The 115,343-nt window shown below is 61.8% G+C and carries 92 protein-coding genes, 1 rRNA gene and 2 pseudogenes (1 of these 95 running past the window's edge); 38 read left to right on the forward strand and 57 right to left on the reverse strand.

The genetic code is table 11. The features are described 5' to 3' along the window. Positions 1-124 precede the first annotated feature (124 nt). Positions 125-240 (forward strand): 5S ribosomal RNA (gene rrf / locus F474_RS00005). Positions 241-329: 89 nt separating this feature from the next. Here rrf and queD read toward each other — a convergent pair. Further along, entirely contained in the window at positions 330-686 is a 357-nt protein-coding gene (gene queD / locus F474_RS00010; protein WP_097086199.1) for a 6-carboxytetrahydropterin synthase QueD, read from the reverse strand. A 131-nt stretch (positions 687-817) separates the two neighbouring features. Between queD and F474_RS00015 the strand changes: the two genes are divergently transcribed. The 7 genes and pseudogenes from F474_RS00015 (at position 818) to mrdA (ending at position 8,017) form a co-directional block, all read left to right on the forward strand. Continuing rightward, positions 818-1,126 (forward strand): PepSY domain-containing protein, encoded by a 309-nt coding sequence (locus tag F474_RS00015; protein ID WP_097086201.1) that lies wholly within the window; start codon positions 818-820, stop codon positions 1,124-1,126. Continuing rightward, complete coding sequence (locus F474_RS00020; RefSeq protein ID WP_097086203.1) at positions 1,126-1,794, forward strand: response regulator transcription factor; 669 nt, start codon at positions 1,126-1,128, stop codon at positions 1,792-1,794. The genes F474_RS00015 and F474_RS00020 overlap by 1 nt, the downstream gene beginning before the upstream one ends. After that, the gene (locus tag F474_RS00025; RefSeq protein ID WP_097086205.1) at positions 1,791-3,101 is read left to right on the forward strand and encodes a sensor histidine kinase; all 1,311 of its coding nucleotides are present in this window, start codon (positions 1,791-1,793) and stop codon (positions 3,099-3,101) included. Before F474_RS00020 ends, F474_RS00025 begins: the two co-directional genes overlap by 4 nt. Before the next feature lie 59 nt (positions 3,102-3,160). Then, positions 3,161-3,982 (forward strand): annotated as a pseudogene (locus tag F474_RS23095) (cache domain-containing protein); the annotation flags it as partial. Between the two features lie 102 nt (positions 3,983-4,084). Further along, complete coding sequence (locus F474_RS23100; RefSeq protein ID WP_371916165.1) at positions 4,085-4,840, forward strand: methyl-accepting chemotaxis protein; 756 nt, start codon at positions 4,085-4,087, stop codon at positions 4,838-4,840. Between the two features lie 87 nt (positions 4,841-4,927). Beyond that, a complete protein-coding gene (locus tag F474_RS00035) occupies positions 4,928-5,992 on the forward strand; it encodes an AI-2E family transporter (protein ID WP_097086209.1) in 1,065 nt (354 codons plus the stop codon). Positions 5,993-6,112: 120 nt separating this feature from the next. Continuing rightward, positions 6,113-8,017 carry a penicillin-binding protein 2 gene (gene mrdA, locus F474_RS00040; RefSeq protein ID WP_097086211.1) on the forward strand — a complete coding sequence of 635 codons (1,905 nt, stop codon included), beginning with the start codon at positions 6,113-6,115 and terminating at the stop codon, positions 8,015-8,017. 14 nt (positions 8,018-8,031) lie between these two features. Here mrdA and F474_RS00045 read toward each other — a convergent pair whose 3' ends face one another. From F474_RS00045 to cspD, 25 genes are all read right to left on the reverse strand, one after another. Further along, positions 8,032-8,982, reverse strand: a complete 951-nt coding sequence (locus tag F474_RS00045; RefSeq protein WP_097086213.1) for a DMT family transporter — start codon at positions 8,980-8,982, stop codon at positions 8,032-8,034. A gap of 197 nt (positions 8,983-9,179) precedes the next feature. Further along, entirely contained in the window at positions 9,180-9,464 is a 285-nt protein-coding gene (locus F474_RS00050) for a hypothetical protein (RefSeq protein WP_371916162.1), read from the reverse strand. Positions 9,465-9,788: 324 nt separating this feature from the next. Beyond that, positions 9,789-11,264 (reverse strand): NADH-quinone oxidoreductase subunit NuoN, encoded by a 1,476-nt coding sequence (nuoN, locus tag F474_RS00055; protein ID WP_097086214.1) that lies wholly within the window; start codon positions 11,262-11,264, stop codon positions 9,789-9,791. A gap of 7 nt (positions 11,265-11,271) precedes the next feature. Then, positions 11,272-12,804 carry an NADH-quinone oxidoreductase subunit M gene (gene nuoM / locus F474_RS00060; protein ID WP_097086216.1) on the reverse strand — a complete coding sequence of 511 codons (1,533 nt, stop codon included), beginning with the start codon at positions 12,802-12,804 and terminating at the stop codon, positions 11,272-11,274. Positions 12,805-12,844: 40 nt separating this feature from the next. Then, a complete protein-coding gene (gene nuoL / locus F474_RS00065; RefSeq protein ID WP_097086218.1) occupies positions 12,845-14,698 on the reverse strand; it encodes an NADH-quinone oxidoreductase subunit L in 1,854 nt (617 codons plus the stop codon). Beyond that, positions 14,695-15,003 (reverse strand): NADH-quinone oxidoreductase subunit NuoK, encoded by a 309-nt coding sequence (nuoK, locus tag F474_RS00070; protein WP_097086221.1) that lies wholly within the window; start codon positions 15,001-15,003, stop codon positions 14,695-14,697. The genes nuoL and nuoK overlap by 4 nt, the downstream gene beginning before the upstream one ends. A 3-nt stretch (positions 15,004-15,006) precedes the next feature. Beyond that, complete coding sequence (nuoJ, locus tag F474_RS00075; protein WP_097086223.1) at positions 15,007-15,507, reverse strand: NADH-quinone oxidoreductase subunit J; 501 nt, start codon at positions 15,505-15,507, stop codon at positions 15,007-15,009. Positions 15,508-15,516: 9 nt separating this feature from the next. Further along, positions 15,517-16,065, reverse strand: coding sequence for an NADH-quinone oxidoreductase subunit NuoI (gene nuoI / locus F474_RS00080; protein ID WP_097086225.1), 549 nt, complete (start codon positions 16,063-16,065; stop codon positions 15,517-15,519). A gap of 12 nt (positions 16,066-16,077) precedes the next feature. Further along, positions 16,078-17,085 carry an NADH-quinone oxidoreductase subunit NuoH gene (gene nuoH / locus F474_RS00085; RefSeq protein WP_097086227.1) on the reverse strand — a complete coding sequence of 336 codons (1,008 nt, stop codon included), beginning with the start codon at positions 17,083-17,085 and terminating at the stop codon, positions 16,078-16,080. Then, a complete protein-coding gene (nuoG, locus tag F474_RS00090; protein ID WP_097086229.1) occupies positions 17,082-19,790 on the reverse strand; it encodes an NADH-quinone oxidoreductase subunit NuoG in 2,709 nt (902 codons plus the stop codon). Before nuoG ends, nuoH begins: the two co-directional genes overlap by 4 nt. A 125-nt stretch (positions 19,791-19,915) precedes the next feature. After that, the gene (nuoF, locus tag F474_RS00095) at positions 19,916-21,271 is read right to left on the reverse strand and encodes an NADH-quinone oxidoreductase subunit NuoF (protein WP_097086231.1); all 1,356 of its coding nucleotides are present in this window, start codon (positions 21,269-21,271) and stop codon (positions 19,916-19,918) included. Beyond that, on the reverse strand, positions 21,268-21,765 hold the full coding sequence (nuoE, locus tag F474_RS00100) for an NADH-quinone oxidoreductase subunit NuoE (RefSeq protein ID WP_097086234.1): 498 nt from the start codon (positions 21,763-21,765) through the stop codon (positions 21,268-21,270). The genes nuoF and nuoE overlap by 4 nt, the downstream gene beginning before the upstream one ends. 2 nt (positions 21,766-21,767) lie before the next feature. Next, positions 21,768-23,552 (reverse strand): NADH-quinone oxidoreductase subunit C/D, encoded by a 1,785-nt coding sequence (nuoC, locus tag F474_RS00105; protein ID WP_097086237.1) that lies wholly within the window; start codon positions 23,550-23,552, stop codon positions 21,768-21,770. 76 nt (positions 23,553-23,628) lie between these two features. Then, positions 23,629-24,303, reverse strand: coding sequence for an NADH-quinone oxidoreductase subunit B family protein (locus F474_RS00110; RefSeq protein ID WP_097086240.1), 675 nt, complete (start codon positions 24,301-24,303; stop codon positions 23,629-23,631). A 10-nt stretch (positions 24,304-24,313) separates the two neighbouring features. Then, on the reverse strand, positions 24,314-24,727 hold the full coding sequence (locus F474_RS00115) for an NADH-quinone oxidoreductase subunit A (protein ID WP_097086242.1): 414 nt from the start codon (positions 24,725-24,727) through the stop codon (positions 24,314-24,316). 479 nt (positions 24,728-25,206) lie between these two features. Further along, positions 25,207-26,532: an isocitrate lyase gene (aceA, locus tag F474_RS00120; protein ID WP_097086245.1), complete on the reverse strand. Its 1,326-nt coding sequence runs from the start codon at positions 26,530-26,532 to the stop codon at positions 25,207-25,209. A 467-nt stretch (positions 26,533-26,999) separates the two neighbouring features. Beyond that, on the reverse strand, positions 27,000-27,755 hold the full coding sequence (locus tag F474_RS00130; RefSeq protein WP_097086248.1) for a secretin N-terminal domain-containing protein: 756 nt from the start codon (positions 27,753-27,755) through the stop codon (positions 27,000-27,002). A gap of 56 nt (positions 27,756-27,811) precedes the next feature. Beyond that, positions 27,812-28,234 carry a GNAT family N-acetyltransferase gene (locus F474_RS00135; protein WP_097086250.1) on the reverse strand — a complete coding sequence of 141 codons (423 nt, stop codon included), beginning with the start codon at positions 28,232-28,234 and terminating at the stop codon, positions 27,812-27,814. Continuing rightward, positions 28,227-29,396, reverse strand: coding sequence for a cupin domain-containing protein (locus F474_RS00140; RefSeq protein ID WP_097086252.1), 1,170 nt, complete (start codon positions 29,394-29,396; stop codon positions 28,227-28,229). The genes F474_RS00135 and F474_RS00140 overlap by 8 nt, the downstream gene beginning before the upstream one ends. Before the next feature lie 81 nt (positions 29,397-29,477). Further along, the gene (gene purB / locus F474_RS00145) at positions 29,478-30,848 is read right to left on the reverse strand and encodes an adenylosuccinate lyase (RefSeq protein ID WP_097086255.1); all 1,371 of its coding nucleotides are present in this window, start codon (positions 30,846-30,848) and stop codon (positions 29,478-29,480) included. 89 nt (positions 30,849-30,937) lie between these two features. Further along, entirely contained in the window at positions 30,938-31,570 is a 633-nt protein-coding gene (gene hflD, locus F474_RS00150; RefSeq protein WP_097086257.1) for a high frequency lysogenization protein HflD, read from the reverse strand. Then, positions 31,567-32,682, reverse strand: a complete 1,116-nt coding sequence (gene mnmA, locus F474_RS00155; protein ID WP_097086260.1) for a tRNA 2-thiouridine(34) synthase MnmA — start codon at positions 32,680-32,682, stop codon at positions 31,567-31,569. Before mnmA ends, hflD begins: the two co-directional genes overlap by 4 nt. Positions 32,683-32,752: 70 nt before the next feature. Then, on the reverse strand, positions 32,753-33,193 hold the full coding sequence (locus tag F474_RS00160) for an NUDIX hydrolase (protein ID WP_097086263.1): 441 nt from the start codon (positions 33,191-33,193) through the stop codon (positions 32,753-32,755). A 61-nt stretch (positions 33,194-33,254) separates the two neighbouring features. After that, on the reverse strand, positions 33,255-35,480 hold the full coding sequence (locus F474_RS00165; protein ID WP_097086265.1) for an NADP-dependent isocitrate dehydrogenase: 2,226 nt from the start codon (positions 35,478-35,480) through the stop codon (positions 33,255-33,257). Positions 35,481-35,881: 401 nt separating this feature from the next. Next, the gene (gene cspD, locus F474_RS00170) at positions 35,882-36,139 is read right to left on the reverse strand and encodes a cold shock domain-containing protein CspD (protein WP_097086268.1); all 258 of its coding nucleotides are present in this window, start codon (positions 36,137-36,139) and stop codon (positions 35,882-35,884) included. 216 nt (positions 36,140-36,355) lie between these two features. On the opposite strand from cspD, the gene clpS reads away from it, so the two are divergent. Together clpS and clpA are read left to right on the forward strand one after the other, a co-directional pair. Continuing rightward, positions 36,356-36,718, forward strand: coding sequence for an ATP-dependent Clp protease adapter ClpS (gene clpS, locus F474_RS00175; RefSeq protein WP_097086270.1), 363 nt, complete (start codon positions 36,356-36,358; stop codon positions 36,716-36,718). A gap of 30 nt (positions 36,719-36,748) precedes the next feature. After that, positions 36,749-39,019: an ATP-dependent Clp protease ATP-binding subunit ClpA gene (clpA, locus tag F474_RS00180; RefSeq protein ID WP_097086273.1), complete on the forward strand. Its 2,271-nt coding sequence runs from the start codon at positions 36,749-36,751 to the stop codon at positions 39,017-39,019. An 88-nt stretch (positions 39,020-39,107) separates the two neighbouring features. On the opposite strand, the gene infA is transcribed toward clpA, so the two are convergent. From infA to aat, 3 genes are all read right to left on the reverse strand, one after another. After that, positions 39,108-39,326, reverse strand: coding sequence for a translation initiation factor IF-1 (gene infA, locus F474_RS00185; protein WP_097086275.1), 219 nt, complete (start codon positions 39,324-39,326; stop codon positions 39,108-39,110). A gap of 97 nt (positions 39,327-39,423) precedes the next feature. After that, positions 39,424-40,131 (reverse strand): arginyltransferase, encoded by a 708-nt coding sequence (locus tag F474_RS00190; protein ID WP_097086277.1) that lies wholly within the window; start codon positions 40,129-40,131, stop codon positions 39,424-39,426. Between the two features lie 59 nt (positions 40,132-40,190). Then, entirely contained in the window at positions 40,191-40,871 is a 681-nt protein-coding gene (aat, locus tag F474_RS00195; protein ID WP_097086279.1) for a leucyl/phenylalanyl-tRNA--protein transferase, read from the reverse strand. Positions 40,872-41,188: 317 nt separating this feature from the next. Between aat and F474_RS00200 the strand changes: the two genes are divergently transcribed. From F474_RS00200 to cysG, 5 genes are read left to right on the forward strand one after another with little or no spacing between them, the layout of a single operon-like run. Further along, positions 41,189-43,780, forward strand: a complete 2,592-nt coding sequence (locus F474_RS00200) for a DNA translocase FtsK (RefSeq protein WP_256577783.1) — start codon at positions 41,189-41,191, stop codon at positions 43,778-43,780. 60 nt (positions 43,781-43,840) lie between these two features. After that, positions 43,841-44,464 carry an outer membrane lipoprotein chaperone LolA gene (gene lolA / locus F474_RS00205; RefSeq protein ID WP_097086283.1) on the forward strand — a complete coding sequence of 208 codons (624 nt, stop codon included), beginning with the start codon at positions 43,841-43,843 and terminating at the stop codon, positions 44,462-44,464. Between the two features lie 6 nt (positions 44,465-44,470). Beyond that, positions 44,471-45,799, forward strand: a complete 1,329-nt coding sequence (locus F474_RS00210) for a replication-associated recombination protein A (RefSeq protein ID WP_097086285.1) — start codon at positions 44,471-44,473, stop codon at positions 45,797-45,799. 52 nt (positions 45,800-45,851) lie between these two features. Next, positions 45,852-47,132, forward strand: coding sequence for a serine--tRNA ligase (gene serS, locus F474_RS00215; RefSeq protein WP_097086860.1), 1,281 nt, complete (start codon positions 45,852-45,854; stop codon positions 47,130-47,132). Continuing rightward, positions 47,133-48,524: a siroheme synthase CysG gene (gene cysG, locus F474_RS00220; RefSeq protein ID WP_097086288.1), complete on the forward strand. Its 1,392-nt coding sequence runs from the start codon at positions 47,133-47,135 to the stop codon at positions 48,522-48,524. A 12-nt stretch (positions 48,525-48,536) separates the two neighbouring features. Here the strand turns inward: cysG and F474_RS00225 are convergent, their stop codons facing one another. Further along, complete coding sequence (locus tag F474_RS00225; RefSeq protein WP_097086290.1) at positions 48,537-48,980, reverse strand: hypothetical protein; 444 nt, start codon at positions 48,978-48,980, stop codon at positions 48,537-48,539. A gap of 316 nt (positions 48,981-49,296) precedes the next feature. Here F474_RS00225 and F474_RS00230 point away from each other — a divergent pair, with 316 nt between their 5' ends. Genes F474_RS00230 through F474_RS00240 form a run of 3 tightly spaced genes read left to right on the forward strand, consistent with a single transcriptional unit; the run spans position 49,297 to position 53,689 of the window. Next, positions 49,297-51,021, forward strand: a complete 1,725-nt coding sequence (locus F474_RS00230; protein ID WP_097086292.1) for a type I secretion system permease/ATPase — start codon at positions 49,297-49,299, stop codon at positions 51,019-51,021. Beyond that, the gene (locus F474_RS00235; protein ID WP_097086295.1) at positions 51,014-52,366 is read left to right on the forward strand and encodes an HlyD family type I secretion periplasmic adaptor subunit; all 1,353 of its coding nucleotides are present in this window, start codon (positions 51,014-51,016) and stop codon (positions 52,364-52,366) included. The genes F474_RS00230 and F474_RS00235 overlap by 8 nt, the downstream gene beginning before the upstream one ends. Next, entirely contained in the window at positions 52,367-53,689 is a 1,323-nt protein-coding gene (locus F474_RS00240) for a TolC family outer membrane protein (protein WP_097086296.1), read from the forward strand. Between the two features lie 24 nt (positions 53,690-53,713). Here F474_RS00240 and F474_RS00245 read toward each other — a convergent pair whose 3' ends face one another. Continuing rightward, the gene (locus F474_RS00245) at positions 53,714-54,127 is read right to left on the reverse strand and encodes a DoxX-like family protein (protein ID WP_097086297.1); all 414 of its coding nucleotides are present in this window, start codon (positions 54,125-54,127) and stop codon (positions 53,714-53,716) included. 200 nt (positions 54,128-54,327) lie between these two features. Between F474_RS00245 and F474_RS23065 the strand changes: the two genes are divergently transcribed. Both F474_RS23065 and F474_RS00255 read left to right on the forward strand, forming a co-directional pair. After that, positions 54,328-56,859, forward strand: a complete 2,532-nt coding sequence (locus F474_RS23065) for a M10 family metallopeptidase C-terminal domain-containing protein (protein WP_097086299.1) — start codon at positions 54,328-54,330, stop codon at positions 56,857-56,859. 177 nt (positions 56,860-57,036) lie between these two features. Continuing rightward, positions 57,037-57,339: a DUF1652 domain-containing protein gene (locus tag F474_RS00255; protein ID WP_097086301.1), complete on the forward strand. Its 303-nt coding sequence runs from the start codon at positions 57,037-57,039 to the stop codon at positions 57,337-57,339. Here F474_RS00255 and F474_RS00260 read toward each other — a convergent pair. The 6 genes from F474_RS00260 to F474_RS00290 form a co-directional block, all read right to left on the reverse strand. Next, complete coding sequence (locus tag F474_RS00260; protein WP_097086303.1) at positions 57,322-57,687, reverse strand: NUDIX domain-containing protein; 366 nt, start codon at positions 57,685-57,687, stop codon at positions 57,322-57,324. The two genes, F474_RS00255 and F474_RS00260, sit on opposite strands and share 18 nt — an antisense overlap. Positions 57,688-57,699: 12 nt before the next feature. After that, positions 57,700-58,356: an ABC transporter substrate-binding protein gene (locus F474_RS00265; RefSeq protein WP_165830240.1), complete on the reverse strand. Its 657-nt coding sequence runs from the start codon at positions 58,354-58,356 to the stop codon at positions 57,700-57,702. Between the two features lie 71 nt (positions 58,357-58,427). Continuing rightward, positions 58,428-59,621: a GGDEF domain-containing protein gene (locus F474_RS00270; protein ID WP_256577784.1), complete on the reverse strand. Its 1,194-nt coding sequence runs from the start codon at positions 59,619-59,621 to the stop codon at positions 58,428-58,430. A 497-nt stretch (positions 59,622-60,118) separates the two neighbouring features. Further along, positions 60,119-60,340, reverse strand: coding sequence for a DUF6555 family protein (locus F474_RS00280; RefSeq protein WP_097086308.1), 222 nt, complete (start codon positions 60,338-60,340; stop codon positions 60,119-60,121). 70 nt (positions 60,341-60,410) lie between these two features. Further along, positions 60,411-62,618, reverse strand: coding sequence for an ergothioneine biosynthesis protein EgtB (egtB, locus tag F474_RS00285; RefSeq protein WP_097086310.1), 2,208 nt, complete (start codon positions 62,616-62,618; stop codon positions 60,411-60,413). 65 nt (positions 62,619-62,683) lie between these two features. Then, the gene (locus tag F474_RS00290) at positions 62,684-64,045 is read right to left on the reverse strand and encodes a sodium:proton antiporter (RefSeq protein ID WP_097086312.1); all 1,362 of its coding nucleotides are present in this window, start codon (positions 64,043-64,045) and stop codon (positions 62,684-62,686) included. Between the two features lie 178 nt (positions 64,046-64,223). On the opposite strand from F474_RS00290, the gene F474_RS00295 reads away from it, so the two are divergent. The 3 genes from F474_RS00295 to F474_RS00305 are packed head-to-tail and all read left to right on the forward strand — an operon-like array spanning position 64,224 to position 67,906. After that, positions 64,224-65,666, forward strand: a complete 1,443-nt coding sequence (locus tag F474_RS00295; protein ID WP_097086314.1) for an ATPase domain-containing protein — start codon at positions 64,224-64,226, stop codon at positions 65,664-65,666. Between the two features lie 21 nt (positions 65,667-65,687). After that, positions 65,688-66,056, forward strand: a complete 369-nt coding sequence (locus F474_RS00300; RefSeq protein ID WP_097086316.1) for a response regulator — start codon at positions 65,688-65,690, stop codon at positions 66,054-66,056. A gap of 23 nt (positions 66,057-66,079) precedes the next feature. Next, positions 66,080-67,906 carry a monovalent cation:proton antiporter-2 (CPA2) family protein gene (locus F474_RS00305; protein ID WP_097086318.1) on the forward strand — a complete coding sequence of 609 codons (1,827 nt, stop codon included), beginning with the start codon at positions 66,080-66,082 and terminating at the stop codon, positions 67,904-67,906. A gap of 27 nt (positions 67,907-67,933) precedes the next feature. On the opposite strand, the gene F474_RS00310 is transcribed toward F474_RS00305, so the two are convergent. Next, positions 67,934-68,971 carry a hypothetical protein gene (locus tag F474_RS00310; RefSeq protein ID WP_125483352.1) on the reverse strand — a complete coding sequence of 346 codons (1,038 nt, stop codon included), beginning with the start codon at positions 68,969-68,971 and terminating at the stop codon, positions 67,934-67,936. Positions 68,972-69,332: 361 nt separating this feature from the next. Between F474_RS00310 and garD the strand changes: the two genes are divergently transcribed. Then, positions 69,333-70,886, forward strand: a complete 1,554-nt coding sequence (gene garD / locus F474_RS00315; RefSeq protein WP_097086321.1) for a galactarate dehydratase — start codon at positions 69,333-69,335, stop codon at positions 70,884-70,886. A 34-nt stretch (positions 70,887-70,920) separates the two neighbouring features. Here the strand turns inward: garD and F474_RS00320 are convergent, their stop codons facing one another. The 3 genes from F474_RS00320 to F474_RS00330 are packed head-to-tail and all read right to left on the reverse strand — an operon-like array spanning position 70,921 to position 73,727. Then, positions 70,921-71,634 carry an ABC transporter substrate-binding protein gene (locus F474_RS00320; protein WP_097086323.1) on the reverse strand — a complete coding sequence of 238 codons (714 nt, stop codon included), beginning with the start codon at positions 71,632-71,634 and terminating at the stop codon, positions 70,921-70,923. Next, a complete protein-coding gene (locus tag F474_RS00325) occupies positions 71,631-72,968 on the reverse strand; it encodes a diguanylate cyclase domain-containing protein (RefSeq protein WP_218191663.1) in 1,338 nt (445 codons plus the stop codon). The genes F474_RS00320 and F474_RS00325 overlap by 4 nt, the downstream gene beginning before the upstream one ends. Positions 72,969-72,971: 3 nt before the next feature. Next, positions 72,972-73,727 carry an ABC transporter substrate-binding protein gene (locus tag F474_RS00330; RefSeq protein ID WP_097086325.1) on the reverse strand — a complete coding sequence of 252 codons (756 nt, stop codon included), beginning with the start codon at positions 73,725-73,727 and terminating at the stop codon, positions 72,972-72,974. A 348-nt stretch (positions 73,728-74,075) separates the two neighbouring features. On the opposite strand from F474_RS00330, the gene F474_RS00335 reads away from it, so the two are divergent. Then, on the forward strand, positions 74,076-78,941 hold the full coding sequence (locus F474_RS00335; protein ID WP_097086327.1) for an NAD-glutamate dehydrogenase: 4,866 nt from the start codon (positions 74,076-74,078) through the stop codon (positions 78,939-78,941). A 168-nt stretch (positions 78,942-79,109) separates the two neighbouring features. Here the strand turns inward: F474_RS00335 and F474_RS00340 are convergent, their stop codons facing one another. Further along, complete coding sequence (locus tag F474_RS00340; RefSeq protein WP_097086329.1) at positions 79,110-79,871, reverse strand: hypothetical protein; 762 nt, start codon at positions 79,869-79,871, stop codon at positions 79,110-79,112. Between the two features lie 102 nt (positions 79,872-79,973). After that, positions 79,974-80,645, reverse strand: a complete 672-nt coding sequence (locus tag F474_RS00345; RefSeq protein ID WP_097086331.1) for a response regulator transcription factor — start codon at positions 80,643-80,645, stop codon at positions 79,974-79,976. A 148-nt stretch (positions 80,646-80,793) separates the two neighbouring features. Here F474_RS00345 and F474_RS00350 point away from each other — a divergent pair, with 148 nt between their 5' ends. The 3 genes from F474_RS00350 to F474_RS00360 all read left to right on the forward strand — a co-directional run bounded on the left by F474_RS00350 (position 80,794) and on the right by F474_RS00360 (position 84,060). Beyond that, the gene (locus F474_RS00350) at positions 80,794-81,543 is read left to right on the forward strand and encodes a FadR/GntR family transcriptional regulator (protein WP_256577804.1); all 750 of its coding nucleotides are present in this window, start codon (positions 80,794-80,796) and stop codon (positions 81,541-81,543) included. Positions 81,544-81,609: 66 nt separating this feature from the next. Then, the gene (locus F474_RS22785) at positions 81,610-83,748 is read left to right on the forward strand and encodes an ATP-binding protein (RefSeq protein WP_097086333.1); all 2,139 of its coding nucleotides are present in this window, start codon (positions 81,610-81,612) and stop codon (positions 83,746-83,748) included. Positions 83,749-83,847: 99 nt separating this feature from the next. Beyond that, complete coding sequence (locus F474_RS00360; protein WP_125483353.1) at positions 83,848-84,060, forward strand: hypothetical protein; 213 nt, start codon at positions 83,848-83,850, stop codon at positions 84,058-84,060. A gap of 58 nt (positions 84,061-84,118) precedes the next feature. On the opposite strand, the gene F474_RS00365 is transcribed toward F474_RS00360, so the two are convergent. From F474_RS00365 to F474_RS00385, 5 genes are all read right to left on the reverse strand, one after another. Then, a complete protein-coding gene (locus tag F474_RS00365) occupies positions 84,119-85,546 on the reverse strand; it encodes an efflux transporter outer membrane subunit (protein ID WP_097086336.1) in 1,428 nt (475 codons plus the stop codon). After that, the gene (locus F474_RS00370; RefSeq protein WP_097086338.1) at positions 85,543-88,719 is read right to left on the reverse strand and encodes an efflux RND transporter permease subunit; all 3,177 of its coding nucleotides are present in this window, start codon (positions 88,717-88,719) and stop codon (positions 85,543-85,545) included. The genes F474_RS00365 and F474_RS00370 overlap by 4 nt, the downstream gene beginning before the upstream one ends. A 12-nt stretch (positions 88,720-88,731) precedes the next feature. Continuing rightward, the gene (gene mexE, locus F474_RS00375; RefSeq protein ID WP_097086340.1) at positions 88,732-89,964 is read right to left on the reverse strand and encodes a multidrug efflux RND transporter periplasmic adaptor subunit MexE; all 1,233 of its coding nucleotides are present in this window, start codon (positions 89,962-89,964) and stop codon (positions 88,732-88,734) included. Between the two features lie 152 nt (positions 89,965-90,116). Continuing rightward, a complete protein-coding gene (locus F474_RS00380; RefSeq protein ID WP_097086342.1) occupies positions 90,117-90,488 on the reverse strand; it encodes an MmcQ/YjbR family DNA-binding protein in 372 nt (123 codons plus the stop codon). Beyond that, on the reverse strand, positions 90,485-91,408 hold the full coding sequence (locus F474_RS00385; RefSeq protein ID WP_097086344.1) for a LysR substrate-binding domain-containing protein: 924 nt from the start codon (positions 91,406-91,408) through the stop codon (positions 90,485-90,487). The genes F474_RS00380 and F474_RS00385 overlap by 4 nt, the downstream gene beginning before the upstream one ends. 186 nt (positions 91,409-91,594) lie before the next feature. Between F474_RS00385 and F474_RS00390 the strand changes: the two genes are divergently transcribed. Then, on the forward strand, positions 91,595-92,425 hold the full coding sequence (locus F474_RS00390) for an oxidoreductase (protein ID WP_097086345.1): 831 nt from the start codon (positions 91,595-91,597) through the stop codon (positions 92,423-92,425). Further along, the gene (locus F474_RS00395) at positions 92,392-93,348 is read left to right on the forward strand and encodes an AraC family transcriptional regulator (protein ID WP_256577785.1); all 957 of its coding nucleotides are present in this window, start codon (positions 92,392-92,394) and stop codon (positions 93,346-93,348) included. The genes F474_RS00390 and F474_RS00395 overlap by 34 nt, the downstream gene beginning before the upstream one ends. On the opposite strand, the gene F474_RS00400 is transcribed toward F474_RS00395, so the two are convergent. Next, positions 93,345-93,659, reverse strand: a complete 315-nt coding sequence (locus F474_RS00400; protein ID WP_097086349.1) for a hypothetical protein — start codon at positions 93,657-93,659, stop codon at positions 93,345-93,347. The genes F474_RS00395 and F474_RS00400 overlap by 4 nt on opposite strands. A 231-nt stretch (positions 93,660-93,890) precedes the next feature. On the opposite strand from F474_RS00400, the gene F474_RS00405 reads away from it, so the two are divergent. Both F474_RS00405 and F474_RS00410 read left to right on the forward strand, forming a co-directional pair. Continuing rightward, complete coding sequence (locus tag F474_RS00405; protein ID WP_097086351.1) at positions 93,891-94,499, forward strand: FMN-dependent NADH-azoreductase; 609 nt, start codon at positions 93,891-93,893, stop codon at positions 94,497-94,499. A 167-nt stretch (positions 94,500-94,666) separates the two neighbouring features. Then, entirely contained in the window at positions 94,667-95,710 is a 1,044-nt protein-coding gene (locus tag F474_RS00410; protein WP_097086869.1) for a dienelactone hydrolase, read from the forward strand. On the opposite strand, the gene F474_RS00415 is transcribed toward F474_RS00410, so the two are convergent. Continuing rightward, positions 95,711-96,877: an MFS transporter gene (locus tag F474_RS00415; RefSeq protein WP_097086353.1), complete on the reverse strand. Its 1,167-nt coding sequence runs from the start codon at positions 96,875-96,877 to the stop codon at positions 95,711-95,713. 108 nt (positions 96,878-96,985) lie between these two features. Beyond that, the gene (locus F474_RS00420; RefSeq protein WP_097086357.1) at positions 96,986-98,335 is read right to left on the reverse strand and encodes an amino acid permease; all 1,350 of its coding nucleotides are present in this window, start codon (positions 98,333-98,335) and stop codon (positions 96,986-96,988) included. A gap of 295 nt (positions 98,336-98,630) precedes the next feature. Here F474_RS00420 and F474_RS00425 point away from each other — a divergent pair, with 295 nt between their 5' ends. Continuing rightward, the gene (locus F474_RS00425) at positions 98,631-99,644 is read left to right on the forward strand and encodes an aldo/keto reductase (RefSeq protein WP_097086358.1); all 1,014 of its coding nucleotides are present in this window, start codon (positions 98,631-98,633) and stop codon (positions 99,642-99,644) included. A 17-nt stretch (positions 99,645-99,661) separates the two neighbouring features. On the opposite strand, the gene F474_RS00430 is transcribed toward F474_RS00425, so the two are convergent. Next, positions 99,662-100,003 carry an FKBP-type peptidyl-prolyl cis-trans isomerase gene (locus tag F474_RS00430; protein ID WP_097086361.1) on the reverse strand — a complete coding sequence of 114 codons (342 nt, stop codon included), beginning with the start codon at positions 100,001-100,003 and terminating at the stop codon, positions 99,662-99,664. A 144-nt stretch (positions 100,004-100,147) separates the two neighbouring features. On the opposite strand from F474_RS00430, the gene F474_RS00435 reads away from it, so the two are divergent. Continuing rightward, entirely contained in the window at positions 100,148-101,284 is a 1,137-nt protein-coding gene (locus F474_RS00435) for a glycerate kinase (RefSeq protein ID WP_097086363.1), read from the forward strand. 88 nt (positions 101,285-101,372) lie between these two features. Here the strand turns inward: F474_RS00435 and F474_RS00440 are convergent, their stop codons facing one another. The 3 genes and pseudogenes from F474_RS00440 to F474_RS00450 all read right to left on the reverse strand — a co-directional run. Continuing rightward, complete coding sequence (locus tag F474_RS00440) at positions 101,373-102,554, reverse strand: catalase family protein (RefSeq protein ID WP_097086365.1); 1,182 nt, start codon at positions 102,552-102,554, stop codon at positions 101,373-101,375. Continuing rightward, complete coding sequence (locus F474_RS00445) at positions 102,551-104,350, reverse strand: di-heme-cytochrome C peroxidase (RefSeq protein WP_097086367.1); 1,800 nt, start codon at positions 104,348-104,350, stop codon at positions 102,551-102,553. Before F474_RS00445 ends, F474_RS00440 begins: the two co-directional genes overlap by 4 nt. A 135-nt stretch (positions 104,351-104,485) precedes the next feature. After that, a pseudogene (locus F474_RS00450) lies at positions 104,486-107,635 on the reverse strand (M10 family metallopeptidase C-terminal domain-containing protein); the annotation flags it as partial. 373 nt (positions 107,636-108,008) lie between these two features. Here F474_RS00450 and F474_RS00455 point away from each other — a divergent pair. Beyond that, positions 108,009-108,239, forward strand: coding sequence for a hypothetical protein (locus F474_RS00455; RefSeq protein ID WP_097086372.1), 231 nt, complete (start codon positions 108,009-108,011; stop codon positions 108,237-108,239). Here the strand turns inward: F474_RS00455 and F474_RS00460 are convergent. Continuing rightward, complete coding sequence (locus F474_RS00460) at positions 108,228-108,659, reverse strand: histidine phosphatase family protein (RefSeq protein WP_256577786.1); 432 nt, start codon at positions 108,657-108,659, stop codon at positions 108,228-108,230. The genes F474_RS00455 and F474_RS00460 overlap by 12 nt on opposite strands. 172 nt (positions 108,660-108,831) lie before the next feature. Between F474_RS00460 and F474_RS00465 the strand changes: the two genes are divergently transcribed. Further along, positions 108,832-109,557, forward strand: a complete 726-nt coding sequence (locus F474_RS00465) for an alpha/beta hydrolase (protein WP_256577787.1) — start codon at positions 108,832-108,834, stop codon at positions 109,555-109,557. A gap of 232 nt (positions 109,558-109,789) precedes the next feature. On the opposite strand, the gene metH is transcribed toward F474_RS00465, so the two are convergent. Next, positions 109,790-113,488, reverse strand: a complete 3,699-nt coding sequence (gene metH, locus F474_RS00470; RefSeq protein WP_097086873.1) for a methionine synthase — start codon at positions 113,486-113,488, stop codon at positions 109,790-109,792. A gap of 217 nt (positions 113,489-113,705) precedes the next feature. On the opposite strand from metH, the gene F474_RS00475 reads away from it, so the two are divergent. Continuing rightward, positions 113,706-114,731: an acyltransferase gene (locus F474_RS00475; protein ID WP_097086374.1), complete on the forward strand. Its 1,026-nt coding sequence runs from the start codon at positions 113,706-113,708 to the stop codon at positions 114,729-114,731. A 69-nt stretch (positions 114,732-114,800) separates the two neighbouring features. Further along, positions 114,801-115,343: the 5' portion of a Fe-S biogenesis protein NfuA gene (gene nfuA, locus F474_RS00480; RefSeq protein ID WP_097086376.1), read on the forward strand. Its footprint extends 42 nt past the window's final position; 543 of the gene's 585 nt are visible here — the first part of the coding sequence; the start codon lies at positions 114,801-114,803; its stop codon lies beyond the right edge, outside the window.

Consider the following 115,343-nt stretch of genomic DNA (forward strand, 5'->3'; position numbering starts at 1 on the left):
ACCCAAGCAATCTGCCCAGAGCAGATGCGGTGGTGAAGCGACACAGCCGAAAATTCGCCAGATACGCACAAACATCACATACCTGAATTCGCTGCAACGCCTAGGCGCGGCAGCTACCGAATTTCTTGACGACCATAGAGCGTTGGAACCACCTGATCCCATCCCGAACTCAGTAGTGAAACGACGCATCGCCGATGGTAGTGTGGGGTTTCCCCATGTGAGAGTAGGTCATCGTCAAGATTCAAACCCGCAGAACCCCAATCGTGAAAACGATTGGGGTTTTGTCTTTTATGGGCGAAAAGCGCAGGGCGCCTTCCATGGCTGCCCGGTCATTCGCCGCGATATTCACACCCACTGGTGCAGGTTTCGTGCACCCGGACCTTGGACAATTCAGGCAATAATGGCTTGAGCTGCCGCCAGATCCAGATCGCGAGATTTTCGCTGGTCGGGTTCTCGAGCCCCTGAATATCGTTTAGATAGTTATGGTCCAATTGCTCGTAAATAGGCTTGAAGATGGCCTTGATCTCGGAAAAGTCCCGGATCCACCCGGTATGAGGGTCCACTGCGCCGCTCAGGTAAACGGCCACCTTGAACGAGTGCCCGTGCAGACGGCCGCACTTGTGGCCAGCCGGTACATTGGGCAGTTTATGGGCCGATTCAAAGGTGAACTCTTTGAAGATTTCCACGCTTGCGTTATTCCTGTGATCAAACAAAGGGGCAGTGTACCCGGAAACCTAAGGTGGGGCAGGGCGGATTCAGCTGTGCTTAAGCCAAGGCCGCTATGCTCGTCTGTCAATGTCTCGCGGAAACAGTTTCAATGCGCCGATACTTACTAGCCTTCTGGGCCATGCAGATCCTGCTGTGTTCGGAGCTGTCGCTTGCGCACGACTTGGGCCAGGACGAAGCGCTCAAGCTGCGCCAGCAAGGCCTCATACTCCCGCTTGAGCAGTTGCTGGCCAGCGCTATGGCCAGGTACCCCGATGCGCGCTTGCTGGAAGCCGAACTGGAGCGCGATGATGGCCAGTACATTTATGAAGTGGAATTGCTCACCGCTTCGGGCGTAGTACGGGAAATCGAGCTGGATGCGGCTACAGGGCGTTTGCTCAAAGACAAGGAAGACGATTGATGCGCTTGTTATTGGTGGAAGACAGCGTGCCGTTGGCTGACGAACTACAGCCGACCCTAGCCAGGCAGGGGTATGCAGTTGATTGGCTAGCCGACGGGCGAGACGCTTTGCATCAGGCCACACTTGAGCCCTACGACATCATCGTGCTCGACCTGGGGCTTCCTGGTATGTCTGGCCTGGAGTTGCTTCAGAGCTGGCGTAGTGCAGGCCTTGCTGCTCCTGTGCTGGTACTGACCGCCCGCGACTCCTGGGCCGAGCGCATTGAGGGTTTACGGGCAGGGGCAGACGACTACCTGACCAAGCCATTTCACCCGGAAGAGTTGATTTTGCGCCTGCAGTCGTTGCTGCGCCGTTCCAGAGGCTTGCCCAACCAGCCAACGCTGGATGCCGCAGGTTTGCGCCTGGATGAAGGCCAGCAAAGCGTCTGGCGCGGTAGCGAAAGCGTTACGCTGACAGCCGCCGAGTTCAGGCTGTTGCGGTATTTCATGCTGCACCCGGGCCGCGTCCTTTCTAAAGCGCAGCTCAGCGACCACCTCTATGATGGTGCCAGCGAGCGGGATTCAAATGTGCTCGAAGTGCATGTCAATCACCTGCGCCGCAAGCTTGGCCGCGCGGTGATCGAAACGCGCCGAGGCCAAGGCTATCGCTTTGCTGGAGAGGCTGGGTGAGATCAATACAAGCTCGTCTGAGCGTGGGGTTGGTCGCGGTCTTGGTCATCGTGGGGCTACTCACCGCGCAGGTAGCGCTTTGGTTATTCGAGCAAGGGCTGCAGCGATATCTCGAAAGCGGTTTGCGAAGTGAAACCGAGAACCTGCTAATAGCCCTACAACGAGGGCCGGACGGCCTGAAGCTCAATCAAGAACGGCTGCTTCCTGCCTATGAGCGGCCTCTATCGGGCCGTTATTTCAAGATCGATTCCGGGGGCCAGACCCTACGCTCAAGGTCGTTGTGGGACGCTGACTTGCCTACCCCCGACCACCCTGGGTTGCACAACCAATTGGTAACCGGCCCTGATCATCAGTGGTTGCTGTTACTGCGGGTAGACTATCGGCGGCTTGGCCAGCCGGTGGCTATCATCGTTGCCCAGGATTACTCGCCTATTCGTCGAAGCTTTTCGCACATGCGCCAGCTCGGTTTAGGCATCGGTGCGTTGGCAATACTGGCCATCCTCCTGTTGCAGCGGTATATCGTCAAACGGGCCCTTGGCCCGCTGGAGCGGGCTCGCCGGCAGATTGCGCAATTGCGCGATGGTCAACGTCGGGAGCTGGATCCGGGGGGCGCAGCAGAGCTTGAGCCATTGATTGAGCAAATCAATCATCTGCTCGCTCACACTGAAGACAGTCTAAAGCGTGCTCGGCATGCCATCGGCAACTTGGGCCATGCCTTGAAAACGCCTCTGGCGGTATTACTCAACCTGTCCGATAGCGGCCGCTTGGCAGCCCCCGATGCGAGGGCGCGAGTAAACGAGCAACTGGAGATCATCCAGCAACGTCTGGGGCGTGAACTGAATCGGGCACGGTTGGCAGGTGATGCCGTACCGCGTGCTCGTTTTGATTGTGGCCAAGAGCTGCCCGGCCTCATGCAAACGCTGGCCGTGATTCATGGCGAACACTTGGACTTGCAAGTCGAAGCCCCCCCAGGGCTGGTACTGGCTCGGGACCGTGAAGATGTACTCGAGTTGCTGGGTAACCTGCTCGACAATGCGTGCAAATGGGCCGACGCCACCGTGCGGCTGAAGCTCACTGGCGTGGCAGGGAGCTTTCGTATTGAAGTGGAGGATGACGGGCCGGGTATTGAGCCTGCCAGGCGCCAACAGGTGCTGGAGAGAGGGCGACGGCTTGACGAGGCCGTACAGGGTCACGGCCTGGGGTTGGGGATCGTGCGCGATATCGTGGAGGCGTGGGGCGGGGAGCTTAAGCTTGAGACGAGTCGGTGGGGCGGCCTGCAGGTGGTGGTGGAAGTGCAACGTCGTTAAACCTTTCAGCTGGCTTGCCGATAAAGAGGCATTTCCGCCACCTGCCTCGAGAAACCCCCATGCGCCTGAGCCTGAAAGGCAAAGTCCTATCATTGGCGATCTTGCCTGTCCTTATCTTCGCTGTTGTGATCAGCGTGTTTTCGGTGTTCTTGTTGCAGCAACAAGCCAAGCGTGAAGTCGAGCAGACTCGCGAGCGCTTGCTCAACGATGCACGCGGCACTTTGCAGGACTATGTCAACATCGCCCTGGGCACAATCAAACCCATTTATGATGCCGCCAGCCAAGGCGATACGGCCAGCCGCGATCAGGCGATCAAGATGCTGTCCCAGGTCACTTATGGTAAGGATGGCTATTTTTTCGGCTATGACTCCAAAGCTGTTCGGCTTTTCAAAGGCAACAGCCCTGAGGGAATAGGTAAAAGCTTCAGCGACGCCAAAGACCCCAACGGTGTGTATGTCAACCGTGGCCTGGTAGACGTCGCAAAAGACAACAGCCACTACATCACCTACTCCTCCAGCTTGCCAGGCACCTCTACGCTGGTGCCAAAGCTCGCCTATAGCTACTACCTGCCCAAGTGGGACATGGCCTTCGGTACCGCCGTAAACATCGATGGTATTGACGCTCAGGTCGCGCAACTCGAGAAGGAAGTCGATGCTCGCCAGCGCGACATGCTCCTGAGCATTATCGGTATTGCGGTGGTGGTGTTGGTCGTCATCGCCATCGCCGGCCTGGTGTTGGCCCGCACGCTGCTCAAACCCTTGCTGGCGATGAAAGCAAACCTTGATGACATCGCCGCAGGCGAGGGCGACCTGACGCGCCGCCTCCCAGACACCGGGCATGACGAAATCGGTGAACTTGGCCGTTCCTTCAACCGGTTCGTCGACAAGATTCATGGTCTGGTGCGGCAAATCGCCGGAATGACCGAGCAACTGACCAGCCTGGTCGCCCAGGTAGACAGCCAGGCCCAGCGTGCCGAGCAAGCCATGCAGCGTCAGCGCCAGGAGACCGATCAGGTCGCCACTGCCATCAACGAAATGTCCAGCGCTGCTCAAGAAGTAGCTCACAGTGCCCAGAACGCCGCCCACGCGGCCCACCAGACTGATAGCGAAGGGCAACAAGCGCGGCGGGTGGTCGATGGCAGCGTGCAGCAGATCCACGCGCTGGTCAGCGATATCCGCAGCAGTGGTGCATCGCTCGATAGCCTGCAAAGCGATGTGCAGTCGATCGTGGGAGTGCTCAGTGTCATCCGGTCGATCGCCGACCAAACCAACCTGTTGGCGCTCAATGCTGCAATCGAAGCTGCCCGGGCGGGGGAGGCCGGCCGCGGCTTTGCGGTGGTAGCCGACGAGGTGCGTGCGCTCGCCAGCCGTACCCAGCAAAGTACCCAGGAAATCCAGGGCATGATCGATCGCCTGCAACGTGGTACCGAGGAGGCCGTGGCGGCCATGCGCCGCTCCAGTGAGGCCGGCGACGGCACCTCCGAAAAAGCCACGCTTGCAGGCCAGTCGCTCGATGCGATTAGTGGCCTGATCGCGACGATCAACAGCATGAACGCACAAATCGCCAGCGCAGCCGAGGAACAGACTGCTGTCGCCGAGGAAATCAACCGCAGCGTTCATCAAATTGCGCAGGCCGTTGACCAGGTCGCTGACGAAACCCAACAAAGTGCGGCGGCTTCGCGCAGCCTAGCCGCCTTGGGCGACGGGCTGGGCCGCCTGGTGAAGCAGTTCAGGATCTGACCCTCACAGCCGGGCAACTTTGCCCGGCTGCCTGTGGACTAACCCAAGGGCGCCATGAAGGCGCCCACCGGTGAACACAGGCTATGCATGAACAACGACGCGAATCTCCAGAAAAAAACTCTATTGCTGCTGGTGGTGCTGGTCACCCTTGCCTTCATCTGGATCATGCTGCCGTATTACGGCGCCGTTTTCTGGGCCATCATTCTCGGCATTCTCTTCACACCCATTCAGCGACGCCTGGCTCAACGCTTCAAATGGCGGCGCAACATCACATCCCTCGCTACGCTGGCCATCTGCCTGGTCGTCGCAGTGTTGCCGATGATCATCATCAGTGCACTTTTGGTGCAAGAAGGGGCAGCGGTTTATAAAAGCATCGAAAGCGGCCAGTGGGATATCGCCGGCTATGTGAGCCAGGCGCGTCAGGCACTGCCCCCATCGATGCAGCACATGGTTGATCGGCTTGGCCTGGGTAACCTCGACGGCCTGCGTGAGCGGGTGACTCAATGGGCTAGCGCAGGCGGCCAGGTACTGGCCAGCCAGGCGTTCTACGTAGGCCAAGGGACGTTTGAAGTGATCGTCGGCTTCGGTGTCATGCTCTATCTGTTGTACTTCTTCCTGCGCGACGGCCCTGATCTGATTCGCAGGCTGCGCAGCGCGGTGCCGCTGGCCGAGCACCAAAAACGCCGCCTGCAGCTCAAATTCACCCGCGTAGTTCGCGCTACGGTCAAAGGCAACATGTTGGTGGCTATGATTCAGGGTGCGCTGGGCGGCGTGATGTTCTGGGCCTTGGGCATTCCCAGCTCACTGTTGTGGGCAGTCCTGATGGCGTTCCTTTCGCTGCTACCGGCAGTGGGCGCCGGGGTGGTTTGGGGGCCCGTCGCGCTTTACTTCATTCTCAGCGGGCCTGCCTGGAAAGGCATCACGCTGGCCGCGTTTGGCGTGTTCGTCATTGGCCTTGTCGACAACGTTCTGCGCCCGGTGCTCGTGGGCAAGGACACTCGCCTGCCGGATTATCTGGTACTGGTTTCAACGCTTGGGGGGCTGTCGGTGTTCGGCCTCAACGGTTTCGTAATCGGCCCGCTGATTGCCTCCTTGTTTGTCTCTACCTGGAGCCTGTTCGCCGAGCAACGCAAACCGCTGGTTCTGCCCTGAGCCTGAAGAAATCCTCACCCCTGGCCGGGCACAGTGCCTTGAGTGCCCTTGGTCCATTGTTTAACATTCCCGGCTTTGCGCATCTGCCAGGCGTGGCGTCGCCCGGCCTGAACGGTACCCATGCCCAACCCGATTCCCCTTAAAGATCACGATAAAGAAAAAGGCCTGGTCAATCGCCGGCTGCTGGTGTGCGGCTTCTTGGTGCTGGCCCTGGCACTGAGCCTGGTTGCGCGTCTGTACTTCCTTCAGGTCATCCAGTACGACTATCACTCCACCGTATCGGAGAACAATCGCGTCCATGTCCTGCCCATCGCTCCCGAGCGGGGCCTGGTGTATGACCGTAATGGGGTCGTGCTGGCCGACAATCGGCCCAGCTTCAACCTGACGCTGACCCGGGAGCGGGCGGGTAATAGTGCGCAGGTCCAGCAGGTGCTGGACACCCTCGCTCAGATCCTGCACCTGAGCGATGAGCAACGCCACGAGTTCGACAAGGATCTCAAGCGTTCGCGCCATCCCTTCGAGCCGGTCACGTTGATGTATGAATTGACTGAAGAGCAGATCGCCGACATTGCAGTCAACCAATTCCGCCTGCCAGGGCTGGACGTGGATGCGCAATTTGTCCGGGAGTATCCACAGGGTGAGCTGTTCGCCCATTCGCTGGGTTACGTCGGCCGTATCAACGAACACGAAGCCAAGACCCTCGACCAGACCGAGTACCGTGGCACTCAATCAGTGGGCAAGACCGGTGTGGAGCGATTCTACGAGCCGCAACTGCACGGCCACGTAGGGTTCGAAGAGGTCGAGACCAATGCGCAGGGCAGGGTGATGCGGGTGTTGCGCCACACCGACCCGGTACCAGGCCAGAACATCACCTTGAGCCTGGACATCAACCTGCAGCGCGCAGCAGAAAAGGCACTCGACGGGCGCCGCGGGGCCATCGTGGCGCTGGACCCTAACACAGGCGAAGTCCTTGCCATGGTCAGCGAGCCAGGTTTCGACCCTAACCTGTTCGTTACCGGCATCAGCTTCAAGCAATACACCGCGTTACGCGACTCGATAGACCGCCCGCTGTTCAACCGGGTGTTGCGGGGGCTGTATGCGCCCGGTTCGACCATCAAGCCTGAAGTGGCCATCGCAGGCCTGGACAGCGGTGTGATCAACGCGGGCACCCGGATCTACGACCCCGGCTACTACCAATTGCCCAACTACGATCATAAATACCGGAACTGGAACCGCTCCGGTGATGGTTGGGTCGACCTGTACTCGGCGATCATGCGCTCCAACGATGTGTACTTCTATGAAACCGCGCATCGCCTGGGGATAGACAGGCTCCATGACTACCTCAGCCGCTTTGGTATCGGCCAGAAGGTGTCGCTGGACATGTTCGAGGAGGCGCCAGGCCTGATGCCATCGGAGCAGTGGAAGCGGGCCACGCGGCGCCAGCCATGGTTCCCGGGCGAAACGCTGATCCTTGGCATCGGCCAGGGTTACATGCAAGTTACCCCTCTGCAATTGGCGCAGGCCACTTCGCTTATCGCGAGCAAGGGCATCTGGCATCGCCCGCACCTGGCACAAACCATTGGTGGGCAGCCGCCGGTCGACACCAATCCGATGCCCAACATCGTGTTGCATGACCCCAATGAGTGGGAACAGGTCAATCGGGGCATGCAGGCCGTACTGCACGACCCTCGGGGGATCGCCCGTCAGTCGGCGGTCAATGCCCAATACCGAATCGCCGGAAAGAGTGGCACTGCTCAGGTGGTCGCCATTCGGCAAGGTGAACGATACAACCGCAACAAAACCGCTGAACGTAACCGCGACAACGCGCTATTCGTGGGCTTTGCGCCGGCAGAAAAGCCGCAAATCGTCGTTGCTGTGATGATCGAGAACGGTGAAGCCGGTGGCAGAGTGGCCGGGCCGGTGGTTCGAGAGGTGCTCGATGCCTGGCTGCTCGACCAAGATGGGCACCTTAAACCTCAGTATGCGACCCCTGGGCCGGTGCCCACCAAAGCACCCCATGCCTGAGTGTTCGGTGGTGGTCAGCGATCACGCTTCGCGCCCGACGCAGCATGTATGCCCAGGCTGGTCCCCAGCAGCACAACCAAAAGGCCGGCCATTTCAGCCACTGTGGGCGGCCTACCGCTGAAGATCAGCGCAAGGCCGGTGGCGAATAGGGATTCCAAGGCGATCAGTTGCCCAGACAACGCCACTGGAAGCCTTCTAGTGGCTGCATTCCATGCCCAGGCACCGGTTATCGAAGAGGTGACCGCGATGACCAGCGCCCAGCCATACAGGCGCAAAGCAACGTCAAGGCCAAAGCCCAGCACCGGTAACTTGAAAAGCCCCAGCCAATAAATGGCAGGGATCACGCCCAAGGTGGCTACGCCGGCCCCGGTCATCATCAAGCCTGTCCAAACGGCGGTAGTGCAATCGGCCATCCTAGCCATCGCGCGCTTGTTCAGCACACAGAAGGCAACCCACAGCGCTATGGCAGACAGCGAGAAGAGAATGGCCAGCGTTATAGAGCGGCTGCTAGCCACCGGCTGTGCCCAGAGGGCGAGGTTCACCAACCATAGCCCGGCGGCTATCAGGGCAAGGGGCGCCACCAGCTTGCGCCATGGCATTTGCTGCTCTTGAATGTTGCCAATGACTGCGAGCAAAACCGGTACTGTGCCGATAAGTGCGGGGGTTAGCACCGGGCCGCCCAACGCGACGCCGGCGGCGATGCAGCTGCCGTAGCCCAGGTATCCAATAGCGCCCAGCGTTGCGGCGAGCCATTGCTGCGATAACCGCAATTGCCGGCGTTGGCGGGGGTAAAGAAGCAAGTACGCCCCGCCCAGCACCCCGGCGAACAGGAATCGCATCGCCGTCAAGTCATAGAGGCTGTAGGCACCTGTGACGTAAGGTGCGATGAAGTTGAGCGACCATGCCAGTGTCGCAGCTATGGCAAAAGCCACCCCGGCCATGAGGTTTGAGACGGAGGTAGCCATTGGCGGAATCCTGCAGAGGTTCCTGCCATGTTGCCCATTGCAGTGGAAGGGATACAAACGAGTTTTCAAGCTGTGATCTATAACGCCAGATCATGAATTGCCTTGAAAGCCATTGCCGCCCTGGCACTTTGCTGCCTTCGGGGGCCTACCCCCATTTAAGCAGGTCCCTGTGAGGCTGCTTATGGGTTGCCTACCACTCAAGTGTCCGAAAATGGGTAATGCTCAATACGGCACTCGTAATTATGACCATCACCCTTGCATGACCCGTCCAGATATCGGTAGCTGATATTCACTGATTGGCCTTCTTTCGGCCACTGCCGGCGTGGAAGTGTGTTTTGGTAATCAGCCGTTTCGGGTATGAATTCGATGGTCACCCCTGTTTTTGGGCATTGTGCTCCGGTGGTTGTCGGGCTGGCTTTCAAAACCTGCGCTCTTAGCTTTGGATAGGGCTGCTTCACTACCTTGGTGATGTGCAGCTGCATACGGCAAATGTTCCAGGTCGATGCGTGTGATGGCTGGCATATCAGGCAGAACAGTGAAACCAATAGCGCGTAGCGCTTTGGATGACTTCCCATCATTGACCTTCCCTCGGATATCGTGTCTGAGGGCATTATCAGGCGGGAGCTCATCGAATCAAAGCCCGGCTCGAATCGCGCATTTGGCTGGGCGGATGCTTACCTAGGAACTACCAGACAGGTGTGGTTGGGTGTGTGACACCAGCAGGGGGTGTGACGCTGTGTAAGCCTCTAAACGAAAACACCCCGCACAAGGCGGGGTGTTTTTGGAAGGCTAGACCAGTGAGTGGATCAACCCATCAGGTGAAAGCCTGCGTGCTTGACCAGCTCGACCAGCGGCGACGGGTATACACCCAGCACGAACGCAAGTACGGCTACCGCCAGCAGCATGACACCACCAGCGCGCTGTTCCCACTTCAACGGTGCGTCACGGCGAGGTGCATCTGCTTCACGCAGGTACATGGTCACCATCACGCGCAGGTAATAGAACACACCGATTGCGCTGCCGATGACCAACGCAGCTACCATCCACCACAGCTGCGATTGAACACCGGTGGCTATCACATAGAATTTACCGATGAAGCCTGCGGTAAGCGGAATGCCGGCCAATGACAGCATCATCACTGTCAGCACGGCAGTCAGGTATGGCCGGCGCCAGAACAGGCCCCGATACTCGAACAGTGCATCGGCATCACGGCCATTGTAGGGCGATGACATCAGCGTGATAACACCGAAGGCTCCCAGGCTGGTGAGGGTGTAGGTAGCCAGGTAGACACCGATGGCCTCCAGTGCCAGCCCCTTGCTCGCCACCAGCGCGATCAGCAGGTAGCCGAAGTGGGCAATCGAGGAGTAACCCAACAAGCGTTTCAGGTTGCTTTGCATCACCGCAAGCAAGTTGCCCACCAGAATCGACAGCACCGCAATCACCGCCAGCACTGTGTATACCATGCCGGCAGAGGCCAGGGGCGAAAGCTGGAACAGGCGAACAACGACCGCAAAGACAGCCACCTTGCTGGCGGTTGCCAGGAAGGCCGCCACCGGGGCAGGGGCGCCTTCGTAGACATCCGGTGTCCATAGGTGGAACGGCACCAACGACAGTTTGAATGCCAGCCCCACGACCATCATCGCCAGGCCCAGTTGGGCAAGGCCGCTGGGTTGGCCGGTTGCAGCCAATGCAGTGCCGATGGCGCTGAACGACAAGCTGCCTGCGTCGGCATACACCAACGCCATCCCGAACAGGAGGAACGCCGAGCCTGCGGCCGACAACACCATGTACTTGACGCCAGCCTCCAGCGAACGCTTGTTGAAGAAGGCATAGGCGATCAGGCCGTAGGTCGGTACCGAGAGCAGCTCCAGGCCGATGAACAGCGACGACAGTTGCTGTGCCATGACCAGCACCAGCCCGCCGGCAGCCGCCAGGATGATCAGCAGGTACAGTTCTTCGCGGTTGCCAGGGTAGCCAGCGCCGGCAGCGCCTTCACCCAGATAGGCATGGGCCAAGGTGACACACGCCAGGGTCGCGATGAGCACCAATGCCATATAGAAGCAGGCGAAGTTGTCCACCTGCAACAGCGTGGTCACAGCAATCGGAGTGACCTTTAGCACCGGCAGGATCGACAGCAAGGCCAGGTTCAAGCCTGCCGCCGACAGCAGGAAGATCATCGAATGGTTGCGCCGCCATGCGATCGCCAGCATCACCACCACGGCGGTGGCGCTGGTGATCAACAGCGGTAGCAGGGCCAGAAAATGTTGCGAAGTCAGTTCCATAGCGCTCTTACCGGGCCGAAGCGAGTTGAGTGAATGCCGAGGCGAACCAGTGCTGAACACCGGCGACGGTCGCCGCAGTGGTGTCCAGGAACGGCTGCGGGTAAACCCCCAGCCACACCAACAGCGCTGCAAGGCCCAGGATCATGGTCATTTCACGCGCGTCCATGCCGGCCAGTACGGTGTCTTTCTTCGCCGGGCCGAAATAGGCACGGTGAATCATGATCAACGAATAGACCGAGCCAAAAACCAAGCCCGAAGTCGCGATCGCTGACACCCACGGGGCAACCTTGAAACTGCCGAGCAGAATCAGGAATTCACCCACAAAGTTGCCGGTGCCTGGCAAGCCAAGCGACGCAGCGGCAAAGAACAGGCTAATCGCCGGCAGGTAAGGGATGCGTGCCCACAGGCCACCCATCTCGCGGAAGTCGCGAGTGTGCATGCGCTCGTACAGCTGGCCGGAGAGGATGAACAGCGCAGCCGCCGACAGGCCGTGAGCAAGCATCTGGATCACCGCGCCTTGCAGCGCTTGCTGGCTACCTGAGTAGATGGCAATCAGCACGAAACCCATGTGCGACACGCTCGAATACGCGATCAGCCGCTTGATGTCAGTCTGCGCAAAAGCCAGGAATGCCCCGTAGAAGATCCCCACCAGGCCCAATGCCATGGCGATTGGCGCAAACTCGGCAGAGGCATGCGGAAACAGCGGCAATGCAAAGCGCAGCAGGCCATAGGCGGCGGTCTTCAGAAGAATACCGGCGAGATCCACCGAGCCTGCGGTCGGAGCCTGCGCGTGCGCGTCAGGCAACCAGGAATGTACCGGCACTACCGGCAGCTTCACTGCAAACGCGATGAAGAAGCCCAGCATCAGGATGTATTCCACACCTTCAGGCAGCTTCGCCTTGAGCAGGTCGGCATAGTTGAAGGTCAGTACGCCGGTCTGGTTGTAGTTCACCAGCACCAGGCCGAGGATCGCTACCAGCATGATCAGGCCGCTGGCCTGGGTGAAGATGAAGAACTTGGTCGCGGCGTAGATGCGGGTACGTTTGCCGTCCGACGAGCTGTGGCCCCACAGCGCGATCAGGAAGTACATCGGCACCAGCATCATTTCCCAGAAGAAGAAGAACAGAAACAGGTCCATGGCCAGAAACACACCGACCACACCGCCCAGAATCCACATCAGGTTCAGGTGGAAGAAGCCGACATGGCGCTGGATTTCCTTCCAGGAGCAGAGCACCGAGAGCATGCCGAGCAGGCCAGTGAGCAGGATCATCAGCAACGACAGGCCATCCATCGCCAGATGAACGCTGATGCCCAGTTGCGGAATCCAGTTCAGGTGGAACTCGTGGCTCCAGGCCGGGACAGCGCCAGGCGCGGGGGCCAGGGTGTAGTCCCCGGTCGCCCAGAGCCAGAGGCCCAGGGCAAATTCGAGGGCCATGGTCAGCAGCGCAATCCAGCGCGGCAGGGTAGCGGCACCGCGCTCACCCAGCCAGCACAGCAGGCCGCCGATGAAAGGGATCAGGATCAGCCAGGGCAAAATCATGACAGGGTCGATTCCTTAAGCAAATTCGCAAGGTTCATGGTCACACCGCCGCTGCAACGACAGCGCCGATTACCAGCACGGCACCGAAGGCAATGGAGGCTGCGTACCAGCGCAACTGCCCGGTTTCGCTGCGGCTCATGGCTTTGTTGCCACCCTTGGCCAAGGCCGGGATCAGGCCGATGGTCTTGTCCAGGGGGTCTTTGCGCAGCATATGGCTGATCAGCAGATACGGTTTGACGAACAGCTTGTCGTAGATCCAGTCGAAGCCCCATGCGGCGAACCACCAGCGCGACAACAGGCGGCCCGGGCCGCTGTTGGCCACAGCGGTGGCGAAACGGCGCTTGCCCAGGAACAGTACGGCGGCGAGCAGAATGCCAGCCAGCGCGATGGCCCCCGAGGCGATCTCCAAGCTGTGCTGCGCTTCACCGCCGGCATGGCCCACGCTTTCAGGCAGTACGCCAGCCAGTGGTGGATGAATCCAGGCACCGATGAAGGTCGACAGCACGATCAGCACGCCCAGCGGCAGCCAGTGGGAAATCCCGTGGCCGGCGTGAGCTTCGGTCTTGGCTTCGCCATGGAAGGCGATGAAGATCAGGCGGAAGGTGTAGATCGAGGTCATGAATGCGCCCACCAAGCCTGCGTACAGCAGGTAGGTATGGCCACTGGCGAAGGCTTCCCAGAGGATTTCGTCCTTCGAGTAGAAGCCTGCGGTCAGGATCGGCAGGGCCGCCAGGGCGGCGCCGCCCACGATGAAGCTTGCGTAGGCCAGCGGTAGCTTCTTCCACAACCCGCCCATCTTGAAGATGTTCTGCTCATGGTGGCAGGCCACGATGACGGCACCGGAGGCGAGGAACAGCAGCGCCTTGAAGAACGCATGGGTCATCAGGTGGAAGATTGCGCCTGACCAGGCACCTACACCCAGTGCCAGGAACATGTAGCCGATCTGGCTCATGGTCGAGTAGGCCAGGATACGCTTGATGTCGGTTTGCACCAGTGCGGCGAAGCCCGCCAGCACCAGGGTGACGGCACCCACGATGCCCACCAGGTGCAGCACTTGTGGCGCCAGCTCGAACAGGCCATGGGTACGTGCGATGAGGTAGACACCCGCGGTTACCATGGTTGCGGCGTGAATCAGTGCCGAAACCGGGGTAGGGCCGGCCATCGCGTCGGCCAGCCAGGTCTGCAGTGGCAATTGAGCGGATTTACCGACCGCACCGCCCAACAGCATCAGCGTTGCCAGCACGATCCAGAAGTCACCCACCTGGAAGTGGCCCGGCGCACGTGCGAGCAGTTCCTGGATGTTCAGCGTGCCCAGCTGGTGGAACAGAATGAACAGGCCGATGGCCATGAACACGTCACCAATACGGGTCACAATGAACGCTTTCATGGCTGCATCGCCATTCTTGCGTTCGCTGTAATAGAAGCCGATCAGCAAGTAGCTGCACAGGCCCACGCCTTCCCAACCGAAGTAGATAAACAGCAGGTTGTCGCCCAGGATCAGGAACAACATGCTGGCAATGAACAGGTTGGTGTAGGAGAAGAACCGCGAGTAGCCGTTCTCGCCACGCATGTACCAGGAGGCGAACAGGTGGATCAGAAAGCCCACCCCGACCACCACGCCCAACATGGTCACAGCCAGGCCATCCAGATACAGGGTGAAGGTCGGGGCGAAGCCGTCGACATTCATCCACGTCCAGAGGTGCTGCACGTAAACGCCGTTAGCGGGCGGGTTGACATTGAACTGGAAAATGACCCAGGCAGCGACGATAGCGGACAGGCCCAGAGAGCCCACGCCAATGGCAGCACTGGTGTTTTCAGACCAGCGCCCGCGCGAAAACGACAGCAGCAGGAAGCCGATCAGGGGGAAGACGAAAGTCAGGAAAAGTAGGTTCATCCGCGCATCTCGCTGGCTGCATCGATATCGAGCGTGTGGAAGCGGCGATACAGCTGGATCAGGATCGCAAGGCCAATGCTGGCCTCGGCGGCCGCCAGGCTGATCACCAGGATGAACATGATCTGCCCATCCGGTTGCCCCCAGCGGCTGCCCGCGACGATGAACGCCAGTGCTGCGGCATTCATCATGATTTCCAGGCTCATCAACATGAATAGGATGTTACGGCGCACCAGCAGGCCGACCAGGCCCAGGGTGAACAGCACACCGGCGACGGCGAGGCCGTGTTCCATTGGAATGGCAGGCATGGCTTACTCCTTGGCCTCGTTGCGCCCGATGTGGAAAGCCGTGACCACGCCCGCGAGCAAGAGCATGGAAGCCAGTTCGACCACCAGCAGGTAAGGCCCGAACAGGCTGATGCCTACGGCCTTGGCGTCTACGGTGGTGGTGCCGATGGCAGCGGTGCTGGGGTGGCTGAACAATACGATGCCCAGCTCCATCAGCAGCAGCACGCCCAGCAGCATGGGGCCGGCCCAGATGCCGGGCTTGAACCAGGCCTTCTCCTGCGCCGACTGGGCAGGGCCCAGGTTCAGCATCATCACCACGAACACGAACAGCACCATGATGGCGCCGGCGTAGGCGATGACTTCCAGGATGCCCGCAAAGGGCGCGCCCAGCGCGAAGAAGGTCATCGCGATGGCGATCAGCGAGATGATCAGGTAGAGCAGGGCATGCACGGGGTTGGTGTTGGTAATCACCCGAAGGGTAGCCAGCACCGCGACACCGGATGCGAAGTAGAAAGCGAATTCCATCGTTCGTCCTTAAGGCAGCAGGCTCTTCACGTTGATCGGTTCGGCTTCGTTCTGCGCGGCGCCTTTCGGCTTGCCGGCGATCGCCATGCCCGCGACGCGATAGAAGTTATAGTCCGGGTTTTTGCCAGGGCCAGAAATGAGCAGGTCCTCTTTCTCGTACACCAGCTCCTGGCGCTTGTACTCGGCCATTTCGAAATCCGGCGTCAGTTGAATCGCAGTGGTCGGGCAGGCTTCTTCGCACAGGCCGCAGAAGATGCACCGCGAGAAGTTGATGCGGAAGAACTCCGGATACCAACGGCCGTCGTCTGTTTCTGCTTTCTGCAGCGAGATGCAACCCACTGGGCAAGCCACTGCACACAGGTTGCACGCCACGCAGCGCTCTTCGCCATCCGGGTCTCGGGTTAGCACGATACGGCCGCGGTAGCGTGGCGGCAGGTAGACGGGCTCTTCGGGGTACTGCAGCGTGTCACGCTTGCGGAAACCATGGCCAAACACCATCACCAAGCTGCGCAGCTGGGTGTAGGTACCGCTCATGATATTGCCAATATATTTGAACATGTCCGTTTCTCCTCACTGAACCGCGCCGGCCGGGGCGTGCAACAGCACGACCGCGGCGGTCACCAGCAGGTTTACAAGGGTCAGTGGCAGGCAGAACTTCCAGCTGAATTCCATCACCTGGTCATAGCGCGGGCGGGGGATCGAAGCTCGCAGCAGGATGAACAGCATGATGAAGAAACCGGTTTTGAGGGCGAACCACAGGAACGAGAGCTGCGGCAAGATGTTGAACGGCCCATGCCAGCCGCCGAAGAACAGCGTGACCAGCAAGGCCGATACCAGCACGATGCCGATGTACTCGCCCACGAAGAACATGCCCCATTTCATCCCGGCGTATTCGATGTGGTAGCCATCGGCGAGCTCTTGCTCGGCTTCGGGCTGGTCGAACGGATGGCGGTGGGTTACCGCAACGCCGGCGATGAAGAAGGTGCAGAAGCCTATGAACTGCGGAATGATCAGCCACAGGTTCTGTGCCTGGTATTCCACGATATCGCGCATGTTGAACGAGCCAACCTGCACCACCACGCCCATCAGGGCCAGGCCCATGAACACTTCATAGCTCACGGTTTGCGCCGAGGCGCGCAAGCTGCCGAGCAATGCGTACTTGTTGTTGCTGGACCAGCCGGCAAACAACACCGCATACACCGAAAGCCCGGCCATGGCGAAGAAGAACAACAGGCCGATGTTCAGGTCGGCAACGCCCCAGGTGGCAGTGATTGGAATGATCGAGAACGCAAGCAGCAGCGCGCTCATCGCCACCACAGGGGCCAGGGTGAAGATCACCCGGTCGACGAAGGGCGGGTTCCAGTCTTCCTTGAAAAACATCTTGAGCATGTCGGCTGCGATCTGGAACATGCCGAAAGGGCCGACGCGGTTGGGGCCGTAACGATCCTGCCACCAACCGAGCAAGCGCCGCTCGACGAACGACAGCAACGCGCCGCAGACAACCACGGCGAGCAGGATGACGATGCACTTGAGCACCTGGACGATGATGTCGACCAGATCCGGGGTAAGCCAAGTCATTGTGCTGCCTCCTGCAAGCCATCCACCGAGAGGCCGCTGAATGCGGCAGGAATGCCGGCCAGGCCTTTAGGCAGGCCTACCAGGCCCGCACCCAGTTCCTCATTGATTTTCAACGGCAGGCGTAGCGCCTGCCCGGCGACGTTGAGCGAGAGCAGGGCGCCTTCGTTTACACCCAGCCGGTCGGCCTCAGCCTTGGCCAGGGCAACGTAAGGCTGCGGGATGCGCGTTTGCACCGGTGCGGCCTTGGCGCTGTTCTCCTCACTGCCAAACAGGTGATAGAACGGCACTGCCTGCCAGGTACCCTGGGCCGGTGAGAAGGCGCGAGGCGCCTCGAACCAGGTCAGGTTGTCACCTTGGCTTTCGATCAGCCGAACGCCGGGGTCACCGGCACGAAGGCTGCCGCCGACCTCATCCTGAAACTTGTTCCAGGCCTGAGGCGAGTTCCAGCCTGGCGACCACGCGAACGGCACTTGCTGGCGTGGCTCGGCCGAGCCCGAGTAGCCTTCCATGGAGAAGGCGAAGGCGGTGTCGGCGTCTTGCGGGGTGCGCGGCTCATGCACGCTGATATTGGCGCGCATGGCCGTACGGCCGCTGTAACGCAGGGGTTCGCGGGCCAGCTTCATGCCCTTGATGCGGAAAGCAGCCGATGGCGCGGCGTCGACGATACGGGCCAGGGGCTTGGCAGCGGCGGCGCAGGCCTGGGTGACATGATCCAGCTGGGTCCAGTCCACCGGGCGTTCCAGCAACGTGGCACGCAGCGCATGCAGCCAGCGCCAGCCCTCGTGGATCAAATTGCCTGCGTCGAAGTAGGCGGGGTCGTAGACCTGGAAAAAGCGCTGTGCACGGCCTTCCTGGCTGACCAGGGTGCCGTCGCCTTCGGCGAAGCTGGCCGCCGGCAGCACCAGGTGGGCACGCTGAGCGGTTTCGGTCAGCTGGTGGTCGGCTACGATCAGCACCTTGGCCGCAGCCAACGCTGCATCGACCTTCGTACGGTCGGTTCGCGTGTAGAGATCGTTCTCGAGTACGACGATGGCATCGGCGTGGCCATCGATCACCTGCTGCAACGCGGCATCGACCGAATCGCCGCCCAACAGGGCCAGGCCCAGGCTGTTGGCTTCCGGCACCACCAAGCTCAGGGAGCCTGCTTTGGCGCGTGCTGCCAGTGCCTTGGCGATATTGGCAGCAGCTTCTACCAGCGCACTTGAACCCAACGAAACACCGCTGACCACCAGCGGGCGCTCGGCCGCCAGCAGCGCATCGGCGATACGCTGGGCGAAGCCCTTGGCTTCGTCGTCCAGGCCGGCGACAGCCGGGGCGCTGGGGTCGATGGCGTGAGCGACGGCAAAGCCGATGCGGGCCAGGTCATCCGGGGCGGCGTGTACACAGGCTTCGGCGATATCGTCCAGGCGGGTATCGGCAACGCTGGCGATGAACAGTGGGTTGAGCTCGTGCTGCCCGATATTGCGCACGGCAGCATCCAGCCAAGGTTGTACCCGCATGGCTTCGGCCATGGCTTCTGCCTTGCCCTTGACCGACTGGCGCAGGGCCAGCGCAACGCGCGCGGCGGTCTGGGTCAGGTCTTCGCCAAGTACGAACACGGCATCATGGTCTTCCATGTCGCGCAGGGTTGGGACGGGTAGCGGGCTGTTATTGAGCACGTCAAGCGCCAGGCGCACCCGGGCGAGCTCGCCAGCTTCCATGCCGGTGTAGTAATGGGCCGAGCCCACCAGTTCTCGCAGCGCGTAGTTGCTTTCAAGGCTGGCGCGTGGCGAACCGATCCCGACGATGTTGCGGCCGCGCAGCAGTTCAGCGGCCTTGTCCAGGCCGCCGTCCAGGGTCAGCTTCTGCTGGCCCAGCATGGGCTGGCGGGGGCGATCCTTGCGGTTGACGTAGCCGTAGCCGAAACGGCCGCGGTCGCAAAGGAAATACTGGTTCACCGAGCCGTTGAAACGGTTCTCGATGCGGCGCAGCTCGCCGTAGCGTTCACCCGGGCTTATGTTGCAGCCGCTGGAGCAACCATGGCAGATGCTTGGAGCAAACTGCATGTCCCATTTGCGGTTGTATCGCTCGGAGTGGGTCTTGTCGGTGAACACACCCGTCGGGCAAACCTCGGTGAGGTTGCCGGAGAATTCACTCTCCAGCACGCCGTCTTCGACTCGGCCGAAATACACGTTGTCGTGCGCACCGTAGACGCCCAGGTCGGTGCCGCCGGCGTAGTCCTTGTAATAACGAACGCAGCGGTAGCAGGCGATGCAGCGGTTCATCTCGTGGGCGATGAACGGGCCGAGCTCCTGGTTCTGGTGCGTTCGCTTGGTGAATCGGTAGCGGCGCTCGTTGTGGCCGACCATGACCGTCATGTCCTGCAGGTGGCAATGGCCGCCTTCTTCACAGACAGGGCAATCGTGGGGGTGGTTGGTCATCAGCCACTCGACGACGCTGGCGCGAAACGCCTTTGATTCTTCGTCGTCGATGGAAATCCAGGTGTTGTCGGCGGCTGGCGTCATGCAGGACATGACGATGCGGCCGCGCGTATCGTTTTCATCATTGTACTGCTTCACCGCGCATTGGCGGCAGGCACCTACGCTACCAAGCGCGGGGTGCCAGCAGAAGTAGGGGATGTCGAGGCCCAGGGACAGACATGCCTGCAAGAGGTTGTCTGCACCATCGACTTCGAGCGCTTTGCCGTCTACGTGGATAGTGGCCATGGTTCAAAGGTCTTCGTTGGCCCGCGTGAGCGGGCGAGGCTAATGGAAATCTTGTTCTGCGCCTGGCGCTTGATGCGGCCTCAGGCACAGGCGGCGGGGTTCACCCCGCCGATGTATCAGGTGCGTCAGGCGCCGGCCGGTATAGGGCGCGGCTGGCCGAAGCCGGGAGTGGCGAGCGGGGCAACGCCTGCTTCGAACTCCTCCCGGAAATATTTGATTGCGCTGCCCAGGGGCTCCACGGCACCAGGGGCATGGGCGCAGAAGGTCTTCCCGGGGCCGAGGAAGTTGACCAGGCCCAACAGGGTGTCGATGTCCTCCCGTGTACCCTGGCCTTTCTCCAGCGCGCGCAGCAGCTTCACACTCCATGGCAGGCCATCGCGGCAAGGTGTGCACCAGCCACACGACTCGCGGGCGAAGAACTCTTCCATGTTGCGCAGTAGCGAAACCATGTTGACCGTGTTGTCTACCGCCATCGCCAAGCCAGTGCCCATCCGGGTGCCGACCTTGCCTATGCCGCCAGCGTACATCTGTGCTTCCAGGTGCTCCGGCAGCAGAAAGCCGGTACCGGCCCCGCCGGGCTGCCAGCACTTTAGGGTGTAACCGTCGCGCATGCCGCCAGCGTAGTCCTCGAACAGCTCACGGGCAGTCACGCCGAATGGCAGTTCCCACAGCCCTGGGTTCTTCACCTTGCCAGAGAAGCCCATCAGCTTGGTGCCGTGGTCTTCGCTGCCTTCGCGGGCCAGGCTTTTGTACCAATCGTTCCCGTTGAGCACGATTGCCGGCACGTTGCAGAGCGTCTCGACGTTGTTCACGCAAGTCGGCTTGCCCCATACGCCTACAGCGGCAGGGAAAGGTGGCTTGGAGCGGGGGTTGGCGCGGCGCCCTTCGAGCGAGTTGATCAGTGCCGTTTCTTCGCCGCAGATGTAGCGGCCGGCGCCAGTGTGCACGAACAGTTCGAAGTTGAAGCCGCTACCGAGGATATTGTCCCCCAGCAGCCCGGCAGCCTTGGCCTCGGCAATGGCCCGGTTCAGGTGCGCCGCTGCGGTAACGTATTCGCCACGCAGGAAGATGTAACCGCGATAGGCCTTCAGCGCCCGGGCACTGATCAGCATGCCTTCGATCAGCAGGTGCGGCTGCTGCTCCATGAGCATGCGGTCTTTCCAGGTATTGGGTTCCATCTCATCAGCGTTACACAATAGGTAACGGATGTTCATGGACTCATCCTTGGGCATCAGGCCCCACTTCACTCCAGTGGGAAAGCCTGCGCCACCACGGCCCTTGAGGCCGGAATCCTTGACGGCCTGCACGATGTCGTCGGGAGCGAAGTCGGCCAGCGCCTTGCGCGCAGCGGCGTAGCCGTTCTTGGCCTGGTATTCGTCCAGCCATACGGGCTCTGCGTCATCGCGCAGGCGCCAGGTCAGCGGGTGAGTTTCCGGGGCGCGGGCAATGCGGTTGGCCGGCCCGAAGGAGGTCAGGGTCATACGTAGCCCTCCAGCAGTTTGCCGACGCCGTCCGCCTGGACGTCGCCGAAGGTGTCATCGTCGATCATCAGTGCCGGGGCCTTGTCGCAGTTGCCCAGGCAGCACACCGGCAGCAGGGTAAAGCGGCCGTCTGCGGTGGTTTGCCCAAGCCCGATGCCCAGCTCATTCTGGATGCGGCTAACGATGGACTCATGGCCACCGATATAGCAGACCATGCTGTCGCACACGCGGATGATGTGACGGCCTACCGGCTGGCGAAAAATCTGGCTGTAGAAGGTCGCTACGCCTTCGACGTCGCTGGCCGGGATGCCCAGGATGTCTCCGATGGCCGGGATGGCGCCGTCCGGCACCCAGCCACGTTGCTTTTGGACGATCTTGAGAGCTTCGATGGACGCCGCGCGCGGGTCTTCGTAGTGATGCATCTCATGCTCGATGGCCGAGCGCTCGGTTTCGCTCAGGGCAAAACGGTCAGTCTGGATAAGCGTGCTGTTCATGCTCAACGGTCCACATCGGCCATGACGAAATCGATACTACCCAGGTACGCGATCAGGTCGGCGACCATGCTGCCGCGGATCACCGAAGGGATCTGCTGCAGGTGCGGATAGCTGGGAGTCCGGATACGGGTACGGTAGCTCATGGTGCCCCCGTCGCTCGTCAGGTAATAGCTGTTGATGCCCTTGGTCGCTTCGATCATCTGGAAGGCTTCGTTGGCTGGCATTACCGGCCCCCACGAAACCTGCAGGAAGTGAGTGATCAGGGTTTCGATGTGCTGCAGGGTGCGCTCCTTGGGCGGAGGCGTGGTCAGCGGATGGTCTGCCTTGTACGGGCCTTCGGGCATGTTGCGCAGGCACTGGTCGATGATGCGGATGCTCTGGCGCATTTCTTCGACGCGAACCAGGCAGCGGTCGTAGGCATCACCGTTGTGGGCCAGCGGCACTTCGAACTCGAAGTTTTCGTAGCCCGAATATGGGCGTGCCTTGCGCAGGTCGAAGTCGCACCCTGTGGAGCGCAGGCCGGCGCCCGTGACACCCCATTCCAGCGCCTCCTTGGTGTTGTACTGCGCCACACCGACGGTGCGGCCCTTGAGGATGCTGTTCTCGAGCGCCGCTTTTTCGTATTCGTCCAGGCGCTTTGGCAGCCATTCGACGAAATCCTTGACCAGCTTGTCCCAACCGCGCGGGAGGTCGTGCGCCACACCGCCAATACGATACCAGGCCGGGTGCAAGCGGAAGCCGGTGATGGCCTCGATGACCGTATAGGCCTTCTGGCGGTCGGTGAAGGTGAAGAACACCGGCGTCATCGCCCCGACGTCCTGGATATAGGTACCCAGGAAGAGCAAGTGGCTGGTGATTCGGAAAAACTCCGCCAACATCACGCGAATGGTGTCGACCTTCTGGGGCACCTTGATACCGGCAAGCTTCTCAACCGCCAGCACGTAAGGCAGGTTGTTCATCACCCCGCCCAGGTAGTCGATGCGGTCGGTGTAGGGGATGAAGCTGTGCCAGCTCTGGCGCTCGGCCATTTTTTCGGCACCCCGGTGGTGGTAACCGATGTCAGGCACGCAGTCGACGATCTCCTCGCCGTCAAGCTGCAGGATGATGCGGAAGGCACCGTGGGCCGAAGGGTGGTTAGGCCCCAGGTTGAGGAACATGTAATCCTCGTTGGCACCGTGGCGTTTCATGCCCCAGGCCTCGGGGTTGAAGCGTGCGGCTTCTTCTTCCAGTTCCTGCTTGGCCAGTGTCAGGCTGTAGGGGTCGAACTCGGTAGCGCGAGCGGGGTAGTCCTTACGCAGCGGGTGGCCTTCCCAGGTGGGCGGCATGAGGATGCGCGTCAGGTGAGGGTGGCCTTCGAAATTGATGCCGAACATGTCCCAGACTTCACGCTCGTACCAGGAGGCGTTCGGCCAGATGCCCGTGACGCTGGGCACGTTCAGGTCGCCTTCATGCAAGGCGACCTTGATCATCACGTCGCTGTTTCGTTCTACCGAGAGCAGATGGTAGAACACGGTGAAGTCAGCTCCCGGCAACCCGCGGCGCTGCGTGCGCAGGCGCTCGTCGACGCCGTGCAGGTCATAAAGCATGGAGTAGGGTTTGCTCACACCTCTGAGGAAGCTCAGCACTTCCTTGAGCTGAGCACGCGCGACCCAGAGCACCGGCATACCGGTACGGGTCGCTTGGGCTGTAAATGCATCAGGCCCGAAACGCTGGTTCAACTCGCTGACCACGTCTTGGTCGTCGGGCTTGTAGGGCGGGATATACAGAGCGGTGTCCGCTGTTGTCATGATTCTGGTCGCTTTCGGTCAACGTCAAAGAATGAAACCCGTAATGGCAGGCGCCTGGGCGCCCGGCAACCGTGGTTCAGACTTCGTCGGGGGTGCGCAAGTTGGTGACCGCGATACGTTGTTCGCGGCGCTGTTCCCGTTGCGAAGGCATGTCGGCACGGTAGATGCCTTGATCGCCCACTACCCAGGACAACGGGCGGCGCTCCTGGCCAATGGATTCCTGCAGCAACATCAAGCCTTGCAAGAACGCCTCAGGGCGAGGAGGGCAACCAGGCACATACACGTCGACGGGTAGGAATTTGTCCACGCCCTGAACGACCGAATAGATGTCGTACATGCCACCGGAGTTGGCGCACGACCCCATGGAAATGACCCACTTGGGCTCAAGCATCTGCTCATATAGACGCTGGATGATTGGCGCCATCTTGATGAAGCAGGTGCCAGCCACGACCATGAAGTCTGCCTGGCGTGGCGATGCCCGGATCACTTCGGCGCCAAAGCGCGCAATGTCGTGAGGCGCGGTGAAGGCCGTGGTCATTTCCACATAGCAGCACGAGAGGCCAAAGTTGTAGGGCCACAGCGAGTTCTTGCGCCCCCAGTTGACCGCGCCACTGAGCACGTCGGAGAGTTTCCCCATGAAGACGTTCTTGTGGACTTGGTCTTCCAAGGGGTCGGCTACGGTTTCCCGATCGCCGATGGGGTATTGCTCGTTCGGAGCATCCGGATCGATGCGAGTAAGGTTGTATTGCATTGCCAAAGCCTCATTGTTTGAGCTTCGCCTGCCGCTTGCGACGACCTTCGGGTGCCCAATCGAGCGCCCCCACTCGCCAAAGGTAGACAAGACCTGCCAACAGAATTGCTATGAATATGAAAGCTTCAGCAAAGCCGGCCCACCCGCTCTCACGGACCGAGACGGACCAGGCGAAGAGGAACAGGGCTTCGATGTCAAAGATCACGAACAGCATCGCGACCAGATAGAATTTTGCGGAGAGGCGCAGGCGGGCGCTGCCTACAGGCAGCATGCCGGATTCGAACGGCTCGTTCTTGGCACGGCCCCATGCCTTGCTACCCAGAATGCTGGAAAGCAGCAGCATGAATGCACACAGCCCGGCGACACCCAGGAGGAAGATGGCAAAGCCCCAGTTATGGGCCAGAAATCCTGCTGAAGGGGTCATGCTGAAATCCTTAACAGAGCCGGCTGCATGCCGGGTCGTTCTGTGGTTGTGTCAAAGTAGCGCAGTGACTATATGTCGCAGCTCAATGAATCAGCGGAATTCTATGAGTAAAGCCGCTGCAAGTAAATTTGCCCAATCAAATTAATTTACCGCATTGCCTCCATTCCTTTGCGCTATGAGTGCTCTAGGCCCCGGCTGGCGGGCCTTTGGGCTCATTGGCCAAGAGCAGTGCGCCAATACAGCAATAACCAAATAAGTGAAATTCAAATGATAATTGATCGCGTATGGGTATTGTTATTGTTTGCCTCGATATCCTCTTCGTGACTATAGACCGCAGGCGTTTATAAGCGATCCTTCTTTCGTATTTGTTGGGCTAGATCAAAGTTCCGGTGCCCACTGCTAGTAAAAAAGCCATGGCGCCGGCAGGGCCGGGCCATGGCTTCTACTGCTGATTGCTCTGCCGCTATCAGCACGGAACGTCAGTGAAACTGTTCCTCTTCGGTCGAGCCTTTAAGGGCAGTCACCGAAGAGCTTCCGCCCTGGATCACGGTGGTCATGTCGTCGAAGTAACCAGTGCCTACCTCTTGCTGGTGGGCCACGAACGTGTAGCCTCGCTGGGCGTCGGCGAACTCTTGTTCCTGCAGCTTCACGTAGGCTGTCATGTCATTGCGTGCGTAGTCATAGGCCAGGTTGAACATCCCGTGCCACATGTTGTGGATGCCGGCCAGGGTGATGAACTGGTGCTTGTAGCCCATCGCCGAAAGCTCACGCTGGAATTTGGCGATCGTTGCGTCATCGAGGTTCTTCTTCCAGTTGAAGGACGGCGAGCAGTTGTAGGAAAGGATCTGGTCCGGGTACTCCTTCTTGATCGCCTCAGCGAAGCGGCGTGCCTCGTCGAGGTCGGGCTTGGCGGTTTCGCACCACACCATATCGGCATAGGGGGCATACGCCAGCCCGCGGGCAATAGCCTGGTCCAGGCCGGCGCGCACTTTGTAGAAGCCCTCAGGGGTACGTTGGCCAGTGACGAATGGCTGATCGTAAGGGTCGCAGTCGCTGGTCAGCAGGTCTGCCGCGTTGGCATCGGTGCGGGCGAGGATAATGGTCGGAACACCGGCCACATCGGCGGCCAGACGCGCTGCTACCAGTTTTTGCACGGCCTCCTGGGTCGGCACCAGAACTTTCCCGCCCATGTGCCCACATTTTTTTACCGAAGCGAGCTGGTCTTCGAAGTGAACGCCGGCGGCGCCGGCTTCGATCATGCCGCGCATCAGTTCATAGGCGTTGAGCACCCCGCCGAACCCCGCTTCTGCGTCTGCCACGATCGGCGCAAAGTAATCGATGTAGCCGTCATCGCCCGGGTTCTTGCCCGCTTTCCATTGGATCTGGTCAGCGCGCCGGAATGAGTTGTTGATGCGTTTGACCACGGTGGGGACCGAATCCACGGGATACAGGGATTGATCGGGGTACATGGATTCGGCCGAGTTATTGTCGGCCGCCACCTGCCACCCGGATAGGTAGATCGCCTGAATGCCCGCTTTAACCTGTTGCACAGCTTGGCCGCCTGTCAGCGCGCCCATGCAGTTGACGAAGTCTTTTTCAGGCCGGAACGCCGGATGGGCGCCTTGCGTAACCATCTTCCACAGCTTCTCAGCGCCGAGCCGGGCCAGTGTGTGTTCGGGCTGAACTGAGCCACGCAGCCGCACTACATCAGCGGCAGAATAGGTACGAGTGATGCCTTTCCAGCGAGGGTTTTGTGCCCAGTCTTGTTCCAGTGCCGCAATTTGTTGTTCGCGTGTCAGTGCCATGGGTTGAACCCTCTCGCATAGGTCGTGGGTGAAGTCTCCTGGCTCCGCCCCAGGGGAGGTCGAGTCCGTGTGCGACACGATGGGAACCGGTCGATCTTGACCGAGAGCAAAGAAGCAGTGGTGCCGTGAAGGTGGGTAGGGCATCAATGTAGTGCCCGCCGGTATTCACTTCATAATGGCGTAGGCTCCGCGTGGAGAGCCTTTCAATGCTTCCGTCCCTCGGGACAACTTCGTTCCAGTCACCATCCCGTCGGACCGCCTTTTGGGCCGTGCAGACGCAGCGCACTCATTAGGGTGTCAACCAGTGCGCTGGAGGCCCCTTTCGGGGCCCCTGATCAGCGGGAGCGGGGCCATCATGCCTAGAGAGAAAGGGCGCCGTCAAACGTTTTGTAGTGAAAAAACTAATGCACTACAACGAAAGTCGGAGATGACTAGGTAGTCAGGCTGAGGCCCGTAAGTCGGGGGTTCTAGTCGAGGGCGTCGACCTTCACGCGCAAGGTCATATCGTCTCGCCCGGCCGTGCCATACCGCTGCGCCCAACCGTTCTGGTCAGCCTGGCTGTAACCATTACTGCCTGCGACCGTGATCCATTGGCCAAGGGGGCCGCTGATCTGCGTCCCCGTGCTCTGTACATTGATCACATCGGGCCGCTCCTGGCTGAGGCTGTCGTTGTTCGTATTCAGGCTCAAGTGCACGATGTTGCCCGTTACGCTGGCGGTTACATAAAAGCCGCGCGTTACATTGCGATATTGGGTGTCGGTTTCGACGCGCCCGTAGTTGTCGGTCCGCATATTGGTGAGCGGGACGCTCTGGCCCATTTGAATCAGTGCTGGCACGCCCTCGCTGGCTTGAACCTGCTGCACGCCGCCGCTGCGGTTGGCCGTGCCGTACCGAATCACTCGGCCCTGGCTTCCGTTATTGAGCGTATAGCCGCTGGCGTCTTGATGGTTGCTGTCAGTGGTGTCGACGCTGATCAACAAGCGTCTTGCCGGCCGGTCTATGCGCTCCAACAGGGCAGTAAGCGCTTCGATTCGATCGGGCTCGGCATTGACGATCAACTGGTTTCCATACGCTTGAACGTTGCCTTCGCGGCCCAGAAACTGCTGGGCAACGGGCAGCACGTCAGCACTGGTTCGGTAGTGCAGTTCCAGCACTTGGGTGGCAGCTTGCACTTGGCAGGCTGCGGCCAGGCTCAAAGCGGCGAGGAGGGGGCGTAGCGGCATGGCTGTGGTACTCCGCGGAAGGGCTCCGCGAAGTATGGCTCAGCCATGCGCTGCGGTCAGCTGCGCAAAATCATCTCGACGTGAGCGATCCCGGCTTCGACGAACTCATCACTGATGACCTCGAAGCCATGCCGCTGGTAGAACGCACTGGCCTGTACCTGTGCTGTGAGCGTTGGCTGCTCGATGCCGCGCCGGCGCGCTTCGGCGACCAGCGCGGCGAGCAGGGCCTCGCCGCCCTTGAGCCCACGCCAATCCTTGAGCACCGACACCCTGCCAATTTCACCTTGGGCGGTCAGGCGTGCAGTGCCCACTGCGAAATCGCCTTCGCAAGCCAGCACGTGAACGGCATCGTCGTCTTCGCCGTCCCATTCCTGCTCGGCCGGCACGGCCTGCTCGGTAACGAACACCGCTTCACGAATACGGCGGATGTCACTGTAGTCGCGGTGCCAATCGGCAACCCGCACGCTGATCTTATTCATCGATGGCAAATCCCAGGCTTCCCTGCTCGATCAGCTGAGTGATGAGCACTACCGCTTCGTCATTGGCCAGCCAGCCCTGAAGGTTGTCTTGGTGCAAGGCATCAGCGCTGCATAGCAACTTGAGCAACTCGCGCAGCTCAGGCGCTAGCAGACGGCTCTGGCCACTGGCGAAAAGGGTCACGTACCCGTCCATTTCAGCCCAGGCCAGGCGCGCGCTGGGGTTACGGATCAGAATCGCCCCTTCGGCCAAGGCATCAAGCAGTTCCTGCGGCGGCAGCGCCTCGCCAGTGACAAGCTCAGGGTAACGGGGCTCGGTCATGAATTGCCCGAACCAGGTCAGTAACAGATGATCATCGTTCATGTGCTGGGCGATGAGCGCCTTCAGGCGCACCAGCGCATCCTGTTGGATCATGCCCGGGTCGACTGCGGGCAACGCATCGGCATCGCTGTACCGCTCCTCGTCAGGGATGAACTGGCCAAGAAAGTCGGTGAAGTGAGTCAGCACTTCACTGGCGCTAGGCGCTCGGAACCCCACGCTGTAGGTCATGCACTCATCAACGGCAATGCCGTAGTGGGCCAGGCGCGGTGGCAGGTAAAGCATATCGCCCGGTTCAAGAGTGAATTCATCGGACTGTTCGAAACCGTCAAGAATCCGCAGGTCGGTGTGGGGCAGTAGGGGGCTCTGGTGATCGCACATCTGCCCCAGCTTCCAGGTACGGCGGCCATGGCCCTGCAGCAGGAAGACGTCGTAGTTGTCGAAGTGCGGCCCAACGCCCCCGCCGGGAGCAGCGTAGCTCACCATGACGTCGTCGATGCGCCAGGTGGGCAGGAAGCGGAACGGCTCGAGCAGGCTGTTCACTTCCGGTACGAATTGATCGACAGCTTGAACCAGCAGGGTCCAGTCACGCGCGGGCAGGCTGGCGAAGGTGTCCTCGTTGAACGGGCCTCGGCGCAGCTCCCAGGGTTGGTCGCCTTGCTCAAGTACGATACGTGACTCGACCTCGTCCTCCAGCGCCAGGCCCGCGAGCTCATCGGGTTCTAGTGGGTTCTGGAAATCGGGGAAGGCCTGGCGGATAAGCAAAGGCTTCTTCTGCCAGTAGTCGCGCAGAAATTGCTGCGCGGTCAGGCCGCCGAGAACTTCAAGTGGAGTGTCATGAGTCATATTCAAGCCATTGAAAAATAGTATTTATTTAGCGCAATGAAAAACGCCCGGCCTAGGCCGGGCGTTGGCGGCAGGCCGGCGTCAGATACGCTTGGCCTGCGCTGCGGCATTGCCTATGTAGTTGGCTGGCGTCAGTTGCTTGAGCTCGGCCTTGGCGGCGGCTGGCATGTCCAGGCTGTCGATGAAGCTTTGCAGGGCTTGCGGGCTGATGCCCTTGCCGCGCGTGAGCTCCTTGAGCTTCTCGTAAGGGTTTTCGATGTTATAGCGGCGCATCACCGTCTGGATGGGCTCGGCCAGCACTTCCCAGCAGGCGTCCAGATCTTCGGCCAAGCGGGCAGCGTTGATTTCCAGCTTGCCAATGCCCTTGAGGCTGGCCTCATAGGCGATAACGCTGTGCGCGAAACCTACGCCGAGGTTGCGCAGCACGGTCGAGTCAGTGAGGTCGCGTTGCCAGCGGGAGATCGGCAGCTTGCTCGCCAGGTGCTGGAACAGCGCATTGGCGATGCCCAGGTTACCTTCGGAGTTTTCGAAATCGATGGGGTTGACCTTGTGCGGCATGGTCGAGGAGCCGATTTCGCCGGCCACCGTGCGCTGCTTGAAGTAGCCCAAGGAGATGTAGCCCCACACGTCACGGTCAAAGTCGATCAGGATGGTGTTGAAGCGTGCGATCGCGTCGAACAGCTCGGCGATGTAGTCGTGCGGTTCGATCTGGGTGGTGTAGGGGTTGAAGGTCAGCCCCAGCTCGCCTTCGATGAAGGTACGCGCGTTGGCTTCCCAGTCGATGTCAGGGTATGCCGAGAGATGAGCGTTGTAATTGCCCACCGCTCCGTTGATCTTGCCCAGCAGCGGTACCGCCGCCACCTGGGTGATCTGCCGCTCAAGTCGATAGACCACATTTGCCAGCTCTTTACCCAGGGTGGTCGGGGAGGCGGGCTGGCCGTGGGTGCGAGAAAGCATGGGCACTTCGGCGAAGCGGATGGCCAGTTCGCGAATGGCACCGGCGATCTGGCGCATCAATGGGAGCAGAACGGTATCACGGCCCTCACGCAGCATCAGCGCGTGGGAGAGGTTGTTGATGTCCTCGCTGGTGCAGGCGAAATGGATGAATTCGCTGACTTTGGCCAGTTCCGGCAGCTTGGCGGCCTGCTCCTTGAGCAGGTACTCGATGGCCTTGACGTCGTGATTGGTGGTGCGTTCGATTTCCTTGACACGCTCGGCGTGCTCAAGCGCGAAGTCGTTGGCCAGCGCGTCGAGCAGGGCGTTGGCCTCGCTGCTGAACGGTGCCACTTCCGGGACGTTGGGGTGTGCCGCCAGGCGTTGCAGCCAGCGCACTTCGACCAGGGCGCGGAAACGGATGAGCCCGTATTCGCTGAAAATGGTGCGCAGGGCCTGGGTTTTGCCGGCATAACGGCCGTCTACAGGGGAAACCGCAGTGAGCGAGGAAAGCTGCATGGGGTGTTCTCGGACAGTCGGGCTACGAAAAGGGCGCACAGCATACACGAAGCGGCCAAAACATGCGCAGGAAAAGGACGGGCGCGGCTTCAGGCGCTGCCTTGGCGCATCACTGAATACAGCTCGCGCAACAGCTTTCGCCGGCTGACCAGCAGCTGCCAGCGGGTGCCCCCAAGTTGCCGCCAAAGGCGGGCGCAACGGATGCCCGCCAACAGCAGCGCACGGATTTTCGACGCGTTGCTAGGCTGCTGCAAATGGCGCATGTCGCCCTGGACCTGGATGCGCTGGCGCAAGGTGCTGAGGGTGTCTTGATAAAGCGCGCCGCTGGCGGCGACAACGTTCTCGTGCACCAAGCCGAAATGCTCCACCTGCGACTGGATCTGGGGCAGGCGCCGGCCGATCAGCTCCAGCATCTCGCTGCGCTTGGCCAACTGACGCTCCAGGCCGATCATCGACAGCGCATAACGCAGCGGCTCACGTTGCAGTGCGCCGGGGTCTCGCTCCAGCGCGCCCGCCAGTGCGCCATAGCCTTCGCGAAGCTGGCGGTCGGTGCCTCCGAATACCTCTAGGGTGTCTTTAGGGTCGCGCACTAGCAGGCTGCCCAGCAGGCAGGCCAAGTCTGCTTCGGCGACCTGGCCGGTCTTGGCGATCCGGTCAACCAGAACGGCAGCGTGAAACACTCCGCCCAGTGCGATCAGTTGTTCCCGGGTCGAGCCGCTCATGACTGAGCCTCGGTCGACTCGATGACGCCGCCGCCAAGGCAGACCTCCCCATCGTAGAACACCACGGATTGCCCAGGCGTCACTGCACGTTGGGGCTCGTCGAAGACGACGCGATAGCCCTCGGCGTGCTGTTCCACCGTACAGGGTTGGTCGCCTTGGCGATAGCGGACCTTGGCTGCGAGCCGGCGCGGCTCAGACAAATCGACCGGGTTGACCCACCAGATCGTCGAGGCATGCAGCGCATGGGAGAACAGCAGCGGGTGCTCGTTGCCCTGGCCGACCACCAGCACGTTGCGCGCAACGTCCTTGGCCACCACGTACCACGGCTCATCACCTGCGTCTTTCATGCCGCCGATGCCCAGGCCCTGACGCTGGCCGAGGGTGTGGTACATCAGGCCATGGTGCTGGCCGATCACCTGCCCATCGGGGGTGTGGATCTCGCCAGGCTGGGCAGGCAGGTACTGCTTGAGGAAGTCGCTGAAGCGCCTTTCACCGATGAAGCAGATACCGGTGGAGTCCTTTTTCTTCGCCGTAGCCAGGCCGTGACGCTCGGCGATCGCACGCACCTCCGGTTTTTCCAGTTCGCCGACCGGGAAAAGCGTGCGGGCGATCTGGGCGCCGCCCACGGCGTGCAGGAAATAGCTCTGGTCCTTGTTTGGGTCCAGGCCCTTGAGCAATTCGGTAACACCCCCTTGATCACGTCGGCGCACGTAGTGGCCGGTAGCGATCAGGTCAGCGCCCAGGCTCAGCGCATAGTCGAGGAAAGCCTTGAACTTGATCTCCCGGTTGCAGAGGATGTCCGGGTTGGGTGTGCGACCGGCCCGGTATTCCTCAAGGAAATGCTCGAATACGTTGTCCCAGTACTCGGCAGCGAAATTGGCGGTATGCAGGTGGATACCGATGCGGTCGCACACCGCCTGCGCATCGGCAAGGTCCTCGCGCGCGGTGCAGTATTCGGTGCCGTCGTCCTCTTCCCAGTTCTTCATGAACAGCCCCTCGACCTGGTAGCCCTGTTCCATCAGCAGCAAGGCGGAAACGGAGGAGTCGACGCCGCCGGACATGCCGACGATCACGCGCGTGTGTTTCGGGTCGGGAAGGGAGGAAGCGGACATAGACTGGGCAAAAGGCTCTGGGATGGAAGGACGCGGATTCTAGCAGGTCGGCGGCGCCATGGAAAAACGCTTAGTCACGCACCACTTCCAGTGCATAGTGGCCTCCTTGAAGGTAGTCATCGATGCAACGCAGCACCAGCTCGCTGCGCCAGCGGCCAGGCTCTGCAGCAAGCTGATCGCGCGTCATCCAATGGGTACGCAGGATGTCGGCATCCAGCGGGCGCTCCGGGTGGTGGCGCAGCGGCCGGGCACTGAAGCAAACCCGTTGATAGGTCACGCCGTTGCTTGGGGCGGTATAAAGGTAAATCCCTGTAACGCCCGTCAGCTCGATCTCCCAGCCGGTTTCTTCCAGGGTTTCCCGCAATGCGGCCTGGCGCAGCGTTTCATTGGCTTCCAAGTGCCCTGCGGGTTGATTCAGCACGTCTCGGCCGGCCTTGTGCTCTTCGACAAACAGAAAACGCTCGCCGTCTTGGACCAGTGTTGCGACGGTGACATGGGGTTGCCAGCGCATGTAATACCTCCAGAAAAAGAAAACCCCGGTGCGTGGCCGGGGTTTTCTGTTCAGCGTGTGATTACTTCAGCGATGCAATCGTAGCGTTCAAGGTAGCGCTTGGGCGCATGACCTTGGCAGCGGCCTGCGGGTCGGCGAAGTAGTAACCGTCGATATCGACTGGTTTGCCTTGGACGGCGCCCAGCTCGGCAACGATCTTTTCTTCGTTGTCGGCCAGTGCCTTGGCCAGGGGGGCGAACAGCTCGGCGATAGCGGCGTCGTCCTTCTGCTCGGCCAAGGCCTGGGCCCAGTAAGTGGCCAGGTAGAAATGGCTGCCCCGGTTATCGATGCCGCCGACCTTGCGCGAGGGCGACTTGTTGTTGTCCAGGAATTGGCCGGTGGCTTTGTCGAGCGCAGCGGCCAGCACTTTGGCCTTGGCGTTGTTGTTCAGCTCGCCCAGATGTTCCAGCGAAGCGGCCAAAGCCAGGAATTCGCCCAGCGAGTCCCAACGCAGGAAGTTCTCCTCCACCAGTTGCTGCACGTGTTTGGGGGCCGAACCGCCGGCGCCGGTCTCGAACAGGCCGCCACCGTTCATCAGGGGCACGATCGACAGCATCTTGGCGCTGGTGCCCAGCTCCATGATCGGGAACAGGTCGGTGAGGTAGTCACGCAATACGTTGCCAGTCACCGAGATGGTGTCCTTGCCGGCGCGGATGCGCTCCAGCGACAGGGCCATGGCCTTGACTGGGGGCAATACGCGGATGTCGAGGCCGCTGGTGTCGTGGTCCTTGAGGTATTTCTCGACTTTGGCGATGACCTGCGCGTCATGGGCGCGGGCCGGGTCGAGCCAGAACACCGCCGGGGTGCCGGAGAGGCGCGAGCGGTTGACGGCAAGCTTCACCCAGTCCTGGATCGGCGCATCTTTGGTTTGGCACATGCGGAAGATGTCGCCCGCCTCGACCTTCTGCTCCATCAGCACCTTGCCACCGGCGTCGGTCACGCGAACCACGCCATCGGCTGCAACCTGGAAGGTCTTGTCGTGAGAGCCGTATTCCTCGGCCTTCTGAGCCATCAGCCCGACGTTCGGCACGCTGCCCATGGTGGTGGGGTCGAAGGCGCCATGCTGCTTGCAGTCTTCGATCACCGCCTGGTAGATGGTGGCGTAGCAACGATCAGGGATGATCGCCTTGGCGTCCTGCAGCTCGCCGGCAGCGTTCCACATGCGGCCGGAGTCGCGGATCATTGCCGGCATCGAGGCGTCGACGATTACATCGCTGGGCACGTGCAGGTTGGTGATGCCTTTGTCGGAGTTGACCATTGCCAGTGCCGGGCGATCGGCATACACGGCTTTGATGTCGGCTTCGATGGCCTCACGCTGGTCGGCCGATAGCTTCTGCACGGTGGCATAGAGGTCACCGATGCCATTGTTGGGGTTGAAGCCAGCCTGTTGCAGCGCAGCTGAGTGTTTGGCCAGGGCTGGGCCGTAGAACTCTTCAACGATCTGACCAAACATGATGGGGTCTGAGACTTTCATCATGGTAGCTTTCAGGTGCACCGAAAACAGTACGCCCTTGGCCTTGGCATCGGTGATCTGCTCGGCGATGAAGGCGCGCAGCGCATTTTTGCTCAGCACAGCCGAGTCGATGATCTCGCCGGCCAGGACCTTGGTTTTTTCCTTCAGCACCGTGCTGGTGCCATCAGCGGCGATCAGTTCGATCTTGACGCTGGAGTCGGCCTCGATCAGCGCAGCCTGTTCGCTGCCGTAAAAGTCGCCACTTTCCATATGAGAAACGTGGGATTTGGAATCCGAGGCCCACGCGCCCATCTTGTGCGGGTGTTTGCGTGCGTAATTCTTGACCGATAGCGGTGCACGGCGGTCGGAGTTGCCTTCGCGCAGAACCGGGTTCACAGCACTGCCCTTGACCTTGTCGTACCGGGCGCGGGCATCTTTTTCGGCGTCGGTGGTGGCGTTGTCCGGGTAGTCCGGAATGTTGTAGCCCTTGGCCTGCAGCTCTTTGATCGCTGCCTTGAGCTGCGGCACGGATGCGCTGATGTTGGGGAGCTTGATGATATTGGCTTCTGGGGTAGTAGCAAGTTGCCCCAATTCGGCCAGGTGGTCGCTTACAGCCTTGTCGCCCAGTTGCTCGGGGAAGCTCGCCAGGATGCGCCCGGCCAGGGAAATATCACGCGTCTCGACCTCGATGCCGGCGCAGGCGGTGAACGCCTCGATGATCGGCAGCAGGGAGTAGGTGGCCAGGGCGGGGGCTTCGTCGGTGAAGGTGTAGATGATTTTCGAACGGGTGGGCATACGGGTTAACTCTCTTTTTTGCTGAGCATGCCAGGCGACTCGAGTTGCGCAGGGTAGGCGCTTCCGGGTGAGGCCGGGGCCGCAGAGGGAAGTCGAGGTCGCTTCGCGTTGATGGTGAGTGCATCAGTCGAGCGTCAAGTGGCCAGGCCGTGATAGCGGCGAAACCTGATGAAACGAATGAGCCGGCGGGCGGTGATGCTGGGTGCGGGGCGTGTGCCCTGCGACATTATGACCCGGCGGTCACTGGCGGAGTATATCAAACCTTGGGTCTTAAGCATCAAGACCAAAGATGGAGGGGAGGGGGAGGAAAAGGGCGCGCAGGATAGACATGGCCGGGACGCTGCCCCGCAGAGTGCGGTGGAACCGGTCATCGCCGGTCTAAGGAAGAGTGGTGCGCTGTGTCAGGCGGTGGCCTGCTCCTGTACATCCGCCGGAGTGCTCACTGCCTCGAGCTGCGCCTGGATATTCACTGCGTGAAGTCCTTTGGGCCCTTGGACCGTGTCGAACTGCACCGGCTGGCCAGCCTTCAGGGTTTTGTACCCTTCCATCTGAATGGCCGAGTAATGGGCGAACAGATCTTCTGTTTTACCGTCTTCATTAACGAAGCCGTAGCCCTTGGCATTGTTGAACCACTTGACTTTGCCCTTTCGCATGCCCATATCCCTCTGCAAGCACCCCATCGATGGGGTATCATCCAACGGTCTCTGGCGCCAAAAAAATTTTGTTTGACGCCATGGACCTTTATTCCCCAATGTGGGTTCTACTGTTTGTAACACCGTTTTGCCGATAGTCAAGGTCAGGCGGCGGCCGAATTTGAACCTTAAAACACTCGTCTACCCACTACCTGAATTCGCTGAACGATGAATCGTCCTTTCATGCATGCAACCAACACGACTCGACTAGCCTCCAATCAGGACGACCCGTTGTCCGACGAGGAGGGCGGCGCCGGCGTCGCGGTCGAGGAGTCCAAGCCATTGCTGCAGGCCCCGCCGATGTACAAGGTGGTGCTGTTCAATGATGACTACACGCCGATGGATTTTGTCGTGGAGATCCTGGAAACGTTCTTCAACCTTCACCGCGAGCTCGCTACCAAGGTAATGCTGACCGTGCATACCGAGGGGCGCGCAGTATGTGGGGTGTACACCCGGGATATCGCCGAAACCAAAGCCATGCAGGTCAATCAATACGCCAGGGAAAGCCAGCATCCGCTACTCTGTGAAATCGAGAAGGACGGTTAAACGCCGACCAGTTGGGTATGAGGTGAAGCCATGTTAAACCGCGAGCTCGAAGTCACCCTCAACCTGGCCTTCAAGGAGGCCCGCTCGAAACGGCATGAATTCATGACCGTCGAGCACCTTCTGCTGGCCTTGTTGGACAATGAGGCGGCCGCGACCGTGCTACGTGCGTGCGGCGCCAACCTCGACAAGCTCAAGCACGACCTGCAAGAGTTTATCGATTCCACTACACCTCTGATCCCAGTACACGACGAAGATCGCGAAACCCAGCCTACCCTGGGCTTCCAGCGCGTGCTGCAGCGAGCGGTATTTCACGTTCAGAGCTCTGGCAAGCGCGAAGTCACCGGCGCCAACGTGCTTGTGGCCATCTTCAGCGAGCAGGAGAGCCAGGCGGTATTTCTGCTCAAGCAGCAAAACGTTGCCCGCATCGATGTTGTGAACTATATCGCCCATGGCATTTCGAAGGTGCCCGGCGCCGGTGACCAGCCCGAAGGGGATCAGGAGATGCCAGATGACGAGGGCGGCGAAGCTTCAGGCTCCAGTAATCCACTGGACGCTTATGCCAGCAATCTGAATGAGCAGGCCCGACAGGGTCGTATCGACCCTCTGGTAGGGCGTGAAAATGAAGTAGAGCGGGTAGCCCAGATTCTTGCCCGTCGTCGCAAGAACAACCCGTTGCTGGTGGGTGAAGCTGGGGTGGGTAAAACGGCAATTGCCGAAGGCCTGGCCAAACGCATCGTTGATAGCCAGGTTCCTGATCTGCTCGCCAACAGCGTCGTATATTCGCTGGATCTGGGTGCGCTGCTGGCCGGCACCAAGTATCGCGGTGATTTCGAGAAGCGCTTCAAAGCATTGCTGGGGGAGCTGCGCAAGCGTCCTCAGGCCATCCTGTTCATTGATGAAATCCATACCATCATTGGCGCAGGCGCGGCATCGGGCGGCGTCATGGACGCCTCCAATTTGCTCAAGCCTCTGTTGTCCAGCGGGGAGATCCGTTGCATCGGCTCTACCACATTCCAGGAGTTTCGCGGCATCTTCGAAAAGGACCGCGCATTGGCGCGGCGCTTTCAGAAGGTCGATGTCAGCGAGCCTTCGGTGGAAGATACCATCGGCATTCTCCGCGGCCTCAAAGGGCGGTTCGAGCAGCACCACGAGATCGAGTACAGCGACGAGGCACTGCGTGCCGCAGCTGAGCTGGCTTCCCGGTACATCAACGACCGGCACATGCCTGACAAGGCGATCGATGTCATCGATGAGGCGGGCGCGTATCAGCGCTTGCAGCCTGTCGAGCGCCGGGTCAAGCGCATTGATGTGCCGCAGGTCGAGGACATCATTGCCAAGATTGCCCGAATTCCGCCCAAACATGTCACAACCTCTGACAAAGAGCTCCTGCGCAATCTTGAGCGTGACCTGAAGCTCACTGTGTTCGGCCAGGATGCAGCCATCGATTCTCTGGCCACTGCTATCAAGCTGTCCCGCGCCGGTCTCAAGGCGCCCGATAAGCCGGTTGGTTCGTTCCTGTTTGCTGGCCCAACGGGTGTGGGCAAGACCGAAGCTGCGCGTCAATTGGCCAAGGCTATGGGTATTGAGCTGGTGCGCTTCGACATGTCCGAGTACATGGAGCGCCATACCGTGTCTCGGCTGATCGGTGCGCCTCCGGGTTACGTGGGCTTCGATCAGGGCGGGCTGCTCACCGAGGCGATTACTAAGCAACCGCATTGTGTGTTGTTGCTCGATGAGATCGAAAAAGCGCATCCGGAAGTCTTTAACCTGCTTCTGCAGGTCATGGACCACGGTACCTTGACCGACAACAACGGGCGCAAGGCCGATTTCCGTAACGTGATCTTGATCATGACGACCAACGCTGGTGCTGAAACGGCTTCCCGGGCGTCCATCGGCTTCACGCAGCAAGATCATTCAACCGATGCGATGGAGGTTATCAAGAAGAGCTTCACGCCTGAATTCCGCAACCGTCTGGACACCATCATCCAGTTTGGTCGGCTCTCGACGGAAGTTATCAAGAGCGTGGTCGACAAGTTCCTTACGGAGCTTCAAGCGCAGCTTGAGGATAAGCGCGTGCTGCTCGACGTTTCGGACGCTGCTCGTGGATGGCTCGCTGACAAGGGTTACGACGCGCAGATGGGGGCTCGCCCCATGGCGCGGCTTATCCAGGACAAGATCAAGCGGCCGCTCGCGGAGGAGATCCTCTTCGGAGAATTGTCAGAGCACGGCGGTACGGTGCATGTAGACCTGGAGGCGGGCGAGTTGACGTTCGACTTCGAGGTCGCTGTAGAAATGGCGTAGTGCAGAGGTGCCGGGGCCTAAGCGCTCCGGCAGCTCAGCTGCAAACGAAAACGCCCGGCTCATGCCGGGCGTTTTCGTATCTGCACTGTCAGCGGGCGCGGTAGTTGATGCGGCCTTTGCTCAGGTCGTAAGGGGTCAGTTCGACACGAACCTTGTCGCCGGTGAGAATGCGGATGTAGTTCTTGCGCATCTTTCCGGAGATGTGCGCGGTAACGACGTGCCCATTTTCCAACTCCACGCGAAACATGGTGTTGGGCAGGGTGTCGACGACAGTGCCTTCCATTTCGAAGCTGTCTTCTTTCGACATGCAGTAAAACCCTCGGTGTTTTGATGGCCCGGTGCAACCGCGCCAGGCAAAAAGTGGCGCGTATTGTGCCTTAAAAACAGACCATTAGCCAAGGTCTTCAGTTCAAGGTAACCCACCGCTGATTGATCAGCAGCTCGATTGGGCGATACTGGGTCTTGTAGCTCATCTTTTTGCAGTTCTTGATCCAGTAGCCCAGGTAGACGGCGTCTAGCTGCAGCCGCAGGGTTTCGGTGATCTGCCAGAGGATGGCGAAGCGGCCAAGGCTGCGCTGCTCCTGCTCGGGTTCATAGAAGGTGTAAACCGCAGATAGGCCATTGGGCAGGATGTCCGTGACCGCGACCGCCAGCAGGTCGCCGGCCAGCCGAAATTCGAAGAATCGGCTGAAATGCAGTTCGCGAACCAGAAACGTGGAGAATTGTTCGCGGCTGGGCGGATACATATCTCCGTCAGCATGGCGCTGCTCAATGTAGCGCCGGTAAAGGTCGAAGTATTCCTCAGTGAAGCGTGGCGGGCACTCATGTACGGTGAGGTCTGCGTTGCGCTTGAGAATACGGCGCTGTGTGCGGGTAGGGGCAAAGGCCTGGGCGGGAATGCGCGCAGGAACACAAGCGCTGCAGCGTTGGCAGTGGGGCCGGTAGAGATGGTCGCCGCTGCGGCGAAACCCCATCTCCGAGAGGTCTGCATACACGCTCGCGTCCATGGGCTGGCTCGGGTCCAGGAACAGGGTGGTCGCCTGCTCATCGGGCAGATAGCTGCAAGCGTGCGGTTGAGTGGCATAGAACTTAAGGCGCGCCAGCTCAGTCATGATCGGCCCTCGGGGTGAAGCGTTCAGCTTTGAGTGTAAGCGCTGGGTGCGAAGTTCGCCTAGCGTTGCCACCCTGCGATGCTGGGTGCGTCAATGTGGTCTCGCAGAATCTGGACGAATTCGGCACGCGGCATGGGCGCCGCGCCCAGGCTTTCCAGGTGGCGAGTTGGCATCTGGCAATCGATCAGAACAAAGCCGGAGGCAGCGAGGTGGCGAGCCAGGGTAACGAACCCGACCTTGGAAGCGTTGGCTGCGCGGCTGAACATTGATTCGCCGAAGAAAACCTGGCCCATGGCTACTCCGTAGAGCCCGCCTGCCAGCTGCTCGCCCTCCCAGACCTCCACCGAGTGGGCATAACCCAGAGCATGCAGTTGGCCGTAGGCCTGGCGCATGGCGCCGGTGATCCAGGTCTGATCGGTGTAATCGCGGGGGGCTGCGCAGGCGGTGATGACATCGGAGAACGCCTGGTCGAACGTAACGGTGAACCGGCCCTGGCGCATCAACTTGGCCAGGCTACGGGAAACGTGAACTTGGTCCGGCCGCAGCACGGTTCGTGGGTCAGGTGACCACCAGAGTATCGGCTGGCCCTGTTCGAACCATGGAAATATGCCGGCGCGGTAGGCATTGACCAGCCGTTGCGGGCTGAGATCCCCGCCGGCGGCCAGCAGGCCATTGGGCTCGCGCAAGGCGCGCTCGACAGGGGGGAAGGCCAGGTCGTTGCGGTCCAGCCAGGTGAGCATGGGGGTGCCTCTGCCAGAAGGGGAGGGCGAAAGTATCGCGGCTGCCGCTACGGATACGCAATGATTTCATCCAGGCAATCCGGAACTGAACAGTGGGCAAGTGGTCAACGGCGAGCGGGCTAAGAAATTGTTGCAGGTCCCTTGCATAACCCTTTGACGGCCAAAGCATTTACAGGCTGAAATTGGCGCTTGCGGCTCTACCCGTGGCAAGCTTGCAGCAAACCCGTACAATGTACCCGGCCATCACGTTTCCGCCGCCTGGCCCACGGCGTTGTTTTCATCCGCCAGAGCGCCTCGTGCGCAGGAACGCACCCGTTTTGAAGAAGTCGACCGCCGCAACCTCCCAACAGCACCCCGCCTGGCGCCTGCAATTGCATTATCGGCTCAAGGAAGGGGCACTCATCGCCATGGGTGCGTTGTGCCTCTACCTGTGGATGGCCTTGCTGAGCTACGACGCTACCGACCCCGGTTTCAGCCACCCCAGCAACGCGTTGCAAGTGCAGAATGCTGCTGGCCGTGCCGGGGCCTATGTAGCCGACATCCTGTTCATGGTGCTGGGTTATTTCGCCTACATTTTCCCCTTGCTGCTGGCGGTCAAGACCTGGCAGATATTCCGTGAACGTCATCAGCCCTGGCAGTGGAGCGGCTGGCTGTTTTCCTGGCGCCTGATTGGCCTCGTGTTTCTGGTGCTATCCGGCGCGGCCCTGGCGCACATTCATTTCCATGGAGCCAGCAGCCTGCCAGCGGCCGCAGGCGGTGCGCTTGGAGAAAGCCTGGGCGATCTTGCACGTAGCGCCTTGAATGTGCAGGGCAGCACGCTTTTGTTCATTGCCCTGTTCCTGTTCGGCCTCACCGTATTCACAGACCTTTCCTGGTTCAAGGTGATGGACATCACCGGCAAGATTACCCTAGACCTGCTGGAGCTCTTCACTGGCATGTTCAGCCGCTGGTGGGCTGCACGTAACGAACGCCGGCAGCTGGTGGCACAGTTGCGCCTGGCCGAGGCGCCGGAGCGCCCAGCTGCAAAACCGGGCAAGCGCAACAACGCGGTGCTCGATGTTGAACCGGATTTCGATTTCGAGGCCGAGCCTGCGCTCAAGCCCGCAGTCAATGTGCGCGCCGAACCGCGTATCGAGCCGCTTTCCCTGACGCAAACGCCTTCCGTCGCTGCGCCTGCAGCTGCAGCGCCCGCCAAACGAGAGCCGCCTCGCATCGAGCCGATCCTTCCGCCGTGGGAAGACGACGAAGCCGAACCGGAGCCGTTCTCTGCGCGGCAGGCCGCGCCCGCCGTGGCTGCCGCTGCTCGCACCCACACACCGCCCATCGTACCGCTGTCTTCGGGCACCCCAGAGGCGCCCAGCAAGCGCGTGCAGCAGGAAAAACAAGCGCCGCTGGTGGATGCTTCGCTAGAAGGTACTTTGCCGCCCTTGACCTTGCTGGACCCCGCCGAGGCCAAGCGCGTCCAGTATTCGAACGAGGCCCTGGCGCGCACAGGTGAGCTGCTCGAAATAAAGCTCAAGGAGTTCGGCGTGGAGGTCACGGTTGATTCCATTCACCCAGGCCCGGTAATTACGCGTTACGAAATTCAGCCCGCCGCCGGCGTTAAGGTGAGCCGCATTGCCAACCTTGCCAAGGACCTCGCGCGGTCCCTGGCCGTGATGAGTGTGCGTGTGGTGGAGGTAATTCCAGGCAAGACCACCGTCGGTATCGAGATCCCCAACGACGACCGGCAAATGGTGCGCTTTTCCGAGGTGTTGCAGTCGAGCGCCTATGACGACGCCAAGTCGCCTGTCACTCTGGCATTGGGCCATGACATCGGCGGCAAACCGGTGATTACCGACCTTGCCAAGATGCCTCACCTTCTGGTGGCCGGTACCACCGGCTCCGGTAAGTCGGTGGGTGTAAACGCAATGATCCTGTCTGTGTTGTTCAAGTCGTCGCCCAAGGATGCGCGGTTGATCATGATCGACCCCAAGATGCTCGAGCTCTCCATCTACGAAGGCATTCCGCACCTGCTATGCCCTGTGGTCACCGACATGAAGGACGCCGCCAACGCATTGCGCTGGAGCGTGGCCGAGATGGAGCGGCGCTACAAACTCATGGCCGCTATGGGCGTGCGCAACCTTGCCGGCTTCAACCGCAAAGTCAAGGATGCCGAGGAAGCAGGGCAGACCATCCCTGACCCACTCTATCGCCGTCAGAGCATGGACGATGAGGCGCCCGTGCTCGATACCCTGCCGACCATCGTGGTAGTGGTGGATGAATTCGCCGACATGATGATGATCGTCGGCAAGAAAGTGGAAGAGCTCATCGCCCGGATCGCGCAAAAGGCCCGCGCTGCCGGCATTCACCTGATCCTGGCAACCCAGCGCCCTTCCGTCGACGTGATTACTGGCCTGATCAAGGCCAACATTCCCACCCGAATGGCCTTCCAGGTGTCCAGCAAGATCGACTCGCGGACCATCATCGACCAAGGCGGCGCCGAGCAGTTGCTTGGCCATGGTGACATGCTCTATATGCCGCCCGGCACCAGCCTTCCCATTCGGGTGCACGGTGCCTTCGTGTCCGATGACGAGGTCCATCGCGTTGTCGAGGCGTGGAAGCAACGCGGCGCGCCTGACTACAACGACGACATCCTCAATGGCGTCGAAGAGGGCGCAGGCAGCTTCGAAGGTGGCAGTGGTGGTGGCGACGGGGACGACAGCGAAAGCGACCCGCTGTACGATGAGGCAGTCAATTTCGTTCTCGAAAGTCGTCGCGCTTCTATCTCCTCAGTGCAGCGCAAGCTCAAGATTGGTTACAACCGCGCTGCGCGGATGATCGAAGCGATGGAAATGGCCGGCGTGGTCACGCCAATGAACAGCAATGGCTCCCGTGATGTGATCGCGCCTGGCCAGATGCGCGACTGATTTGATTTCCGGCCCACGGCATGTGGGCCATTCACTCTGAAGCTCCACCCGAGGAACTCCATGCGCCTGATTCGCCTGTTGCTGGTTTCGGCCCTGGCCCTTGGCAGCGCCGCTGCCCAGGCCGATGAGCAAGCGGTCAAATCCCTGACCCAGCTGCTCGACCAGTCCAAGACTCTGACCGGTAATTTTTCCCAGCTGACCCTGGACGGCAGTGGCACCCAATTGCAGGAAACCCGGGGCCAGATGGCCTTGCAGCGCCCGGGGCTGTTCTATTGGCACACTGATGCACCCCAGGAGCAACTGATGGTATCGAACGGCGAGAAGGTATCGCTGTGGGATCCCGATCTGGAGCAGGTCACCGTCAAGAAGCTCGACCAGCGCCTGACCCAGACCCCTGCGTTGTTGCTGTCAGGTGATACCTCCAAGATCAGCCAGAGCTTCGATATCACCTCCAAGCAGGCCGGCGACGTTATTGATTTCACCCTCAAGCCGCGCAGCAAAGACACCCTGTTCGACTCGCTGCGCCTTTCGTTTCGGCGCGGTACCATCAACGACATGCAGCTGATCGATAACGTCGGCCAGCGCACGAACATCCTCTTCACCGGTGTCCAGGCCAACCAGCCCATCCCGGCAAGCAAGTTCACCTTCGACATCCCCAAGGGTGCCGATGTGATCCAAGAGTAACTCGCAGTGGCGGACCTGTTCGGCAGCGCACCGGTGGCACAGCCGCTTGCAGCGCGTTTGCGCGCCAGTAACCTGGACGAATATGTCGGCCAGGAGCATTTGCTGGCTCGTGGCAAGCCATTGCGTGAGGCGCTTGAGCAGGGTGCGCTGCATTCGATGATCTTCTGGGGCCCACCCGGCGTGGGCAAGACGACGCTCGCCCAGCTGCTGGCCAAGGTCTCTGACGCACATTTTGAAACCGTTTCAGCCGTGCTTGCCGGGGTGAAGGAAATTCGCCAGGCGGTTGAAATCGCGCGTCAGCAAGCGGCCCAATACGGTAGGCGAACCATCCTGTTCGTCGATGAGGTACACCGTTTCAACAAGTCACAACAGGACGCCTTCCTGCCCTATGTCGAGGACGGGACCCTCATCTTCATCGGTGCAACCACCGAAAACCCGTCTTTCGAATTGAACAATGCGCTGTTGTCGCGTGCGCGGGTCTATGTGCTGAAGAGTCTCGATGAGGCGGCCATGCGCCGCTTGGTCGATCGCGCGCTCGGCGAGGAGCGCGGCCTTGGCCAAAGGCGGCTTTCGCTGGGCGAAGAGGCCTTCGCGTTGTTGGTCGCCGCGGCCGACGGTGACGGTCGCCGCCTGCTCAACCTGCTCGAAAACGCATCTGATCTCGCCGAGGATGGCGAGCAGATTCCGCTCGAGCTGTTGCAAAGCCTGCTGGGCGACACCCGCCGGCGCTTCGACAAGGGTGGCGAGGCGTTTTACGATCAGATCTCCGCGCTGCACAAGTCGGTAAGGGGCTCCAACCCTGACGGGGCGTTGTACTGGTTTGCGCGCATGCTCGATGGCGGCTGCGACCCGCTGTATATCGCCCGCCGGGTCGTGCGCATGGCCAGTGAGGATATCGGCAATGCCGATCCGCGCGCGCTTGGCCTGTGCCTGTCCGCATGGGATGTGCAGGAGCGTCTGGGCAGCCCAGAAGGCGAGCTGGCGGTTGCGCAGGCCATCGTTTACCTTGCCTGCGCGCCCAAGAGCAATGCGGTATACAACGCCTTCAATGCCGCTGTGCGCGACGCGGCGGCTCACGGTTCGCAGGAAGTTCCGCTGCACTTGCGCAATGCGCCGACCAAGCTGATGAAACAGCTGGGCTATGGTGAGGCGTATCGCTATGCCCACGACGAGCCCGATGCCTACGCTGCGGGCGAGGATTATTTTCCAGAAAATCTTGACCCACGGCAGTACTATCAACCCGTGCCCCGCGGCCTTGAGCTGAAGATTCGCGAAAAGCTTGGCCATTTGGCCGCCCTCGATCGCGCCAGCCCTCGCCAGCGGCGCAAACCCTGAGCCTTTCCCGGCACCCATGCGTGCCGGCCTGATGAACACACGAGAGACCGACATGCTCGATTCGAAACTGTTACGTGGCCAGCTACAGGACGTCGCCGCCCGCCTGGCGACCCGTGGCTACAGCCTTGACGTTGCCCGCCTCGATGCCCTGGAAGCCCAGCGCAAGGCCGTGCAAACCCGCACCGAGCAGCTGCAGGCCGAACGTAACGCGCGCTCCAAGTCCATCGGCCAAGCCAAGGCCCGCGGCGAAGACATCGCGCCGCTGATGGCTGATGTCGAACGCATGGGCGATGAGCTTACTGCCGCCAAAGCTGAGCTGGAGAAGATCCAGGCCGAGCTCGACAGCATCGTGCTGGGCATTCCCAACCTGCCTGACGAGTCGGTCCCGGTTGGCGCTGACGAAGAGGGCAATGTCGAGGTGCGCCGCTGGGGGGCACCGCGCGCCTTCGAATTTCCGATCCTCGATCACGTAGCGCTGGGCGAGAAAAACGGCTGGCTGGACTTCGAGAGCGCAGCGCAGCTGTCCGGCGCTCGCTTCGCCGTTCTCCGGGGGCCGATCGCACGCCTGCACCGGGCGTTGGCGCAATTCATGCTCAACCTGCATGTGCACGAGCATGGTTATGAAGAGTGTTACACCCCTTACCTGGTGCAGGCGCCAGCGCTGCAAGGCACCGGCCAGTTGCCCAAGTTCGAGGAAGACCTGTTCAAGATTGCCCGTGAAGGCGAGGCAGACCTTTACCTCATTCCAACTGCCGAGGTATCGCTGACCAATCTGGTCGCCGGCCGCATCGTCGATGCCAAGGAGCTGCCGCTTAAGCTTTGCGCCCATACCCCGTGCTTTCGCAGCGAGGCCGGCGCCTCTGGTCGCGATACCCGTGGCATGATCCGCCAGCACCAATTCGATAAGGTCGAGATGGTCCAGGTGGTTGAGCCTGCCAAGTCGATGGAGGCGCTTGAAAGCCTGACTGCCAACGCCGAGCGCGTGCTGCAGGCGCTGGAATTGCCTTACCGCGTGCTGGCCCTGTGCACCGGCGACATGGGTTTTTCCGCCGTTAAAACCTATGACCTCGAAGTTTGGGTGCCCAGCCAAGACAAGTACCGCGAAATTTCTTCTTGCTCCAACACCGGTGACTTCCAGGCCCGGCGCATGCAGGCCCGCTGGCGCAACCCTGAAACCGGTAAACCTGAACTGGTGCATACGCTCAACGGTTCCGGCCTTGCCGTGGGTCGCACATTGGTAGCAGTGTTGGAAAACTACCAGCAGGCAGACGGCAGCATCCGGGTTCCTGAAGTGCTCAAGCCGTACATGGGCGGCCTCGAGGTCATCGGCTGAATGAAGTACCTGCCACTGTTTCACACCCTTGCCGGGCGCCAGGTGCTGGTGGTCGGCGGGGGCGAGATCGCGCTGCGCAAGTCACGCCTGGTGGCCAATGCGGGGGCATGCTTGCGTGTAGTGGCGCCTGCCATCGAGCCGCAACTGGCGCAATTGCTCGCCGAGCAGGCGGGCGAAAGTCTGCTGCGAGGCTACCGGCACGAGGATCAGGACGGTTGCCAGCTCGTCATCGCAGCCACGGATGACACCGAGCTCAATGCGCAGGTGTCGGCCGAAGCCCACCGGCGTGGTGTGCCGGTCAACGTAGTGGATGCCCCTGCGCTGTGTTCGGTGATCTTCCCGGCGATCGTCGATCGCTCTCCCTTGGTGGTTGCGGTGTCCAGCGGCGGCGATGCGCCGGTGCTGGCGCGGCTCATTCGTGCGAGGCTGGAGGCTTGGATTCCGGCCCGCTATGGCGAGCTTGCCGCCCTGGCTGCGCGCTTTCGTGACCGGGTCAAGCAGCTTTATCCCAATACCAATCAGCGCAGGGCTTTCTGGGAGGAAGTGTTCCAGGGGCCGGTGGCAGACCGCCAGCTGGCCGGGCAGGGCGAGGAGGCCGCGCGGCTGCTGGCCGAGCGCGTCGAAGGCGCGCCGCCCCATGCTCCGGGTGAGGTATACCTGGTCGGCGCAGGCCCAGGCGATCCAGACCTGCTCACCTTCCGTGCCTTGCGCTTGATGCAGCAGGCCGACGTGGTGCTTTACGACCGCCTCGTGGCGCCCTCGATCATCGACCTGTGCCGCCGCGATGCCGAGCGTATTTATGTTGGCAAACGGCGCGCCGAACACGCGGTGCCCCAAGGCGAAATCAACCAGTTGCTGGTACAGCTGGCCAAGGAAGGCAAGCGGGTGGTGCGGCTCAAGGGCGGCGACCCGTTCATATTCGGCCGCGGGGGCGAGGAGATCGAGGAGCTGGCAGCCCACGGCATCCCCTTCCAGGTGGTGCCCGGGATCACCGCAGCCAGTGGCTGCGCAGCCTACGCCGGTATCCCACTGACCCACCGGGACCATGCACAATCGGTGCGCTTCATCACCGGCCACCTCAAGGACGGCACCACCGACCTGCCATGGAGTGACCTTGTCGCACCGGGGCAGACCCTGGTGTTCTACATGGGGCTGGTAGGGTTGCCGGCCATCTGTGAAGGGCTGATTCGCCATGGGCGTGCGGTTGATACCCCGGCCGCCCTGATTCAGCAGGGCACCACCGCGCACCAACGCGTGTTCACCGGCACCCTGGGTGACCTGCCCGCGCTGGTGGCCGAGCACGAAGTGCACGCACCGACATTGGTAATTGTCGGGGAGGTGGTCACTTTGCGTGAGAAGCTCGCCTGGTTTGAGGGCGCGGGGCAGCTTTGATCGCGTTGACGTTCAACCAAGCGCGGTTGAACGTCTGATCATTGCCAGCAAGCGTTCGGCCTGGTCGGTGGCCGGCTGGCTGTCGCTGCCTGTGCTTGCTGTGCTTTCACCGCCAGCGCTGGCAGCAACGCGGGGAACCTCCGCGCTGCTGGTCGCCGCGACGTCCGTGCTGGCGTTGTTGGTAGCCTGCTCATCCTTGATACCGAGCTTCTCCTTCATGATCTGCGCGATCTTGTTTTCGATCTGAGCGCGTCGATCAGCGGGCATTTTTTGTAATGAATCTTCACTCAGCCCCAACTGCGCCAAAATCAAGGCCCGCAGGCGCTGCGCTGGCGTCATTCCCATAAACGCCGCGAATTCCGCGGCCGCGCCTGTGGTGTTGTCGTTGTCGTCTGCCTTGCGGTTGCCCGGGACACGGGTGACCTGTAAAGCCTTGCTGATTTCGGTGATGCTCATGAGCGCCTCCCTGGTTGATACCCTTCATAAGCAAAGCCCGGGCCAACCGCTGCAGGCAGCGTGCTAGAAGGCTTTGCGCTTGCCGGCCTGGGCAAAGCCGGCAATTGCCTGCCGCTTCGGAGCATTCCGTTGCCGCCCTTCGTCGGCTGCCACTGGCTGCGTCAGCGCCATGGCGCTAGTGTCGCTTTCGGCCCCGCATGGGCGCCAACCTGTTGTCCACCCAGTGCTTTCCTGCGGTGATAGGACTTGGCCATGATGGCGGAATGAAACGGAACTTCTACGGTCACATGTGCCGATTCGGACTTCAGGTACCTCTATGCGCCTCTCCCTCGACCCTCGCAACGACATCGACGCCGCCTTGCTGGCTTACCGCAAGGTGTTCTGGTCGCTGGCGATTTTCAGTGGCGTGATCAACCTGCTGGTGCTGGTGCCTTCGCTTTACATGATGCAGGTTTACGACCGCGTGCTCACCAGCCGCAACGAGACCACCCTGCTGATGCTCACTGCCATTGCTCTGGGGCTATTTTGGGTAAGCGGGTTGATCGAGTGGCTGCGCGGGCAGGTGATGATCCGCATGAGTTCGGGGATCGATGAACAACTGGCGGGCCGCCTGTACGACGCGACGTTCGCTCGCAGCCTGCGCACCCGCGATGGCAACCCGGCCCAAGTGTTCGCCGATCTGACGCAACTGCGCCAGTTCATCACCGGGCAGGGCATGCTGGCGATGCTAGATGCGCCGTGGTTGCCGGTGTTCATGATCATCGCGTTCCTGTTCCATCCTTGGTTCGGCATCCTTTCGCTGGTGGTGGCGTTGCTGTTGATCGGCCTTGCACTCTGGGGCGAGATGTCGACCCGGCCCTTGCTGATGGAGGCCAACGGGTATTCGGCCAAGGCCGGCAACTATGTGAACGCTACCCTGCAGAATGCCGAAGTGATACAGGCCATGGGCCTGTTGCCTGCGCTGCGCCAGCGGTGGTACAGCCTGCAGCAGCATATGATCAGCGCGCAGGCCGATGCCAGCGACCGTAGCGCGCGCATCACGGCCATGACGCGCTTCGTGCGTATCGCCGCGCAGTCTTTGTCGCTGGGCCTGGGCGCCCTGCTGGTGCTGGAAGGGCAGATCAGTGCCGGGATGATGATCGCCATGTCGCTGCTCCTGGGGCGCGCGCTGGCGCCGGTGGAAGTGGCCATCGCCTCCTGGAAGACCTTCGTCGGGGCGCGGCAGTCCTATCATCGCCTCACCGCGCTGCTGCACGAAGAGCCTGAACGCGTACCGCCACTGCCTTTGCCGGCGCCCACCGGTGCACTCAGTGTCGAACAGCTGGACATCGGCCCGCCTGGCGCAGCGGAGCCGGTGCTGCGTGGTGTGCAGTTCGCCCTCCAGCCCGGCGAAGTGCTAGCGGTGATCGGCCCTAGCGCCTCGGGTAAATCAAGCCTTGCACGCGCACTGGTCGGCATCTGGCGCCCCAGTGCAGGCAATGTACGCCTCGATGGCGCGCCATTGGATCAGTGGGCGGCCGAGCACCTTGGCCCGTACCTTGGCTACCTTCCTCAAGATATCGAGCTGTTCGACGGAAGTGTCGCGGAAAACATCTCTCGCTTCGGCGACCTGGCCGCTGAGCCGATCATCCAAGCGGCACGCCATGCCGGCATCCACGACATGATCCTGCGTTTCCCCAATGGTTACGACACTCGCCTGGGCCCCGGTGGCCTTGGCTTGTCCGGGGGGCAGAAGCAGCGCCTGGGCCTTGCCCGTGCGCTGTTCGGCATGCCGAAACTGGTCGTGCTCGACGAGCCTAATTCCAATCTCGACGAGGCCGGCGAAGCGGCACTCGTGCAAGCTTTGCGGGCATTGAAAAACGCTGGCAGTACTGTGGTGATGATTACCCACCGCCCGAGCATTTTAGGGGTGGTGGATCGCATTCTGGTGCTCAATAACGGCCGACAACAGCTCTACGGCCCGAAAGAGCAAGTGCTCAAGGCCGTATTGCCGCCTCAGCAAACCCCAACCGTGATCAAAGGAGCCCGCCAGGATGGCTGACCTCGCCCCCAAACGCCCCTTGGTGGAAGTGCCCAAGCCCGCCCGCCAGGTGGCCAGTATCGATGCCGCCAGCACCGCTCGGCGGGGCCTATGGTTCCTGCTCATCGCACTGGGCGGGTTTCTCGCCTGGGCATTCCTGGCGCCGCTTGATCAGGGCGTGGTGGGCCAAGGTACCGTGGTGGTTGCCGGTGAGCGCAAGACGGTTCAACCGTTGGTGGCGGGTGTGGTGCAGAAGATCCTGGTCAATGAGGGCGACCTGGTCAAACAAGGCCAACTGCTGGTGCAGCTCAATACTGTGCAGGCACAGGCGCAGCTGGATGTAAACCGCGGCAAGCTGATCACCGCGCGCGCCACCGAGGCGCGGCTGACCGCAGAACGCCTGCGCCAGAGCGAGATCACCTGGCCGCCGGAGCTGTTGGCGCAGAAGGACGACCCGCGCGCCAAGGCCGCGATGGCCCTGCAGCAAAACCTCTTCGCTACCCGTGCTGCCGAGCTCAAGAGCCGCCAAGGTATCGTGGAGCATCAAATCAGTGCTGACACCCAGCAGCTCAAGGCCTACCAGGAAGTGCGGGCCAACTATGGCACCCAGCTCAAATTCCAGCAGGAAGAGCTGGTCGGCCTGCGTGACCTTGCCAAGGATGGCTACGTGCCGCGCGCCAAACTGTTCGAGGCCGAGCGTAACTCGGCGCAGATGGCCGGGCAGCTGGCGACCAGCATTGGCGACATCGGCAAAACCCAGCAATCGATTAACGAAAGCAAGCTCAAGCTTCTGCAGCAAGACCAGGAGTTTCGCCGCGACGCCGAGACCCAGTTGAGCGACATTGCCGCCCAGGCCTCCGGCTACGCCGACCAGATCGCTGCGCTGGAGTTCGAGGTGGCCAATGGTGCCCTGCGCGCGCCGGTCGACGGGCAGGTGCTGGACTTGACCGTACACACCATCGGAGGCGTGGCCACCGCCGGCCAGGCATTGATGTCGGTCGTGCCGCTGGACTCACCGCTGAGTGTGACCGCGCGCTTCCAGCCGATGATGGCCAACAAACTCAAGCCCGGGCTGCCGGTGCAGGTTCACTTCACGGCCTTGCAGCGCGTGGATACGCCAGTCATGGTGGGCAAGGTAACCACGGTTTCGGCCGACCAGCTTATCGACCAGCAAACTCACCAACCGTATTTCTCCGCTCGCGTCGAGCTACCGCCGGACAGCCTGGCAAAGCTGCGCGACAAGGGCTTGCCGGTCAAACCCGGCATGCTCGCAGACGTCACCGTGGTCACCGGCGAGCGGACGCTGGTCAACTACCTCATGAAACCGTTGCGCGAGCGTTTGCTGGCTGCTTTCAAGGAAGAATGAATGCGAACCTTGTGGATCGCCGCAGCGCTATTGTGCGCCTCGGCCCAGGCCGCCGAGCCGCAACCGCTGTCCCTTACCCAGCTGTATGATGCCTCCCGGCTCAATGACCCGGTGATGCGCTCGGCCGACTTCGCCCACCGCGCCTCGCAAAACGAGGAGGCCATAGGCTTTGGCGGCCTTCTGCCACAGGTGTCGCTGAGCTCACGCTACGGCCGCAGCGGCCGCACCGATGGCGGCAGTGACTCCGAATTCGTCAACAGCGATGACTACCAGTCCAACAGCATGGCCCTGGTGGCTCAGCAGCCGATTTACGACAAGGGCCGCTGGGCTGCCTACCAGGAAGGCAAGGCCCGTGGCTCATTGGGGGAAAGCCAGTACGATGTGGCCAACCAATCGTTGTTCGATCGCGTCAGCAAGGCGTATTTCGTGGTTGCACGGCTTGAAAACGAGCTCAAGCTGATCGGCCAGCAGAAGGCGGCCATCAGCGGGCTGCTGGAGCAGACCAAACGCCTTTATGCGGCCGGGCAGGGCGCAGTGACCGACATCGACGAAGCTCAGGCCCGGCTTGACCTGGTGCAAGCGCAGGAGGCCGAAAACCAGGCCAATCGGGTGGCAGCTCTGCGCACCTTGGCCGGCCGGGGCGGGTTGCCGGTGTTCGAAGTGACCCCGATGCAGGAAGCGCCGCCGGCCAGTACCCCCCTCGAGCCCCAACACAGCCTGGAGTACTGGGCCAACCTTGCGCGCAATGCCAGCCCGGAGCTGACCGCCCGCGCCGCACAGGTGCGGGTGGCCGAAGCACAGGCTGAAAGCCAGCGGGCAGGGCATTACCCGACGCTGTCGCTGACCACCCAGCTCAGCCGCCGCGAGAACAGCCAGTATCAGGACCTCTCGCCGCGCCAGGACAGCTACTACGTGGGCCTGTCGCTGGATATACCGCTCTACCGCGGGGGCAGCACCAGCGCCTCGGTGCGCAAGGCTACTGCCAATCTCGCCGGTGCTCAGGCCGACTATGACGCCGAGCGTCAGCAACTGGCCGAGGATGTGGAAACCGACTACATGGGCGTGGTCGCCGGCTTCGCCAAATGCAAGGCGCTGCAGCGTGCGGTCGAGTCGAACCAGAGGGCGCTCACCTCCACTGAGAAAGGCTACCAGGGCGGCGTGCGCTCTACTGTGGACATCCTTGACGCCCAGCAGCGCCTGTTCGAAGCCCGGCGCGACCTGCTCAACAGCAAGCTCGACATGCTGACCAGCTACGTGAGCCTGCACGTGCGCACAGGGCAAATGGATCGTGGGGTACTTGAACAGGTGCAGCACCTGTTCTGATCTCAGGAGGCCGGCGCCAATGAGTCAGGGCACCGTATCGGCGGGGGCATTGCTGCCCCGATCATTCGAGGGGCCTTCCGCTATCCAAGCCACCCAGCACAGCGCCAGGCAGGCAATGTTCAAGCTCACCGGGTTGAAGGCTTGCACCATTAGCATCGGCAGCACCACCGCCACATCCACCAGCAGGCCCAGCAGCATCGCTGCGCACACCATCAGCGATGCCCGCCGCGCTATGCCGCTGACCAGCCACAACGCGATGGCCACTTCCAGCACGCCAAAGCCCATCAGCAACCAGCGCGGTTCGGGCAGCCCGTGGGCTTGAATCATCTGCACCTCGCCAGGGCTGAGATACAGAATCTTCGGTACCAAGCCGTGCCAGGCAAAAACCAGCGCCAGGGCGCCACGGGCCAGCCAGGTGATGCGTTGCAGGGTCGGCATGTCGGGACTCGAATCGGAAGGAGGCTACACCTTAGCGCAACGGCCGAAATGAATCCCTGCCGGCTGATCGCAGGGTGCGCGGCGGCCTGTTCCAGAGCCCTTGTAGCCCTTCGTCGGAACCCAAGCGTAAAGCGTCAACAAATCGACAATCTGCAGGTCAAAGCGCTTCAAGCGGTTGATCAACCAACAGGAGCGACCCGATGACCCCCACCCTCTACGACATCACCGCCTATGGCGCCAAAGGCGACGGCCAGGCCGATGATACCCAGGCTATCCAGAAGGCGATCAATGCGGCAGCCGCAGGTGGAGGGGGGCAGGTCGTCATACCCGAAGGCACCTGGCTGATCAGCGATGGCAACGGCGATGGCGCAGCGTTGAAGCTGCTGTCAGGTGTCACCTTGGTTGGGTCGGGGCTTGGCGCCAGCACGCTGAAGTTGGCCGATGGCTCGCAGACCGATCTCTCGCTGGTGGCGGTAGGGTCGAATTCGGCCACAGCGGTGGGCCTGTCGAACCTGCAACTGGACGGCAACAGTGCCAACACCCAAGGCACCGTTACGGGTATCAGCCTGCAAGGCAGCGGGTTGCGCGTCGAGGGCGTGACTGTGCATGACGCCAGTGGTACCGGCTTTGCCGCAAGCCACGGCGCCGCTGGCTTGTACCTGAGCAACAACACGGCGCTGCGCAATGGGCTGGACGGCTTCGCGTTGAGTGACCTTACCGGCGCTACCGTTCAGGACAACCGCGCCCTGAGCAACGGCCGCAACGGTCTGGATGTCGTAGTGGGTGGCCAACCGCTGACACTGGCTGACAACGACAGCCTCGGCAATGGGGGCGATGGCATCTACTTGCACCGCGACGGGAAGGCCGGCAACGGTTTCGTGAATGTGGTCAGTGGTGAGGTGGCCGGTAACGGGGCCGACGGTATTCGCTTGCACGGCATCGAATACGGGGGCGTCAATCAAGTGCAGTTGCACGGCAACGGCAGCTCGGCAGTGGAGCTGCAGGGCAGCTCTCACATTAACGTGGCCTCCAATACGATCTACGGCAACGCCCAGGCGGCTGCGGTGGCGGAAATCACCGTGCGTGGCGAGGACGGCCTGGCAGCCGAGAAGAACTTCATCTATGACAACCTGATAACCGGGGGGGCCACGGCCACCTACGGTATAGCCGAGATCGAACCCGGTAGCGGGCAAATCAGCGGCACCCTGGCTTTTGGCAACGTTATCAACCACACCACCCAAGGGGACCTGCTGGTGCAGAGCCCGGGCAGCCAGGTCAACAACAACCCGGCCGGGCTCATTGTGCAGGGCACGCCTGGCGCGGACGTCATCGAGGGTGGGCGCCAAGACGAGCTGGTGATGGGCGGAGCCGGCAACGACACCCTTTCAGGGGGCGCTGGCGACGATGTCCTGGTTGGCGGGGCAGGGGCCGACACTCTCAGCGGCGGGGCAGGCAACGATGTGTTTCGTTTTGATCGCATCAGTGACAGCTACCAAGGCAACAGCGACCTGATCACCGATTTCGACACTCAGCACGACGTGCTCGACGCCGCCAGCCTGGGCTTCAGCAAGCTGGGTGACGGCCATGCCGGCACCCTTCAATTGAGCTACCGCGACGGCGTAACTTGGCTTCGCAGCCTTGACCCGGACCGCAGCGGCCATCGCTTCGAGGTCGGCCTGCAAGGCGATTACCGTGACAGCTTCAGTGATGCCAACCTGCAACCGCTGATCACCGGCACCCGCCACAACAACGTGATCACCGGCACTGATGCGGGCGAGACCATCAAGGCCGGCGATGGGCGCGATACCGTCGATGGCGGTGCGGGCGACGACCGCATCCTGGGCGGTGCCGGCGGCGATACCCTCACCGGTGGCAGCGGTGCCGACAGTTTCGTCTATACCCAGATCAGCGACAGCGTGCGCAATGATGTGACCGGGAGCTACAGCGGCCGTGACCTGATTACCGACTTCAATGGCAACGCCCATGACACCATTGATGTCAGCGCGCTGGGCTTCACCGGGCTTGGCAACGGCTACGGTGGCACGCTCAAGGTGGTGCTGAACCAGGCCGGTACCATGACCGCCCTGAAGTCGCTGGAGGCCGACGCCAATGGCGACCGTTTCGAGATCTTGCTCAAGGGCAACCATGTCGATGAGCTCAATGCCAACAGTGTGCTGTTCGCGCCGGGCAAAGCTGCAGGGGCAATCACTTCATCGCAGCCGTTCGGCCCCGCCCATCTGGTAGGAACCGACGAGGCTAACCAGCTGTTCGGTGACTGGAGCGGTGACCGTCTCGAAGGGCTGGGCGGCAACGACCAGCTCGACGGCGGCGCTGGCGACGACGTGTTGATCGGTGGCGCAGGCGCAGACATGCTCACCGGCGGCTCGGGCGCAGACACCTTCGTGTACCAGTCGGTCAACGACAGCTATCGTGGCAGTGGAACCTCCGACCTGATCACCGATTTCACGGTCGGCGTCGACTGCATCGATGTCTCCGCCCTCGGCATCACCGGGTTGGGCGACGGTGACAACGGTACTCTGAGCCTGACCTATAACCAGAGCCAGGATCGCACCTACCTGCGCAGCAATCAGGCCGACAGCGATGGCCATCGTTTCCAGGTCAGCCTCGCCGGTGATTATCGCCAGACCCTGCGAGACTCAGATTTTGTTTTCGACCATGATCAGGCGCCGCTCGACGCTTTGGGTACGCCTGCTCAGGAGCATCACGGGTGACAGCTGGTCAGCTGAAACCATTGCGCGGCGCAATCGGGCATCGACATTGCAAATAAGGAAGTCGAAACGGCGTGCTTGGCAGGTTTCTGACGCCCAGGCCGATCATTCCGGTGGAACGGCCACCGGAAATTCGGCGTCTATCGAGCATGGCCACCTATATTTATCGGGAGAGTGCCTGTGATACCCAACGCTGAACTGCGTCGCATCATCGAGTCGAGTTTCTTGCCGTTGAGTTGCCACTGCGATATCCGCCCGGGTGGAACCATGACGGTGGAGGTCTGGGACGCCGAGACCGGCCAGGTCGACCTGCTGGCGGTCGGAGTACCCACCACCGAGCTGGTGAGCATCCGTGCGGTCAACAATCTGGTCGCAGAGCTTCGCAGCGAGCTGCGGGCCAATCAGGAATGGTTCGAACGCACCCACAACAAGGATGGTAAGCCCAGCAGCTTTGTGGCCTGCGGGTCAGACGGCAAACCCTAATAAAACCTTCGCCTCCTTGTTCAAGGGCTCCTCGAGCAGCTCATGGCGGCTGAACCAGCGACAATCGGCGATCTCGTTGAGTGCGACGGCCCGCTCACTTGGCGCTATATGGGTCTCAAAAACATAGTGCTGCGTCGACTTAACAGCACGCTGGTCGATGAACCCAAGGGCGCCAGCATTGATACCTGTTTCCTCCGCCAGCTCCCTGATCGCCGCTTGCTCGGGAGTCTCACGCGCCTCGACACGGCCACCGGGCAGATTCCATTTGGACTTGGGCTTACGCACCAGTAAAAGCCGGTCGCCTTGCCAGCAAAGAATGGTTGCCCGATGTTTAGTCGTCTGTGCCATGTGCTCTCCTTGTCACGAACGCGGTACGCGAGGCAGTGCCCCCTGCGCCTTGAGCGTATTGAAGGCTTTGGTGATTGTGACCACGGTGGCAGGGTCGGTGTTCCGGCTCAGCGCAAGGTAGAGCCCTGCGGCGATTTCAGTCAGGGGCAGGGCGGCCTCAACGGCCGAGCAGTCGAACGGCTCCAGTTCGCACCGGCCCGCGACCTCGCCCGGGCTCATGGCAACGAGGTCTACCTGCCCATTGATCAGCCGTCGAAAGGCCTCACTTCCTCCGGCCGTTTGCACCAGCCGGGTGAAGCCATTGGCCTGCAGGTAGTGCTCGCGTACGTCGTCGCGCACCACCGCCACGCTCAGCTCCCGAGCGTCGTCGAGCGTCGCTACCGGGGGTTTGCCCAAGCCGCGCAAGCGGTAAAGCGTGGGCACCGTGCGGTCGTACTCGCCAATCCAGTGAAAGGAGCTTTCGCGCGCTGGGGTTCGGATGATCGGGAAGATCATCACCGCGTTGCCCGACAGCGCCAAGTCATAGGCACGCGCCCAGGGTAGTAGGCTGATGTGGTAGTCGGTGATGCCAGCCTGGGCCAGCACGGCCTTGGCAACCTCGACATCGGGGCCTGCGACCTGGCCATTGTGGATGTACGCCAGGGACGACTCCTCGGTGACCAATTCCAAGGTTTGAGCCTGAGCGCACGCCGCAGCCAATAAAGCCATTACGCCGATAACCCACCGCGAACACCGCCTCATCAGGCGCCTCCCCCCAGCCACTGACCGACTCTGTCCCTGCCATCGCTCTTGGCACGGTACAACGCCTGGTCGGCACGCTGGAGCAGTTGATCGAAATGGGTCAACCCTGCATCAAGTTCGGCGATACCGACCGATAGGGTTACCCACGGAGAAATAGGTGAGCCGACATGCGGCAGGCGTAAGGCTGCAAGGCCGATACGCAGCTGCTCGGCCGCAAGGCGAGCGTGCTCGGCGTCTACACCGGGCAGCAGCACAGCGAACTCCTCACCCCCCAAACGAGCCGGCACCTCACCCGCGCCAGAGAAGCTGTGCGTGAGCAGGTGGGCAACCTGGCGCAGGCAATCATCACCTTGTGCGTGGCCATAGCTGTCGTTGTAGCGCTTGAAGAAATCAACGTCGCACATCAACACAGTCAATGGCTGGCTATCGCGCAGGGCTCTGCGAAACGCCTGCTCCTTGAGCTCGTCGAAGTGGCGGCGGTTAGCCAGGCCGGTCAATGGGTCATGGCGTGACAGGTGCTCAAGCCGAAGGTTTGCTTCCTGCAACTGCGCTGTACGTTGCTCGACCTGGTTAGCTAACTGGTCCCGGCTCTCGGCCAGGGCCAGCTCAGCCTGGCGGTGGCGTTCCAGATACTCGGCCATACTCTCTTGCAGGGTATTGATTCGGGCTTCAAGCAGGTGCAATTCGTCGTTGCGCGCCTTGCGGCGGTTCAGTCGCAGACGTTGGCCAAGGTTTTCCGGGCCCAGTTCACCCAGGTGGCGCGCCATGTGCCGCACATGCACGGTTACTTGACGGTTGAAGATAGCCATGATCAACCCGGCTAGCAGCAGTGACTGGACCAGTTGCGTCACCAGGATGCCCAGCAGCTCGCGCCATAGACGCTGCCACAACAGTGTGGGGTCCCCCTCCAGGCGCAGGGTGCCGACCACTTGATGTGCCCCCGGCCACGGGGCTACGGCCAGCTCGCGCAATAGCACCGGGGCGTTACCGGAGTCAGTGAAACCTGCGCGCTGGCGCACGATTTGCTCATCCGCGCGGCCTGCGCGCGGCACACTCAGCATCAGGCGGCCCACCGGTGGCGCCTCGGCCACGCTGTCGAGCTGGTTGTCGAGGCTGTCGTGGTCCAGCTCCCATACCGCCCGCCCCAGGGGGCCTCGAAAGACTTGCTCGATCAATTCAAGCTCTGCATTCATCGTCGCGACCCCTGTTGTCCAGGCGTGCCAGCTGCGTAGCGCGACAGTGATACCGGTATAGAGCAAGCAAAAGAGGAGGGTGGCCAGCACCAGCCTGCGGCCCAGTGGCTGGCTTACAGGGGCAGAGTTCGGCTCGCGGATCAAGGTTAAAACCGTCCCTTGCGGTTAGCGGCATGGTTGCCGCGGGGTGGGGCGGCGGCCTTCGCCCATCCCACATGCGCTTTATGGCTTGGGGAGCTCGCGATGTGGTCGATCAAAACACTGCCCCGGTAGCGGGCGATGGGTATCCCTTTCACGAGGGCGTCATGCCCTGTAAAGGGTGGGGCTGTCTTGATCGGTTGCGTGCTCATGACTCTGCGCCAATCCTGCAGTGAGCTTACGATGGATCAAGCCCTCAAACGGTGCTATCGGCCCGCCGTCTTCAAGCTTGAGCGCCCGAAGGGTCAGGCGATAAGCGAGTGTGGCAAATTGCCTGCTCGAGTGAAAGGCCCTGGTCATTACGCTCGGCGCCATGCTACGGCTTCAATGCCATATTGCTGCGCTACAGGGGCTGTTGTTTTCTGAACGCGCTCTCGGCCGAACCTGGCGATACGACCGACGCCCGCGTCACAGCTTGCCCAATGCCATGCCTCCTGACTGTCCATGCGCTCTGCACGGATGATGAAAGACTTCGGCGCCCCGTGAAGGGTGTAGTCGATAACGAACAGTTGCGCAGCCATTGCGGTTGGATCCTCCTTTGCGTGTCCTTGCAAACAGAGGCTATTTGGCTGCAAAAATTCCATGCTTCGCTCATCGCAGGCAGAACATTCCCACCTCTGGCGCCTCGCTCAACCACTGCTCAGTGAGTTTCCAGCCGGCTCGCGCCGCGAGCATGGACAGCTTGTCGACGGTGAATTTGTGGGAATTCTCCGTGTGCAAGGTTTCGCCCTTGGCGAAAGTGAACACCTCGCCGGCAATCGTGACTCGCTGCGGCGACCGTGCGACCAGATGCATCTCGATACGCTGCTGGCCGGGGTTCCATCGGGCGTTGTGATCGAAGGCATCAAGGTCGAAATCAGCACCAAGCTCTCGGTTGATACGGGTGAGCAGGTTCTTGTTGAACGCAGCCGTTACGCCCTGGCGGTCGTCATAGGCAGCTTCCAGCAGCTCCACAGGCTTGACCATGTCCACCCCTACGATGAAACAGGCGTCGCGGCCCAGGGAATGGCGTGCTGCACGAAGAAAGGCCACCGCTTCTTCTTCATCGAAGTTGCCAAGGGTCGAGCCTGGGAAGAAGCCTACACGTGCTCGCCCCCGGGCGTCGGCGGGCAGGCTCAGCGGCTGGGTAAAATCACCCGTTAGTGGTGTGATGTTCAGATGCGGATAGGTGCACCGCAGCGTCTCACACGCCCGGCCCAATGCATCCGCACTGATGTCGATCGGCACGTAGGCGCCCAATTGAGGGGCGGCGTCCAGCAAAAGGCGGGTCTTCTCACTGGCGCCGCTGCCAAATTCCACCAGGGAAGCGCCATTGGGAATCAGGGCAGACAGCTCGGGCACGATGCGGCGCAGCAACCCTGCTTCGGCGCGGGTAGGGTAGTACTCTGGCAGGGTGCAGATCTCCTCGAACAGCCGCGAGCCTTTGGCATCGTAGAAATACTTAGGCGACAGTGCCTTTGGCGAAGCCTTGAGGCCGGCCAGCACATCATGGCGGAACCCTTCTTGCGGGTCGGTAGCGGCAGGTGAAGGGACCGGGTGCAGCGCGTTGGCGCGGCTATCCCGTGCCAGGCGCAGGCCGGCCCGTGCCCAGCGAGCGTTGGCGGGAAAAAAGTTGCGATACGTCGGGCGTGTGTGGCCGGCGGGCGTGAACTGGCAGCCCCCGCGCAGCACGAACTGGTTGCACATGAACTTGCCGTTGTATTCGCCGACCGCGCCTTTGGCTGGCTTGAAACCGGGATAAGCGCTGTAGGCGGTCTGCGTCCATTGCCAGGCCACGTCGTCAGCCTGCTCCAGTGTTCCGGTGCGCCTTGCCAATTCCCACTCGGCCTCGCTGGGCAGCCGTGCCTCTGCCCAACTGGCATAAGCGGAAGCCTCGAAATAGCTCAAATGAGTAACGGGTGCGTCGGGATCCAGAGGCTCCAAGCCCCGTAGCGTCATGGCCTGCCAGCCTTGCGCAAGATGCTCGGGGTACTCGGGCACTCGTTGCCAGTAGCCCGGCGCTTGCCAACCGTCGGCCTGCACGGTGGCCCACCCCTCGGAGAGCCAATGGGCAGGCTGGCGATAGCCGCCGTCGCCAATGAAGGCCAACCATTGGCCGTTGGTGACCAATCGGTCACTGATCTCGAACGGTGCGAGATATACCTTGTGGCGCGGCCCCTCATTATCGAATGCGAAGTGTTCACCGTCGTGACCGATTTCTACCAACCCGGCGCCATGATGGCGCATGCGACCGGCGCGGCCCCGGTCGTCCCGCGGCCAATCAGGGTTATAGGCTGGCTTGAGTGCCGAACAGCTGAACAAGTGCAGAATGTCCATCAGGATCAGCTCCTGATGCTGCTGCTCGTGGTTCAGCCCCAGTTCCACCAGTGCGCACTCAGCATCGGCCAGGCCTTGGGCCAGCAGCGCCTGCATGTGGGTGTCCACATGGGCGCGGTACGCCTGTACCTGCGAAAGCGCCGGGCGCGTCATCAGCCCGCGCTGTGGTCGGGGTTGGCGCGGGCCGACCGCTTCGTAGTAAGAGTTGAACAGGTACCCGAACGTCTCGTCGAAGCGCTGATAACCCGGCAGGTGAGGGATCAACAAGAAGGTCTCGAAAAACCAGGTGGTGTGCCCCAGGTGCCATTTGGTGGGGCTTGCGTCGGGCATCGACTGAGCCCCCATGTCCTCGGCCGACAGCGGCGCAGCGAGGGCCAGGCTGTGCGCTCGCACCGCACCATAGCGCTGGCGCAGGCTGGTGTGCAGGCGTGGCTTGGATGAGGCGGGCTGCAGCGGGTGGGCCTGTGGCAGTGGGCTGGTCATCGAAGGTGCTCCCTCACGGACGGTTATAAGTTTATAAGCGTCGGTCAGCACCGATGGCCGCAAGTTCAACCGGCCGAACCCTCATCGGTCGAGCGGTTACGGCGCGCGTAGTGGGCCAACAGAGGCTGAGTGCTCACACCGTGCAGCACGATCGACATCGCAACCACCGACAACGCCAAGGGTGCGACGATCGCGGCGGCTTCCGGCGCCAGGTGATGGTCCAGGCAATAGCACAGGTAATAGAGCGTGCCGATGCCGCGGATTCCGAACCAGCCCAGCAACGCCCGCTGATGGCCGTTGAGCAGCCTTCGGCCGCCGCCTAATGCCCACACGCACAGAGGCCGGAGTATGAAGAACAGGCCCGCCCCCAGCAGCAGTGCGCGGCTGTCCCAGTAGCGCCAGAGCAAGGTGCCGAGCAAGGTGATCAGTACCACCTCAAGGATTCGCTCCAGCAGGCTCACGAACGCCAGGATATCGCCCATGATGACCCCGGCGGCCAGTTGCGGCTTTTCCAATTCCTGTACATCGGCAACGATGGCCTGCTCCACAGGCTGCTCATGATGCCCCAGCACTGGGCGGGCCAGATGTTCGGCAGGCACATGCGATGCACTCAGGCGCGCTTCGGCTTGCCGCAAACCAACGCCTGCGGCGAATACTGCCAGGAAACCCAGCCCTCCCAAGGCGCTGGCCAAGGCGTACGCTACTGCGATCAGTGCCAAGGCAAGAAAATCGTTAGGTGAGAGAGTGCTGTCTTCATGGCGCACCCGCAGGGCAATCATCAAATGCCCCAGGCCTCGGCCCAAACCGTAGCCGATCGCAAGCCCGACCGGCAGTGCCCACAAAAGGTCGCGCAGCAGCCACCCCATCAACCACTGTTCGCTATTGTCAGGATGGCCAATCAACAGCAGGCTCAATAGCACGAAAGGAAAGGCGGTGCCGTCATTGAGCCCTGCCTCGCCGGATAAACCGAACCGCACGCGGTCCTCGTCCTGGGCATCGCTCACCTGCACCATGCTGGCCAGCACTGGATCAGTGGGGGCCAGCATTGCACCCAGCAACAAACTCACCCCTAGCCCAAGCCCCAGCCCGAAATGAGCAAGCGCTGCCACCCCGGCGATGGTCGCCAGCATCACCGGGCCTGCTAGGCAATAGGCCACCTTCCAGGCACTGCGGCCCAGGCTCAGGCGTAACTTGATGCCGGTGCCGAACAAGGACACCAGCACGGCAACTTCGGCCAGGCGCTCGAACCAGGGGCTGGCACGAGCGAGGTCCAGATCGATCAGGGCTGCGCCGGCTGGCCCGATGGCCAGGCCGAAGGCCAGGCATACCGCTGAAGTGGTCACTGGAAGCCAACGTAGATAGGCCGAAGCCAGCGCCAGTAGTAGGAGAAGCACGCCCAGCAGAGCCAGGCACAACAAGAAACTCATGGCAGCCTTCTATTACAGGTATTGCGCTGTGACCTCCACGAGGCGCTTGGGGTTGCACCGATGACGGAAACATTGCTCACCCAAAGCGTGAAAAGGGAGGTAGAATTTTGCTCTTTAACATGTTGGCTCGCGGGCAAGTTGGGCTCGGCTCAGGTCACATTTACAGGCAGGACGGACTTTGAATAAGCTAAAACGCCTAAAAAGCGGCATTGCAGGCCTCGACGCTTTGCTCAAGGGTGGTTTGGTCGCCGGTGCCTCCTACATCGTGCAGGGGCGCCCCGGTTCCGGAAAAACCATCCTGGCGAACCAGTTGGGCTTCCATCACGCGAGCGAAGGTGGCCGGGTGCTGGTGGTGACGCTGTTGTCCGAGTCTCACGAGCGCCTGTTCCAGTACCTGTCGACGCTGAGCTTCTTCGAACCGGGCCGCATTGGCGGCGACATTCAGTTCGTCAGCGCCTTCGATACTTTGGAAAACGAAGGCCTGGACGAGGTAGTGAAGCTGCTGCGCCGTGAGATTAGCCGGCAGAAGGCCACGGTGTTGATTGTCGATGGGCTGCTCAATGCCCGATTCAAGGCCGATTCCCAGATCGACACCAAGAAGTTCATCTCCGAGCTGCAGGGGCATGCGGCCTTTGCCGGTTGCACCGTGCTGTTTCTCACCAGCGCCCGGCTCGACGACGGCAGCCCAGAGCACACCATGGTCGATGGCGTGATCGAGATGGGCGAGGAGCTGTTCGGCAGCCGTGCGGTGCGGCGGATCCAGTTACGTAAAACCCGCGGCAGCGGTGCGCTCTCGGGGTTGCATGAATGCGAGATCACCGATGATGGCCTGGTGGTATACCCGCGCCTCGAAAGCCTCTATAGCCGCCCGGCGAGCCTGGATGTCTGGAGCAGTGAGCAGGTCAGCAGCGGCATTCCCAGTTTCGATGATCTGACACACGGCGGCCTGGCCAAGGGTTCCTCCACACTGCTCATGGGCCCATCCGGGGTCGGCAAGACTACCCTGGGCCTGCATTTCCTCAGCGCAGGCACCCCCCAGGAGCCATCATTGCACTTTGGTTTCTACGAGCCGCCCCAGCGGCTGCAGGCCAAGGCACGTTCTCTGGGCCTTGACTTCCCGGCCCTTCAGGCCAGCGGTGCGCTGCACCTGGCCTGGCATCCGGCTACTGAAGGCCTGATGGACGGCCTGGCGGCCAAGTTGCTCGCTCAGGTCGACAAGTACGGTATAAAGCGCGTACTGATCGACAGCTTCGGCGGCATGACCCGCATGGCCAGCAACCCGGCGCGGGTTTCCGACTTTTTCAGCGTGCTGGTCGCCGAGCTGCGGTCGCGCGGCGTAACGGTGATGGGCACCTTCGAGCTGCGCAGCCTGTTTGGGCCGGAGGTCAATTCTCCGCTGCCTGACCTCTCCAGCATCCTGGATAACGTTGTAGTCATGCGTTTTGTAGAGCATCAATCTGAACTTAAGCGCTGCCTCACCATTCTGAAGATCAGAGACAGTGACTACGATGCTTCGCTTCGCGAACTGGTAATTGGCGAACAAGGTGTTGAACTGAAAAAGGCTTTCACCGATGCCCAGGCGGTGCTAACCGGTAGCGCCACCCAGGGCAGGGGCCATTAATGCCATCCAGGTCGATCTGACATGTCAACCATCCTCATCGTCGACGACGAGTTCCTGATCGCCGATATCCTCGGGTTTGCGCTGGAGGATGAAGGGTACATGGTGGTCAAGGCCAGTAATGGCAAAAAAGCTCTGGACGTACTCGATCGCGAGCGCCCGGCACTTGTGATCACCGACTTCATGATGCCAATCATGGACGGCTTCGAATTCGCTCGTGCCGTGCGCGCTCGGCCGGCATTCGCGCACTTGCCGATTTTGCTGATGAGTGGGGCACAGGGCAATGTAGGCCGGGCCAGCCCCGAGCTGTTTGCCGAGGTGTTCGACAAACCCTTCGATATCCAATTGGTGCTTGCCAAGATTCGGGAGTTCGTGGACCCCACCGGTTTCTGAGTATCGCGTCACAAGGAGTGTTCATGCCCGCCGAAAGCCATCTGCTAGAGGCCGCGGTCGTCTTTCTGCTTGCCGCCGTAATCGCCGTGCCTTTGGCGCGCCGCCTTCAGTTGGGCGCCGTTATCGGCTACCTGCTCGCGGGTGTCGTCATCGGGCCGGGCGTGCTGGGCCTGGTCAACAATACGCAAAATATCGCGCAGATTTCCGAGCTAGGAGTGGTTCTGCTGCTGTTCATCATTGGCCTTGAGCTGTCGCCGAGGCGGCTGTGGGTGATGCGCCGGTCGGTGTTCGGTGTCGGGCTGGCGCAGGTGCTGCTCACCGCAGCAGTGATCGGCGCGATTGCACTGCTTGGTTTCGGACTACCACTCAACAGCGCAGTGCTACTGGGCCTGGGGCTGGCGCTTTCATCCACGGCCTTTGGCCTGCAAAGCCTGGCTGAGCGCAAGGAGCTCAACGCTCCCCATGGGCGCCTCGCCTTTGCCATCCTGTTGTTCCAGGACATCGCCGCGATCCCTCTGATCGCAGTCGTGCCATTGCTCGCCGGCAGCAACGCCCCGGCTGCTGAGGGCGGCACGCTCGAGCACGGCCTACGGATCCTGGCCAGCGTCGCGGTGGTGGTGATAGGTGGGCGCTACCTGCTCAGGCCGCTGTTTCGGATAGTCGCGCGGGCGGGCATTCGTGAAGTTTCGACGGCCACCGCACTGCTGGTAGTGATCGGCACCGCCTGGCTGATGGAGCTGGCCGGGGTCTCGATGGCACTGGGCGCTTTCCTCGCGGGGCTGCTGCTGGCTGACTCCGAATACCGCCATGAGCTTGAAGCGCAGATCGAGCCCTTCAAAGGTTTGTTGCTGGGCCTGTTCTTCATGAGTGTAGGCATGGGCGCCAACCTCGGCTTGCTGGTGCAGCGCCCTGTACTGGTGCTGGGGCTTACCTTGCTGTTACTGCTGACCAAGCTGCCTATCCTCTGGAGCATTGGCCGCCTGGCGGGAGGGTTGTCGCGGCAGAGCGCATTGCGCCTCGGTATGGTGTTGGCGGCAGGGGGTGAGTTCGCCTTTGTAGTGTTCAAGCTCGGCCATGAACAGGGCCTTTTCGATGCGCAGCTGCACGACGTGCTGGTGCTGACCATTACCTTATCGATGGCGCTTACCCCGCCGATGATGCTGCTCGGGGGGCGCTGGCTCGCGTCGCGGCCCAAGCCTGCACCCGTGGTGCCAGAGGAATACCGCACGATCGACGCCGATGCGCCTCGGGTCGTCATTGCCGGCATGGGCAGGATGGGCCAGATCGTGGCGCGTGTGTTGCGCGCGCAGAAGATCCCCTTCGTGGCGCTCGACACCTCGGTGGAAACCATCGAGCTGTCACGCAGTTTCGGTGGGGCACCTGTGTTCTACGGCGACCCGCTGCGGCAGGAGATCCTGCATGCAGCGCGGGTCGGTGAAGCTGAATACTTCGTGATCGCCACCAACGACCCCGATACCAACATCCAAACTGCCGCACTGGTTGCTCGGCTTTATCCTCACGTGCGTATCATCGCCCGGGCACGCAACCGCCAGCATGTCCACAAGCTGGTGGATATCGGCGCTACACCGGTGCGTGAAACCTATCATTCCAGCCTTGAAATGACCCGCTTGGCACTGGTCGGCTTGGGGCTGAGCGAAACCCAGGCGCAGGCCAGGATTCGCAGGTTTCGCCAGCATGATGAGCAGGTGTTGCGTGCGCAGCACCTGCAGGTCGACGATGCTGCGAAGGTCCGGCAAACCGCTCAGGAAGCCAGAGCAGAGCTTGCCCGGTTGTTTGCAGCCGACGAAGAGGATGAAATCCGGGAGAGCCAGGAGCTAGCGCAGGACTGACCCGGCTGCTGCTCGGGCCGGCCAGCGTTAGAATCTGAACGTTTCCAGCTGCACTGCCGCTGGCTGTCGAATCTGCGAGCTGCGAACAGCTTCTTCTTCTTGGCGCTTCTGCTGGGCTGCTGCCGATTTGGCAGCAGCCACGGCCTTGCGCGTGGCAGTGACCGCGCGCTGGGTTGCGTTGGCCTGTGCCAATGCCTCTGCCTGGCCGGCCACAGGCAGTGTTGCCCAAAGATGAGCAAGGCTTCGCGCCTGCGCCATGTTCCGGTTGAGAGCAGCCAGCGTTGCAACGTCTTCCGACTTTTCCCCTTGATCGACCCCGCAGCCGGCATGGCTGGTCAGTTGAGCTTGCCCATCGAGGGCGACGGTCTGTACGAAGTTGGGGTCGGCGATGGTGACGGTGAATTGCTGCTGCCGCAGGGGTGCGCTCAGGAAGGTGAGGGTCGCAGTGCGGCATGCAGAGTGAAAATAGACGCCGGAGGCACGAGCCAGATCAAGCTGGGCCGTTGCGATCGCATCGCTGGGCACTGCGCTGTAGTCGAACCGAACAGCATAGGTAGTGGCGGCATTTTTCACCACGGCATAGCGTGTACCTGCACGGGTATCCGGTTCGGCCATCAGGCGCTGCGTATCGATAGCCAGCGGCAGGGCAGGCGAGCGCCCGGTGCTCTCGGCAGAAGTGACGGCCGCTGGGACCGAGACCGGCGGTGTTACGTGCTGCGTTCCAGTGGTGTGCATGACCACGCTACGAACGACCCGTGTGCCCTCGTAGGTCGCCAGGTGAGGCGGCTTGGCCGGGGCGATAGGCTCAAAGCCATAATGCGTGCCTGCACCCTGTGCTTCGGCCGGCACAGAGAGCATTTCCGGCGCCCCGCCTGAGGTGGCGCTGGGCTGCACCAGAAGCACCGAGCGGGCCAGGGTGAATTTGGTCATGCCGCTGTAATCGGCATGGGGGGCCGTATCGCTGTCATCGTACAGCACGTAGCGCCACTGGGTGGGGTCGGTAGAGTTGCACCCACTGAGCAACGGTGCTCCCAGCACCAAGGCCAACATCGACGAAATCTTCACGGGCTGGATCCCTCGATACACGACCACAATGTGTCGGGCGCATCCATTGCGCCGGGCTGAAAGCGCGAACATAGACCTGCTGCTTCACGTTGTCCAGTGTTGCTTGCTCGGCGGTTGCGGCTATCACGTGAATAGCGCATCGAAGTGGCCAGGTAGATAGCGAAGCCCGTCTAGTAGTACGACAACGATGGGGTTATCAGTTCTCTAAAAACAGATGAAAATGGCAATTTCAGCCAATCAAGGGTCTATCTATTATCAAGCCTGTACGATAACGTATCCCTCGCTCAGCCGTGCAGCGAATGCCGTCGATGATCGGCGCGCGAAAGACGTTTGATAACAAGACCAACAAGGGGCCACCCCCATGCAATTGATCGAACACTCTGACTCCCCCCGCTACGTGCGTCTTCACGATGACGACAACGTTGTCGTCGTGGTAAACGACCAAGGGGTTAGCGAGGGCAGCGCCTTTCCTGATGGCCTGGTGACTGTGGAAGGCATTCCGCAGAGCCATAAGGTCGCGACCAGCGATATTCCAGAAGGCGCCGAGGTGCGGCGCTACGGCCAGGTGATCGGCTACGCTGCCCAGCCGCTGCGAAAAGGTAGCTGGGTCCAGGAGCATCAGCTACGCATGCCCACTGCGCCTGCGCTGGACAGCTTGCCGATGGCTAATGCCGTGCCAGCGCCACTGCCGCCACTGGAGGGCTATACCTTCGAAGGCTACCGCAACGCCGACGGTACGGTCGGTACGCGTAACATCCTGGGCATCACTACCACCGTGCAGTGCGTCACCGGCGTGCTGGAGCACGCCGTCAAGCGTATCCGCAAGGAGTTGCTGCCCAGGTATCCGAACGTCGACGACGTGGTTGCCTTGACCCACAGTTACGGCTGCGGTGTGGCCATCAACGCCCGTGATGCCTACATTCCCATTCGCACGGTTCGCAACCTGTCACGCAACCCGAATCTGGGGGGCGAGGCCCTGGTCATCAGCCTGGGTTGCGAAAAACTTCAAGCCGGGCAGGTCATGCACGAGGATGATCCCTCGGTGGACTTGTCCGAGCCATGGCTGTACCGGCTGCAAGACGCGGGGCAGGGCTTCGGTGAAATGATCGAGCAGATCATGGCGCTGGCGCAGGTACGGCTTGAAAAGCTCAATCAACGGCGCCGCGAAACCGTGCCCGCCAGCGAATTGATCTTGGGGATGCAGTGCGGCGGCAGCGACGCTTTCAGCGGTATCACTGCCAACCCCGCTCTGGGCTTTGCCGCCGACCTGCTGGTTCGGGCCGGCGCTACGGTGATGTTCTCGGAAAATACAGAGGTGCGTGATGCTATCTACATGCTGACCGCTCGCGCTGAAAATCGAGACGTGGCCGACGCCTTGGTACGGGAAATGGACTGGTACGATCAATACCTGGAGCGCGGCGCTGCTGACCGCAGTGCCAACACCACGCCTGGAAACAAGAAAGGGGGGTTGTCGAATATCGTCGAAAAGGCGCTTGGCTCGATCGTCAAGTCCGGTAGTAGCGCCATCAACGGGGTTATTGGCCCAGGAGAGCGAGTAGGCCGCAGAGGGTTGATCTTCTGCGCTACGCCGGCCAGCGATTTCGTCTGTGGCACGCTGCAACTTGCGGCGGGCATGAACCTGCACGTATTCACCACTGGCCGCGGCACCCCTTACGGGCTGGCGATGGTGCCTGTGGTCAAGGTGTGCACCCGCAGCGAACTGGCCCGGCGCTGGCATGACCTGATAGACATCGACGCAGGGCGCGTGGCCACTGGGCGGATGAGCATCGAAGAGCTAGGCTGGGAGTTGTTTCATTACTATCTGGACGTCGCCAGCGGCCGCAAGCAGACCTGGGCCGAGCAGCATCGCCTGCACAACGACCTGGTGCTGTTCAACCCCGCACCGATCACTTGATGCCCAGGGGCCGGGCTGGCCTGCAACTGCAGTGCTACCGGCCCAGCGCGTCGAACACACCGTTCGCCTTGAGCGCATCGAATGCCTCGCGCAGGGCTTGTACCGTCTCTGCAGTGCTGCCCTTGCTCATGGCGAACCAGGCCTTTGCAGTGAGTTGGTCAAGCCGAAGCACTGGCACCAAGGGGTGGGCGGGGCCGTTGTTCTGAGCGAAGTAGCGTGCGGCGTCAGCTTCGGCCAAGGGGATGAGGTCTACCTGGCCGTTGAGCAGCTTGCGCGCGTTGTCTTCTGCTGATGCCGACACCACCAGCCGGGTAAAACCCTGGCCGCGCAGGTAGGCTTCGCGGAAGTCATCGCGAACAACACCCAAGGTGTACTGGCGCGCGTCGTCCAGCTTTGAGAGCTGTATGTCGTCACGCCTTTGCAGGCGATAGAGCAGGGTGTGGATCTGCGCGAACTGCCCGATCCATTCGAAGCGGCTCTCCCGTTCACGCGTACGTATCAAGGGAAAAATCAGTACGTCTGGTTCAGCCAAGGCCAGGTCGTAGGCGCGCGCCCAAGGGTACAGGGTGATGCTTCTGGGCAAGCCCGCGCGGGCCAGCAGGGCATCGGCGGCGTCGGTAGCTGGCCCCTTCAGCTCACCGCCCTGGTAATAGCTGTAGGATGACTCTTCGGTGACTACTTGCAGGGGCGCCGCCTGCGTACACAAGCACAGCCAACCCAAGGCAAGCCCCAGCCAGCGGCCCTTCACGAGGCCACCTGATCGCGGCCTGCGGCCTTGGCCCGATACAGGGCCTGATCGGCGCGCTGCAGCAACTGATCGAAGGCTTCCATAGCGGTTGAGTCAAGCTGCGCAATGCCAATGCTCAGGGTGACGTATGGGCCGACAGGGGAGGCGCCATGAGGGATTGCCAGCGCGGCTATGCTCTGGCGCAGGCGCTCGGCGGCCATACGCGCTTGCCCAGTATCGGTCGCAGGCAGAATGATCGCGAATTCTTCTCCACCCAGCCGTGCGCATAGCTTACCTGGGCGGCAGAACAGTGTGCTCATCATCTCGGCGATCGACCTCAGGCACTCATCCCCTTCGCCGTGGCCATAGCGGTCATTGAACGCCTTGAAGTGGTCCACGTCGCACATCAGCACGGTAAGCGGCTGCCCGCTTCGCATCGCGCGGCGGTACTCGGTCTCTTTGATTTCATCGAACCACCGGCGGTTGGCAAGCCCAGTCAGCGGGTCATGGCGCGATAGCCTCTCCAGCCGGGCGTTGGCGGCTTTGAGCTCGGCCGTACGCTCATCGACCAAGGTGGCCAGCTGATCGCGGCTGCGCTCAAGCGCCAGCTCCGCTTCCCGCTGGCCTTCGAGGTAGGTGCCGAGGTTGCCTTGCAGCTGGTTGATGCCATCGCACAGCAGGTCGAGCTCATCATTGCGCGTGCCGAGGCGGTCCAGCCGTACCGGTGTGCCCAAATTGCGGGGGGTCAATTGGCCCAAGTGTCGAGCGATATGACGCACGTGCAACGTCACCAGGCGGTGGAACATGAGGGTGATCAGGCCCGCCAGGGCGACGGACTGGATCAACTGCGTAATGATGATGAACGCAAGCTCGCGCCACAGCCGCTGCCACAGCAACGCCGGGTCGCCTTCAAGCATGAGTGTCCCCACCTGCAAATGCGACTCGGGGTAAGGCATCACCTTCAGCGGCTGCTGTAACAGAGGCGCAGCACCCAACGTTGTGAAGCTTTCGCGCTGACGCACCAGCACCTCATCGCTGCGCCCGGGGCGGGTGATGCGCAGCACAACACGGCCTACGGGCGCCGCCTGCGCCACGTTATCCAGCTGTGCGGCAAGGCTCTCGTTGTCCAGCTCCCATACCGCCTTCGCCAATGGCCCCTCGAACACCTGGTCAACCAGCTCGAGTTCCGTGCGCATGACCTCGACGCCCGAATTCCAAGCAGACCAGGTGCGCAACCCGACCGTGGCCAAGGTGAAGGCCAGGCAAAAGCACAGGGTAGCCACGACCAAGCGGTGGGCCAACGGGCGCTCGCGGTCTCTGGACGCGTGGGTAGGATCATCGTGAGGTGCGGTCAAGGTTCAGAACCACTTCTTTACAATGGCGTCATAGGTGCCGTTCTGGTGCAGACGCTCCAGCGCCTGACGCAATTTTTCGACAGTTTGCACTGGCGTCCCTGGGCTGGCTGCCAAGCTGAAGGCGTCGTGGCCTAAGTCTGGAATCTCGAGTACGGGCATCAGCACCCGCTGAGGATCGTCGCCGGCCTGGCGCACCACCGAGTAGGCGTTGAGCTCATCGGAAATCCACAGGTCGACATGGCCGCGCTTGAGTTTTTCGTAGTTCAGGGCGTAGCGGGCGCTCGATTGCAGGTTCTGCCCGAGGGTAAAGCCATGGGCCTGCAGATACTGTTCCCCGGAATCTTGGTTCACTGTGGCTACCTGATGGGCGCGGCCCTCGGCCAGGTTGTGGAGTTTCACCGGTCGCTCGGTGTGGGCGTACAGATACCATCGCACCGAGACCAGGTTGCCGACCCATTGGAACAGGCGTTCGCGCTCGGGCGTGCGCGACATCGAGTAGATCAGCACGTTATCGACATGTTGAGCCAAGTCGTAGGCCCGAGCCCAAGGGAGCATTTCGAAGTAGCCATCCACTCCTGCCTCCTCAAGTGCAGCCTGTACCAGGTCGGTACACAAGCCTGTGATTTGACCATTCTCGATCATGTTGTAGGGAGGCAACTCTTCGGTCACAACGTTCAACGGGCTGGCGCCGGCACCCAGCGCCGCCAGGCTCATCAAGCAGGCAAGGCTCAGGCGGCGCAACAAGCAAGGCACAAGCATCAAAGGGCGTACCGGAACGAAGGGTTGCGAAGGATGACACAGGGATTATCGGCCGGCCAGCGACGGGCTTTAGCGCCTTCAGAGCTGGTACTTCAGTCCCATCGATAAGGGGGCGGGATGGCGTGGAAGTCATACAACCGAGCGATGACCGAATATGTCGCCACAGCGCAAGACCTTGTCGCACGGGGCTCGTTAAGCTGGGGCGCTTTCGTGTGGCCACTGCCCGTTATTCAAGGCCCACTCAGGCACATGTTCCACGCCCGCCTGGTCAAATAAATCGCCAGCCGGCGGGAACCTATCCAGAAGCATCCATCAAAAAAACAAACCCCCTGGCGGAGTAATTCATCGATGGCGTTCTTCACCGCGGCCAGCAAAGCCGACTTCCAGCATCAACTGAGAGCGGTCCTGGCGCAGCATGTCGGCGACACGGCCTTGCCACAACTGGCTCTGTTCGCCGAACAGTTCTTCGGCATCATTCCCCTCGACGAACTCACCCAGCGTCGCCTCTCGGACCTGGCCGGCTGTACGCTTTCAGCGTGGCGCCTGCTACAGCGTTTCGACCCGGCCGACCCGCAGGTCCGAGTCTACAACCCCGATTATGAGCGCCACGGCTGGCAGTCCACCCACAGTGTGGTCGAAGTGCTGCACAGCGACCTGCCGTTTCTGGTCGATTCGGTGCGCACCGAACTCAACCGCCGGGGCTATAGCATCCACACGCTGCAGACTACCGTGCTGTCGACCCGCCGCAATGCCGCCGGCGAGCTGCTGGAGGTGCTGCCCAAAGGGGAAGCCGGCGAAGGCATCGCCCATGAGTCGTTGATGTATCTGGAAATTGACCGCTGCGCGACTGCTGCGCAGATGGCCACATTGGTCAATGAGCTGCTGAGTGTGCTGGGAGAAGTGCGCGCCGCCGTCGAAGACTTCGAGCCAATGAAGGCGAAAGCCCACGAACTGATGGCGGTGGTTGATGCCACGCCGTTCGCCCGCGTCTCCGAGCAGGAGCGCGCAGAGGTCAAGGAATACCTGCAGTGGTTGCTCGACAACCATTTCACCTTCCTGGGCTACGAAGAATTCGTGGTGCACGCCGACGAACACGGCGGCCAGATGGTGTATGACGAAAGCGCTTTTCTGGGCCTGACTCGCCTGCTGCGCGCCGGGCTGTCAGCCGACGATCTGCGTATCGAAGACTACGCGGTCGCCTACTTGCAGGAGCCAACCCTGCTATCGTTCGCCAAAGCCGCTGCGCCTAGTCGAGTGCACCGCCCGGCGTACCCCGACTATGTATCCATCCGCCAGCTCGACGAGCAAGGCAAGGTGGTGCGCGAATGCCGCTTCATGGGCTTGTATACCTCTTCGGTTTACGCCCAGAGCGTGCATCAGATCCCCTACATCCGCAGCAAGGTCGCTGAAATCGAACGCCGCTCCGGCTTCGACGCCAAAGCTCACTTGGGCAAAGAACTGGCCCAGGCACTGGAAGTGCTGCCGCGTGACGACCTGTTCCAGACCCCGGTCGACGAGCTGTTCACCACGGTCATGGCCATCGTGCAGATCCAGGAGCGCAACAAGATTCGCGTGTTCCTGCGCAAGGACCCCTACGGCCGCTTCTGCTACTGCCTGGCCTATGTACCGCGCGAAGTGTATTCCACCGAAGTGCGGCAAAAGATCCAGCAGGTGCTGATGGAGCGCCTGAAAGCCAGCGATTGCGAGTTCTGGACGTTCTTCTCCGAGTCGGTGCTGGCACGCGTGCAGCTGATTCTGCGCGTAGACCCACAGGTGCGCCTGGAAATCGACCCCGCGCAACTGGAACGCGAGGTAGTGCAGGCCTGCCGCTCCTGGCAGGACGACTACCAGGCACTGGCCGTAGAAAATTTCGGCGAGGCGCAAGGCACCCACTTGCTGGCCGACTTCCCCAAAGGTTTCCCCGCAGGTTATCGCGAGCGCTTCGCGCCGCACTCGGCGGTCGTAGACCTTCAGCACCTGCTCAACTTGAGCGAGCAGCGCCCGCTGGTAATGAGCTTCTACCAACCGCTGGCACAGACCGGCCAGCACTTGCTGCACTGCAAGCTCTATCACGCCGATGCGCCGCTGGCACTTTCCGATGTGCTGCCGATCCTGGAAAACCTCGGCCTGCGCGTGCTGGGTGAGTTCCCGTACCGGCTGCACCATAAGAACGGCCGCGAGTACTGGATTCACGACTTCGCCTTTACCTGCGCCGACAGCCGAGAGCTCGACCTGCAGCAGCTCAACGACACCCTCCAGGATGCCTTCGTGCACATCGTGCGCGGCGACGCCGAAAACGATGCCTTCAACCGCCTCGTGCTCACTGCTGGCCTTCCATGGCGCGACGTGGCGCTGTTGCGCGCCTATGCTCGCTACCTCAAGCAGATCCGCCTGGGCTTCGACCTGGGGTACATCGCCGCCGCGCTGAATAACCACACCGACATCGCCCGGGAACTGACCCGCCTGTTCAAGACGCGCTTCTACCTGGCGCGCAAACTGTCTGCCGACGATCTGGAAGACAAGCAGCAGCGTCTGGAGCAGGCGATCCTGACGGCGCTGGACGACGTTCAGGTGCTTAACGAAGACCGGATCCTGCGCCGCTACCTGGACCTGATCAAGGCCACCCAGCGCACCAACTTCTACCAAACCGACGCAAGCGGCCAGAACAAGAGCTACTTCAGCTTCAAATTCAACCCCCGTGCCATTCCCGAGCTGCCCAAGCCAGTGCCCAAGTTCGAGATATTCGTCTACTCACCACGGGTAGAGGGGGTGCACCTGCGCTTTGGCAATGTCGCCCGGGGTGGGCTGCGCTGGTCGGACCGCGAGGAAGACTTCCGCACCGAGGTGCTGGGCCTGGTCAAGGCGCAGCAGGTGAAGAACTCGGTCATCGTGCCGGTGGGCGCCAAGGGCGGTTTCGTACCGCGCCGGCTGCCAACGGGGGGCAGCCGTGACGAGGTGCAGGCTGAGGCCATCGCTTGCTACCGCACTTTCATCAGCGGTTTGCTCGACATCACAGACAACCTGAAGGAAGGTGAAGTGGTGCCGCCGGCAAACGTCGTGCGCCACGATGCCGATGACCCGTATCTGGTGGTCGCTGCCGACAAAGGCACCGCGACCTTCTCCGACATCGCCAACGGCATCGCCCTCGAATACGGCTTCTGGCTGGGCGACGCCTTTGCTTCCGGTGGCTCTGCCGGCTACGACCACAAAGGCATGGGTATCACCGCCCGCGGCGCGTGGGTCGGCGTACAGCGGCACTTCCGCGAACGCGGCATCGATGTGCAGAAAGACAGCATCAGTGTGGTCGGTGTGGGCGACATGGCGGGCGATGTGTTCGGCAACGGGCTGTTGATGTCCGATAAGCTGCAACTGGTGGCTGCATTCAACCACCTGCACATTTTCATTGACCCTAACCCGGAACCGGCTGCGAGTTTCGCGGAGCGTCAGCGACTGTTCAATCTGCCCCGGTCGTCATGGTCCGACTACGACAGCCGGTTGATCTCCGAAGGTGGCGGGATTTTCCTGCGCAGCGCCAAGAGCATCGCCATCAGCCCGGCGATGAAGGCTCGTTTCGACATCCAGGCAGATCGCCTGACGCCCACCGAGCTGCTCAATGCGTTGCTTAAAGCGCCGGTCGACCTGCTCTGGAACGGTGGCATCGGGACCTACGTCAAGGCGAGCGAAGAAAGCCATGCCGATGTAGGCGACAAGGCTAACGACGCTCTGCGGGTCAATGGCGACGAGCTGCGCTGCAAAGTGGTAGGCGAGGGCGGCAACCTGGGGATGACTCAGCTCGGTCGGGTGGAATTCGGCCTCAACGGTGGCGCTACCAACACCGACTTCATCGACAATGCCGGGGGCGTTGACTGCTCCGACCACGAAGTGAACATCAAGATTCTGCTCAACGAGGCCGTCGCCGCAGGCGACATGACCGAGAAGCAGCGTAACCAGTTGCTGGGCAGCATGACCGACGAAGTCGCTCACCTGGTGCTGGGCAACAACTACAAGCAGACCCAGGCGCTCTCCCTGGCAGTGCGCCGTGCTCACGAGGGCCTGGCCGAGTACCGCCGGTTGATGATCGACCTTGAAGGGCGCGGCAAGCTTGACCGTGCGATCGAGTTCCTGCCCAGCGAGGAGGCGCTGTCCGAGCGCCTGGCCGCCGGGCAGGGCCTGACCAGGGCCGAGCTGTGCGTGTTGATCTCCTACGCCAAGATCGATCTCAAGGAAAGCCTGCTGGCCTCGGCGGTGCCCGATGACGATTACCTGGCACGCGACATGGAAACCGCGTTCCCGCCGAGCCTGGCCGCGCCGTATCGCGAAGCGATGCGTCGTCATCGCCTGAAGCGCGAAATCGTCAGTACCCAGATTGCGAACGATCTGGTCAACAATATGGGCATTACCTTCGTACAGCGGCTGAAGGAGTCGACCGGGATGACGGCGGCCGATGTGGCCGGTGCCTACGTGGTGGTGCGGGACATCTTCCACTTGCCGCACTGGTTCCGCCAGATCGAGGCGCTGGACTACCAGGTACCGGCAGAGGTGCAGCTCAGGCTGATGGAGGAGCTCATGCGCCTGGGCCGCCGTGCCACCCGCTGGTTCTTGCGCAACCGCCGTACCGACCAGAACCCCGCGCGTGACGTGGCTCACTTCGGCCCCCACCTGGCGTCGCTTGGGCTCAAACTCAATGAGTTGCTCGAAGGCCCAACCCGCGAACTGTGGGAGAGCCGTTACACCGCGTATGTCGAAGCCGGTGTGCCGGAGTTGCTGGCGCGCATGGTCGCAGGCACGAGCCACCTGTACACGCTGCTGCCGATCATTGAAGCGTCGGACGTTACCGGCCAGGAAGCTGCGCAGGTGGCCAAGGCCTATTTCGCCATGGGCAGCGCATTGGACCTGAACTGGTACCTGGCGCAGATCAGCGGCCTGCCAGTGAAAACCAACTGGCAAGCCCTTGCCCGTGAGGCGTTCCGCGATGACCTGGACCTGCAACAGCGCGCGATCACCATTGCTGCCCTGCAGATGCCGGATGCCCCGGAGCAGACCGACGAGCGCGTGGCTCTGTGGCTCGACCAGCACCGCCTGCACGTTGAACGCTGGCGCGCCATGCTCGACGACATTCGCGCTGCCACCGGCACGGACTACGCAATGTATGCCGTGGCTAACCGGGAGTTGGCCGACCTGGCCCTGAGCCCTGCGGTGATGCCAGCCGGCTGAACCCTGCGGTGTTATCCCACCGTGTGGCGCTGAGTTGCTCCGCACGGTGGCTATAGTCGCAGCACGCCGGCCTCCCACTGTCTATTTCAAGCCGATGGCTAGGAGTATTCAGTGGGAGGGCGGCTTGCCGCGCGACACGCCATGGCAATGCCCGCCTTTGAGCCACCCTTACACGCGCCCTGCGACGCGCACCGCCTGTGGCCGCGGCTTACGCTGGCGCTGCCAGGCCAGCCCCACGCCAACGGCAAGTATCGCGGCCAGCACCGCTGAGCTGCCTACCGTGCCCAAATCCAAGCCACCCTGAGCCAGAGGCTTGGTCAGAACATCACCCAACGTTGCGCCGAACGGCCGTGTCAACACGAAAGCCGCCCAAAACAGCAGCACCGGGCTGACGCGGGTACGCAGGTGCAGAATCACGATCACACCCAGCGCAGCCGCAATCAGCGCTGCCCCGCCCGCGAAGCCCAGCCCTGAGTCGTCAGCAAGAAAATCCCCGAGCGCGGTGCCCAGGGTGTTGGACACCAGAATCGCCAGCCAGTAGAACAATTGGCCCTGAAAGGTGCGCACTCGCTCCACCGACAGCGACCCCTCCGCGAGGTACCACAGCACCAGCACGGTTCCCAGCAGGCCGATCAAGACGGCCGAGCCTGTGGCATAGCCCAGCCCGAGGCTGCGGTCCATGAAGTCCGACAGGGTAGTGCCGGCGGTGCTCGTCGACAGGATCACCAGCCAGTACAACGCAGGGTGGTAACGGCGGCTGGCCAATTGGCCGGTGAGGGTGGTGACAAATACGCTGAGCAGAATGATCGAGCTGGCAGCGTAACCCAGGGCAAGGGTCATCGACAGAAGGTCCCCGGCGGTTTCACCCAGGGTGGTGGCACAGATTTTCATGACCCAGAAGGCCAAGGTGATGCGAGGCAGATTGTTCATGATCAAGGGCTCGGGAAGGCAATGCCCGCATGGATTGGCGGGATAGCACAAAGCCTGCATCAGCCCTGGTGTGGGGTTCGTTGGCCGGATGTGAAAACCGGGTCAGAGCACCATGAGCTTGTAACCCAGCCCGTGGATGGTATGCAGGAGCGGGGCTTCGAACGGTTTGTCCAGCTCCCGGCGCAACATGTGAATGTTGCTCTTGAGAATGTCACTGCCGGGCACATTGCGCCCCCACACGGCTTCCTCCAGCTCGCGCTTGCGTACCACTGCCGGGCTCTTGCGCATTAACACCTCGAGCAGGCGAAGGCCGGTCGGTGTCAACCTTACCGGCTCGCCGCCACGGGTCACCTCCAGGGTATCGAGGTCGTAGCGCAAATCGCCCACTTGCAGCACTTGCGGGTTGCTGCCCCGCCGGCGGGCCACGATCGACTCCAGGCGCGCCAGTACTTCGGCAAGGGCAAAAGGCTTGACCACGTAGTCGTCGGCGCCGGCGTCGAAGCCGGTGAGCCGGTCGTGGAGCTCGTCACGGGCGGTGAGCATGATGATCGCGGTGGTGGAACGGGCGTGTTCTCGCAAGCTACGGCAGATGTGATAGCCGTCTACACCCGGCAGCATCACGTCGAGAATGATCGCATCGAAAGGCTTGGAGGCTGCCAGGTGCAGGCCGGTCAGCCCGTCGAGCGCGCCTTCGACTTCGTGGCCTTTGAGTTTGAAGAAATCGACAATGTTGTCGTGGATATCACGGTTGTCTTCGACGATCAGAATGTTCATGCAAGGCCATGGTGGAGGCTGTAGACGCGCGCAGGCTAAGGGGCATGCCGTCACGTCACGGTCAATCATTGGTCAAAATTCCGTGATAGAGGTGCTGATCGTACAAGTGCCTGGCGTTGCTATATGATGGCGGCCATCTTTGCAAATCATCGAGCCAGCCCCTTTGCCCATCGATAGCCCTGGCCTAGCCCGCCGCCGCCCCCGTAGCCTGGCCCAAAGCCTGGTGGAGGAGATGTCGCGGCAGATCGAACGCGGTGACTTGCAGCCGGGTGACAAGCTCCCAAGCGAAGTGGAGCTGATGGAAGTCGGTGGGGTAAGCCGCTCGGTGGTTCGTGATGCACTCTCTCGCCTGCAAGTGGCGGGGCTGGTCGAAACCCGCCGCGGGATCGGCACCTTCGTGCTCAACACCCCAGGCAATGCGGTAGCACGCCTTGAGCCGTCTTCAATCGTGACCGTGCAGGATGTGGCGGCGATCCTCGATGTGCGTATGAGCTTCGAGGTCGAGGCGGCCGGCCTTGCCGCGCTGCGCCGCACCGACGCGCAGCTGGTGAATCTGCGCGAAGCGCTGCAGCGTTTCGAACGTGCGAGCGATACCGGTGGCTCGCTGGTTTCGGATTTTCAGTTTCACCTGCGTATCGCCCAGGCCACCAACAACCGCTACTTCATCGAGATCGCCACGCATTTTGGCACCAGCATGTTTCCCAGGGCTCGGCTCAACAGCGCCGCAATCGCTCGCCTCGACCGCCAGCAGACCCACGATCGCCTGGTGCGCGAGCACGAACATGTCTGCAACGCGATCGCGCGCCAAGACTACGACGCGGCACGGGCAGCGATGCGCGTGCACCTGTCCAACAGCCGTGCACGGGTGATGAAGTCTCATCCGCTCACCGCTGAATGAAGAACTCCCTTACGGTTTGCGACTCTTAACGATGTGCATTCAGCCAGAGCCCAGGAGCGGTGCTTGATGAGCCTTTCAGACACATTTCCCTTGCAGGCCGAAAACCGCCGCCTCGAGGCGGAACTGGTCGGCGCGCGGGACGCGCTGGAGGCGACTCAGGTGCATTACCGCAGCTTGTTCGCGCAAATGGACTCAGGCTTCTGCCTGATTCGCATGCGCTTCGCCGAGGATGGCCGCGCCGAGGATTACTGCTTCGTTGAAACCAACGCCTCATTCGAGCGCCACACCGGGCTTGCCAATGTTACCGGCCGCTGGATGCGCGAACTGGCACCCAACCATGAGCAGCATTGGTTCGATGTGTATGGGGAGATCGCCCGAACGGGCCAGTCGCAACGTTTTGTCGACCATGCTCATGCGCTGTGTCGCTGGTTTGAAGTGAGCGCGGCCCGGGTGAGCGAAGCGGGCGGCGATCTGGTTGCGGTACTGTTCACCGACATCACCGCGCAGTTTCTTTCCGAGCAGGCGCTGCGGCTCAGCGATCGGCTGGCCGAGCTGACCGAGGCGCAAGCGATGGCGTTCGAGGCTGCGACCACGCTCGCCCAATGGTTGGGCCTGCACCGTGCCGGGTATTGCGTATACGACGCTGCCGGTGAGGTGCTCGAGGTCAACCGTGACTGGTATTGCGAGGGGCTGCACAGCCTGGCAGGGCGACATCGGCCAGAAGCGTTTGGAGACTTCCTCGATGCCTTGCGCGCCGGTGAAGTGGTGGTGGTTGACGATGTGACCCGGGATTCCCGCATTACCGATGTGCCACGGCTGGTTGGAGATGGTATTGGGGCGTTCATCAGTTATCCGTTGGTAGAGCGCGGGCAGCTGATGGCAGTGATGTACGTGGCCACGGGTGAGCCGCGTACCTGGAGCCAGGAGCAGATGGGCTTCATCCGCGAGGTCGCGCTGCGCACCCATGGCGCCATGCAGCGGTGTTTTGCCGAGCAGCAACTGCGCGAGCTCAACGCAACGCTGGAGGAGACGGTGCGCGAGCGCACAGCGGCGCTGGTGAGGTCAGAAGAACAATTACGCCAGTCTCAGAAGATGGAGGCGGTGGGCCAGCTTACGGGCGGGATCGCGCACGATTTCAACAACCTGCTCACCGGGATCTCCGGGAGCCTCGAGATGCTCCAGGCGCGGCTGGCTCAGGGTCGCATGCAGGGCATAGAGCGCTATATGGAAACCGCCCAGGTCGCAGCGCGAAGAGCGGCGGCACTGACGCACCGGCTGCTGGCGTTCGCCCGCCGCCAGACCTTGGACCCCCGGCCCACCGATCTCAATACCCTGGTTGCAGGGATGGAGGAGCTGATTCGCAGGACAATGGGCCCGGCGGTGGAGATCGAGATCCATCTGCAGCAACCTCTCTGGGCCGCACGGGTAGATGCCCATCAGCTTGAAAATGCCTTGCTCAACTTGTGCATCAATGCCCGCGATGCGATGCCCGAAGGGGGCAAGCTATGGATAGAAACCTGCCACGCCAGCCCACCAGAAGACGGCGAGGGCCCGCCGGGTGACTATGTTGCATTATGTGTTCGCGACAGCGGCAGCGGTATGGCTGCAGATGTACTGAACCGCGCCTTCGAGCCATTTTTCACGACCAAAGCCCTGGGCATGGGCACAGGGTTGGGTTTGTCGATGATCTACGGGTTCACCCGCCAGTCCGGGGGCAAAGCACATATCGAGTCGACGCCGGAGGTTGGTACGGCGGTATGGCTTTACCTGCCGCGTGATGCGGGCGAGGCTAGCGCCCCTGATGCCATGCCTCACGCACCCGTCACGCACACCGGGCGAGGCCAGACAGTGCTGGTGGTCGATGACGAGGCCAGTATCCGTGGCCTTGTAAGCGAAGTTCTTGATCAGTCGGGGTACGTCACGGTAGAGGCGTGCGATGGGGCATCCGGCCTGCGGATACTTGAGTCCAACCTGCCGGTCGACCTGCTGATCACCGACGTTGGCATGCCTGGCGGCATGAGCGGCCCGCAGATGGTGGCCCTTGCCCGGAAAGTGAGGCCGCAGCTGAAGGTGCTGTTCATTACCGGCTACGCCGAACAGGCCCTGACGGTCGACGGGCCGCTGGGGGAGGGTATGTACAGCATGAGCAAGCCCTTCTCGTTGCAGTCGCTGAACGAGCGAATCCGCGAGCTGCTGCAGGGCTGAGCCCCCCTATCCATTGGTCTAGACACCTCGGCCTTGGCAGGCTGGCCTTGGCTGGCCTACACTGCCGGTGACAATAAAAAAAACATGACGGGGTGCATCATGATTGATTACAGAACCGAACACCGTTGCCTGCTGTGTGAAGTCGCCTCCAAACGTCTCTGGGTCCGTGCAAGGCCGGGGCGCACGGTGCAAGCCTTGATCCTTGCAGGGTTCCTGACCATCGAAGAAGCTGCCGACAGCGTGGGAACGCCCCAGCGTTACCTACAGTTGACCGCAGCCGGCCACCGCTATCTGGGAGGTTTGTGGTACTGAGCCGGGCAGCTTCAACTGCCACCGCCACGGGCCCGCGCCAACGCGGGCCCTGCCTGCTTCAGCGTTGGGCCATTGCCGCATTGCCATCCGCTACCTGCCAACCGCCCCCCAAGGCTTTGTAGATCGCCACGATGCCATGGTAGAGGTCTTCCTCGGCGCTGGCCTGGGCATCCTCGGCAGCAAGCTGTTCACGTTGCGCGTCGAGCAATACCAGATAGTCCACGCTGCCTTCGCGGTAGCGCACTTCTGCCAGATCTGCCGCCTTGCGGCTGGCTTCGCTCTGGCGGATCAGCGCGAGCAGGCGCTGTTGGCGCTTGCCGTAGTCGCTGAAGGCATCTTCAGACTCTTCCAATGCTTCCAGCACTTGCTGTTCATAGCTGGCGAGCGCGCCTTCGGCATCGGCCTTGGCACCGCGGATCCGCGCACGCACGCTGCCCAGGTCGAACGCGGCCCAGGTGATGGTGGGCGTAAGGGTCCAGGCTTGCGCGGCGCTGGCACCGATCTGGGAGCCACGGCCGGCGGTGAAGCCTAGAAAACCATCCAGGCTTACCCGCGGGAACAAGTCGGCAGTCTGTACACCCACAGTGGCCGTGGCCGCCGCAAGCCGGCGTTCCGCGGCCCGCACATCAGGGCGGCGGCGCAACAGTTCGCCTGGGTCGCCGATGGGCAGGGCTTTGGCGATAGCCGGCAGAGCCTTGGGCGAAAGGTCCACGGCGAGTTGCTCTGGGCGCTGGCCCAGGAGGGTCGCGATACGGTTTCTGGCGCGAGTTTGCTCGGCTTGAAGCTGCGGAATACTCGCCTCTACACCCGCCAGGCGCGCATCGGCACGTACTACGTCCAGCTCATTGCCTACACCGTTGTCGCGCAAGGTGATGGTGATCTTGCGCGTAGCCTGTTGGGTGTCGAGGTTCTGCGCCGCGATCTTCTCGCGCAGCTGGGCCCCGCGCAATTGGCCATAGGCATCGACCAACTCGGCGATCATGCTCACCTTCAACTGTTGCAGATCGGCCAAGGCGGCATCTTCCTGGGCATCGGCCGCTTCCAACTCACGGCGGATACGCCCAAACAGGTCCAGCTCCCAGGCCATGTCCAAGCCTGCGTCGTAGCGTTCGATATTGGTGCGGTGATCACTGAAGCCTGGGTTCTGCGCACGGCCCAGGTTGCTGCTGGCGCGGCCGGTGACCACCGGCAGCTCGTCGTTGGCGCGGTCGTCGCGGATCGCTCGCGCAGCCTTGTAGCGAGCGAAGGCCACTCGCAGGTCGCGGTTGCCGTCCATTGCCTGGCTGACCAACTGGTTCAGAACCGGATCGTCGAATTGCTGCCACCATTGGCTCTGGAAGCGTGAAGCGTCGTAGGCCGCACTGGCGGCGCCGGCAGCGTTCACCTGCGCAGGCGCGGTGACCGGCGCGTGGTAGTCCGGGCCTACGGCGCACGCCGCCAGGGCCAGGGCCAGCAACGAGGGCGTGAAAGGTTTGCTCAGGTTCATGCAGGCACCTCGGTGTTCGGTTCAGCCGCCTTGCGTGCTTGCCGGCGCTCGACTGAACGGCGGATGAGGAAGAAGAAAACAGGTGTGAGCAGCAGCCCGAAGAAGGTCACCCCGAGCATCCCGGAGAACACCGCGACCCCCATGGCATGGCGCATCTCGGCGCCGGCACCGGAGGAGAGCACCAGTGGCACCACGCCCATGATGAAGGCGAAACTGGTCATCAGGATCGGCCGCAGACGCAACCGGCAGGCCTCCAATACCGCATCGATCACGCTCAACCCTTCTTCTTGTTTGTCCTTGGCGAACTCCACGATCAGGATCGCGTTCTTGCACGCCAGGCCCACCAGCACGATCAGGCCAATCTGGGTGAAGATGTTGTTGTCGCTGCCCGAGAGCATCACCCCGGTGATGGCCGAAAGCAGGGTCATCGGCACGATCAGGATCACCGCCAGCGGCAGGCTCCAGCTTTCGTATTGCGCCGCCAGCACCAGGAAGGCCAGCAACACGCAGAGCGGGAAGACGAACAGCGCGGTATTGCCGGAAAGAATCTGCTGGTAGGTCAGCTCCGTCCATTCATAGGTCATGCCGTTAGGCAACTCCTGGGCCAGCAGCTTCTGTACTGCAGCCTGGGCTTGGCCGGTGCTGTAGCCGGGGGCCGGGGCGCCGTTGATCTCGGCGGTCACGAAACCGTTGTAGTGCATCACGCGGTCCGGGCCTGCGGTGTCGGTCACTTTCAGCAACGTTGCCAGGGGGATCATCTCGCCACGGTTGTTGCGCACCTTAAGCTGGCCGATCTGGTCCGCTTCCAGGCGGTATTGCTGGTCGGCCTGGACGTTGACCTGGTAAGTACGGCCAAAACGGTTGAAATCGTTGGCATAGAGCGAGCCCAGGTACACCTGCAGAGTGTCGAAGATGTCGCTGATCGGTACGCCAAGGGTTTTGGCCTTGTCACGGTCGATATTGGCATCCACCTGCGGCACGTTCACGGTGTAGCTGGTGAATAGCCCCGCCAGCTCAGGCACGCTGCGGCTTTTGTTGATGATGTTCTGGGTTTCCTTGAACAGCGCGTCATAGCCGAGGTTGCCGCGGTCTTCGATCTGCAGGCGGAAGCCCCCGATGGTGCCCAGCCCCATCACCGGCGGCGGTGGGAAAATCGCCATGTAGGCGTCCTGGATCGCGCCGAACTTGCCGTTGAGCGCACCAGCGATAGCACCGGCCGAGAGGTTCGCGCCCTTGCGTTCGTCGAAGGGTTTGAGGGTCACGAAGACGATGCCGTTGTTCGGGCTGTTGGTGAAACCATTGATCGACAGGCCCGGGAAGGCTACCGCGCTTTCTACGCCCGGTTCTTTCAGGGCGATATCGGACATGCGCTTGATGACGTCTTCGGTTCGGTCGAGGCTGGAAGCGTCTGGCAGTTGGGCGAAGGCGACCAGGTATTGCTTGTCCTGAGTCGGCACGAAGCCGGTCGGGGTGTTTGCAAAGCCCAGGTACGAAAGGCCTATCAGCCCGCCGTAAACCAACAGGGCGATACCGCTGCCGCGCAGTACCTTGCGCACTGTCGCCACATAACCATGGCTGGCGCGTTCGAACATGCGGTTGAACGGGCGGAACAGCCACCCACCGAGCAGGCGTTCGAGCAACCGCGAAAAACGGTCTTTCGGTGCGTCGTGGCCGCGCAGCAGCACCGCTGCCAAGGCTGGTGAGAGGGTCAGCGAGTTGAACGCCGAGATCACCGTGGAAATGGCAATGGTCAACGCGAACTGCTTATAGAACTGCCCGGTAAGGCCGGAGATGAATGCAGCGGGCACGAACACCGCGCACAGCACCAGTGCCGTCGCGATGATCGGCCCGGTCACTTCCTTCATGGCACGCTGGGTGGCCGCTACCGGCTCCAACCCCAGCTCGATGTTACGCTCTACGTTCTCGACCACCACGATGGCGTCGTCCACCACGATGCCGATCGCCAGCACCAGCCCGAACAGGCTCAGGGCATTGAGGGAGAAGCCGAACAGGTGCATCACTGCGAAGGTACCGATCAGCGATACCGGCACCGCAGCCAGCGGAATGATCGATGCGCGCCAGGTTTGCAGGAACAGCACCACCACCAGCACCACCAGAATCAGCGCTTCGAACAAGGTGTGCACCACCGCTTCGATCGAGCCGCGCACGAAGATGGTCGGGTCGTAGACGATGCTGTAGTCCATGCCTTCGGGGAACGCCTTCTTAAGCTCGGCCATCTTGGCGCGCACTTGGTTGGAGATCTCGATGGCGTTGGAGCCCGGCCGCTGGAAGATCGGCAACGCCACTGCCGGTTGGTTGTTGAGCAGCGAGCGCAATGCGTATTGGCTGGACCCCAGCTCCACTCGAGCGATGTCGCGCAGGCGGGTGATCTGGCCGTCCTCGCCGGCACGAATGATGATGTTCTCGAACTCTTCTTCGTTGACCAGGCGCCCTTGGGTATTGATCGCCATCTGGAAGCTGGTGGCATTGGGTGCGGGCGGGGCGCCCAGCTGGCCGGCGGCGACCTGGCGGTTCTGTTCGCGGATGGCATTGACCACATCGGTGGCCGTCAAGCCGCGGGAGGCGACCTTGTTGGGGTCCAGCCATACGCGCAGGGAATAGTCGCCCATGCCGAACAGCTGCACGTCGCCCACGCCGCTGAGCTTGGCGAGCTCGTCTTTTACGTTGAGCACGGCGTAGTTGGACAGGTAGAGCATGTTGTAGCGGTTATCGGGTGAGGTCAGGTGCACCACCATGGTCAGGTCCGGGGAGGCCTTGTCCACGGTAATGCCCAGCCGCGTTACTTCTTCGGGCAGCTTGGGCTCGGTGCGGGTCACCCGGTTCTGCACCTGCACCTGGGCGTTGTCCAGGTCGGTGCCCAGGGCGAAGGTGATGGTCAGCGTCAGCTTGCCGTCGGCAGTCGCCTGGCTGGACATGTACAGCATGTTCTCGACGCCAGTGATCGCCTGCTCCAACGGCGAGGCGACGGTTTCGCCGATCACCTTGGGGTTGGCACCGGGGAAGTTGGCGCGCACCACCACCGTGGGCGGCACCACTTCGGGGTATTCGCTGATCGGCAGCTGGAACAGCGATATAGCGCCGCCGATCAGGATCAGCAGCGACAGCACAGCGGCGAAGATCGGCCGCCGGATGAAGAACTGGGAAAAGCTCATGACAGGCTTCCTTTAACCGCGCGGGGCGGCAGTGGCGAGCTTGGGGGCCGGAGCGTTCTGGCGGTTGGCCGCCTCAAGGGCAGCGCGCTGTTGGGCAAGGGCGGCGAGGGTCTGGGCACTGGCCATCGGTACATCCTCGGGCGCCACCGTGGCGCCGGGGCGTACCCGTTGCAGGCCGTTGACGACGATGCGTTCGTCTTTTTCCAGCCCCTTGCGCACGATGCGCAGGCCTTCGAGCTTGGGCCCCAATTCCACGGCGCGGTAGGCCAGGGTGTTGTCCTTGCCCATCACCAGCACGAACTTGTTGCCAAGGTCGGTGCCCACGGCCTCGTCCTTGATCAATACGGCATCGTAGGTGCCGCTGCCCACCAGCTTCAGGCGGGCGTAAAGCCCAGGGGTGTATTCGCCGTTGCGGTTATCGAACACCGCCCGGCCACGGATAGTGCCGGTCTGGGGGTTGACCTGATTGTCGACGAAATCCATCTGCCCCAGGTGAGGGTTGCCGTCTTCACTGGACAGGCCCAGATACACCGGCGTGGTAGCCCCGCGCTGCCCCTGGCGGGCGAGCTGGTTGTACTTGAGAAAGGCGCGTTCGTCGGCATCGAAGTAGGCATACACCTTGTCGGTAGAGACGATGCTGGTCAGGTTGCTGGTGTCGGCACTGACCAGGTTGCCGGCGGTGATCTCGGCGCGGCCCACTCGGCCGGTGATCGGCGCGGTGACTTTGGTGAAGCTTAGGTTCAGGCGCGCCAGGTCCAGCTGCGCCTGGGTCGATTGGACCTGAGCGCGCGCGGCCTGGGCGGCGGTGGCACGAGAGTCTGCGACCTCGGCGGATATGGCATTGGCGCCTCGCAGACGTTCACCGCGCTGCGCCTCGCTTTCAGCATTGGCGGCATTGGCTTTGGCCTCTTGAACCTGGGCCTGAAGCCGGTCGACCTCGGCTTGGAAAGGGCGTGGGTCGATCTGGAACAGTAAATCGCCTTTGCGTACCAGGGCCCCTTCGGTGAAGGCCACGCGGTCGATCTGGCCAGACACGCGCGGGCGGATGCGCACGGTTTCCGGCGCTTCAAGCCGGCCGGTGAACTCATCCCATTCATTGACCGGCTGTTCGATGACCTTGGCCACGCTCACGGGCGTGGCAGCCGGGGCTTGGGCAGCCTGTTCGGGGGCCTTACCGCAGGCCGCCATGGCTGCTATTGCCAAAGCAGCCAGCGGAACGCGCAGGGGTTTGAGTGACTGGTCCATGTGAAACCCGCCTTAATCTTTGGTTAATGAATTGAGGCGGATTCTGCGGGGCCGGCGGTGTATCGACGAATCGAATGGTTCGAAGATGACTATCGACAGGGGTGATGTTATAGCGGTTTTGTTAGTTGCGAAGCTTGCTAACTAATTACTCGCTATAAGCCTGATGCGTTGGCATGGTCCAATAGCAACCCGGCCTGCGTACGGCGGGGCAACCGCGCCACCACTAATTGATGCGAGCGCTCAAGCATTGCACGTAGCGCCTGTTCGTTGATCAGCGACGGGTCCTCCATGCTTACCCACATGGCCCGAGCCAAGTAAGGCGCCGGCCGAAAGCCTGGGCGGTCGCAGTAGCCGAGGAACAGCTCGGCATCGACCTTGAAGGCTAGGTCACCGCCGGTTTTGAGCCCGCAGGCTGCGAACATCTTGTTGCCGGCCACGGAAAACACTCTAACGCCACCCCATTTGTAGTCTTCCCTTGCGCCGGGCAGGCTCAGGCAATGTGCTGCGATCTGTTGCGCATTCATAGGGGCCGGTCCGTACTGTGGTCGAAGGCCTGCTGCAGGTGGTCGAGCCAGGCCCGCACGGCCGGGAGCACGCCGCGCCGATGCGGATAGACCGCCTGCAACCAGGCCGGTGGGCAATGCCAATCGGGCAGCAGGCGCACCAGCACGCCGCGGGCCAGCTCGGCTTCGCACTGCATCATCGGCAACACGGTGAACCCCAGGCCTGCCAGCGCCGCATCGCGGCGCATGTCGAAATCTTCGACACCCAGGCGCGCCGGCATGGCCAACTCGAAACGTTCACCGGCCGCGTTGCACAACCGCACGCGGCAGAGCCGGTCGGCATCCGGTGCGCCGAGCAGAGGCAACCCGGCAAGCGCTTGTGGGTGCTGTACAGGGTTGGCGGCCGCGAATTGCGGTGAGGCAACGACTTCGGTACGCGCTTCGCGCAGGCGCCGGGTCACCAGGTTAGGTTCCTCGTCATCGGCTTCGCGTACGCGCAACGCCACGTCGATCCCTTCGTTGATCAGGTCGACGCGGCGATTCACCAACAGAAGGTCCAATTGCACCTTGGGATAGCGCAGCAGAAAGTCGCGCACCAAGGGGGAGAGGAAGGGGTTGGCTAGCCCGACCGGGCTGCTTACACGCAAGGGCCCGCGCGGCTCGCTGGTCACGCTGGCCACCGCTTCTTCGGCCTGCTCGGCTTCCAGCAACATTGCCTGGCAATGGCGCAGGTAGCGTTCACCTACGGTGGTCAGCTGCAATTTGCGGGTGGTGCGTTGCAGCAGGCGCGCATTCAACCGCTCTTCCAGCTCGGCGATACGGCGTGACAGGCGCGACTTGGGAATACCTAGCAAACGCCCGGCGGCGGCGAACCCGCCGGCCTCGACGACCTTGGCGAAATAGAAGAGGTCGCTGAGGTTTCTGGGATCACCGATCGGCATGGCGCGATTACCTGAAAAGCGGCAAAGCGGCCATTATGGACCCTGTATGCCCCCGCGGGTAGCGTAGCTTTGAGGCAGCGGTAGGCGCCCTCTGATAGGAATAGGCAAGGCTTTGCCAGCTATGGCCGTGGGATGGCAGCGGTAGGGGGGGCTAGGCTGGGCACTTCAAACAGCTGAGGTTTTCCCATGACCAACAAAACGTTTCTGATCACCGGCGTAAGTAGCGGGCTGGGCCGGGCGCTTGCCGTTGCGGCGCTGGAGGCCGGCCATCGCGTGATAGGCACTGTGCGCCAGCCCGCAGCTTTGAACGCATTCGAGGCACTGAGCCCAGGCCGGGCGCAGGGGGTAATGCTCGACGTCAGCTGCATCGATCGGGTCGGGCCGGTGCTGGAAGAAACCATCGCCCGAACCGGGCGGGTCGATGTGCTGGTCAATAACGCTGGCTACGGCCATGAAGGTCTGTTCGAAGAGTCTCCCCTGGAGCAGATGCGCCAACAGTTCGAGGTCAACGTGTTCGGTGCCGTGGCGGTGATGCAGGCGCTGGTGCCGCATTTTCGTCAACAACGCGGTGGGCACATCCTCAACATTACGTCCATGGGCGGTACCATCACGATGCCCGGCGTGGGCTACTATTGCGCGAGCAAATTTGCCCTTGAAGGAATCACTGCCACATTGCGCCAGGAGCTGGCGCCGTTCGGGGTGAAGGTCACGGCCGTCGCACCTGGGTCGTTTCGTACCGACTGGGCCGGCCGCTCGATGAAGCGCAGCCCTCGCTCGATTTCTGATTACGACCGGCTGTTCGATCCGATCCGCCAGGCACGGCAGGATAAAAGCGGCAAGCAACTGGGCGACCCGGCCAAGGCGGCCTTAGCGATCCTGCACATCGTTGAAGCACCCGAACCGCCAGCACAGATACTGCTGGGCAGCGATGCACTGGGCCTGGTGCGCACGCACCTTCATCAACGACTGGCCGAGATTGATCAATGGCAAGCACTGACGCGCTCAACCGACGGATGAACGTTGGTGATGAAGTAATAGCCCTGCTCGAACGCCTGGCACCGGAGGAGGGCTACAACCTCAGCCCGCTTGCAGACGTCCGCTTGTTGCGGTCCAACCGACCTCTGGCGCGCACACCGGTGCTGTACGAGCCAGGGATCGTGCTGGTGTGCCAGGGCTGCAAACGCGGCTATCTCGGTGAGCAGCTGTATGTCTACGACGCCCAGCATTACCTGGTGGTTTCGGTGCCTGTGCCGTTCATCATGCAGACCGAGGCCAGCGCGCAGGCCCCGATGCTAGCGGTTTACATGCGCCTGGATTTCCAGTTGGCCGGCGAGCTGATGATGGCCGTCGACGATGCGTTTGGCCCGAGCCAGGCCGAGCCTCTTGGCATGTATGCATCGCCCATGGGTGAGCCGTTGTCCGGCACATTGCTAAGGCTGCTCCAGGCCATGCGGGATCCGATCGAAGCGCGCATCCTTGGGCCTGGCCTGATCAGGGAGCTTTATTACCGCGTCCTGACAGCAGAGCAGGGCGGATCGCTAAGGGCAGCACTTGCCCAGCAAGGGCATTTCGCCAGGGTCGGCCGGGCCATCAGGATGATCCACCAGGGTTATTCAAGCCCGTTGAGCGTCTCGGCGCTGGCCGAAGAGGCGCGCATGAGTCTGGCCAGTTTCCACCGCCACTTTCGTGGCGTGACCGCCAGCACACCGCTGCAATACCTTAAGTCTACGCGGTTGCACCAGGCCAGGCTGCTAATGCTGCGCGGCGAGATGTCGGTTGCCCAGGCGGCATTCGAGGTGGGCTATGAGAGCGCTTCGCAGTTCACTCGGGAATTCAAACGCTTCTTCGGGCGTACGCCGGTAGAGGAGGTTCGCTGGATACGGGCTACTTACGTACTGCCTGCGCCTCAGACGCCGTCATCTTTCGTGTCTTCGCATTAGGCACAAGCCCTGGCTGCTTCGACGAGCCCGCCGCCCACGAGGCTTCGGGCATACACGAATACCTTGCCACCGTTGGGCGCCTTGTAGGCTTCGATCACGTTATCGGCGGCCAGGCTGCTGGGTACGACGATCCGATAGCGCCGAGAGGCCTCGGTCACGGTCGTGGCTTCGGGCAGCATGGGTGCAACGCAGGCGGCATAGGCTTGAGGCGTCTTGTGTGTCTCGAAGGTCAGGGTTGGGGCAAGGGGGCCGTTGGCGCAACCTGAGAGCAGAGCATAGGCAGGCAGGGCGGCAAAGAGCGCAAGGCGCATAGGGGAGGGTCCTGTGTAACGACTGGAGAACGACGCTGGCTATTTTGCGCGCCCGCACGGTGAACTAAAGCTGATCCTGATGATGGTACTTATCGATGGCGCCGATAAACCTGAAGACGACTATTGATCCCAAAAATAGGACAATCCAACGCGTTTTTACGCACTTATCTCCGATTCGCCTGTTCGGTAGGATGGCGCCACTTCACTATCGAATCCTGCAAGGAGATGGCCATGAAACTGCTGCATATCGACTCGAGCATCCTGGGCGACCATTCGGCCTCCCGCAGCCTGACCCATGCCTTGGTCAGCGCGTGGCAAGCCGCCGAACCCGGTATCGACGTTACCTACCGCGACCTGGCCCATAGCGCACTGGGCCATTTCTCCGCAGCCAGCCTGCAAGCCGCTGGCACCCCGGCCGAGCAGCGCAGCGCCGAGCAACAACAGGAAGCCGGCCTGAACAGCGCCGCACTGGAAGAATTTCTGGCCGCCGATACTGTCGTCATCGGCGCGCCAATGTACAACTTCACCATCCCTACCCAGCTCAAGGCCTGGCTTGACCGGGTGGCCGTGGCTGGCGTGACCTTCCGTTACACCGAGAATGGGCCACAAGGCCTGTGCGGGGGCAAAAAGGTGGTCATCATCGCCACTGCCGGCGGCAAGCATGCAGGCCAGGCATCGGGGGCAGCCCATGTCGACTATCTCAAGCTCATGCTGGGCTTTTTGGGCATCACTGACATTCAGGTTATTCACGCCGAAGGCCTGGCGATGGGCGATGCACAGCGTGAGCAGGCGCTGGCCGGCGCCCAGGCGCAAATCAACCAGCAATTCGCTGCCGCCTGAACACGGCGGTGATACGTCGACGCCTGCAGACATGCAGGCGTTTTTGTTTGTGCCTTTTTCCGTTTGCCGCAGTCGAAGTGATGACTGGCCCAGCTTTTGCTGCATCTGGCCAGAGAAGTGGGCCTTTGGCAGGCGACGTGGAGCGCTCGGGCATGAACGGCAAACGGATGGCGCACTTTTGTGCATGGAGCTTGGGGCTGGTAGTGATCAGCCTTGTTTCGGTGCATGTGATGGCAGCGGCCATCCCGGCCCAGCCTCGCCTTGCGGTGGGCTACCATCGGCTGACCTTCACTGACCCGCTCGACGGCGAGCCCATGCAGGCTTATGCCTTCTACCCAACACGCGAGCTAGGCAAGCCTAGCCTGGTCGATGGGTTCCAGGTCGATGCTCGTGAAGATGCACGCATATCGATTGGGCGTTTCCCGCTATTGATGCTTTCCCACGGCAACAATGGCACGCCGTTGGCGTTACACGATCTGATCACCTCTATCGCACGGCAAGGCTTCGTCGTAGTGGCGGTCGTGCATCCAGGTGATAACAACCTGGACCAAAGCCGGCTTGGCAAGCTCAGCAATCTCTACGGGCGGCCGCTGCAGATTTCAGCTGCAATCACCTCGGCACTGAGCGAGCCGATGCTCTCGCCGTTTATCAATGAGAAAGAGGTGGGCGTGATCGGCTACTCGGCTGGAGGTGAAACGGCGTTGATCCTCACCGGCGCGCAACCCGAGCTGCAACGCCTGCGCAATTACTGCGACAAGTACCCTCAGGACATGGACGCCTGCAAGGCCCATGGCGAGCTGGTTGCCGACCGGGATGACCTGGCCCCGCAGGCGGACGCACGAGTGCACGCAATGTTGTTGCTGGCACCACTGAGCTTGATGTTCGGCCGCCATACGCTGGAAAACGTCAAGGTGCCTACGCTGATCTACGCCGGTGACAGTGACAAACTGGTGGCGATGGACAAGAACGCGGGCGCTTTGGCGCGTAAACTGCTGCACCCGGATTTTCGCCCTTTGCCCGGGGCTGGGCACTTTGTGTTCCTCGCGCCCTGCACCGACGAGCAGGCAGCGCGCTCCCCGGCATTGTGTGCTGACGGTGACGGTGTAGATCGAGTAGCCATCCACCGTGATCTGGTCAGTGAGGCCGGGCATTTCTTTGGGCAAGCACTGGCCCGGCCAAGCCGCGCCGGCCTTCAGACTGCCGACCAGTAATCAGCGGGCGCGGCGCCCCAGCATTGCCACGATGCCTAACCCCGCCAGTGAAAGCCCTGCTGCGACCAGAAAAATTGGCCCGTAGCCGGTCAGCGTTGCCAAGGCGCCCATCAGCGGCCCCGCCGTGGCCAATGCCATGTCGAAGAACACGGCGAATGCACCCAGGCCTGCCCCGCGGCTGGCGCTTGGTACCTGGCGAATGGCAATCACTCCCAAGGCCGGGTACACCAGCGATAGCCCAAAGCCGGTCAAGCTTGCGCCGGCCAGCGCCCAGCCGGGCGAAGGCGCAAGCCACAGCAGCACAAAGCCCAGGGTTTCTACCGCCATGCACGCCAGTGCCGAAGCAAAGGCGCCGTAGTGATTGATGGCATTTACGAAAATCAGCCGTGCGGCGACGAAGCTGATGCCGAATGCGGTCAGGCAAAAGGCAGCGCCTTCCCAGGCGTTCTCACCGTAATAAAGAGTGACGAAAGTGGTGAGCGTGCCATAGCCAATAGAGGCCAGGGTCAACGCCAGGCCATAAGGCGCGACTTTGGCAAATGCAGCCCAGAAAGGCATACGCTCGCCGCGCACTACCGGCATCGAAGGCTGTTTACGCAGCACCAGCAGGCCACCGGCTGCCATCAGCATCAATAGCGGGCCAAGCACGTTGTAGCCCAGCGCGGCGGTGAGCACTACGCCCAGCGGTGCGCCGAAGGCAATGGCACCGTAGGACGCGATGCCGTTCCAGGAAATCACCCGCGCGGTGTTCTCGGCGCCCACCGCGCCAATGCCCCAGCTGGCCGTGCCTACGCCGATCATGCCTTGAGAGCAGCCCAGCAGCAGCCGGCCCAGCAGCAGCGGCACCAGGCTGGGCACTGGCAGGCTCTGCAGCAGGGTCGATAGCAGCGTGAGTGCGCCGCTGCCAACGATGCCATACAGCCCCCAGGTAATGATTTTCTTGGTGCCAACGCTGTCGGCCAAGCGGCCAGCCAGTGGGCGGATGAGCAAGGTGGCCAGGTATTGCGCGCCGATCACCAGGCCTGCGACCACCGGGCTGAAACCCAGCTGATCATGTACATAGCCAGGCAGCACCGCGATTGGCAGGCCAATGCACAGAAAGGCGATGAGGGTGTAGAAAACGATCGAGAGGATGGTGACGGTGATGTTCTTGGGCTGCGCGGGCATGGCGGGCTCACGGGGGCATTGGCCTCTCGCCTGCGCCAACGAGGTGGGCGGCGTGTGCCGTGGTGGTCGTCGGACAACCATACCACGGCTCACGGCGCACCGCTCGGTTCAGCGGCCTTTCACCGCTTGATAGGCAAACGCAAGCACCGCCAGCCAGATCGGCAACATGATCACCGATATGTAGATGCCTGGTGTCAGCCACATCACCACCAGGATACCCGCGAGGAATATCAGGCACAGGGCGTTGGTGAACGGGTAGCCCCAGCTGGGGTAGTGGCAAGCATGGCCTTCGGCGGCCTTCACGCGCTTGAATTTCCAGTGAGTGATGCTGATGATCCACCAGTTCAGCACCAGCGACGCCACCACCAGAGCCATCAGCAACTGCAGGGCTTCGCCCGGCAGCACATAGTTGACCACTACGCAGAGGCCGGTGGCCAACGACGACACGCCCAGCGCAGCCATCGGCACGCCACGATGGTTGACCTGCTGCAGCACTTTGGGCGCGTTACCCTGGCGAGCCAGGCCGAACAGCATGCGGCTGTTGCTGTACACGCAGCTGTTGTAGACCGACAGCGCCGCGGTGAGCACCACAGCATTGAGCAGCGTAGCGACGACCTGGCTGTCGAGGTTGTGGAAGATCAGTACGAAGGGGCTGCCGCCGGTGACCACCTTCTGCCAGGGGTACAGCGCCAGCAGCACGGTCAGCGCCCCCACGTAGAAGATCAGAATGCGCCAGATGACTTGATTGGTTGCCTTCGGGATGCTGCGCTTAGGATCATCGGCTTCGGCGGCAGTGATGCCCACCAGCTCCAGGCCGCCAAAGGAGAACATGATCACCGCCATGGCCATCGCTAGCCCGCCCACCCCATGAGGGAAGAAGCCACCGTTGTTCCACAGGTTGGCGACAGTCGCGTCCGGGCCGCCCTGGCCGCTGGCCAGCAGCCAGGCGCCGAAGCCGATCATCGCGACGATGGCGGTGACCTTGATCAGCGAGAACCAGAATTCCATCTCGCCATACAGGCGCACGTTGGCCACGTTGATCAGGTTGATGATCACGAAGAACACCGCCGCCGATACCCAGGTAGCCACCCCTGGCCACCAGTACTGGACGTACACGCCCACAGCGGTGAGCTCGGCCATGCCGACCAGCACGTAGAGCACCCAGTAGTTCCAGCCCGACATGAACCCGGCGAACGGGCCCAGGTAGCGGTAGGCGAAATGGCTGAAGGTGCCGGATACAGGCTCTTCGACCACCATTTCGCCCAGCTGGCGCATGATGAAAAAGGCAATGAGCCCGGCGATGGCGTAGCCCAGGATCACCGAGGGGCCGGCCATGCCGATCGTCTGGGCGATGCCCAGAAACAGCCCGGTGCCGATGGCCCCGCCCAGGGCGATGAGTTGAATGTGTCGGTTCTTCAGGCCCCGATGCAGTTGCTCGGAGGAGGGGGTGTCACTCATGCAGCGCGATTCCTGAGGGGCAGGGCGCGGGGCCGTGCCAAGGTGGGTGAGGGAAGGGCGCGTATGGTACAGGGGAATAGCCGGCCACGGGGATGGCTAGTGTTGCGATCCATTGCTTTTGGCGCAAATGCCGCGTGGCAGAGCTTCAGTAGCCTATACGCAGGGGGGCGCCGAGCCGGCTTCCGGTCTGTTCAGGATTTGAAGCGGTTACGCCTTGATCGTCTACTGGTAAAGTCAACGAGTTGTCCGTCATCCGGTCTATTTCGATAGCTTTTCCACCACCATGGAGCGTGCCATGCGCTACACCCCCCTGGGCCGCAGCGGCCTCAGCGTCTCCCCCTTGTGCCTAGGCACCATGATGTTCGGCGACCAAACCTCAGAGGCCGACTCCCGCCGCATCATCGACAGCGCCTTCGCCCAGGGCGTCAACTTCATCGACACGGCTAACGTTTACAACGGCGGCGAGTCTGAGCGCATCACCGGCCGCGCCATCGCTAGCCACCGCCATGACTGGGTGCTGGCAACCAAGTTCGGCAGCCCAACCGGGCAGCAGTCTGGCCTGCCGCACAAGGTTGGCGGCAGCCGCAAGCACCTGATGCACGCTGCCGAGCAGAGCCTGGAGCGGCTGGGCACCGATTACATCGACCTGTATTACCTGCACCGCGAAGACCATCAGACGCCGATCGAGGAGACCGTGTCGGCACTGGGCGATTTGATCCGCCAGGGCAAGGTGCGCTACTGGGCGCTCTCCAACCATCGTGGCTGGAAGATCGCCGAGTTCGTCAACACTGCGCGCCGGCTCGGCGTGGACGCCCCCGTGGCGGTGCAGCCGCTGTACAACATCGTCAACCGCCAGGCCGAACAGGAAGTGTTCACCGCTTGCCAGCATTACGGCCTGGGCATCGTTCCCTACAGCCCGCTGGCTCGCGGGGTGTTGACCGGCAAGTACCTGCCTGGCGAGCCGCCTGCCGACGGCACCCGTGCCGGGCGCCATGACAAGCGTATCCAGGAAACCGAATGGCGCACCGAGTCATTGGCCATTGCGCAGCAAATCGCTGCTCATGCCAAACAGCGCGGCGTAACGCCGACGGCTTTCGCCATTGCCTGGGTGCTGAACAACCGCCTGGTGCCATCGGCCATCGTAGGGCCGCGTACGCTGGAGCACTGGGAAGGATACTTGCCGGCGCTGGACTACCGCCTGGATGCCCAGGATGAGGCATTCATCGACCGGCTGGTTGTGCCCGGGCACGCCTCCACGCCTGGGTTCAACGACGTGGCACATTTCGTGAGTGGCCGGCCGTTGCGTTGAGCGGCTGCTGCGGCAATTCAGTCATCCCGGGTCAGCACCTCCAGCAACTCGATTTCAAAGGTCAGGTCTGCCCCGGGCGGCACCCGGTTGCCCATGCCGCGCTCGCCGTAGGCCAGCGTGGCCGGCACTGTCAAACGGCGCTTGCCGCCCACGCGCAGGCCCATAAGGCCCAGATCCCAACCCTTGATCACGCGGCCAGTGCCGATCACGCACTGGAAGGGCTTGCCGCGCTCGAGCGAGGAGTCGAACGGTGTGCCATCGGCCAGCCAGCCTTGGTAATGGGTGGTGATCAGCGCCCCTTTGACGGCAGCTTTGCCGTCGCCGGGGTGCAGGTCTTCGATAATCAGCTCTGTGGTCATGGGCCGGTCCTGTAGTGGAGCGCGCATGGTAGCGCTGAGGCTAACGGCTGCACACCCGCTTTTGTTAGGCTCACACGTGCATCAGCGGCAATACGCCGACCTTCTACCGTGCAGGCCGATTACTCCAGGGAAACATTGATCGCCATGAAAATCGTCATCGCCCCCGACTCGTTCAAAGACAGCCTCAGTGCCGCGGGCGTGGCCCGGGCCATCGCCCAAGGGCTGGGCTCGGTGCTGCCAGGGGCACAGCTGGCTTGTGTGCCGATGGCCGATGGCGGCGAAGGCACACTTGAGGCGGTGGTGGCCGCTGCGCATGGAGAGGTTCGGCGGCTGACGGTGCAGGGGCCGCTGGGCCAGCCGGCGGACGCTGCCTGGGGCTGGTTGCCAGGTAGTAGCACGGCCGTGATCGAAATGGCCGAAGCCAGCGGCTTGCAGTTGTTGGCGTTAGAGGATCGGGACGCCTGCAATACCTCAAGCTTCGGCACTGGCCAATTGATCGGGGCGGCGCTGGAAGCGGGCGCTGAGCGAATCGTGTTGGCCATAGGGGGCAGCGCTACCAATGACGGCGGTGCCGGTATGTTGCAGGCACTGGGGCTCAAGCTGTTCGATGCTCAGGGCGCAATATTGCCGCCAGGTGGGGCTGCGCTGGCCAGGCTTGCCCGGCTCGATGCGGGTGGCCTGGACCGTCGCCTGGCGGGCGTGGCGTTCGAAGTGGCTGCTGATGTCGACAACCCTCTGTGCGGCGAGCACGGTGCGTCGTGGGTGTTCGGCCCACAAAAAGGCGCCAGCCCTGAGCAGGTCGAGCGGTTGGATGATGCGCTGGGGTGTTTTGCCGATCAGGTGGCCAAGCTATTGGGTCGCGATCTTCGAGATGAGCCGGGCAGCGGCGCAGCTGGCGGCATGGGCTTTGCCGCACGCGCATTCTTCGGCGCCCAGTTTCGCCCAGGTGTTGAAGTAGTGGCCGAGCTGGCTGGGCTGGCCGACGCCGTGCAGGGGGCGGCGCTGGTGATCACCGGGGAGGGGCGTTTCGATGCCCAGACCTTGCGCGGCAAGACGCCGCTGGGGGTGGCTCGCATTGCCCAGGCTGCCGGGGTGCCCGTGGTCGTGCTGGCAGGCACGCTGGGCCAGGGGTACCAGGCGCTTTATGATCACGGAATCGACGCCGCGTTTTCCCTGGCAGAAGGGCCGATGAGCCTGGAGCAGGCATGTCGCGAGGCTCCGCGGCTGTTGCGCGAGCGCGCAGCGGATGTTGGGCGCTTATGGCGGCTAGGCACGAAATGATGCGCCCGCACCCTTACAGGTAGGCCCGTTGTCGGCGGGCCGGCCTCCCATCGGGTGAACGGCGCGCTGCTTTGCAACCCTTACCGGCTCAGGGCGCCACGTTGCCGTTGCGCGCGTGCCGATACTGGCTCACCGCGTCATAGACGGCCTTGCGCAGCCGATTGATGCCACCCACCGGCCGATGGGCCTCAATGCCGTGCCATGGGCTGAAGGCCATGTTGTCACAGGCCAGGTTCTGTTCTGGGCTGTCGAAATCCTGCGCGGGCACTTTGATATGCGCCACGGTCACGAAGGGCGAATCGCTCTGTTTCCATTCCACACTGGTGTCTTCGAGCGGCATGTAGCGGCTGGCATCCTGCAATTGAATCTGCAAGGCAAAACAGGCGGGCACCCGATCGGCCGAGAGCTGCTGATAAAGCGCCCCTCGCAGGAAGTTGGGCAGGTCGCGGTTAGGCTTGGGCACGCTGTAGGCCGGGCAGGTGCCTGCCTCAGGCGTGACGCGGAACTTGGCGTTGGCACCCCCGAACTTGTAGGGCGAAACGGAATAGTAGGTGCCCTGGGTAGGGCTGTCGGGGGCATCGCTCAGGGTCGAAAACGCGATCAGCAGGTGGCGCACCTGCCACTGGCGCGGGTCCCATCCCGGGAAAAAAGCCAGCACTTTCTTGCCGTCGGCCTGGGCGGCGATGTTCTGCTGGTATTCGGCCACGTCACTGACGAAGAAGTTGGGGTGGTTGAACATCACAAAATCCTGTTCCTGGCGAGCCTGCTGGCTGGGAAGCAATTGCGCGCCGGGAACCTGGAGCAGCTTGAGGGCCATGCCGCGAGCATCCTGCAGGCTGTCGAACTGTGGGTAGGCGTTGCCGTTGGACAAGCGCATCCAGCCATTCCACGTTTTACCTGGCTCACTGAACACCCCTTGGCGCAATGCCGGCGGTAGATCGCCGGCCACTTGTACCTGGGCCTGCACGCAGCCGTGAGCCTTGGCGTGTGCGTCGCGCAGGTAGCGGGTGTTTTCCCTGTGCTGATCGACGATGCGGATCGCCGTCTGGATGATGCTTTGGGTCATCGCCGCCTCACCGGGTGGCACCTGTTCCTGGGCGCTGACCGGGCCGGAGAACTTCCAGGCATACCAGGCGGCGCTGGCTGCCCACCCTAGTAAGGCGAGGACCACGAGCCCTAGCAGTAGGCGGCCCAAAAGCCCGCCCAGGCGCAACCAGAAACGCGCGGCCGACCCCAGCGGGCGGCCAGCGAACAATAGGCGTTGGTTCATGGCAGGGTTTTCTCCAGTGGGCTGCCCATCACTTTGAGGTATTCAACCAATGCCCAGCGTTGGGCGGGCTGCAGCAGAGGGCCGATCACCCCGCGGCCTCGCGGGCCGTCGCGAAATTCATGGCCGCTGTTGTGGTTACCGGTCTGGCGGGTGTCGTAAAGGAAGCCGCCGGGGAAGGCGCCGGCCTGGTAGCCCACGTGGCGCGGGTCAAATTCGAAATTGCCACGGTAGAAGGTGACGGCGCGCTCATCCTGAGGGGAAAGCAACTGATAGAGGTTGGGCACCGACCCGTTATGCAGGAACGGCGCGGTGGCCCATACCCCTGCCAGTGGCCGCGCCTTGTAAGCGCGCATCTCGCGCACGCCGATGGGCAGGTCGAAGCCATTTAGCGCGCCCTGCTGGTCGGCCGGGATGCCGGCGTCACGGTAAGCACGTTGCTCCACGTAGGCGGTGACCCACGCCAGGCCTTTGGCCACCGATACCTGATGCAGGTCCAGCGGAGGCTGCGGCCCTTGGAATTGGACGTTAAGGGTGGCGAGTTCTTCGGGCGTCCAAGCCAATGCCGAAAGGTCGTAGCGGCGGTCAGCGATGTTGTCGGCGGCAGTGGGGTCGGTGCCGATCACCGAGGTCGGGATCATCGCGAGGTCGACCACCGGGCGCGGGCCGTGCTCGTCGACCGCACGCACATGGCACGCTGCGCAATGTTGAGCGAACAGCGCGCGGCCCTCGGCGGCAAGGGGCTTGTCGACAGCGCCGAGCACGTCTTCTGGCCAGGCCGGCGGAGCCAGGCGCTGTAGGGTGGTTTCGATGGTGTGCAGGTCGTTCACCCGGACACTGGAGGGGTAGCGCGCCTCGCCCGTCAGCGGTTGCTGGTGTTCGTCGAAAAAGCTCAGGGTAGCCCCCACGCCCAGCGCCTCGCCAATATTGCGGGCCATCGGCTGCTGGGCCGACCCGTTCCACTGTACCCAGTCGAAGGTCCAGATGCGCCACATCTGCGGGTAATCCACCGGCGCATTGCCGACACGGTAGTTGGCAGGGTCGATGGCATCGCCAAAAGCGGCATTGGCAATGCGTGCGAAGGCGTCTGTGCGGCCGGGCCCCTCTTGGGTAGGGTAGAGGCCGCGATGAGTATCGTTCCAGGCCGCGTGGGCAAAACGGTCAAGTGAAGCCTTCATGGCCTGGCGCAGTGCGCGGCGCTCGGCTTCGCCGCTGCCGGCCGGCAACACGTCGGCAGCGAAGGCGTTGAATTTCCAGGGCAGGTAATAGGTGGCCGCCAGGCTGGCGACCAACGCTTGGCCAAAGCTGCCACCGCGCAGTGTGGGCACTGTGGAAGGCAGCACATGCTGAGCGGGGCCCCCGTCAATGCGCACGGCCGTGCCGTTGTAGCGCAGCTCGCCGGTGTGGCAGGCCGAGCAGGTGATGTCCAGATAACTCACCTGATCCGCTTCGGTATGGCGTGTAAAGCCGACCGGCAAGTGATCCGGGTTCGCGGCGCTGGCGTTGGGGTCGAGCAGAAAGCCAAAACGCCCCATATTCTCTGGCGCTGCAAAGCGCGCGTCGGAAAACGGCTGGCGCAGGTGCACGAACCAGTCATAACGCAAGCCTTTGACCTGCGCGCCCTGGGGGGTGAAATACCAGGTCTGGCGGTCGGCCTCGCTCCATTGATCCAGGTAGCGCACATCCTTGGCGGGCTGCCAGGCAGGAAGATTGGGATGGGCGATGTACCACAGCACTACGCCCAAGGCGAGCAGGGCAAGCAGCAACAGGCACAGAAAAGCGCGACGCAACAGGCGCATGGGTGGCAATCCTTGGCAACAGGGCGCCTGTTATGCCTCAAGCGCGCCGTAGTGGCAAGTGGCTTTACCCCTGCGCCCGCCGTGGAGATTGCGCGTAGGCCATCGCCTGCCTACGCGCAGCTGACCAAGCTTCCCTCAGCTGGTGAAATCCGAAGCGCTCAACGCTTTGACGCCGGTCAGCTGGATTTCGAACTCGGCGGCGCCGTCGGCATTGGTGCTGCCGTAAAGCACGCCGTTTTCAAAGCGCAGCTGATGGGTGGCATCGGCGTCGAAGGCCTGGCTGCCGATGAAGGTGAAATTGCCCAGCGCCGTCAGGTCGATCTGGTCGTGCTCAGCGCTCTTGAAGCCTACGATCTGGTCCCGAGCGCTGCCGCAGCCCATATCGGCCAGGCTAGTGAACACGTAGGTGTCGGCCCCGCTACCGCCGGTCAGTGTATCGGTACCGGCACCGCCCACGAGCCGGTCATCCCCGCCGCCCCCGATCAGTGCATCGTTGCCTGCGCCCCCTTCGAGCACGTTATTGCCGCTATTGCCCGTAAGGGTGTCGTCGTACTGGCTACCGATCAGGTTTTCCATGTTCTTGATCGAGTCGGTACCCGAGCCGCCGGTGGCCTGGGCCTTGGTGGTGGCCAGGCTCAGGGTGATGCCTGAATGGGCCAGCGCGTAGCTGAGGGTGTCATTGCCGGTACGGCCGTCGATCAGGTTGTCACCGCTGCCAGCCACGATCAGGTTGTCCAGGGTGTTGCCGGTGCCGTTGGCAGCGGTGTCGCTGTCGATCACGAGAATCTCGGTGTTGGCGGCCAGGGTGTAGGCGGCCAGGCGGCTGTAGACGGTGTCGATGCCGCCGGTAGCCGAGTCTGCATTGGTTTCGATCACCGCGTCGTCGATGTCGTCGACGTAGTAGATGTCCGAGCCGTTGCCGCCAGTCATGCTGTCGGCACCTGCGCCGCCGTCGATCACGTTGTCATTGGCGTTGCCGATGATGAAGTTTCGCAAGGCGTTACCGGTGCCGTTGATGGCCGATACCCCGGTCAGCTCAAGGTGCTCCAGGTTGTCGCCCAGCACCCAGCTGACACTGCTTTTGACCGTGTCGATCTGTTTATCGTCGGGGTTGGTTTCCACCACGGTGTCGCCGGCGTTGTCGACGATATAGGTGTCGTTGCCATCTTTGCCTTCCATGTGGTCGGCGCCCAGGTCACCGTCGAGGGTATCGTTCTGGTCGGTGCCTACCAGGCTGTCGTCTTCGTCGGTCCCATGAATGTAGTGGCCCTGGTGGCTGGCGGCCTCATCGAAAATTGCCTGCACGCTGTTGTTGTCGTCCGGGTTGCCCTGGAAACCCATGTGATTGGCGATGTAGTCGGCCAGGCGCTGGCCAACGATCTCATCTGACTCTTCGTGCAGGTGCCAGACGTCATCTGGGTAGGTGGTGGGGTCGACTTCATAACGCAGTGGCAGGTCGCTGTAGTCAACGGCCAGGTGCACATCACCGCGCTCGGCTGCCATCTGCTGCTGGGCTTCGCGCACGGCCGCCACTCCGGCCTCGATGCTTTGGATCTTGTCTTCGGTATAGCCCCGTGCACTGGCCGCCTCGGCTTGGTAGCGGCCGGTTTCCATCAGGTAGATATCGAAGTCGCCCAGTTGCTGATGCAGGTAATCGAAGACTTTCAGCGTATCTGCCTTGTACTGCGCAGCGGCAGCCACTGGGTCGTCCGCCCGGGCTATTTCCTGGGCGCCTTGCTCGCCCTGGCCCCAGACGATGCCCATGGTCACCTGATCGATGGCCGTCAGGCTGGCCAGTTGTTCCTTGAGCAAGCCTACGGCACGCAGCAGCAGCGGGCCAGGTTGGTTGGTGTCGGCGTACCACCAGGTCAGCGCCTGGTCTTCGGCTGAAGCGGTGGAGTAGCCCGAGACGGTGCTGCCGCCGATAGCGATGTCGATGTCATTGCCATCGGCGTCCTTGAATTGGCTGCGAACATCGTAGCCGGTGTAACGCGCCAGGTCCTTGACCATTTCGCTGATGCCCGACTGGTCATCGTCTTCGGTCATGCGCATCAGGCGCGCGTTGGATTGGCCGAGGGTGGGCAGGTACAGGATCGGCTGCGCATCGCGTTCGGCGAATACGAAGTCGCTGGCGCTGAGCTGGCCGAGCAGGTTGCCTGCTAGCGCTACCTCGAAGCGCTGGCCGCTAGGGTCTGCGCTGGCAGACTTGATGTAGGTTTTGCTGCCATCGTCGTTCAGGGTCAGGTAGAGGGTATGGTTCTGGCCGTCGCCCAAGCCGGTGAAGCCCAGCGCACTGACATCGATTTTGTCCTGGCCTGGAGTGAAGTCCTGGATTGTGTCGGTTGCGGTGATGCCACCAGTGCTGTAGTCACGGTAGCTGTCGCCCAAGGCACTGAAGGTGAAGGTGTCGGCGCCGCTGCCGCCGTAGAGGTTGTCGCGCCCCGCGCCACCGTCCAGCGTATCGTCTCCGGCGCCACCTTTGAGGGTGTCATTGTCGCCCAGGCCCAGCAGCAGTTCGCTGCCATCGGTACCCACGAGCGTGTCCTGGCCGGTGGTGCCGACGATCGCGCCGGATGGCGTGTCGGCCACCGATATCTGAAACACGTCGCTGACCGATGCGCCGAGTGCATCGGTCGCGTTGACCAGCAAGCTGTAGTTGCCTGCCGCCTCACCGCTGGGGGTGCCGCTGAAGGTACGGGTTACCGGGTCGAAGGCCAGCCACTCGGGAAGGGCACTGCCATCGGCCAGGGAGGCGCTGTAGGTAAGGCCGTCGCCGTCAGGGTCGCTGAATGCACTTTCAGGAATCTGGTAGGTAAAAGCCACCTGCTCGCGGGCATCGGCGTCACTGAGTGGCTGGTCCAGCACGGGGGCGTGATTGGCCGGAACAACAGGCACGAACAGTACGTTATCGGCGTTTAGGCTACCGACCAGGTTGCCCTGCAGCGCGATCTCGAACCGATTGCCGTTGGCATCAGCCTGGCGGTCTTTGAGGTAGGTGCGGTCCAGGCTCGCGTTGTACACCAACTGCAAGGTGCCATCCAAACCGCTGCCGAAGCCGCTGTAACCCAATGCAGAGAGGTCGAGCTGGTCCTGGCTGGGGTTGAAATCGGTGATCAGATCAGCCTGCGACGTGCTGGCGGTGCGGTAGCTGTCGGTGACGGCCTCATATCGGAAGGTATCGTGGCCGTCGCCACCGGTCAGGCGGTCTGCACCGCCAGCGCCGATCAAGGTTTCATCGGCGCCGCTGCCAGTGAGCTTGTCATTGGCCTGTGTGCCGCGCAGCACCAGGGCATCACTGGCTGGCGCTTGGTTGGCAGGTACGTAATAGGAGGCGAACTGCTCGCCGAGGCTGGCACCTACGGCGTCGCTGAGCAGGGTTTTTACGAGGGATATCACGGTGTTACCTCCATGTTAACGCCCCCTGAGCACGGGGTTCGCAGTGCCTGTATGACACGAAGCATTGGAGGTAATGCGACCATTCGTCAAAATTCAGTCCTTTTCAAGACGAGCGGTCGTAAGTGCGGTTTTTACGGTATTAATTTGACGCTCCGCGTCCGGCAGGTCTTCTGTCAGCGAGTGAGAATTTTTCTCTGAACCTCGGTTTTGTCGACGCAGTCACACTTTCGTACCTATACCGGTGCTTCAAAGGAGATGAACGATGGGCAGCTACCGTATCCGGCCCTGGAGAGAAGGATGGGCATTATTCGAAGAGGACCGGGCCGAGCCCATGGCCGAGGCAGAGGCATTGCATGAGGTGATGGGGGTGGCTGAGCAGGTAATCGGCGACCGGCGCATGTCGGTACAGATCCGCTACCGCCACGGCGCGCCGGATGAGTTTTGCCTGCAGGCCAAAGAGCGGGAAGTGCACGACTCGGTGTCACCCTGCTAGCAAAAGCTTCCAATGCCCGCGCCGGCTCAGGCGTACGCAGCTCAAGGGTGCGATGTCGAGGCGATTGAATCGCTGTGCCTCGGCGCCCAGGGCATGCAGCAGGGCGGCCCGAATGACACCTGGGTGGGTCACTGCGCTGTAGGTTCCGGGCTCAAGTGCATTCATCCACCCTGCAAGGCGGGCCACTGATTCGATAACCGATTTCCCTCCGTGGCCTTTGAAGGCGGGGTCTGACAACCAGCGCGCGAGCGCCTCTGGCTCGGTGCGTGCCAATTGGCTTAATGCCTGGCCCCGCCAGCGGCCCGGGTCCACTTCCCTCAACGCCTGGCATACATGGTAAACGCCCAGCAATGCGGCACTCTCCCGTGTTCGCTTCAGGGCCGCACAGCAATTGTCCCGTGCCATGCAACGGCGGGGCATAAGGTTCCAGCAGAGGCTCATCGTCAGCAACGTAACCACGTTTCTGCGCAAGCGTCGGGCCATGGCAGATCAAGGTCAGCTGGGTAGTGTCCAAAACATCTGTTCCTTTTTCAGGTCTGAAGCGGGCATGGCGCGTATCGTCGCGCAGTTTATTCCAGCCCGAGGCCGCCCTATGAAGCCATTGCTTGCCCTGTTTGCTCTGTTGTTGCTAAGTGCTACCGCGCGTGCTCAGCCGGTGCTTCAAACCGACCTGCCATTGAAGTACCTCGTTCAAACCGGCGCCCAGCCGGCCCGTGAGCCGCTGGTAATCTTCCTGCACGGCTACGGTAGCAACGAAGAGGATCTGTTCACGCTGCGTCAGGGGTTGCCCGCGGATTACACCTATTTGTCAGCCAGGGCGCCCCTGCAAATGAGCGACGGTGGCTACAAGTGGTTCAGCTCGGTTCCAGGGGCCCCGGAATACGACGCGGTCCCCGAAGACCTAGCCAGCAGCGAACAACGGCTGGTCGCCTTTGTCACACAAGCCCAACGCAAATACGGCGTCGACGCCCGCCATACCTATCTGATTGGCTTCAGCCAAGGCGCGATCATCAGCTACCAGGTACTGCTCAAGGCACCCGGGCTTGCTGCAGGCTTCGCCGCCCTGAGCGGAAAGATGCTGCCTGCGTTACGTAACGCCCTGCCTCATGCCGAAGGGCAAGCTAACCTGAAGGTCTTCATTGGCCATGGTACTGCCGACTCTGTATTGCCTTATGCGACGGCGCCTCGAGACCAAGCCCTATTAGGAAAGCTCGGCATCGAAGCCCAATTTCATGCCTACCCCAGCATGGACCACACCGTCAGCCAGCGTGAACTTAACGACCTGTCGGATTGGCTGCGGGCGTCGGTAGGAGACTAACGCCCGACCGTTTGGCGCGGCGGGTGCCGGATGGGGCGGGCTTGCGTTCGGGAGGTTCGTCGCTGTCACTCGCGGCACCCTGCGGGTCACTGGCGCTGGGGCGCATCGAGAGTGCACTGGCGACGATCTGAAGCGGGTTGAGGATCTTGGACATGGTTCAGCCATTTTCGAGCATGTAAAGGTGTGACCCTGCCAGGCGGGACAGTTCAATCCCGCCTGACAAATGGCCTGCCTACACAGACGGCTCGTATCCCAGGTTCGGCGACAGCCAGCGTTCGCTGACGCGCACCTCCTGGCCCTTGCGGGTGGAGTAGGCGTCGATCTGGTCCTTGTCGACCTTGCCGACAGCGAAGTACTGCGCCTGCGGATGGGCGAAATACCAACCGCTGACCGCTGCGGTGGGGAACATGGCGAAGTGTTCGGTGAGCGTTACGCCGCTCTGGTTGTTCTCGTCGAGCAAGGCGAACAGCGTCGCCTTTTCGGTATGGTCGGGGCAGGCAGGGTAGCCGGGCGCGGGGCGGATGCCGCGGTATTGCTCTTTGATCCGCCCTTCGTTGTCCAGGTTTTCGTCGGCCGCATAGCCCCAGTGCTGCTTGCGTACCTGTTCATGCAGCCACTCGGCACAGGCTTCGGCCAGGCGGTCTGCCAGCGCCTTGACCATGATCGAGTTGTAGTCGTCGCCGTTATCCTGGTAAGCCTTGGCCAGCTCCTCGGCGCCAATACCAGCGGTGGTGATGAAGCCGCCGACGTAGTCTGTCAGGCCACTGCCTTGGGGTGCGACGAAGTCGGCCAGGCAAAGGTCCGGTTTGCCGTCGGGCTTTATGGTCTGCTGGCGCAGGTGATGCAGGCGTGCCAACGGCGCACCTTGCGAATCGAACAGCTGGATGTCGTCGTCATCGACCTGATTGGCCGGCCAGAAGCCAAACACGGCCCGGGCCTTGATGAGTTTTTCGTCGATCAGCTTGCGCAGCATGGCCTGGGCATCGGCAAACAGCGCAGTGGCGGCTTCGCCGACCACCTCGTCCTGGAGGATGCGTGGGTATTTACCGGCCAGGTCCCAAGAGATGAAGAACGGCGTCCAGTCGATGTAATCGGCCAAGGTGGCCAAGTCGATGTCCTCGAGCAGTTTCACGCCCGTGAAGCTCGGCACCGCCGGCTGGTACTGCGCCCAGTCGAAGACCGGCTTGGCCTTGACCGCGTCGGCATAGCTGAGGCGTTCGGCGCGATTGCTGCGCGCCGCTGTGCGCTCGCGTACCTCGGCGTAGTCCACCCGGGTGCGCTCGACGAAACCGGCCTTCAGCTCTTTGGAAAGCAACTGGGTGGCTACGCCTACCGCGCGCGAAGCGTCAGTGACGTATACCACCGCATCGTTCTTGTAGCCTGGCTCGATCTTGACCGCCGTGTGTGCCTTGGAGGTGGTCGCGCCGCCGATCATCAGCGGCAGGTGGAAGTCCTGGCGCTGCATCTCGCGCGCTACATGTACCATTTCGTCCAATGAAGGAGTGATCAGCCCGGACAAACCGATGATGTCGCATTTCTGCTCGCGGGCGACCTGCAGGATCTTCTCTGCCGGCACCATCACCCCCAGGTCGACGATGTCATAGCCATTGCACCCCAGTACCACGCCGACAATGTTTTTGCCGATGTCGTGCACGTCGCCCTTGACCGTGGCCATGAGGATTTTGCCCTTGGCCTCAGGTTTGTCGCCTTTTTCGGCTTCGATGAACGGGATCAGGTGCGCTACGGCCTGCTTCATCACTCGCGCCGACTTCACTACCTGGGGCAGGAACATCTTGCCCGAGCCGAACAGGTCGCCGACCACGTTCATGCCGTTCATCAATGGGCCCTCGATCACCTCGATCGGCCGGGCGCACTGTTGGCGGCAGGCTTCGGTGTCTTCGACGATCCAGGTCGTGATGCCTTTGACCAGTGCGTGCTCAAGGCGCTTTTCAACCGGGTAACTACGCCACTCTTCGCTTTCGGCCTCCTTGACGGCACCGCCCCCCTTGAACTGCTCGGCGATGGCCAGCAAGGCCTCGGTGGCATCACCGTTGCGATTGAGCACCACGTCTTCGACTTTCTCGCGCAGGGCCGCCGGGATCTCATCGTAGATTTCCAGTTGGCCGGCGTTGACGATGCCCATGGTCAGGCCGTTCTTGATGGCGTAGTACAGGAAGACCGAGTGGATCGCCTCGCGCACCGGGTTGTTGCCGCGGAAGGAGAACGACACGTTCGACACCCCCCCGGAGCTCAGTGCGTAGGGCAGGTGGTCACGGATGTATGCGCACGCGTTGATGAAGTCGACCGCGTAGTTGTTGTGCTCTTCGATGCCGGTGGCCACAGCGAAGATGTTGGGGTCGAAGATGATGTCTTCCGGCGGGAAGCCCACGTCGTTGACCAGAATGTCATAGCTGCGTTGGCAGATTTCGGTCTTGCGGGCCTCGGTATCGGCCTGGCCCTGCTCATCGAAAGCCATCACCACCACGGCTGCGCCATAGCGCTTGCACAGCCGGGCGTGGTGCTTGAAGGCTTCTACACCTTCCTTCATGGAAATGGAGTTGACGATGCCCTTGCCCTGGATGCATTTGAGGCCTGCCTCGATCACTTCCCATTTGGAGGAGTCGATCATGATCGGCACGCGGGAGATGTCGGGCTCGGAGGCGATCAGGTTGAGGAAGGTGACCATGGCCGCCTTCGAATCGAGCATGCCCTCGTCCATGTTGATGTCGATGATCTGGGCGCCGGCCTCCACCTGCTGCTGGGCCACTTCAAGGGCTTCGCTATAGAGCTCCTCACGGATCAGCCGGGCGAACTTGGCCGAGCCGGTGATGTTGGTGCGCTCACCGACGTTGACGAACAGCGAGCTACGGTCGATGGTGAACGGCTCCAGGCCCGACAGCCGGCAGGCACGGGGAATGTCGGGCACCGCGCGCGGCGGGTGCTTGGCCACGGCTTCGGCAATGGCGCGGATATGCCCAGGCGTGGTGCCGCAACAGCCGCCGATGATGTTGAGCAGGCCCGATGCTGCGAACTCCTCGACCACTTCAGCCATCTGGGCCGGGGTTTCGTCGTATTCACCAAAGGCATTGGGCAGGCCGGCATTGGGGTGGGCAGACACGAACGTGCCTGCCTTGGCCGACAGCTCAGCCAGATAAGGGCGCAGTTCCTTGGCCCCCAGTGCGCAGTTCAGGCCTACCGAGATCGGGTTGGCGTGGCGGATCGAGTTCCAGAACGCTTCTGTGGTTTGCCCCGAAAGCGTGCGGCCGGAGGCATCGGTGATCGTGCCGCTGATCATGATCGGCAGCTCGACGCCGTCCTCTTCGAACACCTGCTGAACAGCGAAAATCGCCGCCTTGGCATTGAGGGTGTCGAAGATGGTCTCGATCAGGATCAGGTCGGCGCCGCCCTCGATCAGGCCGCGGGTCGCCTCGATGTAGTTGCTCACCAGCTCATCGAAGGTAACGTTGCGAAAGCCTGGGTCATTGACGTCCGGTGAAATGGAGCAGGTGCGGCTGGTGGGGCCCAGCACCCCTGCCACGAACCGGGGGCGGTCGGGTGTTTCGAGGGTTTTGGCGTCGGCGACCTGCCGGGCGATGCGGGCCCCTTCGACGTTCAGCTCATACACCAGGGCCTCCATGCCGTAGTCAGCCTGGGAGACCTGGGTGGCGTTGAAGGTGTTGGTTTCCAGAATGTCGGCGCCGGCGTCCAGGTAGGCTTTTTCGATCTCGGCGATCACCCGCGGTTGGGTCAACAGCAGCAGGTCGTTGTTGCCCTTGACATCGCTTGGCCAGTCGGCGAAACGCTCCCCCCGGTAGGCGGCTTCGTCCAGCTTGTAGCTCTGGATCATCGTGCCCATGCCGCCGTCGAGAATCAGGATGCGCTCGTTCAGAGCATTGCGGAGGGCCTGTAGGCGGGCGCTGCGGTCTGGCATGGGGAGAACTCTGTCAAAGCCGGGAAAGGCGCGAATGATAGCAAAGCTGAAGCAGGCTTGAGCGGTGCAGGGTGCTGCATGAATTTGCTTCATGTTGAGGCCGCTCGACGGTCGGTCGCCGATTCGGCTGAGCACAACGGGCTTTTTGTAGTCGTAACCGTTGCGGATGCACCTGCCTGGTGCATGAATTTCCAACGCAGTAGAAGGCTCGTTACAGATGTTGATCTCGATTCAGGCCCTGAGGGCGCTGGCAGCCTGGATGGTCGTGTGCCATCACTTCATGCAGATTTTCTTCGATTTCCACGCCCAAGGCCCGATCGGCCATTTCTTCAGCGTACGGGGCGCTGTAGGTGTCGACATTTTCTTTGTGATCAGCGGGCTGGTGATCTACCTCTCCACCCACGACAAACCCCAGGCACCGAAGGATTTCCTGCTCAACCGAGTGCTGCGCATCGTGCCTGCGTACTGGATCTATACCCTGGCGATGGGGTTGTTGCTGGTGACTGCCGGCGCCCACATGCCCCATGGCCAGATCAGCTGGCCGACTTTCCTCGCCTCCTTGCTGTTTATCCCGGCAGAAAACCCCGGCGGCTACGGGCTTTACCCCACGCTGAACGTAGGCTGGACGCTTAACTACGAAATGTTCTTCTACCTGGTGTTCTCGCTGGTGTTCATGGTGCCCAAACGCTGCCGGCCGCTGCTTGTGGCAGGCGTGCTGTTTGCCGTGGTGGAGTGCGTCACCCGCTTTGGCCTGGTCAGTCGCTTCTACGCCAATAACATTGTTTATGAATTTTTACTGGGGATCGCCATCGGAATCGCCTGGCGTCGTGGCTGGGTTCGTACCGGTTTTTGGTGGCCGCTTGCGCTGGTAAGCCTTGGGATGGTTAGCATCTATCGGCTGGAACCTGACAACCGTTTGCTCGACTGGGGCCTGCCCAGCGCCCTGATCGTGCTTGGCTGCGTGGCCATGGAGCCCTGGTTCAGAGGCAGCCAGTGGCTCAAGGCGCTGGGTGACCGCTCCTATTCGGTGTACCTGTTGCACCTGCTGGTGCTCTATGCCGGCTGGTTCATCACCCAGCACATGGCGGTGGACCCCTATGCGGTATTTTTCCTGTTCTGCGTGCCGGCCATTGGCATGGCATCGTGGTTCAGCTACGAACTGATCGAGCGGCGTTTGTATCAACGCATGAAAGCCTGGGCCAGGCAGGGCAGGGCATTGCGCCAATCGGTGCCGTTAACCTGACAAAAACACTTGGTCTTTTGCCCGGCGACGCTTTGGCGTACACTGGCCGCCAGTCTGTGAGGAATTTACATGAGCGCTATAACCATTACCGACGCCGCCCATGACTACCTGGCCGATCTGCTCTCCAAGCAGAACACCCCGGGCATTGGCATTCGCGTCTTCATCACTCAGCCTGGCACCCAGTATGCTGAAACGTGTATCGCCTACTGCAAGCCCGGTGAAGAAAAACCGGACGACGTGGCGCTTGGTTTGAAGAGCTTTACCGCCTATATCGACGCCATCAGTGAGCCGTTTCTCGAAGCTGCCGTGGTCGATTACGCAACTGACCGCATGGGCGGCCAATTGACCATCAAGGCCCCTAACGCCAAGGTGCCCATGGTCAATGAAGATAGCCCGATCAACGAGCGTATCAACTATTACCTGCAAACCGAGATCAACCCGGGGCTGGCAAGCCACGGCGGCCAGGTGAACCTTGTGGATGTGGTCGAAGACGGCATTGCGGTATTGCAGTTTGGCGGCGGTTGCCAGGGTTGTGGGCAGGCAGACGTTACCCTGCGAGAAGGCATCGAGCGTACCTTGCTTGAGCGTATTCCGCAGCTCAAGGGCGTGCGG

This window comes from Pseudomonas sp. URIL14HWK12:I12 (assembly GCF_003097135.1).
Taxonomy (GTDB): domain Bacteria; phylum Pseudomonadota; class Gammaproteobacteria; order Pseudomonadales; family Pseudomonadaceae; genus Aquipseudomonas.

Coding starts and splice junctions, on each gene's coding strand:
- mnmA (WP_097086260.1), bottom strand. CDS start 32,682: ATGTCCGCTTCCTCCCTTCCCGACCCGAAACACACGCGCGTGATCGTC.
- F474_RS00115 (WP_097086242.1), bottom strand. CDS start 24,727: ATGACCCCTTCAGCAGGATTTCTGGCCCATAACTGGGGCTTTGCCATC.
- F474_RS00340 (WP_097086329.1), bottom strand. CDS start 79,871: ATGAACAATCTGCCTCGCATCACCTTGGCCTTCTGGGTCATGAAAATC.
- F474_RS00330 (WP_097086325.1), bottom strand. CDS start 73,727: ATGCTTGTGCCTTGCTTGTTGCGCCGCCTGAGCCTTGCCTGCTTGATG.
- F474_RS00345 (WP_097086331.1), bottom strand. CDS start 80,645: ATGAACATTCTGATCGTCGAAGACAACCGTGATATCCACGACAACATT.
- F474_RS00405 (WP_097086351.1), top strand. CDS start 93,891: ATGAAACTGCTGCATATCGACTCGAGCATCCTGGGCGACCATTCGGCC.
- F474_RS00300 (WP_097086316.1), top strand. CDS start 65,688: ATGTCAACCATCCTCATCGTCGACGACGAGTTCCTGATCGCCGATATC.
- metH (WP_097086873.1), bottom strand. CDS start 113,488: ATGCCAGACCGCAGCGCCCGCCTACAGGCCCTCCGCAATGCTCTGAAC.
- F474_RS00135 (WP_097086250.1), bottom strand. CDS start 28,234: ATGAATAAGATCAGCGTGCGGGTTGCCGATTGGCACCGCGACTACAGT.
- nuoJ (WP_097086223.1), bottom strand. CDS start 15,507: ATGGAATTCGCTTTCTACTTCGCATCCGGTGTCGCGGTGCTGGCTACC.
- F474_RS00050 (WP_371916162.1), bottom strand. CDS start 9,464: ATGCAGCTGCACATCACCAAGGTAGTGAAGCAGCCCTATCCAAAGCTA.
- infA (WP_097086275.1), bottom strand. CDS start 39,326: ATGTCGAAAGAAGACAGCTTCGAAATGGAAGGCACTGTCGTCGACACC.
- nuoF (WP_097086231.1), bottom strand. CDS start 21,271: ATGACCCTGACCTCCTTCGGGCCGGCCAACCGCATTGCCCGCGCCCCG.
- F474_RS00260 (WP_097086303.1), bottom strand. CDS start 57,687: ATGGCACAGACGACTAAACATCGGGCAACCATTCTTTGCTGGCAAGGC.
- F474_RS00140 (WP_097086252.1), bottom strand. CDS start 29,396: ATGACTCATGACACTCCACTTGAAGTTCTCGGCGGCCTGACCGCGCAG.
- nuoG (WP_097086229.1), bottom strand. CDS start 19,790: ATGGCCACTATCCACGTAGACGGCAAAGCGCTCGAAGTCGATGGTGCA.
- F474_RS23100 (WP_371916165.1), top strand. CDS start 4,085: ATGCAGCGTCAGCGCCAGGAGACCGATCAGGTCGCCACTGCCATCAAC.
- F474_RS00160 (WP_097086263.1), bottom strand. CDS start 33,193: ATGCGCTGGCAACCCCATGTCACCGTCGCAACACTGGTCCAAGACGGC.
- F474_RS00225 (WP_097086290.1), bottom strand. CDS start 48,980: ATGAGCATCACCGAAATCAGCAAGGCTTTACAGGTCACCCGTGTCCCG.
- serS (WP_097086860.1), top strand. CDS start 45,852: ATGCTCGATTCGAAACTGTTACGTGGCCAGCTACAGGACGTCGCCGCC.
- garD (WP_097086321.1), top strand. CDS start 69,333: ATGCAATTGATCGAACACTCTGACTCCCCCCGCTACGTGCGTCTTCAC.
- nuoK (WP_097086221.1), bottom strand. CDS start 15,003: ATGCCTGCCATTCCAATGGAACACGGCCTCGCCGTCGCCGGTGTGCTG.
- F474_RS00130 (WP_097086248.1), bottom strand. CDS start 27,755: ATGCCGCTACGCCCCCTCCTCGCCGCTTTGAGCCTGGCCGCAGCCTGC.
- F474_RS00390 (WP_097086345.1), top strand. CDS start 91,595: ATGACCAACAAAACGTTTCTGATCACCGGCGTAAGTAGCGGGCTGGGC.
- lolA (WP_097086283.1), top strand. CDS start 43,841: ATGCGCCTGATTCGCCTGTTGCTGGTTTCGGCCCTGGCCCTTGGCAGC.
- F474_RS00280 (WP_097086308.1), bottom strand. CDS start 60,340: ATGGCTGCGCAACTGTTCGTTATCGACTACACCCTTCACGGGGCGCCG.
- F474_RS23065 (WP_097086299.1), top strand. CDS start 54,328: ATGACCCCCACCCTCTACGACATCACCGCCTATGGCGCCAAAGGCGAC.
- F474_RS00435 (WP_097086363.1), top strand. CDS start 100,148: ATGAAAATCGTCATCGCCCCCGACTCGTTCAAAGACAGCCTCAGTGCC.
- F474_RS00240 (WP_097086296.1), top strand. CDS start 52,367: ATGCGAACCTTGTGGATCGCCGCAGCGCTATTGTGCGCCTCGGCCCAG.
- mrdA (WP_097086211.1), top strand. CDS start 6,113: ATGCCCAACCCGATTCCCCTTAAAGATCACGATAAAGAAAAAGGCCTG.
- F474_RS00035 (WP_097086209.1), top strand. CDS start 4,928: ATGAACAACGACGCGAATCTCCAGAAAAAAACTCTATTGCTGCTGGTG.
- purB (WP_097086255.1), bottom strand. CDS start 30,848: ATGCAGCTTTCCTCGCTCACTGCGGTTTCCCCTGTAGACGGCCGTTAT.
- F474_RS00110 (WP_097086240.1), bottom strand. CDS start 24,303: ATGCAATACAACCTTACTCGCATCGATCCGGATGCTCCGAACGAGCAA.
- F474_RS00270 (WP_256577784.1), bottom strand. CDS start 59,621: ATGAATGCAGAGCTTGAATTGATCGAGCAAGTCTTTCGAGGCCCCCTG.
- F474_RS00420 (WP_097086357.1), bottom strand. CDS start 98,335: ATGAGTGACACCCCCTCCTCCGAGCAACTGCATCGGGGCCTGAAGAAC.
- F474_RS00365 (WP_097086336.1), bottom strand. CDS start 85,546: ATGAACCTGAGCAAACCTTTCACGCCCTCGTTGCTGGCCCTGGCCCTG.
- egtB (WP_097086310.1), bottom strand. CDS start 62,618: ATGACCAGCCCACTGCCACAGGCCCACCCGCTGCAGCCCGCCTCATCC.
- F474_RS00020 (WP_097086203.1), top strand. CDS start 1,126: ATGCGCTTGTTATTGGTGGAAGACAGCGTGCCGTTGGCTGACGAACTA.
- mexE (WP_097086340.1), bottom strand. CDS start 89,964: ATGGACCAGTCACTCAAACCCCTGCGCGTTCCGCTGGCTGCTTTGGCA.
- F474_RS00305 (WP_097086318.1), top strand. CDS start 66,080: ATGCCCGCCGAAAGCCATCTGCTAGAGGCCGCGGTCGTCTTTCTGCTT.
- F474_RS22785 (WP_097086333.1), top strand. CDS start 81,610: ATGAGCCTTTCAGACACATTTCCCTTGCAGGCCGAAAACCGCCGCCTC.
- F474_RS00335 (WP_097086327.1), top strand. CDS start 74,076: ATGGCGTTCTTCACCGCGGCCAGCAAAGCCGACTTCCAGCATCAACTG.
- F474_RS00425 (WP_097086358.1), top strand. CDS start 98,631: ATGCGCTACACCCCCCTGGGCCGCAGCGGCCTCAGCGTCTCCCCCTTG.
- nuoH (WP_097086227.1), bottom strand. CDS start 17,085: ATGACTTGGCTTACCCCGGATCTGGTCGACATCATCGTCCAGGTGCTC.
- F474_RS00165 (WP_097086265.1), bottom strand. CDS start 35,480: ATGCCCACCCGTTCGAAAATCATCTACACCTTCACCGACGAAGCCCCC.
- F474_RS00235 (WP_097086295.1), top strand. CDS start 51,014: ATGGCTGACCTCGCCCCCAAACGCCCCTTGGTGGAAGTGCCCAAGCCC.
- aat (WP_097086279.1), bottom strand. CDS start 40,871: ATGCTCACCTGGCTGGACCGCAACGACCTGGCCTTCCCCCCTGTCGAG.
- F474_RS00380 (WP_097086342.1), bottom strand. CDS start 90,488: ATGAATGCGCAACAGATCGCAGCACATTGCCTGAGCCTGCCCGGCGCA.
- F474_RS00230 (WP_097086292.1), top strand. CDS start 49,297: ATGCGCCTCTCCCTCGACCCTCGCAACGACATCGACGCCGCCTTGCTG.
- F474_RS00465 (WP_256577787.1), top strand. CDS start 108,832: ATGAAGCCATTGCTTGCCCTGTTTGCTCTGTTGTTGCTAAGTGCTACC.
- clpS (WP_097086270.1), top strand. CDS start 36,356: ATGCATGCAACCAACACGACTCGACTAGCCTCCAATCAGGACGACCCG.
- cysG (WP_097086288.1), top strand. CDS start 47,133: ATGAAGTACCTGCCACTGTTTCACACCCTTGCCGGGCGCCAGGTGCTG.
- hflD (WP_097086257.1), bottom strand. CDS start 31,570: ATGAGCGGCTCGACCCGGGAACAACTGATCGCACTGGGCGGAGTGTTT.
- F474_RS00445 (WP_097086367.1), bottom strand. CDS start 104,350: ATGCGCCTGTTGCGTCGCGCTTTTCTGTGCCTGTTGCTGCTTGCCCTG.
- F474_RS00475 (WP_097086374.1), top strand. CDS start 113,706: ATGTTGATCTCGATTCAGGCCCTGAGGGCGCTGGCAGCCTGGATGGTC.
- F474_RS00045 (WP_097086213.1), bottom strand. CDS start 8,982: ATGGCTACCTCCGTCTCAAACCTCATGGCCGGGGTGGCTTTTGCCATA.
- F474_RS00015 (WP_097086201.1), top strand. CDS start 818: ATGCGCCGATACTTACTAGCCTTCTGGGCCATGCAGATCCTGCTGTGT.
- aceA (WP_097086245.1), bottom strand. CDS start 26,532: ATGGCACTGACACGCGAACAACAAATTGCGGCACTGGAACAAGACTGG.
- F474_RS00290 (WP_097086312.1), bottom strand. CDS start 64,045: ATGAGTTTCTTGTTGTGCCTGGCTCTGCTGGGCGTGCTTCTCCTACTA.
- nuoE (WP_097086234.1), bottom strand. CDS start 21,765: ATGAACAGCACGCTTATCCAGACTGACCGTTTTGCCCTGAGCGAAACC.
- F474_RS00415 (WP_097086353.1), bottom strand. CDS start 96,877: ATGCCCGCGCAGCCCAAGAACATCACCGTCACCATCCTCTCGATCGTT.
- nuoM (WP_097086216.1), bottom strand. CDS start 12,804: ATGATTTTGCCCTGGCTGATCCTGATCCCTTTCATCGGCGGCCTGCTG.
- F474_RS00190 (WP_097086277.1), bottom strand. CDS start 40,131: ATGACTGAGCTGGCGCGCCTTAAGTTCTATGCCACTCAACCGCACGCT.
- F474_RS00410 (WP_097086869.1), top strand. CDS start 94,667: ATGGCGCACTTTTGTGCATGGAGCTTGGGGCTGGTAGTGATCAGCCTT.
- cspD (WP_097086268.1), bottom strand. CDS start 36,139: ATGGGCATGCGAAAGGGCAAAGTCAAGTGGTTCAACAATGCCAAGGGC.
- F474_RS00455 (WP_097086372.1), top strand. CDS start 108,009: ATGGGCAGCTACCGTATCCGGCCCTGGAGAGAAGGATGGGCATTATTC.
- F474_RS00440 (WP_097086365.1), bottom strand. CDS start 102,554: ATGAACCAACGCCTATTGTTCGCTGGCCGCCCGCTGGGGTCGGCCGCG.
- nuoL (WP_097086218.1), bottom strand. CDS start 14,698: ATGAACCTACTTTTCCTGACTTTCGTCTTCCCCCTGATCGGCTTCCTG.
- clpA (WP_097086273.1), top strand. CDS start 36,749: ATGTTAAACCGCGAGCTCGAAGTCACCCTCAACCTGGCCTTCAAGGAG.
- F474_RS00360 (WP_125483353.1), top strand. CDS start 83,848: ATGATTGATTACAGAACCGAACACCGTTGCCTGCTGTGTGAAGTCGCC.
- F474_RS00400 (WP_097086349.1), bottom strand. CDS start 93,659: ATGCGCCTTGCGCTCTTTGCCGCCCTGCCTGCCTATGCTCTGCTCTCA.
- F474_RS00385 (WP_097086344.1), bottom strand. CDS start 91,408: ATGCCGATCGGTGATCCCAGAAACCTCAGCGACCTCTTCTATTTCGCC.
- F474_RS00430 (WP_097086361.1), bottom strand. CDS start 100,003: ATGACCACAGAGCTGATTATCGAAGACCTGCACCCCGGCGACGGCAAA.
- nuoI (WP_097086225.1), bottom strand. CDS start 16,065: ATGTTCAAATATATTGGCAATATCATGAGCGGTACCTACACCCAGCTG.
- F474_RS00460 (WP_256577786.1), bottom strand. CDS start 108,659: ATGCCCCGCCGTTGCATGGCACGGGACAATTGCTGTGCGGCCCTGAAG.
- F474_RS00245 (WP_097086297.1), bottom strand. CDS start 54,127: ATGCCGACCCTGCAACGCATCACCTGGCTGGCCCGTGGCGCCCTGGCG.
- nuoC (WP_097086237.1), bottom strand. CDS start 23,552: ATGACAACAGCGGACACCGCTCTGTATATCCCGCCCTACAAGCCCGAC.
- nuoN (WP_097086214.1), bottom strand. CDS start 11,264: ATGGAACTGACTTCGCAACATTTTCTGGCCCTGCTACCGCTGTTGATC.
- F474_RS00395 (WP_256577785.1), top strand. CDS start 92,392: ATGGCAAGCACTGACGCGCTCAACCGACGGATGAACGTTGGTGATGAA.
- F474_RS00370 (WP_097086338.1), bottom strand. CDS start 88,719: ATGAGCTTTTCCCAGTTCTTCATCCGGCGGCCGATCTTCGCCGCTGTG.